Genomic DNA, 115,343 nt, shown 5'->3' with positions numbered 1-115,343 from the left:
CGTAGGATTTTTTTCTCCTGTTAAATAGTAAAAGGTTACTTGTGGAATATAGCTGGGCGTTTTTACGGGATACGAATCTTCATTGTACATTCTAATCTTAATCTGCGCAGTGAGCACTGCCATCAAATTCGATTCCTTGCGCTCACGGATGATAAAGCTAGGGTTAACGTTGGCCTCGAACATCAGGGGCTCGATATTGCCGATATCAGTGGGGAAGGTAATGTAGCTGTCGCTCTGGTTGACCTGGGCAATCTTTGCAAGATCAATGTCGGGCAAACTATCGTTCGGTTGTTGTGCGTGGGCGATTTGCAGTAAAAAAAGGATCAATATCGATATGCGGCCATACCTTTTCATTTGTAAATTATTTTTACGGACACCGTGACATCGGAGTCCAGCTCAAAACTCGCCTTGGGAAATTTGGGACGGTTGGACAATCCGATGGAACTATAGTTCGAAAAGCCGATGCCTTCTATCGGTAGAATAAAGCCTTTGTCTATTTTGCCATTTTCGTTTTCATCGTGCAAGACGTTTATGGCGTACCTACCTTTGGGCAGGTCGTTGAAAGTTATGGTCGATGCGCCGTTGCTTATTTCACCCTTTTTCATTTTATAATAGGCCTTAAATTTTTCATCGGGAATGGTACCGTCCTTATTATATAGGGCAAACTGCACTACCCCATCGGAATTGCGCAGTTCTTTTACAATGACGGTCAGGGTATAGCTTTCATTTTGATTGAAACCTTTAAAAGAGATCAAGGCAAATACTGCGATCAAAACCGTTATTTTTCCTATCGATTTTTCCATTGTACAGTTATTAAATAAGCCAAAAAAGTAAAAACAAGTGTCAAGCCGGTTCTAAAGACCAACGCCACGATAGTTTTGGTTTCGTACGGTGCGCCAATCTCTATATGTACGTATAGGCCAACCAGTGCCCCGATCAGAATGAAAACGGAGATCAATAAAGGCCAAAACGTCCATTTTTTTTGTTTTAGCAACCCGAAGGCACCGATAAGATAAAGTCCGCCGCTTATGAAATTGGCCCAGACGACCAAAGGCACATAATTGCCTTCCCTTGCCCGTATGCCGAACCAATCAAAGAGCACCGAACTGCTCAAAAACAAGGTTAATAAGGCAAAAGCTGTTAAAATAAATAAGGTGACGTATCTCAATATGCTGTTCTTTTTCATCGTGTTCGATTTATAACGGTTGATATTTTACTGCTTTCCCCGAACCACCATTTTGGTTTTTGTGGTTTTGGTTTAAGTTTAAATTTTTCGATGGCGTGGGTCCTGATATGTTCCGACATTTCTTCCACCGAATCTGTAACGAAAATCAATTCCATGTCTTCGGGACTTATACTTTCTTTTTCTGCCATGATCTGGATGTGCTGACAGAGTTCCTTGTGGTATTCCGAACCGAAAATCACCACCGGAAAATCTTGGATCATCTTGGTCTGGATCAGCGTTATCGATTCAAAAAGTTCATCCAACGTACCCATTCCTCCGGGCATGACCACAAAGGCATACGAATATTTCATCAATAGAAACTTTCGCACAAAAAAATAGCGGATGTCAATCCACTTGTGTAAGTATGGATTCGGTTTTTGTTCAAAGGGGAGGATAATATTACAGCCCACCGAATACCCTCCTGCCTCGTAGGCCCCTTTATTGGCGGCCTCCATAATACCCGGACCACCGCCGGTCATTACGGTAAACCCCAAATTTGCCAAAGCCGCGCCCACCGCCTCGGCCTGAACGTAATACGGATTGCCCTCATCAAACCGCGCCGATCCGAACACGGTTACGCAGGGACCGATAAAGTGCATTTTCCGAAAAGCTTTTACAAAACTGAACTGTACCCTGAAGGAAAAGAACAGTTCCTTAAATCTGGACAGCGGCCCACGAAGAAATATGGATTCCTCGGTCCGTAAGCGATTTTTAGTATTATTTGTCATACGTTTAAATGTTTTTAATTATCTAGAAATAAGCTAATTAAAAAATTGAGAACGCATGTAACCGCTACGCTCTCGCATTAAAAATTTTAAACATCGCCTTTTGCGAAGTAATTTTTAAAATTTGTTCATGCTCGTTTCATGTTATAATTTAAAATCAAATGTCAGGCTCAAGCTCAAAACGCCCGGTGCTAAAATCCATTCGCCAAAAAAGAGGTCGAGAGGATTACTTTAGTGTTCTTTTCATTTTGACCTTGGTATCGTACCATATCTTGACTCTTCTATCAACTTGCCTTTTTATAGCTCCATACTGCCAAACCGTTCATAATCAAGGCATATAGTAGGGTTTTTAATAGTTGCGGAAGGATATCCACAAGGCCCGAACCTTTGAGCATCACCATGCGCATTACTTCCACAAAATATTTTATGGGATTGAATTCGGTCAATAGCTGTGCCCATTTCGGCATGCTTTCGATAGGGGTGAACAGACCGCTCATCAAAATGAAGATTACCACGAAAAACCAGGCGATGAACATGGCCTGTTGCTGGGTATCGGTAAAGTTTGAAATAAAAAGGCCCATCCCCAAAATGACCAGTATATAGATGGAGGTATAGAAATAAAGAAGCGTCAAACTTCCGATCATCGGGGTATTGAAAATCAGTTTTGCCAAGATCAGCCCTATGGTCAACAGGCCCATTCCAATCACCCAAAAAGGAAAAAGCTTCCCTATGATAAAATGGTTCTTCCTAATCGGGGTAACATTGATCTGTTCCAAAGTACCGATTTCCTTTTCCCGTACGATGTTCATTCCCGACAGGAACAAGGTGATCATGGTCACGAGAAGTACCAAAATGCCGGGCACCATAAATGTTTTATAGTTCAAGGTCTCGTTGTACCAAAACAATGGGATGCCCTCTATGACGACGGGCCGGGAAACGGCGTCCGAAGGTCGGCGGAGATCGGACATGATATTGGTATTGAAACTGTTAACTATCTGATTGACGTACACATTTTGCACCCCCGCCGCCGCCCCGTCTATGGCATCTATGGTAACGCCTAGATGGTTGCGTCCGTCCTTTTGCAGATCTCTTTCAAAGTGACGGGGAATTTCAAGGATAATATCAACATCACCTTTTAATAGGGCCGAACTCCCGTTACTGGCATTCGGAAACGCATACAATACGTTAAAATAGGTCGAAGCCTCGAATTTGTCGATCAACCCCCGCGAAGTCGAGGATCGGTCGTAATCTACATATCCAAAGGCAATGTTCTTGATTTCATAGGTGGCGGCGTTGGAAAGCACCACCAATTGCAATAAGGGCAGCACAAAAATGATGGGAAGCATTCCCTTATTTCTAAAGATCTGCTTAAATTCCTTTTGAACGATGTAGCGTATCGTGTTCATTTTTCTTCAGTAAGTTCCACTTCACATAAAAGGCGAAGCGTTTTGGCCGCTCAGTTTCCTGTTTTCAACTTCACGCCGCGTATTTCACATCTCCTACTCCGCATTGTGCATTTCGTATTTCACATTTCGTATTTTGCACTTCTTACTTCTTACCTATTCCAATCTAATCTTATATTTCTTGACGCTCAGTCCGATCAAAAAGAGTGTCATACCCACCAAAACAAGAGTTTCCTTCCATAAAAAGGCTAATCCGACCCCTTTGAGCATAATGCCCTTTACTATAATGATGAACCATTTAGCGGGTACAATGTGGCTGATAAGCTGAAGCGGCCACGGCATGCTCGAAATAGGGAATATGAATCCCGACAACAGGATTACCGGCAGCATCAGGCCCATTAGGGATATCATCATGGCAGTCTGTTGGGTAGCGGCGATGGTGGAAATCAAAATACCAAGTGCCAAGGAGACTATAATGAACAAAACGGTTTCAAGTCCCAATAAGATCAAACTGCCGGTGACCGGGACATGGAATACAAAAATGCTTAGCAAGACAATGACAACCGCGTTGATAATGGACAGGAAAATATAGGGGAACACCTTTCCCAAAATCACCTGAAAGGGCTTTAAAGGCGATACCAATAAAATTTCCATGGTGCCCTGTTCTTTTTCCCTGGTGATGGAAATCGAGGTCATCATCGCCGAAACCAACATCAAAATGACCGTCATCACCCCCGGCACGAACATATAGACGCTTTTTAGTTCGGGATTATATATCATTCTGGATTCCGGAACGATCTGGTATTTAATATCGATAGCCCTGTTCTGTTCTTGCTGATAATTCTGTACTATGGAACTGATGTAATTGCTTATCGTATTGGCCATATTGGGATCGGTCGCATCGGTGACGATCTGTATCTTTGCCCTGTGTTCGGCAATCAGCTTTTTGCTGAAATCTTTTTCAAAATAAAGGACCGCCTTGACCCTTCCCTTTTCAAAGACAGGCGCTATTTCCGTTCCATTTTCTAGCACCTGAAGTATACTGAAGTATTTTGATGCCGAAATCTTGTTGATGATCTCTTGGGTGGTAACGTCTTTGGATCGGTCCAAAATGGCAATATCCACGTTGTTGATCTCATTGGTAATGGCGAAGCCGAAGAGCATAATTTGGGCAATAGGCATCCCAAAGAGAATAAACAACGAGCGTTTATCCCTAAATATGTGGTAAAACTCCTTTTGCACAAATCCTATGAATCGTTTCATTTCTTTTTTTGGAACAGATTTTTTAGTTGCTTAGTCATTGCGTTACTGATTCCGCCATGCATTTGTTACTTCTCACTTCTCATTTTTCTTTTTTCACTTATTGCTTATTACTTTTTACTTTTTCACTGCCAACTGCAACTTTCTCCCTCTCACTCGATATTCCTGGCCAATTTTAGAAATACGTCGTTCATCGAATCGACCTTGAATTGCGCCTTTAATTTTTTGGGCGTATCTATGGCCTCAATCTTTCCATCTACCATAATCGACACCCTGTCGCAGTATTCGGCCTCGTCCATATAATGGGTGGTGACGAAAATGGTAGTCCCGCTGTTCGCCGCCTTATAGATCATTTCCCAAAACTGTCGCCGGGTAATCGGATCAACGCCCCCGGTAGGTTCGTCTAAAAACACAATTTTAGGATCGTGTAACATGGCCACCGAAAAGGCCAATTTTTGCTTCCATCCCAAGGGTAACGACCCCACCAAACTGTTTGCGACGGTTTCCAGGCCCAGTTCCTCGATAAGCCGGTCCGATTTTTCCTTTATCCTTACTTTTGACAATCCGTAAATACCTCCAAAGAACGTAATGTTCTCCTTTACCGTTAAATCGTCGTACAGGGCAAATTTTTGGCTCATATAACCGATGTTCCTTTTTATAGCCTCGGCCTTTGTATGTACATCGTATCCCGCAACTTGCGCTTCCCCCGAACTGGGCAGCGAAATGCCTATAAGCATTTTTATCGCCGTGGTCTTTCCGGCTCCATTGGCTCCCAAAAAACCAAAAATTTCTCCTCTCCCGACCTCGAAACTGATAGCGTTTACTGCGGTAAAGTCCCCGAATTTTTTAGTAAGGTCTTGGACCTGGATGACGTTGTCGTTTTTCATTGGCGGGCAAGTTCCATAAAAGTGTCCTCTATAGTGGGCTGTGTTTTTTCGATATGGATTTCCGATAGGTGCTGCCTCTCTAAATAGCGCCTCAAGGAAGCCGGGTCAAAATCCGGCCTGTTATCGGTATAGTGCACAAATTCGCCAAACGGGAACACGCTATGCCTGTGCTCATAGGCGTTTAGGCTTTCTATGAGCCCGTACATATTGTTCGCGCCCACATTGTAAATAGCTTTCGGATACTGTTCTACAATGGCACCGGGCACGTCGATCTCTAAGATCTTGCCGTCCTGCATAAGCGCGATACGATCGCACAGGGCGGCCTCGTCCATATATGGGGTGGAGACCAGAATGGTAATGTTTTTCTGCTGCAAGCGTTTCAACATGTCCCAGAACTCCTTACGGGACACGGGATCTACCCCGGTAGTGGGCTCGTCGAGAAACAAGACCTTGGGCTTGTGGATCAGCGCACATGACAGGGCCAGTTTTTGTTTCATACCTCCGGACAGTTTTCCCGCACGCCGATCCTTGAACGGTTCGATCTGCACGTAGATGTCCTTGATCAGATCGTAATTTTCCTCGATCGTGGTCCCGAATATCGTCGCAAAAAAGTTCAGGTTTTCCTCCACGCTAAGATCTTGATAGAGCGAAAACCGGCCCGGCATATAGCCCACATGATTTCTGATGGACTTATACTCCTTGAAGACATCGTACCCTGCAACGCTAGCCTCCCCTTCATCGGCGATCAACAGGGTCGTCAGTATGCGGAACAGGGTCGTTTTCCCCGCTCCGTCGGGGCCTATCAGCCCGAACAGTTCCCCGTGATTTATGGTAAAGGAAATATCTTCCAACGCCTTTACCTTCCCATATGATTTGCTGATGTTCTTTACGGATATGCCCATTTTGTTTTTAGATTTACTGGTGCGATGCGGTTGTTCATAGGGACTGTTTCATACGTTTAAATGTTCTTAATTACCAAGAAATAAGCTAATTAAAAAAATTAGAGTTCCGATAGCCATCGGGATAACCGCTTCGCTCTCGCATGAAAAATTTTAAACATCGCCTTTTGCGAAATAATTTTTAAAATTTGTTCATGCTCGTTTCATATGAAATAATCGTAGTATCCCTCCAAATGCGTTTTGATCTTGGAAGTCAACTGCGCCCCTTCTTCCGTATTTTTTACGTTTTGTAGCATTTCTATTTTTTCGATCAACGGGTGCAGCCAAACGTGCAGGTTGTCGTGCGATGCTCCCTTCATAGTGCATTCCCTGACCACTGTATTCTTTACTTCGTTCAGGGCATCGCCCAATTTTTTATAGTCGGCTACGTTCGTAGCGTCGGTTGCGTCGATCAAGGCCTTCATCGCCGTAACCCCATCGGTAGTTTCTTTGTTCGCCTGCCATTTGACACCGTTGTTCAGCATGATGTCGTTGACCCAGGCATCGTCAGATGCTTGCGTTGAACTTGAACCGTCTTCCGGGACGACCGTTTTGTTAGTGGTTTCCGATTCAGTAGGGATTTCTTTTTTTGTTTCCTTACAACGGATTACAAGCAAGGAAAACGCCGATAGTAAAATTGCTGTTCTTTTCATTGTTTTTATTTATGGATTTTCTCTGCGTAAGACTTTGAAATGGTGATATGTCGATTGTTACGCAGTATTTTCTACTGTTTACTGAAAACTGATTACTGTTCACTCATTTCCGATCCACATCTCCGCCGGCATACCGATTTTCAGGCTTCCGTCATTTTTCACCCTCACTTTTACGGCATACACCAAATTGACCCGCTCCTCTTTGGTCTGTATGATCTTGGGCGTAAATTCCGCCGAGTCGGAAATCCACGATACCGTTCCGTCGTAGGATTTCATAGTGTCCGCATCATCAATTTTTACGGTTACCTCCTGCCCTACCCTGATAGTTGCCAGCTGGGTTTCGCCGATGTAGACCCGAAGCTCCATTTCATCCAAATCGGATATTTTATAGAGGGGTTTCCCAAAAGCGGCGATTTCGTTGGGTTCGGCATATTTTACCAGAACGGTTCCCTTTATTGGATTTTTCAGGACACTTTTTTCGATTTGGTCCTCGATCTGTTGTATCTGTACCTCGATGCCCTTTACCTCATTGACGATGGGTGCATTTTGCGTCTCCACACTTTTCATGCGTTGTTTCAGAATTTCGATTTGGCCATTGATGTCGTCGAGCTGTTTTTGGGTGGCGGCATTGGCTTTGATCAGATTCGTGATACGTGCCCGATCGTTCTGGGCTACTTTTAGTTGTTCTTTTAAAACTTCCCGCTGTGAGAGCACGTTCCGCGATTTGGAGAAAATAGTATTTTTGGCAGCCAAGAGCTGGTCCCGTTTCAGTGACATTTGAACGGTATCGATAACGCCGACAATAACGTTTTCTTCGAGCCTATGCCCTTCCTCGACATCAAAAAAAAGGAGCTTGCCATTGGCCTCTGCGGAAACTGTGGTTTCCGTCGCCTCAAAGTTTCCATATCCGTCTGCCTTCTCCCCGTTACCGGAACAGGACAACAATGTCGTCAGGCTCATCGCAATTACAACTATGTAGGTTGTTTTCATCTGTTTATTTTTATTTGTATTTAAAGGGATTCATGACCCTGTGATTCCGGTTGGCATCAAGAGTTGTCACGGCCCATTCCATGACTTTAACAGATTCGTTGAGTAATGTTAGCAGGTCTAATTGTCCTGACTTCCGTCAAAAATCTCTGCTGCATGTTCTATTCTCCATGTTGATGTCTATTCTCTATATTCTATTTTCTACACTCTATTCTCCATACGCCCCCTTTTCGAGCTGATACTGTATCTGCTTCAATATCAGTTGAGTTTTGTGCAGGGACAGGTTGTTCTTGGCCTCGTAAAGGTTCGTGAACTCGGTAATGTAGGCCGATGAGGTGATGACCCCGTTATCCAACTGCGATTCGGCCGTTTTCAGCATTTTTTCACGTAATGGGATAATCGCTTCATCATAGAAAATCAGCCCTTCGATCTTATCGATTTCGGATTGCAGGCCGGCCAGTTCTGCATTGGTATTGAGTTCAAAGGTCTCCCTTTGTGTATCGATAATTTCCTTGTTGATTTGAAGGGATTGTTTCTCGGTCCTGTTCTTGTTCCAGTCGAAAACGTTCCAGTTCAACCGCAGTCCCGTCATGTAGAACGTATTGAACGAATTGTCCAGCATGTTCAGTCCCGGATTGCCATAGCCACCCTGGGCGAAGGCGTTCAACTTGGGTGATTTGGATTTTGACAACAATTCTGTCGAAAGCTCGACCTGTTCTTTTTGAAGATCGAAAAGCACCAGTTCGGGCCTTTTGGATTCAGTCTTGGCCACCATGAAAACCTCGGGCCGTTGCAACACGGCATCTTTGTTCAGCTCCCTGCCGATTAAGAGCGACAGCCTTTCGAGCAGTCCCGTCCTCGAGAAATCGAGTTCCGTATAATTCTGTTTTACTTTTAAAAGTTCCACTTCAAGGGCATCGGCGGAAGATGGCAACAAGGTTCCGAATTTTACGCCTGCATCTACCTCATCCAACCGTGTTCTCAATTGTTTTTCCTTAGCTTCCAAAAGACTGCGGTTTTCCTGTAGGAGCAGTACCGAAAGATAGAGTTGGTTGACCTGGTTTTTGAGTCCGTATAAATTGACCTCCACCTCCTGTTGGCCAACTTTACCTTTGGCCTCCGAGAGCTTTGCCGAGGCATCTATCAGCCCGCCGTTATAGATCAGTTGGTTGGCATCCAAGGTCGCCCTGTACTGATCTTTGTTGGGCGGATCTATCGTCGCGTTCGGGATCTCGATCGGCAAACTTGTAACGTCGGATTGGTAGCTGGCCTGTGCGTTGATATTCAATTGAGGCAATTTGCCCTTGTTGATCGCCTCGATATCCAAAAGGCTCTGTTCGTGGAGTAGAACGGATTGTTCGGCCAGCGGATAGTTCTCGGCAACAAGGTCAAAGCACTCGTCCAAGGTTATTATTTGTTGCGCCGATGCGGGAAAGACCAGAAATACCGCGGCTAAAATCAAGATCTTTTTCATCTTGACCAATTTTAATAGCGCCAGAAGTTTTTCCTTTCCAATATGTTTTTCAATGCCGTACATCATGCCTTTATTGAATTGATGATCAGTTCGGGGATTAAGATCTTTCGCTCTTCCATCAAGGTCGTAAACGATTTATTATCAACCTTTAGAATTCCTTTTACCAGACCCCTGCCTACAAATGGGAAAGCGCAGAGCGAAAAAAGATGCAACAAAAGTTGTTTGGGATCAACAGGTCTCAAAGTGCCCTTTTCAATTTCTTCGGCGATCTGTTTTTCGAAGGATGCAGGGTCGGGGGCGGAGTGTGCTTCGAAAAAAGTAGTGGCGAAGTCAGGATTTATATTGATCTCCTGTATCAGAAAAGTGGGCAGATACGGATTCTCGATGACAAAGGAGATATAGCTGTCGGCAAATTCCTCTATTTTTTCAAATACGGAAGCTTCCGAATTGAATATCCCGTTCACGTGCGGTGCGAACTTTTGGAAAGCCTGCAAAAAAACGGCTTCGAACAACTTTTGCTTGCTACGAAAGTAATAATGCAGCATGGCCTTGTTGATATTCGCCCCATCGGCGATTTCCTGCATCCGGGCACCGGCCATTCCCTTTTTTTGGAATACGGAGATGGCAGCGTTCAAAATGGCTTGCTCTGTACTTATATCTTTCATTAACTATAAGGTTTTAATAAATGGTTTAACCATACGGTTAACAAATATAATAAATAATATTGAAAGAGGGCAATTCCGATTTCTACGATCGGGAGTTTCAAACAGTGTGGAATAATAATCGGGAATGAAGCTGCGTTTGAAATCCTTCCAAATCGACAAAATAAGCCTCTAAACTAGAGGTTGCCGCAGTCCTTTCGCTAACTCATTTTCTTAAAAAAAGATTTCAATACTGTAACAATTCCTAACTTGTTCAATCCTTATAACAAACAATCCGCTTTTTGAGCCATAAAGAGGAACATATCGATACGCTATTGCAATGGTGTCTTGAGGAGAAAGATTCGGCGCAGCTCGAGATTTACAACCGCTACTATAGGGCGATGTACAACGCCTCCTATAGGATTGTAAAAAATGAAGGTGAGGCGGAAGATATCATGCAGGAGTCCTTTTTAAAGGCATTTGAAAAGCTGCATACCTTCAAGGGCGAGGTTGCGTTCGGGGCCTGGTTGAAACGTATCGTGATCAACAACAGTATTCAACACTATCGATCGCAACAAAAAATGAAAAAAGTGGCATTGGATGATGTACTGTACAAGGTCGAAGATAACGAGGTAAGTGACCCCGACCATGCGTTTACCGAACTGAAGGCTCAAAAAGTGATGGAAACCATGGACGGTCTAAAGGACAACTACCGAATTTCTTTGACCTTACATCTCGTTGAAGGTTATGATTATCAGGAAATCAGTCAAATTATGAATATCAGCTATGCCAATTGCAGGACGACGATATCCCGCGCGAAGGAAAGTCTTCGAAAGCGGATGAGTGTTCAGTATTGAGTATTGAGTATCAAAATGTTGTCAAAGTAATGATGGATAAACGTATAGAATGCTATGAAAAAAGAAACTATAGAAGAGCTGTTCGATAGGCTTCAGGGGGACTTTGATACCGAGGTGCCTGCAGGGGGACATAAACAACGGTTTATTGAGAAACTAAACGCGTCGAAAGGCATAATGACACCGGAAAAAACGAAAAGTTCGTGGTCGTGGTGGAAACCTTTGGCGGTTGCCGCTTCGATAGCCCTGCTATGTACCCTTGGGGTCGGCCTTTTCAAATCACAAAGAACCATAGATCAGCAGGTAGCTCAAATTTCTCCCGAGGTAGGCCGGGCCTCGTATTACTTTGCAGGGCTGATCGAGGCGCAGATCGAGACCCTTGAAAGCGAAAGTAGTCCGCAGACTCGCCAAATCATCGACGACACGATGGGGCAACTCGATAAACTAGAAACCGATTATGCCCGATTGGAGCAAGACCTTGTAAACGGGGGAAACAGCAAACTTATTTTAAGCGCCATGATTACCAATTTCAGGACCCGGATCGATTTATTGCAAGAGGTCCTGGATACAATTGAAAACATTAAAAACCTAAATGCGTACGATGATACAGAAATTGTTATTTAAAGGCTTAGCCATCGCTATTATAGCATTACCTACAACTCTGTGGGCCCGGGATGCCGTTATTACCGATCATTACGGCAACTTGCCTCCTGCAATGACGCAAGGACCAGGCGATACCGACCCTGGCGAAAAACCCGGCATTAAGGTCAAAGGTAAGTACACCAAGGAGAAAAAAATCAAAAGGGAATTCGATGTGGCCTCGGATGCGCTTTTGGCGGTTAACAATAGCTACGGCAACCTCAATATCACCTCGTGGAACGAAAACCGCATACTGATCGAGGTGCATGTCAAGACCAGCGGCAACAGAGAAGATAAAGTGCAGGAAAAATTGGATGAAATCCAAATCGAGTTCGAAAACAGCAGTAACCGGGTCTCCGCCCGTACCATTTTAAACAAGAACGAATCCGGTTGGGGATGGAACTGGGGCCGGAATAACAACGTCGATATGCAAATCGATTACACCATAAAATTGCCCGTAAAAAGTAAGGTGGACCTGAACAACGATTATGGCAGTATCACCTTGGACCGGGTGGACGGCCACGCCAAAATCAGCTGTGATTACGGCCGTTTGGATATCGGGGAACTCAACGGCCGCGACAACCAATTGAACTTCGATTACACCTCGAAATCCGCCATCGGATATATCGAAAGCGGAAAAATTTCCGCCGATTATTCGGGCTTTACCATCGAAAAGGCGGGCAACCTGATTATTAGTGCCGATTACACCAATTCGGAAGTCCGGCAAATGGAGAACCTACAATATTCCTGCGATTATGGTAAAATCGAGATCGGCAAGGCCAAAAATGTGCAAGGTAACGGCGACTACATCAATGTGCACCTTGGCACGATTCACGGGAACGTGGACGTGAATGCGGACTACGGTTCCCTAAAAATAGACAAAATGGCTGCCGACGCCGGAAACATACGGATAAGAACAGACTACACAGGGGTTAAAATCGGCTATGACCCGGACTATCATTTCAATTTCGAAATCAGTACTGACTATTCCGGGGTCAGCGGAAAAAATGATTTTGAGATCAACATCAGCGAAGAGAAAAACACCAGCAGCTATTACAAAGGTCACTATGGATCTCCCAACAGCGGCAACGCCGTTTCGATTAGTAGCGATTACGGGGGCATTGTGTTTTACAAAAATTAAAGTACTAATCCCATCCCCAGCTTTTTTGGGGGACACAAACGACAACGTCATGAAAAAAGCAATTATTTTAAGTGTATTGGTAGCAAGCGCCACCTCCTGCTCCGCGCAATGGGGCAAGGGCATAAAAGGGAACGGCAATATGGTGCGTATCGACCGCAGCGTAGAAGACTATGATGCGGTAGCGGTATCCGGAAGGTTCGATGTGGATTTGGTGGATGGTCAAGAAGGAGAACTAATTTTAGAAGGAGAGGAAAATCTTTTGGAATACATCGTGACCGAGGTAGAAAACGGAAAATTGATTATCAAAACAGAGAAAGGCATCAATTTAAAGCCCTCCAGCTGGGAGGATGGCATCCGCATCACCGTACCGGTAGAGCGCATCGAATCGGTCAGCCTATCCGGATCGGGAGATATAGTGGGAAGAACGACACTAAGAGCATCTGAATTTAAGACCGCCATGTCCGGGTCGGGGGATATTAGCCTGGATCTTGAAGCCGATTCCATGACCGCCACGATGTCTGGCTCGGGGGATATGGATCTTAGCGGTACGACCCGTGATTTCGAAGCCACCATCTCCGGTTCGGGCGATATCAAGGCGTATGACCTAATTGCCGACAATGTGGATGCCACCATCTCCGGGTCGGCGGATATCAAGGTAACTGCCAACAAAATGCTCAAGGCCCGGGTCTCCGGCTCCGGGGATATCAGCTACCGCGGTAATCCCGAAAAAGTAGATACCAAGACCTCCGGCTCCGGGGATGTTTCGCGGGGGTAAAGTTCAACAAATCACTACACACGTACTAGCTGAAAGACTTGCGGCCGAGATTATGAAGGCCGCGATTAATCGTCGAAAGATCAAACAGGATTTTAAGCGCCATCTATAGTTGCCAATACCCCATAATTACTCCCAAGGTCAATCCCTCCACAACAAAACCATCAAAAAATACGTTCTAGAGACTGTTTTTAACTGTATTTCACTTCAACAGACCTCTACCATGAACTTCAAACACATCGGGCAATTACTGCCATTATTACTTTTGACGCTCATCTTTACGACAGCATCCTCGCAAGAAGGCTTTAAGATCGGTGCCCATGGGGGCATCCCGATCGGGGATTTCAACGACAGGATCGGCGTTGTCGTTGGTGCGGATATCGGTTATATGTGGGCGCCGAACAAAATTTTTGACATAGGCCTAAAAGCCGGCATCGTTCATGGTTTTCCGGAAAGGTTCCGTGCGGAGAGTGTTAGCATTAAGCTGCCCAGCCTACAGTTTGCGCCAATAGCCGCCTCGATTCGCATTTGGGCCGCTAAATCCTTTTCATTCGGGGGCGATGTGGGCCAGGCGTTCGGATTGAACGAAGGCAATGACGGGGGATTCTATTATCGGCCCCAAATCGGGATTCAGACCGGTCCGCAATCGGAAGTAAACTTCTCCTACACGGGAATTGATATCGGGGATAGAACTTGGAATACGATTACCTTGGGCTATACCTATACCTTTCTATCGGCCAGGCATTATAGGTAATACGTAAGGTTCATAAAGAATCTTTGGCACGTAAATATAAACAGCCTAAGCAAGACTTCGTTTCGAACACCGAAGAGGGATTGGAATTTAAATTTGGGATTTGGAATCTTTAGAGGTTAAGCTTCTCTCGGCGCCAGGTACTTTTTATCCACGTAGAAAGTAGCAAAAGGCAGCAGGGAGGCCAATATCAGGATAAAACCTTTTTTGAATCCCCAATTTTGGCTTCTCCAAAAAACGATGGCCAAAACGATATAGGCGATAAACAAAAACCCGTGCACATATCCCACGTATTTGTTGGGCATTGGCAAATCCGCCAAATATTTTAAGGGCATGGTAACGGCGAACAGGGCGAGGTATGAGATACCTTCGAGAATGGCGGTGGTTCTAAAAAGATGTAGCATAGATGGCAAAAGTTATATATGGATGACCTCATCGTAGGCTGCCGCTACCGCTTCCATGACGGCTTCGCTCATGGTCGGGTGCGGGTGCACCGCTTTAAGTACTTCGTGACCTGTTGTCTCCAGCTTCCTGGCGACCACGGCTTCGGCAATCATGTCGGTGACCCCGGTCCCGATCATATGGCAGCCGAGCCATTCCCCGTATTTGGCGTCGAAAATGACTTTTACAAAACCATCCGGCGTACCGGCGGCCTTGGCCTTTCCACTTGCGGAGAAGGGAAATTTCCCCACTTTGATGTCAAATCCCTTTTCCTCGGCCTGTTTTTCGGTGAGTCCCACTGAGGCGACCTCGGGGATACAATAGGTACATGCCGGAATATTGCCATAATCCAACGGCTCGACATGCATGTCCGCAATCTTTTCGATACAAAGGATGCCTTCCGCCGAAGCTACGTGTGCCAAGGCCTGCCCGGGAGTAATATCGCCGATGGCGTAATATCCGGGAATATTGGTCTGATAGAAATCGTCAACAAGAATTTTGTCCTTATCGGTCTTTATGCCCAAGTCTTCTAGTCCGATGTTTTCAATGTTCGATTTGATACCCACCGCGGAAAGCACGATATCGGCTTCCAGTACCTGTTCGCCTTTTGAGGTCTTAACGGTCGCCTTGACGCCATCACCAGAAGTATTCACTTCGGTCACTTCGGATGCGGTCATAATCTTAATGCCCGCTTTTTTCAAGCTACGCTCCAATTGCTTGGATATTTCTTCGTCCTCCACCGGGACGATATTGGGAAGGAACTCGACAACGGTGACCTCGGTGCCCATGGAATTATAGAAATAGGCGAACTCGATACCGATGGCACCGCTCCCTACCACGATCATTTTCTCGGGTTGTTTTTCTAGGGACATGGCCTCGCGGTAGCCGATGATTTTTTTGCCGTCCTGTTTTAGGCTGGGCAGTTCGCGACTCCGTGCGCCCGTGGCAATGATAATATGGTCGGCAGCGTATTCGGTTTCCGTGCCGTCCTCGGCCTTAACGGATACCTTTTTTCCGGATTTTAGGGTGCCGAAGCCTTTCAGGACATCAATTTTGTTTTTTTTCATCAAAAACTTTACGCCCTTGTTCATATCCCCGGCCACATTACGGCTGCGTTTAATGACTCCATCAAAATCCTTTTCGACATTATCGGCCTTGAGTCCGTAATCTTCCGCATGCTTCAAATATTCGAATACCTGGGCGGATTTCAAGAGGGCCTTGGTAGGTATACAGCCCCAATTCAAACAGACCCCGCCGAGGCTTTCTTTTTCGATTATAGCGGTCTTGAACCCCAGTTGTGAAGATCGGATCGCGGTTACATATCCTCCAGGGCCACTGCCCAAAACAATTACATCGAAATCGGCCATATTCTATTGTTTTTAGATGTTGTAGTTAAAGAGAAGCAAAAGTACGCAATTCAAATCCTAGGCTCAAAAAAGTTTATGAGTTTATAAGTTTATGAGTTTATAAGTTGGGAGGGTTAGCGATCTAGGGGAGTCTAGGGGAGTCTAAGGAAGTCTAGGGAAATGTAATTCGCGTCTATATTGCCGCAAATCGTAAATTCAGATGGTTGTGGGTTCCGGTCGCGCGTAAGCATCGAACCTGAATGATGCTATCGGCTGCAAAAGCCCAGTGTCGATACTCAGGTGTCTGCACCTGGATTAATTCTTGCAAGTCTCAAAAAAACCGGAAATCGGACCGTTTGGGACGATTTCCAATCTTTCGACAATTCGGTGATTATTCCATCTGTTGGGTCAAACCCGTTTATTTCCCTGAACTTCTGTACGGCGGACCAGGATTGCATGTATCCACTAAGGTCCTTTATGTTCCAATTGTAGGTCGCTGCAAACTCATAATATCCGATTTCCAAGAACGGAAAGGGTATTGTCTTATAGCCTTTGTCCAGATATTCGCGGTTTTCGGTAAAATGCGATCGGAACATTTTATCGTAAAAATCGGAGATAGTCTTTGTGGCGTTGGAATCGGTAGTCAATCGGCCGTAGCCGATTACAGCGAAAACCCCATCCTTTTTAGATGTTCGTACAACTTCTTTGTAGAAATTTTCAAAGTCGAACCAATGAATGGCTTGGGCTACCGTAATCAAATCGAACATTCCGCTTTCGAAAATAGGTTCTTCGGCAGAGCTTTTTATGTAGTTGATGTTGCTTTCTGGCACGGCATATTTTAACTGTTCCTCGCTAATGTCCGTCGCATGTACATTCTCGAATTCCAGAGCGAGTTTTTCCGCCAATTGGCCGTTTCCCGTACCACAGTCCCACGCACGCTTCCTTTCCTTGACGTGTCCGTAAATTTCTGACAGTAGTTCCTTAGGATAATGCGGCCTGTATCTTGCGTAAAGCGCGGATTGTTTTGAAAAATTATCCATCGGACTATTTACTACTCGGTACAAAATCCAAGGCCGCGCCGTTAACGCAATGGCGAAGTCCGGTGGGTTCGGGCCCGTCTTCAAAGACATGTCCGAGGTGGCCGCCACAGGTGGCGCAATGTTCTTCGGTGCGTTTGACCCCAATTTTGTAATCCACATCGTAAGCGACATTGCCCTCGATTTCCTTGTAAAAACTGGGCCATCCGGTGCCGGACTTAAACTTGGTATCGCTTTCGAAAAGTTCGGTGCCGCAGGCCGCACAGACATAGGTGCCTTCTTCTTGATTGTCGAGCAACTCGCTGGTAAAGGGGTTTTCGGTAGCGGCGTTGCGAAGGACCTGATACTCCATGGGGGTCAATTCCTTTTGCCACTCGGCATCCGTTTTGACGACCTCGAATTTCTTTTCCGACGGATCGTCCTGCGTCATTGCGGTGTTCTGTTTTTGTGAATTCCCGTTGCATCCGGTCAATAATAGACAGAGTGCGAGCGCTAATTTGATATACATGTGTCCTACAATTTTTGAGTGTTCAATAATTTTTTTTTCAATGTAAGGTAATCGATGGACCATCCCTTGAACATTACCTACGAAAACCTAAGCTGAAAGTTTTATCCGAACGGAAAATCACCCGGCCAAAAAATAAAGGTCCCACTTTAAAGGCAGGACCCTACCCAAATGCCAGCGCAAATCAATCGAATTGTACTTTTTGGACATCCTTTTCGGTGACACCCAACGAATTCATGACTGCATTAAGGTCCGACTTATCCAGTTTGGCTTCGGCAGCTACCCCGGGCACGATAACGACCCTGAAAATTTGATTATCGGTAAAACCGGGGTCCAAAGTACTCAGGTCGAAGTTACCTGTTATAAGTATTTCGACATCCTTCGTGGTATGTCCGGGCAAAAATTGAATGGAACCCTGCTCCAGAAAATAGGTTTGTGGAATCTGGTTCCAAACGTTTTCTTCATTTCCATCGTCGAATTCCGCGGTACCGCCGAACTGGTACACCAAAACGGCGTCATTGGGCAGCACTTCAAAACTGGTGAAATCCGAGAATGGCAAAAGGGTCTCATAGAGGTTACTGGCGTCATTATAATTAAAATTGACTCCCTCTACTTCAAATACTTGAGCCTGGATACCGTCTTCCCCCTGTGGCCCTTCCGGCCCTGGCAATCCATCTAGTCCCGGAGGTCCCGGATCGCCTTCACAGGCCACTATAAACAAAGTTAAAAATGCACCTAAGACTACTGCTATGTTTTTCATAATTCTAAATTTTAAATGGTTTAAAGACTGTTTTGAACTGTGTGGCTAGAATTTTTAAAGGTCATTTTTGATGCCGTTCTAGGCAAAATTTTCGAGCATAGCCGAAGCTACGGTCTGAAATTTTAACGATGAACGGAACAAAAAGGCGCATAAATAAATAATCGACATATTTCAAAAAGTCTCTTTTATTCCGTAAACTAAACTTAAAGTTTCAAAAAGCATTCCGTTTTTTAAAAAACCGTATCTTTTATCCGAAAAATATAAATCAAGTCAGTTAAATCCGCAAATAAGTCCATCATTGAACAAACTTGCTTAGATTTGACCCTGATTTTCAGTACTAATCCAACATACGACACTATGGCCGACGTAACCGTTTACAGTCAATTTTCCGAATTCGATATCAACTTGTTCAAGGCGGGCAAGCACTACCGCCTCTACGAAAAACTGGGGTCGCACCCCATGGAGCTGAACGGCATCAAAGGCACGTACTTCGCAGTCTGGGCGCCATCGGCGCGCTCTGTTTCAGTAGTCGGCAATTTTAATGATTGGAACGACCGGGAACATCTCTTGCACGTACGTTGGGATGCCAGTGGGATTTGGGAAGGCTTTATTCCCGAAATAGGCCATGGCGAAATTTATAAGTATAAGATCCACTCCAACAACCACGGGGTAGTGACCGAAAAAGCGGATCCCTTTGCACGATATTGCGAACAGCCCCCGAAGACGGCCTCGGTCATCTGGAACGCGGACTACGATTGGAAGGATGCCACATGGATGGATACCCGGGCAAAGAAAAATTCGTTGGACACCCCCTTCTCGGTATATGAAGTGCACCTCGGCTCTTGGAAACGCAATGCCGACAACAGCTTTTTCTCTTACGAACAACTGGCCAAGGACTTGGTCGAATACGTCGACGAAATGGGCTTTACCCACGTGGAGTTTATGCCTATCATGGAATATCCGTACGACCCTTCATGGGGCTATCAACTCACGGGATACTACGCTCCCACATCGCGTTTCGGCGACCCCGCGGGCTTTAAACTCTTGGTCGACAAATTGCACCAGGCGGGTATCGGGGTAATATTGGACTGGGTACCGTCCCATTTTCCGGAGGATGCACACGGACTCGGATTCTTTGACGGATCGCACCTGTACGAACATCCCGATAGAAAAAAAGGATACCATCCCGACTGGAAGAGCTTGATATTTAACTACGGAAGAAACGAGGTCCGCGCCTTTTTGATCAGCAACGCCATCTTTTGGCTGGATCACTACCACGTCGACGCCCTTCGGGTAGATGCCGTGGCCTCGATGATCTATCTGGATTACTCCAGGGAAGACGGGGAATGGGATCCCAACATGTACGGTAACAACGAATACCTCGAGGCCCTTTCGTTTATAAGGGAATTTAACGAAGCGGTTTACGGCCGATTTCCCGATGTGCAGACCATCGCCGAGGAGTCCACCGCCTTTACCGGGGTGTCGAAACCGGTGCAATACGGGGGACTCGGTTTCGGTATGAAATGGATGATGGGATGGATGCACGACACCCTCGAATACTTCAAGAAGGAACCAATCTATCGCAAGCACCACCAGAACGACCTTACCTTTAGTATGACCTACGCCTTTACCGAAAACTTTATGCTGCCGTTTTCGCACGACGAGGTCGTTTACGGCAAGCAATCGCTGGTCTACCGTATGCCCGGTGACGAATGGCAGCAGTTTGCGAACCTTCGACTGATGTTCGGCTATATGTTTACCCATCCCGGCACCAACCTCATCTTTCAGGGCGGGGAATTCGGACAGACCTCGGAATGGAACTTCCAGCAAAGCCTTGATTGGCACCTGACACAGTACGATATTCACGCTGGGGTGCAGGAATTGATCAAGGACCTGAACAAGACCTACAAAAACCAGCCCGCACTGTACGAGAAACAATTCAGTCCCGATGGCTTTCAGTGGATCGATTACGGAGATCACGAAAATTCCGTCTTAACCTATATCCGAAGGGGACACGACACTAAAAACGACCTTTTTGTAGTCTGCAACTTCACCCCGGCGCCCCGGGAAAAGTATAAGGTAGGTATTCCTAAAGATTCGGGAAAGATCAAGGAGATACTGAATAGTGACGACAAAAAATATGGGGGGTCCGGTATGAAAAGTAAACTTACCCAACTCATCGAAAAACCTTGGAACGGACGCGAACAGTCCGTCGAGCTGACCATCCCACCTTTGAGCATCGTGATTTTTCAGTAGTTTGACCCAGTGCCATCATCTCATGGGGCCTGCCACAATTTTTTTGGGTAGATCCCCATCCATCCCTGCATGAAAATCATTTCGGAGTTACCCCCTAATATTGTTATTTTTGCAGGTCTTTAAATGATAACCACATGATCACCAACACAGACCTTGAATACAAAGGCAATCTCTACCCCAACCATATTGTTAAATACATCAGGGATAAGGACAAATTCTACTTCACCACTGAAAATGGAGTGATTCTGGAGGTTACCGTGGTCCAAGATCGAACCATCCGCTTTCGATATGCCACCGAACACACTTTCCCCCCGGACTTTTCGTATGCCGTTGACCCCAATGCCCGAAGAGGGTATAATCGACTCGAGGTATTGGAAACGAAAACCGAATACATTATAGAGACCTCCAAAATTCAGGTCCTAGTCGATAAAAAAAGTCTGCGTACCCAAATTTCAGACCTCGAAGGCAACATTATCAACGAAGACGAGCTGGGTTTCCATTGGGAGGAGAACTATGAACACGGCGGCAACACCGTTAAAATGGGGAAGATCACCCAACATTCCGAAAGCTACTACGGGATGGGAGACAAGGCCACCCACAGCAATCTAAAGGGTAAACGCGTGAGCAATTGGGTGACCGATCAGTATGCCTACGGCAAAGATCAAGACCCTCTTTACAAGGCAATCCCGTTCTATTTAGGACTTCACGGCGGAAAGAGCTACGGTATCTTTTTCGACAACAGCTTTAAGACTCATTTTGATTTCGCCCACGAACGCCGCAACACAACGAGCTTTTGGGCAGAAGGGGGAGAGATGAACTATTATTTTTTCTACGGCCCCGAAATGTACAAGGCAGTACGCGCCTATACCAATTTGACGGGGGCGCCCGAATTGCCCCCGCTTTGGGCCCTTGGCTTCCACCAATCGAAATGGAGCTATTTTCCCGAAAGTCAGGTGAAGGACATCGCCCAGAAGTTCAGGGACGAGAAAATTCCTTGCGATGCCATCTATCTCGATATCGATTATATGGACGGGTTTCGGTGCTTTACCTGGGACAAGACCAAGTTTCCTGAACCAAAACGCATGATCGCCGAATTGGAGAAAGACGGTTTCAAGACCGTGGTGATGATCGATCCGGGCATCAAAATCGATAGAGATTATTGGGTCTATCGGGAAGCATTGGAAAACGATTACTTCTGTAAACGAGCGGATGGCCCCTACATGAAGGGAAAGGTGTGGCCCGGGGAATGCAATTTTCCCGATTTTACGAATCCCGAGGTCCGCGAGTGGTGGGCCGGACTGTACAAGGAATTTATGGTGGAACTCGGCGTACATGCGGTCTGGAACGACATGAACGAACCGGCCGTGATGGAAGTACCCACCAAGACCGCCCCCCTGGATACCCGGCATAATTATGACGGGCACCCTTGCAGCCACAGAAAGGCCCACAACGTGTATGGAATGCAGATGGTCAGGGCGACCTACGAAGGCGTAAAGAAATATGTGTACCCCAAAAGACCTATGGTCATTACCCGTGCGGCCTATTCCGGCACGCAAAGATTTTCGTCCACCTGGACGGGCGATAACGTCGCTACATGGGAACATTTATGGATTTCGAACGTTCAGATGCAACGGATGAGCATGAGCGGCTATTCCTTCGTGGGATGCGATATCGGTGGCTTCGCCGAGCAGCCCAGCGGCGAACTTTTTGCCAGATGGATACAGTTGGGCGCGTTCCATCCATTCTTTCGCGTCCACTCCAGTGGGGATCACGGGGACCAGGAACCTTGGTCCTTCGGAAAGGAAATTACCGATATCGTCAGAAAGTTCATAGAGCTTCGCTACCAGCTATTGCCCTATCTTTACACCATGTTCTGGCGGTACACTCGTGAGGGAAAACCAATGCTACAGCCCATAGTATGCTACGATCAAGAAGATACCCAGACCCATTTTAGAACCGATGAGTTTATCTTTGGCGAGCAAATTCTAGTGTGTCCCGTACAGGAACCCAACGCTAAAGGACGTCGGATGTACATCCCGCGCGGGGATTGGTATAATTATTGGAATAATGACATGATGGAGGGAGGCAAAGAGACCTGGATAGAGGCCGATATTGACAGTATTCCGGTATTCATCAAGGCGGGTGCGATCATCCCGAAATATCCGGTACAGCAATACGTCGGTGAAAAAGAGATCGAAGAACTGGTTTTGGAAGTATATTACACCGAAGGCGCGGAGAATTCTACCGTTTACGAGGATGCCAATGACGGTTATTCTTATGAAAACGGAAAATACAGTCTGAGAAATTTTAAATTTTCAGGAAAGAAAAACGAACTTACCATACAACAGTTTAAAGACGGTAGCTTTATTACCAGTTACGATACATTCAACATCCGACTGCTCGGGCTGCCTTTTGAGATAAGCAAGGTTACGGTCGATAACGAAGAGGTAGAGTTAGAGGAAGTCAATTTCGATCAGGACAATAGTATCATAATATCAAAAGACTTTACCCAATTGCGTATCAGGGGAAAGAAAGAACTACCCGAAGAAGACGAAACTGGGAGTACTAATAACGAAGACGAATGACTAAAACGTGAAGACTAGCCGTAGATAAGTACAAGCTCAACTTTGTAAACGAATAGAGTTAGAATATTTACGTGAACAAAATAGATACGTTATGAAAAAAATAGTTTTAATCCTAACCGTACTACTGGCCGTTGTCGCATGTAAGACCAATCCCTTTACCGGCAAACAGGTTTTAAATTTCTATCCGAACAGCCAACTCTTTCCGTCGGCCTTCGCCCAGTACGACGAATTTCTGAACGAGCATAAAGTCGTAGAAAACACTGCGGAGGCGAAAATGATAACCAATGTAGGACAGCGCATTTCATCCGCCGCGGAACGCTGGCTTTCGGCAAACGGATATCCCGGATACCTTAAAGATTATAAATGGGAATACAATCTGGTCAAGGACGAGACGGTCAATGCCTGGTGCATGCCTGGCGGAAAGATCGTGTTTTATACCGGTATCATGCCCATTTGCCAAAATGAGACCGGAGTCGCCGTAGTCATGGGCCATGAGGTGGCGCATGCCCTGGCAGACCATGGGGCCCAACGCATGAGTGCCGGCACCCTGCAACAATTAGGAGCCGTGGCAGGAAACGTGGCCATTCAAGACCCACAAAAACGCAATATTTTCAATCAGGCCTATGGGGTAGGTTCAACGGTAGGCGTCATGCTGCCCTTTAGCAGGAGCCACGAAACCGAGGCCGACCGTATCGGGCTGCAGATTATGGCCATTGCCGGCTATGATCCATCCGAAGCTGCAGAACTCTGGAAAAGGATGAAGGCCGAAAGTGGCGGACAGACCCCGCCCGAATTCTTGAGCACTCACCCCTCCAACGATACGCGGATTCAAAACCTGACCGAATGGGCACCTATGGCCAAAGCCGAAGCCAAGAAGTTCGGAGTCACCTCGTTTCGATAAAAGATTCCACAATAATTGTAACTTGAAAGCCGTTCCTGAACAGAGCGGCTTTTAATTTTATAAGAATTGGCTTAAACAAGTTTTAACCTCACCAAACATTGAAGGGAGACAAAAAATTACTGAATGCCTGGGCGTTTTACGATTGGGCCAATTCCGTCTATAATCTGGTTATCTCCTCTGCGGTTTTCCCTATTTTCTACGGGGCCCTGACCTTGGTCAAGGATGAAAATGGCCAAATGCTCGATGATACCGTCCGTTTTTTTGGAACGGATTTCAACAATGACACCCTAATCAGTTATGTGACCGCAATCGCCTTCTTGGTGGTCTCTTTTTTGAGCCCCCTGTTAAGCGGTATCGCCGATTACGCCGGCAACAAAAAGGTGTTTTTAAAATTCTTCTGCTATTTGGGCGCATCGGCCTGTATCGGGCTGTATTGGTTCAGCCTTGATTATCTCTGGTTCGGATTGCTGTGTTACTTTATAGCCCTGATCGGTTTCTGGTCGAGCTTAGTGTTCTACAATTCGTACTTGCCCGATATCGCATACCCCGAACAACAGGATGCTATCAGTGCCAAAGGCTATTCCCTGGGGTATATCGGTAGCGTTCTGCTTCTTTTGATTTGCCTTGCGATGATTTTGAAGTTCGAGACCTTTGGATTTGACGATGCCTCGACCCCTACCCGACTGTCCTTTGTCCTGACCGGGGTTTGGTGGATGGGTTTTAGCCAATATACCTTTTATCATCTGCCCAAGGGCAACAAAAACGGCACCTTTACCAAAAACCTGCTCTTCAACGGGTTTAGGGAACTGACACGGATATGGAAAAAAATCAAAGCCAATATCCCGCTTAAAAGATATCTGGGCGCTTTTTTTGTTTACAGTATGGCCGTACAGACCATTATGCTGATCGCCACCTATTTCGGAATCGAGGAGCTGGACTGGGGAGGCACGGACTCCACCACGGGTTTGATCGTCAGCGTACTGCTCATACAGATTGTCGCGATCCTAGGAGCGTATATTACCTCAAGATGTTCCGCACGGTTTGGAAATATCAGCACCTTGATCGTCCTAAACCTCATTTGGATCGGCATTTGCATATTCGCCTACACCATCGTGACGCCCCTCGAGTTTTACATCACCGCGGGCTTCGTCGGGCTGGTCATGGGTGGCATACAATCTCTATCACGCTCGACCTATTCCAAATTGCTTCCCCCAGATGCCGTAGATACCACTTCGTATTTCAGCTTCTACGATGTTTCAGAAAAAATAGGTATCGTTATCGGAATGTTGACTTACGGCTACATCGCCCAAGTGACCGGAAGTATTCGCTATTCGATAATTTTTCTCGGATTGTTTTTTTTAATCGGGATGCTCTTGTTGCTGCGGGTAAAGAAAGTGGAAATCAAGGATAGTTTAGGATAAAATCCTCGCATCCTACCGCGGGAATTTAGCTAAAATAAAATCGGATGTATGTTCGGCAATTACGATTTCGCAGGATGCCTTAAGGGCGAAATAATATCGTGGGGCGTCCTCAAAACCATGTACCCTTTTATCCTTGATCGCCCTTTTAGAAACCTCCTGATCAATCGTGGTAAGCCGTATGTTTTCAATAAGTAGGTCAATCTTTTTCCGCGCCATCCGATTACTCCAAAAAACTTTGGATCGCCAATTCGTAACTTTTCAGTCCGAATCCTAAAATTACGCCCATTGCATTCGGTGAGATATAAGATATGTGACGGAACTGCTCGCGCTTATGGGTATTCGAAATATGTACTTCGACCACTGGGGTTTTAATGGCCTTCACGGCATCTCCGATTCCGATCGAAGTGTGGGTGTAGGCGGCCGCATTGAGTATGATGCCATCATAAGAAAAACCGACCTCTTGAATCTTATCAATGAGTTCGCCTTCGCTATTGGACTGAAAATATTCTAGCTGCAGTTTCTTGAATTTAAACTGTAAATCAGGAAAATGGTCTTCAAATGTCTGGTTACCATAAACTTCAGGTTCGCGTTTTCCCAAGAGATTAAGATTGGGACCATTAATGATCAGGATCTTCATATCGATTTTCTCATTCTTATTTAATATCGCAACAATTGGTACGGTCTAATCGCTCCCCCACGCTTCTAAGCGGAAGCCTAGTACCTTCTAAAAGTAATACACGCCGCCAAGGGAGAGCGCCCTGTTTCTGGAATTGAAATTATCAAAAAGCTTTGAAACACCCAATCCGAAGCGGAGCTGAAAATAAATAGTATCGTTCATACGATATCCGGCCCCTACGTTTATTCCGAAATCCACTGTATTTCTTTCGATGGCAATCAAGTCATCCCCGTTATCCCCTACAAGCACCCCTACTTGTGGACCGAATTCCGCAGCGATTTCATCGGTAATGTGGTATTTGGTCATTAAAGGCAATTGCAGGTAGGTCAGGTTCAAGTTCCCGATACCGATATCCGTTCTCTGAAACGACAGAAGAAGTTCGGGCTGTAGGTAAAAATTCTCCGAGAAAGCCGGAATTTCGGCCGCTCCACCGAAATGGAAGCCTAATTTGGGACTGATATCCGCAAAATCCCCGGAAAACGTGGAGAAACCCAGACCCGCCTTTGCTCCGAACCGTACCGGCCCTGTATCCGTGGATGCATTAAAATTTTGCGAGGACTGCGCATACACCTGGGCACTACCGAAAAGAATCATTGCGAGAATCGCGTGTAACTTAAAATTCATAGTTGTCAGTTTGTAGTTGTTCAACTTCAAAGATAAACAACTTTGAATTGCGCTACTCATTTCAGAGCATAGTAATCCCTACCTTTGTTCTTGAATTTAAATCCAATCGACAAAAACCCGTAGATTACGATGGTCCCCATTTTTGAACGACCGTTCCCCATCTTTGTTGATAACTCACTATGACCTGGCAGGAAGCACTTTCAGATTACCGGCACTACCTCAAAATCGAAAGGGGCCTATCAACAAATACCCAGCAAAATTACATCCGTGACGTCAAAAAGCTTATAGCCTTTCTCGGAGCCAACGATCTTGGCGATACGCCGGTCGATATCGAAAAGGAGACGGTTCGGCAGTTTGTCTATGAGGTGGCAAAAACAATGAATCCAAGCTCTCAGTCACGGATTATATCGGGACTCAAAAGTTTTTTTAACTATTTGGTATTTGAAAATTATCGCAAAGACCATCCTCTAGACCTCATCGAATCCCCAAAAACAGGCAGGAAGCTGCCCGATACGCTGTCCGAGGCGGAAATCAATGCCGTGATCAACGCCATCGACCTCTCCAAACCCCAGGGCGAACGCAATCGCGCCATGTTGGAAACCTTATATGGATGTGGACTTCGGGTATCGGAACTGATCAACCTTAAAATTTCAGACCTCTATTTTGAAGAAGACTTTATCAACGTTATCGGCAAGGGCGACAAACAGCGTTTTGTTCCCATAAGCACTGTCAACAAAAAATACATTGACATCTATCGGAAGGAAATACGAATCCATCAACATATTCAAAAGGGCTTCGAAGACACCCTTTTTTTAAATCGTAGGGGCAAAAAGCTGACCCGGGCCATGCTCTTTACCATCGTCAAAGATCTCGCTGAAAAAGTAGGTTTACAGAAAAGGGTCAGTCCGCACACCTTCCGTCACTCCTTTGCCACCCACCTGCTTCAGAACGGCGCCGACCTGCGGGCCATACAGCAGATGTTGGGCCATGAGAGTATTACAACGACCGAAATTTATTTTCATGTGGACCGCAGCGACCTGAAACGGGTGATGAACGAGTTTCATCCGAGGAAACCTTCTTCCGTCTGAATCGCTTATAATCTCTCTTATAGGGTCTTATAATCAGCCGGGCTTCCCGATCGAAGCGCACATAATTATAGACCCAGTTGACAAATACGACCATGCGGTTGCGAAACCCGATCAAAAAGAACAAGTGGACGAACATCCAAACGAACCAGGCGAACACACCTTGAAATTTGTAATGTTCGAGGTCCACCACGGCCTTGTTCCGACCTACGGTAGCCATGCTGCCCTTGTCTTTGTAGCGGAAAGGCTTCATCGGTTGACCCTTATTGAGACGCACCAGATTTTCACCAAGGTGTTTCCCCTGCTGCAAGGCCGGCTGTGCCACCATGGGATGGCCGTGAGGCGCCTTATCGGATTGCATATAGGCGGCATCGCCGATGGCGTAAATACCATCGTGATCCATAACTTGATTGAATTCATTGACCTTTATCCGATTGCTGGAGGCCAACAGGTCTTTAGCATCCAAACCTTCGATCGACACGGCCTTCACCCCCGCCGCCCAGACTACCGTCGCGGCCTCAAAGACCAGATCGGTCTTGGTACGCACCGTTTTACCGTCGTATGCGGTAACCCGTGCCCCTTTCCAAACCTGAACGCCAAGACCTTCAAGAAATTCTTCCGCCTTTTTCGAGGCTTCCCGACTCATGCCCTGAAGGACCTGCTCTCCGGACTGGACCAGGTTGATCTGGGCCTTTCGGGTGTCAAGATCGGGATAGTCCTTTGGAAGGATTCCCTTTTTAATTTCGGCAAGGGCACCGGCCAGTTCTACTCCCGTCGGGCCACCGCCGACGATAACGAAATTCATCAGGGCATCGCGTTCGTGAAGGTTATCGGTCAAAAGGGCCTGTTCAAAATTTTCAAGAATAAGACTACGCAGGTCCAAGGACTGGGGAATGGTTTTCATTCCCATACTGTTCTGTTCGATTTCGTCGTTGCCGAAAAAATTGGTTTCCGAACCGGTACCGATGACTAAATAATCATAGGCCAGTTCGCCGATATCGGTACACACCAACTTCGACGCGGGTTTCACCCGTAGCACCTCTGCAAGACGAAAATAAAAGTCGGGATAGCCCTGCAAAACCTTGCGCAACGGATACGCGATGGAGTCCGGCTCAAGTCCTCCTGTAGAAACCTGATAGAGCAAGGGCTGAAAGGTGTGATAATTGTTTTTGTCCAGAAGCACCACCTGCATTTCCTTTCCTTTCAGTGCCTGACCCAGGGCTATCCCACCAAAACCGCCGCCAACGATAACGATTCGGGGCAAACTTGATTTTGGAATATTTAGTGCGTCGGTATCGGCCATACTTCTTTCTCTTTGGCTCAAATGTAAACAAAAGCTTTTTGGTAAGTTGAACCTTTCGCACGGAATTCTATAACGGGACCCTATCGAACATAAGGCTGCTCCCGAAATTTAGCTCTGATGAATATCCAAGGATACGTAGTTGCATAAAAACCTGAAATCCAGCGGACGATGGCTCTTTCATTTGGGCCGAAGACGGCACAATGGGGGGATTTGAGATGGACTGAAGTGCAGTCGCTAGACTTTTTTCCTGTTGCGAAACCGGCGCAGTTCGTTTTCCTCTTCGACTGCCATTAGTTCTTTCTGAGGAATTACCTTTAAAAAAGAGGGGTGCTGCTCGATGGCATACTCCAATTTTTCGATGATGGCATCGAAAGATTCGTTATCGTAATCGATATCCAGCGGCTCTTTGATAACCATAGATTGCAAGATGCCTTTTTTCTTGATCCGGAGTCCCTTTTTGTCAAAGGAGCGACGAAAGCCATCGATGACTACCGGCACCACGATCGGCTTGTACTTTTTGATGATGTGCGCGGTCCCCTTTCGCAAAGGTTTCCATGGGGTGGTCGTGCCCTGCGGAAAGGTAATGACCCAACCATCGTTCAATGCCATCCCGATATTTGATATGTCGCTGAACTTTACCTTCCGGTTTATCTCCTTGCCTTCGGAACGCCAGGTGCGCTCGACGCTCACAGACCCCGCATAGGCGAACATTTTGGTCAACAGGCTCTTTTTCATGGTCTCCGCCGCGGCGACGTAGTACATGTTCAATTTTGGGTTCCATATATAGCCTATATTCTTGATATTATCCACTCGGCCGCTTAAGCTCGCGTTGAACACGTGAAACATAGCCACCACATCGGCAAAATAGGTCTGGTGGTTGCTGACAAAAAGTACGTTTCGATCCGGAAGCGAACGGATAATATCAGAGCCCTCTACCTCTAAATTATTGAACTGCTTGTATCTCGAATGGGTCATCAGTCCCATAATACGAATCAACCATTTCTTTATAAAAAGGATATGACCAAACGGATTTCTTTTAAATAGCCCCATAGGCCGCTAAAGTACGAAACATCGCAGAAACCGGGAATAGCATTCGGAATTTGATTTTAGAAAGGTAACAGCCTCTCCATGTTCCCACCAATTGATAATGCGCCTATTACAAAACCTGCCGTAACAGGGTTCTCATCTCGTTCAGCATCATTCCGGTGGCGCCCCACACGGTATAGCCGTTCAAACGGAAAGCAGGCACCTTGACATCGCGCGCATAGGAGGTGGACAGATTTTCGGTACGCAAATTGGACTCGTCCATAATGTCCATCAACGGCACTTCGATGAGCGCGGCGACCTCCGAGACTTGGGGAATAAATAAGGTCGGGGTACGATGCAGTCCCATAAAGGGCTTTACCTCAAAATTGCTGGGAGGAATATAAATTTCAGTGAACCCCCGTAGTACTTCGATTTTTTCGGAGGATATGCCGACCTCCTCCCTGGTTTCACGTAGGGCGGTTGCACTAAGGTCCACATCCCCTTTTTCAGCGCGGCCTCCGGGAAATCCGATCTGGTTCGCATGTATATCCTTAGGATGGTTTTTTCTTAGGATAAACAATAATCTCACGGTATTTTCGGCATCGGGATAGAACAGTGCCATCACTCCCGCTTTTTTTGGATGTTTTGGCGCTGCCCTCGCCTTCCGCAATTCTTTCAACCGAAAGTCAGGTACCATTTTCAGGTGCGAAGCTTCCCCCGGTAGCGGCAAATCCTTTATTTTTGAAGTCCGAATGACAAAATCATCAAAATCCATGATTCTTTATCGATTATATGCGATTGCAATAGTACTACTATTTTTTATGGCCTCCTGTGGGGATGATCCCAAGGGCAATTCCTCTTCAGTCGCCGAAAAAGATCAAAAAACAGACTCGGTTACAGATGACTCGACCGTTTCGACCGACACGACAAAAATAAAAAACGACGAGGAGGAAGAGAACAAGTTCGTACTGACCGAGGATAACGCCGTCGATTTTTTCTACGAATACCAAAAAGATCTTACGGTCGATAAGGTAAAAATCACCACCCGGCTCGGCAGCTTTACGGTGCAGCTTTACGACAATGTGCCCTATCACAAGGCCAATTTTATCTATCTAACCCGAAAAGGTTATTTCGACGACACCCAGTTCCATCGCGTGGTCAAGGACTTCATCATTCAAGGGGGCAATTCCGATGATCGAAAGACCGGTAGAAAACGCAGCGAAATCGGGCGGTACCTGCTTCCCCCGGATACCCGAAAGGGACACCGGCACCATCGCGGCACCCTTTCGATGCCCAGCAGCGAAAAAGAGGAGAATCCACATATGCTCGCCTCTCCCTATGAATTTTTTATCGTAGTGACCGACCCAGGGTCCTATCATCTAGATGGGGACTTCACCCCCTTCGGACGGGTCATCAAAGGCATGGACGTCGTAGATAAGATCAATCAGGTGGAAACGGGCGAAGGCGACTGGCCCCAACAGAACATTTACATCCAAAAAGCGGAGGTCGTCGAGTGAGGTTTCATTAATTGCTCGGCATCAAACTGTAAACGCGTCTGGTCATTGAGACGCTCCACCCTTACCATCCGTTATTACTTCTTAACGCGCTCCCCTTCTGCACACCGATTAATTTTACCGATTTCTCATTACTTCGCACCGACCCCGCTCTACCTCTCTTTCCTATAAATATTAGGCAATGCGATACCGAACCGGATTGCCAACAACCTTCCCACGATAACCATCAAAATGGCGATACTGTAGGCATAGGCTTCCTCGATGGGTAGCTGGATGAGCACAAAGTAGCTAACACCTCCTAAAATACAAGCCGTGGCGTAGATCTCCCTACTGAAAATAGTGGGAATCTTGTTACAAAGTATATCACGGATCACCCCTCCAAAGCAGGCCGTAACCGTACCCAGCGCGATACACATGACCGGCAAAAGATCATAGGCCAGTCCCTTTTCGACCCCCACCATCGTAAATAGGCCTAACCCGATAGCATCAAAAAACAAGAGCGTCTTAGGAAAATTGTGCAGATGATTCGCAAATAATACAGCGAAGGCTACCGTTCCGATAATTATGGAAATATAGGTGTAATCGCGCATCCAAAAGACGGGGGTACTCCCAATCATGATGTCCCGCAGTGTGCCACCCCCGACGGCAGTCGCAAATGCAATGATCAGCACCCCGAAAATGTCCATTTTTTTCTCCATGGCCACAAGTACTCCCGAAATGGCGAAGGCGATGGTTCCTAAAATGTCGATGATAAAATAGAACATAGGGCTGGTCATAGGGTTGGGATTTTGAATTTGGGATTTTGCTACCTCACATCTCCCTGGTATAATAGCTATAATCTTTGATGATGACATCCACAAAGTCCATCGGTTTCGCTTCGGTATTAATTTCCGTCACTTTTTTGATCTGATCGCTCAAAGATACGATTACATTGTGATTGCCGTTTCGCCTGGCGTCATCGTACAGGTCTTTGATCGTCTGCATCTCGCGATCCTTAAAAACGGTAACCTGCGGGAATTTGGGACTGTAGTCCGACGGAAGGTCGCGTAACAGGGTGTCGTGCAAAAAGACCCTTTTCTTTTCGGTGATTACCGTCGTACCGGCCGCGATGTCCCCTACCCGTTGCCCTTTTCCCTTGATCAGAATCGTAAGAACCGCCACGCCGCCCATGGTGAGAACGACATCGATAATCCGCAACACCCAACGGATAAAATAACTGGAAAAGCTTGGTTTGGACCCGTCCAATTTGACAACCCTGATCTGCATCAAATGCTTTCCCACCGTTTGTCCGTCCATAAAACTTTCCAACAAAACATAATAGAGAAAGGCAGGCAGGCTCAACAGCAGGTAAAACGTCCACCAATCCCCAGAATCAACATTCATCGACACCAAGATCATGATAATCAGCACGTAATAGACCAAAATGATAAAACTATCGATGAGGTAAGCAAGCATGCGGTCTCCAAGATGTGCCGTGTTCTGGCTGATGCTTATATTCTGGGCCGTTTCTATTTGAAATTGTTCCATTGTTTTGTTTCTTTGAGGTACCAACCCCCATCAAAGTATGCGCGAAGCCGCTTTCGTCAGGCAAAATAAGAACAAATGGGCAACTTTTGAAAATGTCCTGTCCAACAGAACGGCACTGCCCCCCGATAAATTGTCCGACCTGTACATTGAGATCACCGACCACCTTAGTTACGCGAAAACCTTCTATGGCGGAAGCAATACGGAGTTCTATCTGAACACCTTGGCTTCACAAGCGCACCAGAAAATCTACAAGAGTAAACGCGAGTCTAAAAATAGGATTTTAGAATTTTGGAAGATGGAATTCCCCCTCATGTTCTACCACCACCAACGCGAACTGCTCATCGCCTTTCTGGTCTTCGCCTTTTTTACGGCGGTAGGCATATTTTCCTCGGCTAGTGATGGAGATTTCGTACGTTCAATTCTAGGGGATAGTTACGTAAACATGACCTTGGAAAATATTGAAAAGGACGACCCCATGGCCGTGTACAAACAAATGGGCGAATTCAATATGTTTTTGGGCATTACAATCAATAATATCAGGGTGGCCCTGATGGCTTTTGCCTATGGTATTCTCTTGGGTATCGGCACCTTGTACATTATGATGCGCAATGGAATAATGCTCGGTAGTTTTCAGTACTTCTTCCATGAAAAGGACTTGCTCTGGGAGTCGGTGCGGACCATATGGATCCATGGCACCATAGAAATATCGGTGATTATCATTGCCGGTTGTGCCGGGCTGGTGCTTGCCAACGGTTTGCTCTTTCCGGGCACCTATACCCGGTTGGAATCCTTTAAGAGAGGCGTCAAAAACGGACTGAAGATCATGCTGGCCACCGTACCTTTTTTTATCCTAGCGGGATTTCTCGAAGGTTTCGTCACCCGGCATACCGAAATGCCGGACGCATTGGCCGTTCTTATAATTTTAGGCTCGCTTGCACTAATCTTGTATTATTTCGTTATATATCCGAGGAGGCTATATCGTCGACTTACAAACCCATAAGGCAACAATGAAATCTTACATCGAATTCAAGAAAAAGCGTGACCTGGGCGAAATCCTTTCCGATACTTTTGCCTTTATCCGAAATGAGTTCAAGCCATTTTTTCGGACCTATTTTAAAATTGTGGGGCCTTACCTTGTGGTAATGCTTATTTGTTACGGACTGTATATGTACAGGTTCGGGAATTTGATTAGTTTCAACCTTGAAAGGTCCGAGCAGTCTCTTGATGGCTTGGTTCTTATTTTTGTTGGCTTGGCATTTCTTACCTCGATCATTACCGCCTACGTCCTGTCGCAGGCAACTACCCTGTTTTACATCAAATCTTACGCCAATAACAATGGCAACATCGATTTCGAAGAAATAAAAAAGGGGGTGTACGAGACTTTTTGGCAATTTATCGGTCTTGGTATTCTGGTGGGTATCTGCGTGGGAACTGGTCTGATGTTCTGCCTAATACCTGGCATCTACCTCTATGTACCGCTCATCCTGTCCTTTAGCATATTGGTCTTTGACCGAAAGGGGGCGACCGATGCCTTTAGCTATAGTTTTACCCTGGTACGGAACTATTGGTGGCATACTTTTGCCTCCCTCTTCGTGGTAGGTCTTATCGTTACGGTCGCCGGATATGCTTTTTCGTTACCCGGCACCATCTATACCTACGCCAGAATGGGCATCCTCTCGGGGGAAATCGATGCCGAAAACTTTACGATGATAGACCCGATCGGTATCCTCCTTGGAATTGTCGGAACCCTAGCCCAGTTTTTGCTGAACATTATCTCCGTAGTGGCCAGCGTACTGATTTATTTCGATCTGAACGAAAAAAAGAACTTTACGGGTACCTACGAACGTATAAAGAACCTAGGGGCTACGGAATGAACTATCTCTAAGCAAGCATGCGAGGCATGAAAATTCCAAATCCCAAGCACCAAACCCGCCTGCAGGACGGGCAAGATTCCTAAAAAGCAATGGGTGCTGGATAAACAATCGATGCAAGCACCAGGGAAGTCAATCCTAAGAGATTAAAGATATGCGGAAACGGATTTTTCATTGTTGGTCTGCTTTTTTCTGTGCCCTAGCCGCGTATGCACAGAAGGATTCCACCATCGTAATCTATGATACCTCTCCCATAGAAATTAGGCAGATCGACGAGGAAGCCCTGCAAAAATATCGGGGCGATGGCGCCTTCGATTACGAGGTCACGGAAACCGGGCCCACTTGGTGGGACGACTTTACCAGCTGGATAGGGAACGGCATCCTCCGTATATTGGAGGCGATTTTCGGGGTTGAAAAGGCAACGGGCGTGTTCGCGGGGCTTTTAGAGCTACTCCCCTACCTGTTAATTGGCATCCTGATATTTCTGCTGATCCGGTTTTTTCTCAAAGTCAATGCACGCGCCCTGATACAGGCTCAAAAAGAAAAAAAATCGGTCACGGTATCCGAAGATGAACACCTTATCAAAAATGAAGACTTGCACCAGCTCGTCCAAAAGGCAGTGGCCGATAAAAACTATCGATTGGCCATCCGGTACTATTATTTGTTGGTATTAAAAGTAATGGGCGAAAAAAAACTCATCGTATGGGAGCTGCAAAAGACCAACGACGACTACATCCGGGAAATTCGAAAAACGGAATTCCAACAGCGCTTCAGAAAAATTACCCGGCTGTACGATTATATCTGGTACGGCGATTTCCCAATTGACGAACCCCAGTACTACCGGGCCGAAAAAGACTTTTCCTCATTACGAAATAAGCTGGAGGCCAATGGTTAAAAAGGGAGCTGTGTATATCGTCATCGCCGCACTGACCTTAGGCCTGTTGTTGTTGCTGGAATACAACCGGCCCAAGGTGGTCAATTGGTATCCATCGTACGTTTCGACCCACAAGATTCCCTATGGCACCTACGTGCTCAACGATATCATGCAACAGTTGTTCGAGAAATTGCAGCAGGTCGATGCACCTCCGTTTGCGTTCCTGACCGAAGCTACTCATCCGCAGGGCACCTATTTTTTTGTGAATGGGCAGGTCGAATTCGGGGAAGCCGAACTGAAAACGATGCTGGACTGGGTATCCAAGGGAAATACGCTTTTTATGGCTTCCAATAGTTTCGAAGGGGCCTTGCTGGATACCCTCGGCCTGGAGACCGGAAACCTGTATCCCGATCTTGACGCAAAACGCCGGTTCCGACATCGGTTGGTCCATCCGAAAATGGATTTCCAAGACGGTGCCGTCTTTCAAAGGGACGATCATGTCACCTACTTCAAAACAATCGATACCGCGAAAACGGTGGTCATCGGAAGTGTAGCGCCCATCTTGGAAAATAGCGATATGGAAGCCCGTCTTTTTAATGTCGTCAAACAGCCATTCGGACGCGGCGAAATCCTTTTGAGTACCTTTCCCAAGACTTTTACCAATTTTTTTATTCTAAAGGAAGACAATCGGGAGTATACGGCGGGACTTTTATCTTATCTGGATGGATCACGGAATATCTACATCGACAACTTTTATAAATCGGGGAAACCCGTGCATACCTCGCCGATGTACCTCTTTCTCAATACCAAAGAACTGAAATGGGCCTATTATCTGGTGTTGATCGGTGCGGTAATCTACGTTATTTTTGAAGGAAAAAGAAAGCAACGGGCGATTCCCGTAGTGCAACCCCTTAAAAACCAGACCTTGGCCTTCACCCGTACCATCGCCGATATGTATTATGAAAAGGGGGAGGCCAAACCCATCGTGGAGCAACAGATCCTTAATTTTCTGGAATACATACGGACGCGTTTCCACTTGTCCACCAACCAGTGGGATGCAGAGTTTTACCGGAACCTGGCGTCCCGAAGCGGACATAGTCCCGATGAGATCGAACGACTTTTTGCATTTTTACGACAGCTCAAGGACCAAGAAGTGATATCGGACAATGAACTGAGGGAGCTGAATACATCCCTTGAAAAATTCAAAAAACGGGCCAAAACCGCATGAGAAGTCCTAAAAAGGTACAGCACCAAGGCGAACGGCACTGAGCAGTGAGAATCCGACGTAGGATGGTAAGACATAGGACATAGGACTGAAAATTTTAAAAATGTTAGTGCTTCATGGGAAAACGGATTGTCTTATGTCTTACGTCCTACAGTCTTATGTCGAATTGGACGGTTAGATAAATAGTTCCAAGAATGGAATCCAATAAATAAACCTGACAACGCTAAATATAACCATAGATGGAAAACACCGAATCGCAAAACCAAAACCTCGAGTTCGACAACCGTATTCCTCTTGGGGACCTGAAAAACGCAGTAGCCAATGTGAAATCCGAATTGGCCAAGGTCATCGTAGGCCAGGAGAATTTTATCGATCAATTGATCGTCTCCCTACTGGTCGACGGTCATGTATTGATCGAGGGTGTACCCGGCATCGCAAAGACCATTACCGCCAAACTCTTCGCCAAGACCCTAAAAACGGATTTCAGCCGGATCCAGTTTACGCCGGACCTGATGCCCAGCGATATCTTGGGGACTTCGATTTTCAGTGCCAAGTCCTCGGAATTCGAATTCAAAAAGGGACCTATATTTTCGAACATCGTACTGATAGATGAAATCAACCGCGCCCCCGCCAAGACCCAGGCGGCCCTGTTCGAGACCATGGAAGAACGTCAGATCACCATGGACGGCGCCACCTACCCGATGGACGCGCCCTTTATGGTCTTGGCCACCCAAAACCCCATCGAGCAGGAAGGTACCTATGCCCTTCCCGAGGCCCAGCTCGATCGTTTTCTTTTTAAGATCAAGGTCGATTACCCCTCCCTAGAAGAGGAGGTGCAGATCATACAGACCCACCACGAACGCAAAGAGGAGAAGCCTCATGATCTGATCAAGGGGGTGCTGACAGCGGACCAGCTGGCGGATTATAAGCGTAAAATCCGCAATGTCATCGTCGAGAAAAAAATCGTCCGGTACATCGCCGATATCATTACCAAGACCCGGAACCATCCGCATTTGTATCTGGGGGGCTCGCCCCGGGCCTCGATCGCGACCCTGAACGCGGCAAAGGCCTTTGCCGCGATACAGGGTAGGGATTTCGTAACCCCCGATGACGTTAAACGGGCCTTGGTGCCCGTGCTGAACCATCGCATCATCCTAACGCCCGAACGTGAAATGGAAGGTATGACGACGGACAGTGTCGTGCACATGATCTCCGAATCGGTGGAAATCCCCAGATGATGCAGTTCCTAAAATCCTTTTACATACACAATACGTTTTTTAGGTACATCGCCGTTTTGGCGGCCTGCTTCGTCATCTCGTACTGGGTGCCCCTCCTCTATCCTGTTGCCTGGGTGCTGATCTTGGTGCTGCTCGCTTTGTTCCTGTTCGACATCTATCTTTTGTATGCTACCGGTTCCAGTGTTTCCGCCCGGCGCCGGCTTCCGAAAAAACTGTCCAACAGCGATTTGAATCCCATCCCAATTACCTATAGTTCCGACTACCCCTTTAAAACCTACGTATCGATTATCGATGAACTTCCACCACAGTTCCAAAAAAGGGATTTTGAGCATACCTCCAGCCTGAGCAAAGGCGAAAGGAGAGAGTTTAGCTACAACGTACGGCCCGTAGAGCGAGGGGAATACGTATTCGGGAATCTTATCGTTTTCGCCTCGTCCCCCCTAAGGATCGTGAAACGGAAATTTGTCTTCCAAAAGGACGAAACGGTTCCGGTCTATCCGAGCATCATCCAAATGCAGCGTTACGATTTTTTGGCCATCGGCAACCGATTGACGGAAGTGGGACTAAAGAAAATACGCCGTATCGGACATACCCAGGAATTCGAACAGATCAAGGAATACGTGCCCGGCGACGATTTTCGTACCATCAACTGGAAGGCCACCGCCAAACAGGCCCAATTAATGGTCAACCAGTATCAGGACGAGCGCTCCCAACCCATCTACTCCATTATCGATACGGGCAGAGTGATGAAAATGCCGTTCGAGGGACTGAAATTATTGGATTATGCCATCAATTCCACCTTGGCCTTCTCCAATGTCGCTCTTAAACGGAACGATAAGACAGGTATGCTGGCCTTTTCGAAATCCGTGGGCCCCTTCGTGCCCGCCATCCAGAAAATCACGCACTTGAATACGATTCTAGAGAAACTCTACAACATCGACACGGAGTTCACCGAATCGGATTTCGGGCTGCTCTACGCGACGGTCAAACGGAAGATCAGCCATCGCAGTCTCTTATTGCTCTACACCAATTTTGAACATATATCCGCCCTCAAGAGACAGCTTCCCTTTTTGCTCGCCCTGGCCAAAAAGCACGTGTTGGTGGTCATCTTCTTCGAGAACACCGAACTCGAGAAGTTGATCGCCACCGACGCCGAAAACCTGCAGGGCATTTACCACAAGACCATTGCAGAAAAATTCCGCATTGAAAAGCGTCAAATGCAAAAAGAGTTGCGGCAATACGGTATCCAGACCATCCTGACCAAACCGAAAAGCCTTAGCATTAATACGATCAACAAATATCTGGAGATCAAGGCAAGGGGACTCCTATAGCACGCATGGTTCTACCACGAATATGGTGCTCATCCATGAAACTTGCCGGCACAGCACAATTTAAGTGCAGGATGAAAGACAAAAGGAGCAAGGAATAAGGACGACAGAAGCTTGGAATAAGGATAAAAGGAGCAAGGAACAGGGACACTTGCACTTTAGGGGATGGACGAAAAAGCTGTGAGAACAGACAGCGTACAAATTACACTCTAGAAAGGCGGATCGATGGGTGTAAACCCAAAAAAAATCGCTATCTTGACCGCACATTAGCATTGCAGTGTCTTCGAAACCCCTACCCCGTACTCTTCGGGTGCGGGCGTTCGTTCGCCTACGTTCTCAAATACGTTCTAGGTTCCAGGATAGTTTTGCAAGCCGTTGCAACTGAACATCAAAATCAATTCAAATCCGTTTTCCATGTTACAAAAATTCTTGATCCCCTTGTTTTCCTTGGCCATAGTCGGTCTGCACGCCCAAACATCGATAATCGGTTTTACCCCCGAAAACGCCGAAAAGGAAATCGCCCTTGAGAAAGAGTTCGAGTCCAAATTATCCGCCGAGAATCTCGATGCGTGGATGAAGCGTATGGCCGCGGAACCCCATTGGGTAGGCACGGAATACGGCCGGAAAAATGCGGAATGGATGAAAAATCAGTTTAATTCGTGGGGCTACGATGCCAAGATCGAGACCTACCACGTACTGTTCCCGTACCCTAAGACTCGAGTGCTGGAGCTGACGGCCCCGACGACCTACACCGCCAAGCTGACCCCTATGGCGGTCGAAGGAGACGAATATACGGCCCAGGGTGACGCACTATTACCCAGTTATAACGCCTTTTCCACGGACGGGGATGTCGAGGCCGAACTGGTTTTCGTCAACTACGGCGTACCCAAGGATTACGAAGAACTCGATAAACTGGGAATCGATGTCAAGGGAAAAATCGTTATCGCCAAATACTACGGTTCCTGGCGGGGCATCAAGCCCAAACTCGCCGCTGAAAAAGGAGCGATCGGCTGTATCATCTATTCCGACCCAAAGGATGACGGCTATGTCAAGGGGGATGTCTATCCCAAGGGACCCTTTAAAAACAAGACCGGAGTACAACGCGGCTCGGTAATGGACATGCCACTTTATCCCGGGGACGTATTGACCCCTGGCTATCCCGCCACCAAGGATGCGGAACGATTGGACCGTGAAGAGGCGCCTACCATTACTAAGATCCCCGTATTGCCCATCTCCTACGAAGATGCCCAGCCCTTGTTGGAAGCCCTAGAGGGCGAGGTAGCGCCCGAATCATGGCGCGGCGGCCTTCCGATTACCTATCACATCGGTCCCGGCCCCGCGAAAGTCCACCTTAAACTCGAATTCGACTGGCAGCTCAAGCCGGCCCATAACGTAATCGCTACCATGAAGGGAACGGAATTCCCCGATCAATGGGTGCTGCGGGGTAACCACCACGATGCCTGGGTACACGGGGCCAGCGATCCGGTCAGTGGAATGGTCGCCCTAATGGAGGAAGCCAGGGCCATCGGCGAACTTGCCAAAAACGGGGACAAGCCAAGGCGCACCTTGGTCTATGCCGCCTGGGATGCCGAGGAACCCGGACTCATAGGTTCTACCGAATGGGTAGAGGACCACATCGGGGTACTGCAGGAAAAGGCCATCGCCTACATCAACACCGACGGTAACGGCCGAGGATTTCTTAGTGCCGGAGGCTCGCACAGCTTACAGGCCATGGTGAGCGAGGTGGCCGGTGCGGTAACCGACCCTCAACGTGAAGTATCGGTCAAAGAGCGAAAAATCGCCAGTAACCTTGTCGATGGCGGCAGTAAAGATTTCGAACTCTATGCCGTGGGATCAGGTTCCGACTATTCCCCCTTTATCCAGCATGCGGGTATCGCTTCGTTGAACCTTGGCTTTGGCGGGGAAAATGCAGGCGGGGAATACCATACCATCTATGATACCTATCCCAATTACAAGCGGTTCAAAGATCCTGATTTTGCCTATGGTGTGGCCTTGGCCAACGTCGCGGGACGAATCAGTTTGCGCCTGGCCAATGCCGACGTACTTCCGTTGGAATTTGGGGAATGGCACAACACCGTTTCGGGCTACCTAGATGAAGTAATCGATGAGACCGTCACCATGCGCAAAGCTGTCGAAAAACACAATCAAATGGTCGATAAGAACGCCTTTGAACTGGCAGCGGACCCTAAAAGGCCTCTGGTAAAGCCCGAAAAGGAAAAAGCGGTTCCTTATCTCGATTTTGCACCTGTACAAAATGCAATGGCCGATCTAAAAACCAGTATCGAGAAATTTAATGCGGCGGATCCTTCCCAATTGCCCCCCGAAAAGCGGCAAGCGCTCAACCGGCAGCTGATGCAGGTCGAGCAGATGTTGACATCGGAAAAGGGACTTCCACGAAGACCTTGGTACAAGCACCAAATCTACGCCCCCGGTTTCTATACCGGATACGGCGTAAAAACCTTGCCCGGGGTCAGGGAAGCCATCGAGCAAAAGAGCTGGAAAGAGGCCCAGGAACAGATTGGAGTGTTGGCGGAGACCTTGGAAGGTTTTGATGGACACCTTCAGAAAATGAACGCCATGTTCTAAGAAAAGAGAGCCCCTCTATTTAAAAATGGTTCTACCCTGAATTTTGTGGGTAATTTCGCTATCTCCGATGGAACAAGGACGGAAAGAGCAAGGAAGAAAGACGAATATATTTTTCGGAACATCCGAAAAGGTAAATGTAGGACTAAAAATACCCATGTGTCCTTCATTTTCTTTTTTCCTTCTTCCTTTCGTCTTTTGGTCGGATCAACAGCAACTGTTCTCACAAAAAAAACGGTAGAACAAAAATAAGGTGCGATTAACCTATAAGATCATTCCCACTATACGTTTCTATCCAAAATATTTAGAAACTTATTCCTAACTTCGTACTTATTTTTTAATTTCTATGCTATGAGCGATTACACAAAGATCTATACCGGAAACTCGATGCTTACCCAGCGAATCGTTTCCGAGCTTCAAAAGATGGGCATCGAGCCCGTTGTTAAAGACGAATCGGAGTCGGCACGACTAGCCGGATTCGCGGCCAACATTGACGGCGACCGCGAGATACATGTCCATAACGACGAAGTCGAAAAAGCCCAGAGCATAGTTGAGCGGATATTGAAGGAAGAATGATTTACCTAAACCCTAAGCCTAACCATGAAACCGAACTCCAGATTTTTACCCCTAATTACCCTTGTCGCGCTCTCTGTATTGATGGCCGCTTGTGATTCCACTCCCAAAAAACCAAAGGAAACCCCTTTGGTAATCCAAGAAGACTCCCTTACAGAGGTACGTAGGGCAAAGGAAATACGCCAAAGCATTAGTCCGAAACTGGCAGAAGGCCTTGAACTGACCCTTTGGGCTTCCGACTCTTTGGCGCCCGATCCCATTGCCATGTCCATCGACAATCAGGGAAAGGTCTATCTGACCCGGACCAATCGCCAAAAAAATTCCGAATTCGATATTCGGGGACATCAAGATTGGATGACGCCCTCCATCGCGCTGCGATCGGTAGAGGACAGGCGCGAATTTCTGCACACCACCTTTGCGCCCGAAAAAAACGTTGAAAACAACTGGCTTCCAGACCTGAACCAAGACGGGTCGCACGATTGGAAAGACCTGACCGTCGAAAAAGAAGAGGTCTGGATGTTGGAGGACAGCAATAATAACGGAATCGCGGACCGATCGACCCGCATCCTCGAGGATTTCAACGAAGAGGTGACCGATGTTGCGGGGGCCCTATTGGTACGTGATGACGATGTATTCGTAGGAGTGGGACCGGATATGTGGCGGCTTACCGACAGCAATGACGACTTAGTGTTGGACGAAAAAACCTCTATTTCTCATGGATATGCCGTACATATCGGCTTTGGCGGACACGGGATGTCGGGGGCCGTTGAAGGTCCCGATGGTAAAATTTACTGGGGCATCGGTGATATCGGTGCGAACCTTACCGATCAAGAAGGCGTCGAACACTTTTATCCCAATCAGGGGGTCATCGTACGCAGCAATCCCGATGGCAGCGATTTTGAGGTCTTCGCCCACGGACTTCGCAACACCCATGAATTCGTCTTCGATGCCTATGGCAATATTATCTCTTCGGACAACGATGGCGATCACGCCGGGGAAAGCGAGCGGTTGGTGCATATCGTAGAAGGTTCCGACGCCGGATGGCGCGCCAATTGGCAGTACGGCAAATATACCGACCCCAAGAACAACGGCTATAATGTATGGATGGATGAAAAACTGTTCAAGCCCCGATGGGAAGGGCAGGCGGCCTATATCATGCCTCCTATTCAAAACTTCCATAACGGTCCGACCGGGATGCAGTACAATCCCGGTACCGCCCTGGGTAAAAAGTGGCTTAACAAATTCTTTTTGGTGGAGTTCGTCGGCAATCCCGATCGATCTCCCATCTGGGCTTTCGACCTGAAACCCAAAGGGGCTTCCTTTGAATTGGGTTCGGACGAGAAGATCTTGACCGGAGTGTTGCCCACCGGTATCGAATTCGGTCCCGATGGTGCCCTCTACGTGGCGGATTGGATCAACGGCTGGAACACTAAAAATTACGGTCGGGTCTGGAGGCTGGATGTGACCGAAGATGAAAACGACCTCGCCCAACAGCGAGAGGAAACGCAGCGATTGATGACCTTGGACTACACCGATCAATCAACGGACGAACTGGTACAGCTGTTGGCCTATCCGGACATGCGCATCCGGAAAAAGGCACAGTTCGCCCTGGTGGATAGCGGAGCGGGAAAGGAAGCCTTCCCGAAGGTCATCGAAGAAAACAAGGACCAGTTCGCCCGTATCCATTCCATTTGGGGGACGGGGCAGCTCGCTTCGGAAGATTTGGAAAACGCAGCAGTACTGACGGGACTTCTTTCCGACCAAGATCCTGAAATTATTGCACAGGCGGTAAAAGTGCTCGGCGATGTGAAATATACGGACGCGGGGCAGGACTTGATTCCCCTCTTGAAAAATGACAATGCGAGGGTTCGTTTTTTTGCGGCGCAGGCTTTGGGAAGGATGAACGAGGCATCGGCCGTACAACCTTTGCTTGATATGTTGGCCGACAACAACGATGAAGACCTGTACCTAAGGCACGCCGCCGTATTGGCCCTTTCCCGCATCGGAAAAAAAGAACCGATCTATGCGCTGGTGGACAGTCCCGATCGTAGCCTTCGTATCGCCGCCGTATTGGTACTGCGTAAATGGCAGGACGAACGCGTGGCGAAATTTCTTCAGGACGAGGACGAGTACATCGTCACCGAGGCCGCCCGCGCCATCAACGACGACTGGTCTATCGAAGAAGCACTACCCCAATTGGCCGATGTCATGACGGTCGAACGGTTTTCTTCGGAACCCTTGTTGCGACGTAGTATCAATGCCGCCCTTCGGGTGGGGAGCGACCCTGCCCTGGAAAACCTCATTGCCTTTGCCAAACGAAAAAGCGTTTCCGACACGCTCAGGGGAGAGGCCTTGGCCGCCATTGGAACATGGGCCGAACCCTCGGTTCTCGACAGGGTCGATGGCCGGTACCGGGGCGAGATCGACCGGGATGCCAGTACGGTCAAAGAAAAAATAGAAAAAGATATTCCTATCTTTCTGGAAGATAAAAACCCTGAGATCCTTATCGGAATCTCGAAATCCCTCGCCAACCTCGGGATCGACTCCCATAACGACGCCCTTTTCAGCATGATGCAAACGAACCCATCGTCAGATGTACGTTCAGCAGCCTTAAAGGCCTTGGGCGAATTGCAGTTCTCTAATATCGAACGCGCTATGGCCTTGGGCATGAAAGATAAAGATCAACAAGTACGGGCGGTTGCAGTGGGACTTATTCCGCAGATGGAAATATCGAAGGATAATCTTCCCGGCATCGTCAATCCCATTTTTAAGAATGGTTCCGTTCGCGAACAACAAAAACTACTGTCCGTTTTAGGGGAACTCCCCTTGGAGAAAAGCGGTGATGTCCTTGAAAAATTAATTGTCCAAGCAAATGCCGACCAGCTGAATCCGGCCATTGTCCTAGATTTAACGGAAGCGGTCAAAGCCACGGAATCCGAGGATCTGATAGCTCAATTGGACACCCCGAAGGACAGCGGGAATCCCTTGGCCGGTTACGAAGAAACCTTGCAGGGCGGTAACGCGCGGCAAGGTTGGCAGGTGTTCAACAACAACCCCACCGCCCAATGTACGCGATGCCATGCCGTGGGCGCTACGGGGGGCGACGTCGGTCCGCATTTGGAGAATATTGGTAACATTCTTACTCGTGAACAGCTGCTGGAATCCCTAATTGAACCCAGCAAACGTTTGGCTCCCGGTTATGGAAGTGTTACCCTGACCCTAAAGGACGGCCAAAAAGTAAGCGGTATTTTGGAGGAGGAGACCGAAGAGGGTCTGACCCTGCGGACCAACGCGGCCGAGCCCTTGGAAATTCCCGCAGGCCGTATCGAAAAAAGGGAAAACATGCCCTCGGCCATGCCGGCGATGGGCAAGCTCATCTCGAAGCGCGATTTAAGGGACCTTATCGAATACCTGACACGACTCAAGCAAGAGAAAAGTTCTTGATGATGCTGGTTTAGATTCTCTTTTGAGTTTTACGTGTTTTGATAACGCTGGGCAATTAGCCAATTGCAAATCATTCTGCTTGTCCGGAAGAACACCTATTCTATCAATTTGAGTTAAAAATATCACGTCGAGCGCTGTCGAGACGTTTTGGTTTGATTTTTCGACTGTAACTCGACCGCGTTCCGTTGAACAGCTCAAGGTGACAAAAACTTTCTTCAGGCTTGTAAGCGAACGGGCATTTGAACCAAAAAAATAAGTAACATGATTTCCTTCGAGGACGCCTTTCAACACGTTTTATTGCATCCCTTACATCTGGGCGACGAGCAGGTGGACCTTCTACGGGCTCCCGGCCGAATTTTGGCGGAGAATATTACGGCCGACCGGGACTTCCCCCCCTTCGATCGTTCGACCAAAGACGGAATCGCGATTCGGTTCTCCGCCATCGACAAAGGAATCGATCGATTCAAGATCGAAGGGACTCTAAGCGCGGGTATGGCCCAACAGCGGCTTATCTCGGAGTCCAACTGTTTTGAAATCATGACCGGGGCCGTACTGCCCGAAGGTGCCGATACCATCATCATGTACGAAGACACTGATATTGAAAACGGATGGGCGACATTGACCAAGACCCCGGATCAAGGCCAGAATATCCATGCGCAAGGCAGTGACGAGACGGCGGGGGCCGTTTTGTTGCGCCGAGGTTTAAAAATAAATGCCGCCGCAATCGGTGTACTTGCCTCGGTGGGAAAAACCGAGGTCGTGGTGAAGAAACTACCTTCAATCTGTGTGATTTCGACGGGGAACGAACTGGTCGAGGTTTCCGAAACGCCTTTGCCCCACCAAATACGAAAATCCAATATACTTTCATTGACCGCAGCCCTACAAAGGCTGAATATCGTTCCTGCCCGATTGCACTTGACGGATGATAGAAAAATCATCGAAATGGAACTTCGAGAAGCCTTCGAGCAGCACGATGTGTTATTACTCAGTGGCGGGGTATCCAAAGGCAAATTCGATTTTATTCCGGACGTATTGGCGGACTTGGGAGTAGAAAAAATCTTCCACCGGGTCGCACAACGTCCGGGCAAGCCATTTTGGTTCGGGGTTTTAGATTCCAATGGGGTGAGCCAAAAGCAAGGTTTAAGAAAAAGGGAAACTGAAATCAAGGACGGCAGCGGGCAATCTGGTACAAAAACGTCAGGGAAGACCGCAAACATGCAGGCAGAAAAAAAAGACATCAAGGAAAGGGGAACTCGGCCAGAACGAAAAACAACGGTATTTTCTTTTCCGGGGAATCCCGTCTCCACCTTCGCGAACTACCATGTCTATTTTTTACCGTGGCTGTCTTTGTCCCTCGGGTTAGAATCCGAAAAACTCGAGGTAATCATGGAGAAACCGGTGCGGCCCCATCCTCGGTTGACTCTTTTTCTTCAAGTGGAAACCCAGTGGCGGGAAGGTCGCATTCGTGCCAAGCCGATACAGGGCAATGGATCGGGAGATCTGGTAAGCTTGGCCAAGGCCGACGGCTTTATCCGTGTGCCACCGGGCGAAACGGAACTTCCTCCAGAAAGTTCGTTTTGGTTTGTCCCCTGTACCTAACAACGAAAGAATCGTTCAATACTAGGAAAATACAAGTGTAGACGACGACCTGGCGAGAGCTCAGAAAGGCACGGTCCACTACTCAATGTAAACTGAACGCTCTCAACCTTCACCTTCAACACTGCTTACTGTTTCCCGTAAACTGCCTACTTTTTTTTGCCAAGTGCCAACGGCACACTGCCACTGCAACTGAAAACTGCCTCCTATTTCCCGGTCTCATACTTCTCCGAATACCGCTTCCAAAGCTCGGTCTGATGGGTTTCCAGGGAAATTTCGCGGCCGTCGATAAAGGCGTGGGTCAACCGGTTGCCCCGCATATCGAGCGCATCGCCTTCCGATACAAAGAGGGTCGCACTCTTGCCTTGGGCCAACGTGCCATAATTCTCGTCGATACCTAAAATCGTGGCCGAGTTACCGGTGATCAATTTCAGCGCGTTTTCCTTATCCATTCCTTGTCCTACGAGTTGCCCTGCGTAGAAGGCCAGGTTCCTGGTCTGGAAGTTAGAGGCTTCCCCGTTCTGCAGACCGACCAAAAGTCCCGCATCGACCAGAAGCTTGGGCAACTTATAGGGCAGGTCGTAGTCCTCATCCTCAAAAACGGGCAGGTTGTGGGTGAACTGCACGAGTACGGGAATATCGTTTTCCTTTAAAAAATCGGTAATCTTATAGGCGTGGTACCCCCCGACTAAAACGACATTTTTCACGCCTGAATCTTTCGCTAGGGTAATGGCATCGATGATTTCCTTTTCTCCATCGGCGTACACGTATAATTTTTGGGAGCCGTCAAACGTGCCTTGCATGGCGGCGAAAGCGGGATTCAAACCCTCCCCGGCCCCATCGCCGTACGCTCTGGCATTTTTCAGGAACACTTCGACTTTCGTTACCTGTTCCTGGTATTCTTCGTTCTGGTGGTAGCCCCGCTCCTCGCCTTGCCACCATTTTCCTTGGCGAAAAGTGTTCGGCCATCGCAAATGAATTCCGTCATCGACCTTGACTGCGGCGTCTTCCCAGTTCCAGGCATCGAACTGCACGATAGAGGATGTGCCGGATATGCGTCCGCCCATGGGCGTTATTTGCCCGAGCAATACGCCGTTGGGACGCATGGATTCTACGACCTTCGATTCCGCGTTGTAGGCAATCAGGCTCCGGACATGTGGAATCATCTCGCCCAGCTCGTCTTGGTCGTCGGTGGCCCGTACCGCATTGATCTCAATGAGTCCCAATGAAGTGCTCGGAGCGATAAACCCTGGGTACACATGCTTGCCCTCACCCTTTATCTGGGTTCCCTTTCTGGCTATTTTAGTGGTAGCAGGCCCCACGAAACTCAACTTCCCCTCTTCGAAGATGATCAGGGAGTTTTCGATGACCTCCCCGTTACCCAAATGGGCGGTCGCCCCTTCGATCACCACTGTCCCGGTCTGGGCGGGAGCTGGCGCCTGTTGTGCGGTGCCGAAAAATGCGCAGAACAGCGCTACTCCTATATATTGAATCGTATTTTTCATGTTTATGCTGCTTTTGTTGTTTGTCTGGTTAGGGGATTTAAAAAGGATTATTTAGCGTTCGCCTGAACGAAAAAGTCGGACTGCCCAGCCCAAAAAACCCGTCTGGTAGGGAATCGAGAACTTCTCGGCCCGTTCTAACTAGATCTCGACTGCGCCTGTCTCGGGTACTTCGACTGCGCTCAGCATAAACTGAAGTCGAGAGGTTCCACCTGACATTCTTTTCATCCTTTCGTCATTCCTCTTTCCGTCATCTTGTCTTTCCGTCATTCTTCTTTTGGTCATTTCGTCTTTCCTCCCTCGTATTTCTTATTTCATACTTCGTACTTCGACCCCAGTCTCACAGTGCATGGTTTCCTTCTTGTTTTGCTTGGGTTTCTGGGTTTTCTTGCCCTCCGACTTTTCACTTAACATCATAGTTATGAGTCGGTTGCGCTCTTTCTTAACGGCTTCCCGCTGCTGTTTATCCTTTTCGATATCGAAATAGGTAGCCCCTTCGATCATGGTCCTTTCCGCCTTGGCGTAAACGGACAGCGGATAATCGCTCCACAAAACCAGGTCGGCATCCTTACCTTCTTTGATGCTCCCGGTACGGTCATCGAGATGAAGCAGTTTAGCGGGATTGATGGTCACCATTTTCCAGACCTCTTCCTCGGTCAATCCTCCATATTTCATGATTTTGCCCGCCTCTTGGTTCAAGCGTCGGATCATTTCGGCGTCATCACTGTTGATGGCCACGGTCACCCCCTGATTGTGCATGATGGCGGCGTTATAGGGAATCGCATCGTTCACCTCGTACTTGTAGGCCCACCAGTCGCTGAAGGTACCGGCCCCTACCCCGTGCTCTGCCATCTTGTCGGCGACTTTGTAACCCTCCAGAATATGGGTAAAGGTATTGACCGTAAACCCAAAATGTTCGGCGACCTTCATCATCATGTTGATTTCGCTCTGTACGTAACTGTGGCAGGAGATAAACCGCTCGCCGTTGAGTATTTCGACCAAGGTTTCCATTTCCTCATCGGTACGATAGGGCTCGCCACTTTTCTTTTTGGCCTCGTATTCCTTGGCCCGCTGAAAGTAGTTCATAAACACCTGCTCCACGCCCATCCGGGTCTGGGGAAAACGGCTGTGGCTGTCCCAATTGCTCTGTTTTACGTTCTCGCCCAGGGCGAACTTGATGAACTTGGGCGAATTGTCATAGATCATTTCATCGGCGCTCCGGCCCCACTTTAGTTTTAGGATAGCCGAACGCCCTCCAATGGGATTGGCCGATCCGTGCAGGAGCTGTAGGGATGTGACCCCGCCTGCCAGGGCATAATAGATTCCGACGTCCTCGGGATCGACCACGTCGGTCATCTTCACCTCGGCGGAAGAGTTCTGTCCCGCCTCGTTGATCGCCAAGGCCGCAATATGACTGTGCTCATCAATGATACCGGCCGTCAAATGTTTACCAGTCGCATCGATGGTCGTGGCGCCGCCGGCACGCAGGTCCTGCCCAATTTTCGAAATTTTTCCGTCCTTCACCAGCACGTCTGTGTTTTCCAGGATGCCCGCATCCTCGCTCGTCCAGACCGTGGCATTTTTAAAGAGGATGTTCTCCGGCTTGGGGATGGCATCGTAGCCATAGCCGACATTGGGATAGGTCACCGCCACCATTTCGGGGACATCCTTTTCTTTCTTTGTATCCTTTTTAGAGAATTCGGATGTCTTGACCGCAGAAAAAACCGTTTCGCCGCCATCGGGAAGCACGGCCTTGCCGCTCAGATTATCGGAAGATGGATCGACGAGTCCCGTTAAACGGTAACTTTTATCCCCGTCTATGGTAGTGAAGGATAGCGACATCCAGTTGTCGGTATAGTTGAATTTGGACTCCAATTTTGCGGTATCCTGCTTGACTTCCGCTTTGGGGCTACCAGCTTCTCCCTTAATAGAAAGTTTGAAGCTTTGGCCGGAAAGGGACAGGTCATATTCCCCTCGGATATCCTTTAAGGTCATATCGTTGATTACGTTCTTGGCACCTTGCACCCAGTTTTCATAGAGTATGGTTTCCTTGTCGAAAATAGGGCCTGAAGTGACCAAAAAGTTGGCGTAGCTGCCCTTTTTCAGGGATCCGATATCTTCCGTTCTCCCAAGGATCTGTGCGGGTACCGTGGTCAGTGCCTCCAAGGCTTTGGTTTCGGGGAGTCCGTATGCAATGGCTTTCATCAGCCTGTCCTTAAAATCAGCTGGGGAATCCAAGTCGTGTAGGGTAAACGAAAAAGAAATTCCGTTGTCCGCCACTATTTTGGGATTGGCCGGGGCTTGGTTCCAGTGCCGCATATCCTCCAAATTGACATATCCGGAGGCATAGGGGTCGGAAACATCGTAGGCATCGGGAAAATTCAAGGGCAAGATCAGTTTGGCGTTGGTCGCCTTGACCTGGTCGATCCGCTCATATTCATCGCCCCCACCGACGATGGCGTATTGTATTCCGAAAAGGTCTCCGATCCCGTCCGCCCGGATCACATTGCCCTTCTCGCCGCCTTTGAAAATTTGAACGAGGTCTTTGTTCGTGTTCAAGGCTTCAAGCGAGAGATCTTTGGAATCAATGTGCCCCCCAGCGTACCAATCGGCGTCATAATACATTTGGCGCAACAGGGCCATGGCCCCCATCAAGGAGGTGGGATAGGATTGCTTTTTGGCGATACTTTTTTCAAAGGAAAAATACTGGGCGGAGCGGTCGTCGATAATGCGGTCGCCATCGTTTCCATCGCCGTTCAGGGAAACCAGCACCCCGGTGCCCCGTGCGATACCGTCCTTAATATGGGAATTGACAGTTCCGAAACCGGCTTCCCTAAGGGTTTTGGCCACCAGGTCGTCGTATTCGAATTTGGCCACGGCATCGTTCTCGGGCATGATATGGTCGTTCCAGTAGAATCCTTCCCGCGAGGCGTCGAACTCTGCCGAACGTCCGCTCGATTTGGCCTTTTCCGGCTTGTCCACCCCAAAACCGGAATAGACATCGATAAAGGAAGGATAAACGGTTTTTCCGCTAGCATCGACGACCACCGTATTTTCGGGCAGATCGACCGATTTGCCGATTGCGACCACCCTGCCCTTGCGAAACAGGAGCGTGCCGCCATCGACCACCTCGGTGGGCGTCACGTAAATTTTAGCGTTGGTAAGGGCGGTGTAGTTATTGTTCTCGGCCTTGACGGCATCGTTTTTCGGAAAATATTCCTGCGCTGAAGAAAAGGTAACGCACCCCAAAAGCGCGAGTACCAGCAATCGTAGTTTGATCATTTGTAGCTGTCGTTTTCGTCGAGGATAAAAATAGGAAATTTTTCATGATACCCGACCATCAGTTCGACAATCTTGCTGTAGCTCTTGATACCGTCTTTTTGGCGGTTGGCCTTTAAAAAGGTGCTGAAAACGGATTTAAAGACGGGCTCAAAGGGATTGGCGTATTTCAGGTTGAACTCGTACAGTTCTTTATAATTTTCCTGTACGCCCACGTTCACTTTGGCGAACAGCTTTTCGAATTTCTGGGCATCGGTACGGCGTACGGCACTCAGACAATGGCTCAGGGCATAGGCCGAGGCAGAATATTGAAAATGGACATCCTCATTCTTCATGGTGACCAGATAGCCTATGAAATTCGTTTCGTTTTCCTTGGCGTAGCCCACTTGATGTCCAATTTCATGGGCGGTCACTACCGGAAGCCGGAAAAGGGGGGTCCGCCCGTTGACCTGGGCCTCGTTGGTGAAGGGGTTGAAGTACCCACCGATGCCCATATAGCTGGCCAAGGCGCCAAGGGTCGCTTTTTTTAGGCTCGGGTTCGGGTAGGCCAGAAAAGGCAGCTCACCTTGAACCCGGCCGTAGCCTGCTACGGTCTGGTCTAAAATAGCATCTCGGTCGAACGGCATATCCACCCTTTGGGCACTATCTCCCGTAATTTCAAATTGCAGACGATTGGTTTTTGTAATGAGCCGCTGGGTCAGGTCGATTACCTCGTCAGGGGTCACGCTGTCGCGGATACCCAACCGATCAGCTAGCGGCATCCGATGGTAATTCAGTGCCCATCCCAGATGGAAGGTAAAGTAGAACACGGAAAACACGAGCACCAGATTGCGAAGGAAAGACAATGGGCGATTTTTGATTCTTGTACGGTTTCCGAACAGGTAACCGAGGGCCAATGCGATCAATAGGGTGTAGAGGATTTCACCGACCGAAAAGGGAATCCATCCGAACAGTATCCTGAAAAACCTACTGACTACAGGATACACCCCATTGCTGTAGTAGGTTTCAACCAGATCGGGCCGGCCGCTGAGCCAAAAAACAAAAAGCAATTGCGGTAGCAGGCCCAAGGCGATACCGTTCCTTAATCTGTCGTTCAATGCGATAAGACTTACATTTTTGGCGGATTGAATCATCAAATTTAAACAATTATGTTCCGAATCAATTTTTGACTCCGTACTTTTGGCGAAAACACAATCCCTATGAGCGAAGCGATACGAAAACTAGAGCCCCAGGCAATCTGGAACAAATTTGCCGATCTGAACGCGGTACCCAGACCCTCTAAAAAAGAGGAAAAGGTCATTCAATTTATGATGGATTTCGGGGAATCCCTCAATTTGGAGACCATAAAGGATGCCGTGGGCAATGTCATCATCCGTAAACCGGCCAGCAAGGGCATGGATGACCGGAAGACGATCACCCTACAGTCCCACCTCGATATGGTACATCAAAAGAACGCGGATACGGACTTCGATTTTGAGACTGAGGGCATTCGGATGAAGGTGGACGGGGACTGGGTCAAGGCCGATGGCACTACGCTCGGGGCGGACAACGGAATGGGCGTTGCCGCTATCATGGCGCTTTTGGAAAGTACGGATATCAAGCATCCTTCTTTGGAAGCACTTTTTACCATCGACGAAGAAACGGGAATGACCGGGGCCAAAGGCCTTGAAGGTGGGGTTCTCCAAGGGGAAATCCTTTTGAACCTGGATACCGAGGAGGATGACGAGCTCGATATCGGCTGCGCGGGAGGTGTCGATGTAACCGCCACAAGAAGGTATAATGGAAAACCGGTGCCAAGGGCCGTAACCCCCTATAAGGTTACGGTCAAGGGATTGCAGGGAGGACATAGCGGAATGGACATCCACCGAGGACTGGGCAACGCGAACAAGATCATGAACCGTTTGCTCTACCACGCATCCAACAATTTTATGATGCGCCTGGCGGAAATTGATGGTGGGGGACTTCGCAACGCCATCCCCCGGGAAAGTGTTGCCAAGCTGGTCGTGTTAAAATCACAGATCGAGGATTTCGAGGCCGCAATGATGAAATTGGCCGGCACCATAAAAAAAGAACTACAAGCCACGGAACCAGACTTGGTCATAACTTTGGAACAAACCTCAGCTCCGCATATGATTATGGGCCTGGGTGCCCAAGAGCGATTACTGAAGGGGATTTATGCGGCCCATAACGGTGTTTATCGCATGAGTGGCACCATCCCCGATCTGGTCGAGACCTCGAACAACATCGCTCGCGTGGAAGTCAGCGATGGGGCCATTCTTATCAACTGCCTGACCCGGTCTTCGGTCGATTCGGTCAAAATGGACCTGGCGAATGCCTTGAAGTCCACCTTCGAATTGGCGCGCTGTGATGTCAGGTTCGGCGGGGAATATCCAGGGTGGACCCCCGATCCGAAATCCGAGATTCTGAAAGTGCTCAAGAAGAAATATAAATCCCTCTTCAAAGACGAACCCAGGGTCATAGCCTGCCACGCGGGACTTGAATGCGGAATTTTAGGACAGAATTACCCCAGCATGGATATGATCAGTTTCGGACCGACAATCAGAGGGGCGCATTCCCCCGACGAGCGGGTCAATATTGATTCGGTTCAAAAGTTTTGGAAATTTTTACTGGCGGTGTTGGCGGATGCCCCGAAGAAATAGATCCATGTCCCGGAATTCCAACAAGGGCGAGTTCCGCTGTTGTGAACGCAATTTCCCGCATTCTTCGGGGTGCTAAACCACTTCTTTTTTAATTCCCTAATATTCAGTATCTTTAGATAGGACTTGTCTTAAGTTCATAACCTCTAAATCTAAGATCATGGCTATCAAAAGTTTTCAGGGACAGCGAAAGAAAGTACAGGACACCGACGACACCCCGATGACCGTAAACGATTATATGACCCGAAAGTTGATCACGTTCCGTCCCGATCAATCCGTCGAGGAGGTCATACAGGCACTTATCCGCTACAAAATTTCAGGGGGACCGGTGGTGAACGACAAAAACGAACTGGTGGGAATCATCTCGGAGGGGGACTGCATCAAGCACATCAGCGAAAGCAGATACCATAACCTTCCTATGGAAAACGGTTCGATCGAGCAGCATATGGTCAAAAACGTAGAGACCATCGAAGGCACAATGAACATCTTCGATGCCGCCAATAAGTTTCTGTCCGACAAGCGTCGCCGGTTTCCCATTTTAGAGAATGGCAAGCTGGTCGGACAGATTTCACAAAAGGACATCTTAAAGGCTACCATCAAGATGAAGTCCCAACGCTGGTGGAAGTAAGCTTCGCCCAGCCATAACGAGCTTCAGGGAAGCGGCGTCCTCGGGAAATCCGAGGGGCGCTGCTTCCGGTATCAACTATTGCCAAATTTTGCTCAAATTGAGCTATCTACCTTCCAAAAAAAAGATAGATTTTAAGCCAAGCTGAGATTATTCTGCGAGACCCGAAATCTCCAGGTCGAATATCAGGTCGGCGTTCGGGGGAATCGGGCCTGTGCCTTGGGGGCCATACCCCAAGTGCGACGGAATGAACAAACGTACCTTATCTCCGACCTTCATCTGCTGCAAGCCTTCCTTAAAGCCTGCGATAAGCTGGGCATCGGGACTGTATACCATAGGGATGGGCTCATAACCTCCACCCTGCTTTCGACGGTCGTCGTACATATTGTATTTTTTCGCCACCTCTTCGTAGTTGGTATCGAAGAGGATGCCATCTTCGAGGTAACCCGCGTAGTACACCTTTACTTTTTGGCCCAGTTTCGGCTTTTCTCCGTCACCTTCTTCCAAGGTGTAGACCTTAAGGCCCGAAGGAAGTTCCTCGGCCGCTTCCTTTTGCTCGGCGGTGGTAGCTATAAAATCGCTTTTCATTTTTTCGAAGGCTGCAATTTGTTCCTCCTCCTCCTTAAAGTAGTCGGACATCACCTGCACGGCGTCAAAATCATTGGCCGCTTTTCCGTTCCGTACGATTTCCACTTTGTTCATCTTGACCTCGTTTACCGGTCTATCCTTGGTCATCGGATCTTCAGAGGTCTTTACATTGGCTATGGAATCGACTACTTCAATCCCTTCGACCACATGACCGAACACGGTATGTCTTCCATCCAAGAACGGGGTCGGTTTATGGGTAATAAAGAATTGACTTCCGTTGGTGGCAACGCCTGAATTGGCCATCGAAAGAATGCCCTTCTCATCGTGTTTCAACGAATCGTTGAATTCATCCTTGAACCTGTAGCCGGGGTTGCCCTTGCCAGTTCCGGTGGGATCCCCGGTCTGGATCATAAAATCCTTGATGACCCGGTGAAAGACGATGCCGTCGTAGTAAGGCTTTCCCTTTAGACTATCCGATACAAAAGGACTCGTTCCTTCGGCCAGGCTCACAAAATTGGCCACGGTCACTGGCGTTTTTTCATACTCCAATTTTACGATGATGTCGCCGTTCGTAGTCTGGATATCGGCAAACAAGCCGTCGCCCAATTCGGAATATTGACTTTTACAGGCGCTCAGGGCAATGGCAAGAACCAGTATAAAATATGCTTTTTTCATGCTATGTTAATTTGAAAATTTGTGGGTTTTAAAATTTTAAAAATTGGATGCTGTGGTCTGGTGTCAGTGATTTAAAGGTTTCGGGTTCGGTCGTTTTAAAATTCCAGGCTGATTTTTCGGGGGATTGGAGATCGGTTCATTTCCAAATCTCCTAATTACCTACGGAATACTATCATTGTTCTTCTCGATTTTTAAGATGGACAAGGTGGTTTTGATCGGCGTGTTCACCCCGATTCTTTTTTCGTCCCCGTGATAGCCATAAGCCAAAGAGGACGGAAACAGAAAAGTTCCGGTTTCTCCTTCCTTTAATAGTTTTACGCTATTCCGAAGGCCGGGAAACAGTTCCTGCTTGTCCACTTTATAGGTAAGAACGCCGATATCGTCCTTTGAGTATATCGTATCGTTGTCCAGACCGATTATGTTGTAGGTCATAATCACCAAATCGTCCGGCCGTGGGGTGTACTCCGTTGCGGGGTTCGCCACGTCGAGCCGATACCACGAGCCCGAGGCACTATGTACATATTCGTGGGCCGTATCCTTTTCGATGATTTCCTGAATTTTTTTTTCCTCTTTCGCCAACAGCGCTTTGCTGCGCTCGACGGAGGCCTTAAAAAAAGTTCCGGACCTCACCTCGATCGGCTTCCGCGGCTCGGGACCGCCACAGCCTATAACGATCAGCAGTATGGCGGACCATATCGAGTAAATTGCTACGTTATACTTTTGAAAAGTCATATCCTGCAAAAAAATTCCAAATTCCAAATTCCAAATTTTCCGTCCTTTAATTCAGCCCTAAATTTTGGGATTGGAGCTGTGAACCTCCCGTGACTAAAATCAGCTATTCCGAGGTTCGTATTGTCCCCGGCCGACATGCGATCAAGAGCGGTCTAAACCCGGTTTTAAGCTTCTTCGACGTTATTCTAAATAAGTTTTTCCGAATAATCAGCCAAGAGCGACTTAAAATACGCAGCCGTTTCTTGCAGCGAGCGATCGCTTTTTCCGCCGGCGGCATTATTATGTCCCCCGCCCCCGAAATGGTTCCGGGCAAACTCGTTGACCGAGAAATCTCCCACAGAACGGAAAGATATTTTAATAATCCCCTCGTCCCTATTTTCGATAAAAATTGCGGCAAATATAATACCTTCCAACGTAAGTCCATAATTCACAAAACCTTCGGTATCCCCTTTTTGATAGGTGTGGGCATCGAGCTCTTCCTGGCTTAGGGTGATGTATGCTGTTTTATAATCCTCCAGAATGACCATATTGTTGAGCGCCGTACCCAAAAGATGCAAACGTCCGGGAGTATTGGTATCAAAAACACGATGGTGAATCTCGGAACTTTCCGCCCCTTTTTCGATCAATTGGGCGGCGACACGGTGGGTCTGGGCCGTGGTGGAGGCGTATTTAAAGGAGCCGGTATCGGTCATGATTCCCGTGTACAGGCAGCTGGCCATTTCGGGGGTAATCGCTTGGGTATCCCCTAAATACTCGATAAAATTATAGACCATCTCACAGGTGGAGCTCATCGAAGGATCGGAGTACATCACCGTTGCGTAATCGGAGGGCTCCTGATGGTGGTCGATCATAACAAAGGGGACCGTCGATTTTCTAAGCGGCTCCTCCATTTGCGCCACCCTTCCTAGATGGTTGAAATCTAGCGTAAAGATCAGGGTTGCCGCGTCGATCTTGGACTTGGCCTGAGTGTTTTCCCTCTCAAAATTCAGGATGTATTCGTTTCCGGACATCCATTTTAAAAACTTGGGGTAATCGTTCGGCACGATAACGGTCGCCTCCTGCCCCCTGTTCCTTAAATAGTGCCAAAGGGCCAGGGTCGAGCCAATGGCATCGCCATCGGGATTCTTATGCGGTACGATTAGGATTTTCTGCGGTTCGGAAAGCAGCTTTTTTACCGCCTGGATGTCGTCAAAATTCATGCGGGCAAAGATAGGAATTTAATTCTGGTAGCTGGTAGTCGCCAAAGAAAACGTACTTTTGCCAAAATTTTGACTCATGACAACAAATAGAACTTTTACGATGATCAAACCCGATGCGGTCGAAAATGGTCATATCGGCAGTATTTTGGAGAAGATAACCTCCGCTGACTTTAAAATCGTAGCTATGAAATTCACCCAGCTGAGCAAGAGGGATGCGAGGGAGTTCTACGCTATCCATAAAGACCGTCCCTTTTTCGGGGAATTGGTGGAATTTATGACCCGTGGCCCCATCGTTTCCGCCATTTTGGAAAAGGAGAACGCAGTGGATGATTTTCGAGCTCTGATCGGAGCGACCAATCCCGAGGAAGCGGCCGAGGGTACCATCAGAAAATTATATGCGACCGACATCGCAGAAAACGCGGTTCATGGTTCCGATAGCGATGAGAACGCGGCCATCGAAAGCGCTTTCCATTTTTCAGGTCGGGAAATTTATTGAGCCAAACGCTCATAGATGCTCCAATTGGACAGGGACGTGCTATGTATTTAAATGGCGGGAGACAAGCCATAAAGGGGAACCTATTTAGCGCAACACCAACTTGTTTACCAAATCCCTGCCCAATTCTTCATTGAGCATGGTAATAATCTTGGATTTACCCAAACTCAGTTCCTCGCGGAGCACAGAAGAGGATAGGGATACATAAAGAGTATCGTTGCGGAGCTCGACCGCTGTGGTATAATTGCTTACCCCATTTCCCATGAGATTTGCCCAGGCCTCACGGACATCGACTTTGTCCATTCCTTTTTGAAGCCGGTTTTCCTTGATGAATTCCTTCAGGGCCTCACCCAGGTTCAAATTGTCGTTTTGTCGTTTTGCCATCTACTTATTTTTGGACCACAATCGGCTCAAAGCGTCTATAATCGTACCGCAAACCCTCTTCATTGACTACGGAAAAGGTATTGCCGTTCAATGCCACCAAGTTTTCGGACCACTCGCTGAGTCCGGTTTTATAATGCATGATAAATGTATCGTCTTTTTTCGATATACTAAAAGTTTCGGCATCATGGGAGGTCTCATAGGTGCCGTTAAATTGAGGACGCACTTTTTTGCGGAAACCTTCGGTTTCATTCAATTCGATATAGTCAACAGTGGTGCTCACCGTATATTCCTTGGTGGTACCATCGGGAAAAATCACCTGTTCGATTTCCCAATATCCGTTGAGATTCGGCAGGTCCTTCTTGGGCACCTCTTCAGAACATCCAAGGAAAGCAAAGAGAAATACTACTAAAATCGTCTTTTTCATTTTAATTTTTTCTTCTTAAATCAGGGAGGTTACTTCCATGTCAGTTGTCATAGAGACCAGAAAAAGCAACCCAAGCTAAAATCGTCGCTAAATTCAAGGAATAACCAAAGCGGACACCATATATGGCCCCAACCGGCCCGGTAAGCTGGTTTTGACGGACCGGTCTGATAGGCTGGTTTTGGCGGACCGGTCCGCAGCACCTTACTCCCCTCCCAATCTAAAGATCTTATAGCTCTGGTGAATCTGTTTCACTACGTTTTCCGTGCGTTCGGCATGGGTGTCACTGATAAAGATCTGTCCGAAATTCTCGTTGTTGACCAGAGAAACGATATGCGACACCCGCTGCTCGTCCAACTTATCGAATATATCGTCCAGAAGCAAGATGGGCGTAGTCTTGGACTGCGCTTTTATAAATTGGAACTGCGCGAACTTTAGAGCGATCAAAAAGGACTTTTGTTGGCCCTGGCTTCCGAACTTTTTAATGGGGTGTCCCTCAATTTCAAATCCGAGATCGTCTTTATGTGTGCCGACCGAGGTGTATTGCAGCGCCCTGTCCTTTTCGATATTGCCTTCCAAAAGATTGAGGAGTTGCCCGTTCAACAATTTACTGTCATACCGCAGTGAAACCTTTTCATTACCTCCCGAAATCGCAATATACTGCTCTTTAAAAATAGGGATAAAAGTCTCAAGGAAGTCCACCCGTTCGTTAAAAATTTTGGTGCCGTAATCATTTAATTGGCCATTATATACCGCAATCGTTTCCTTATCGAAGGTATGGTTGGCGGCAAAATATTTTAAAAGGGAATTCCGCTGGGCCAGTACCTTGTTGTAATTGATCAAGTCTTGCAAATAGTTTTGGTCGGATTGCGCAATGACCCCGTCCATGAACTTGCGCCGTGTTTCACTGCCTTCGATAATCAGGTCACGATCTGCCGGCGAGATGATGACCAGCGGCAGCAAACCGATATGGTCGGAAAGCCGATCATAGATTTTTCCGTTCCGTTTGATAATTTTTTTTGCGCCGTGCTTTAGGCTGCAGACGATCTTTTCTTCCCGACCTTTCTTTTCGAATTCTCCATCGACGACAAAAAAATCAGCATCGTGTTTGATATTCTGCTTCGAAATAGGATTGAAATAGCCTTTGCCAAAGCACAGGTGATAAATAGAATCGAGCACATTGGTCTTACCGATCCCGTTGGGCCCGACGATACAATTTATCTTGCTATCGAACGCGAAGTCCTTGGATTCAAAATTCTTGTAATTTAGAAGGGATAATCGCTTTAAAAACATCGGGATTTGCTATGGAATTCGTTGCAGTCCGTAAGGACGGTAATTTGTGGATTAACCAAAGAAGGATAATTTTCACGGCATACGCAAATCCCCAAAAATAACGAATAAATACCCTTTTACCCTTTTGATTTTGGATAAAAGTCCTATTTTTGCGCGACCTTAACGAAACGACCATGGCCACATATAAAAAAAGGGGGTTCAAACCTAAGAACAAGGAAGAGGAACAGCAGCGTTTGGAGCAGGAAAGCACCACCGCCGAGGTTTTCAGTTCGCTCGATGAAGGTGCATCGAGAACGGAAGCCTGGGTGTCCAAAAACCAAAACTATATTTTAGGGTTTATCGGTATAATCGCAGTCGGGGTGCTGGGCTATCTGGCCTACGTCCAGTTCGTTCAAAACCCTAGGGAAACGACAGCTGCGAACGAAATGTATTATCCACAACAGTATTTCGAGGAAGCCTTGTCCAACACCAGCGCCCAGGACTCCCTCTTTAACCTTGCCCTGAACGGAGGGGAGGGCAAATACGGCTTTTTGGATATCATAGACGAATACGGTGGTACCCCGGCGGCCAATTTGGCGAATTACACTGCGGGAATGTCGTACCTGAACCTACAACAGTATCAAGAGGCCATATCCCATCTGGAAAAATTCAGTTCCGATGATGCTATGTTGGGCGCCATGGCCAAAGGGGGTATCGGGGATGCCTTTATGCAGCTCGGCCAACCGGACGATGCGTTGAGCTATTATGACATGGCCATTGCCCACAGCGACAATAACTACACCGCACCAAAATACTTGTACAAGGCCGGTATTACCGCCCTGGAACTCGAAGAAAACAGTAAGGCACTTGAATACTTCCGACGGATCAAGGAAGAGTATCCCGACTCCGATCAAGCCCGGAACATTGACGCTTTTATCGGCATGGCGGAAGAAGGGGCCTGATAGTTCCAAAACCGACCTCAAACTGGGGAACCGAATTTCAAATCCGTCATCCTCTCAATTAGGATTTTTAGGCATAGACCGTTTGAGGATGCCGTAGGTCAAACACTTCAATGCTTATCCGTTTCGAAACCTACACCCGACATAGGGCGGCAAGACTTGGGACAAAGGACCAAAAAATCTTGAAAAACGGCTTGTTTTGAAAAAAACAACAGTCTTACGGCCTGGGTACTAAATCTTTATGTACTTTTTTGACGTCTAGGTAGTTATGCGGAAAAGCATTAAACATTAAAAAAACACCTTATGGCAACGGCCAATAAAAATCTCTCCGTGTACGATAAATCTACCATCCCGAATGCCCAAGACCTTCGTTTTGGAATCGTGGTCTCCGATTGGAATTCGGAAATTACGGAGGGACTCCATTCCGGGGCCCGGGAAGCTTTGCTGGATTGCGGGGCGTTGGAAAAGAACATCCTACGATGGAACGTGCCCGGCAGTTTCGAGCTGACCTTCGGCTGTAAAAAAATGATCGGCTCCGAAAAGGTGGATGCCGTAATCGCCATCGGCAGTGTCATCCAAGGAGAGACCAAACATTTCGATTTTGTGTGCGGTGCGACCGCTCAAGGCATCATGGATTTGAACGTTCACGGCGAAGTACCGGTCATTTTCTGTGTGCTTACCGATAATAATCTACAACAGGCCCAGGAGCGCAGCGGTGGAAAACACGGCAACAAGGGTACCGAAGCTGCGATAGCTGCAATTAAGATGGCAACCCTTGGGGATTAAAAAGCTTAACAAATTTTGGCACTGAGGCTACGGCATATTTTTTGATTTTGAGTAACTTTGAATATCATGGGTATGTTAAGCAAATTCACGCGCTTGAAGCGCAGCAAAAAATTCGAATATCAGCCGCGGTACTTTGACGACAAAGGTAAAGGCAATCCGTATAAGATGGAACCTAAGTTCGACAAATATAGAAGTACCGTCAATGCCCCTAGGGGACTCAAAGGAAAGTTCGGCAATGCCATGTCGGACATGAGGCAAAAGGGCGACCGAAATCTCAAAAAACGTATGGCCATCATCATCGCGGTACTGGTGCTTATCGTGCTTTACATCTTCGATTTCGACCTCTCCATATTCTTTCCTCAATAATGGCGGATATCATCAAACTTTTGCCAGAGCACGTTGCGAACCAGATAGCGGCGGGCGAAGTGGTACAACGGCCCGCGTCGGTAGTCAAGGAGCTTCTTGAAAACGCCCTCGATGCCGGTGCGCAAACGGTAAAACTCATCGTAAAGGACGGGGGTAAGGTCTTGATTCAAGTGGTCGACGATGGGGCCGGCATGAGTGCCACCGACGCACGGTTGAGCTTTTCTCGACACGCCACCTCCAAAATTCAAAAAGCGGAAGACCTCTTCAACCTCGATACCAAGGGGTTTCGGGGGGAAGCTTTGGCCTCTATCGCGGCAATCGCCCATGTCGAAATGCAGACCAAGCCCGATAACGAAGAGGTGGGCACACACCTACGGATAGAGGGTAGTGAGGTGGTCTTCCAAGAAGCAACTGTGACTCCAAAGGGCACCTCGATCGCGGTAAAAAACCTATTCTTCAACATCCCCGCAAGACGGAATTTTCTCAAATCGAATCAGGTCGAGCTGCGTCATATCACCGACGAGTTCCATCGGGTGGCCTTGGCACACCCGAACGTGGCGTTCCATTTCTACCACAACGGCAGCGAATTGTTCAATCTTCCGGTGGACAACCGTCGAAAACGGATCGTAAACATCTTTGGAAACCGAATGAATCCGAAATTGGTTCCTGTAGAAGAAGAAACGCCCATTGTTACCATCAAGGGTTTTATCACCAAGCCTGAATTTGCCAAGAAAAGCCGGGGGGAGCAGTTTTTCTTCGTCAACCATCGGTTTATCAAGAGTCCTTATCTCCACCATGCCATAGTGGCCGCGTTCGAAGGCCTCATCAAATCGGACACCTATCCGGGCTACTTTCTATATCTCGAAGTGGACCCATCATCCTTGGATATCAACATACATCCTACGAAAACAGAGGTTAAATTTGACGACGAGCACAGTCTATATGCCATTTTGCGTTCGACCGTAAAACATAGCCTGGGCCAGTTCAACGTGGCACCTGCGCTCGATTTCGATCGCGATCCGAACCTCGAGACCCCTTACGGCTTTCAAAACAAATCCGCCGTTCTACCAAAGGTCAGCGTAGACGCCGGGTTCAATCCCTTCCAGGAAAAACGTACACCATCCTATAGAAAACAAGATGCCGATTGGGAAAGCCTTTATATTGCCACCAAAACAGAGTCGGACGATGATCAAACCGGCCCCAGTATCAGCTATGAATCCGATATCATTACCGGTTCTATTTTTGATGGAGAAAAGGAAACGCCCGAAACCGTGGCGACCACCTTTCAGATCCGCAGAAAATATGTGGTGGCGACCATAAAGTCGGGCATGGTGGTCATCGACCAAAGCCGCGCGCACCAACGGGTGCTCTACGAGCGATTTTTAAAGAACAGTACCATTAAACAAGCGGTAAGCCAACAATTGCTCTTTCCGCTGACGCTTTCCTTTTCCATTTCGGAAATTAAGGTTTTACAAGAGATCGAAGATATTCTGGTTTCTGTTGGCTTTATCTTTGAAAAAATCGTCGGGGAATCCATTACGGTTAGCGGCGTTCCCCTACTGGTGGCCGAGAGCGAGGTAGGCATGGTGTTGGATCAGTTGATATCCGATTACCAGCAAGAACTAACGGGTGATAGTTTTTCGCACACCGACATGCTTTCAAAAACTTTGGCGAAGACCCTTTCGGTCAAGACCGGGGAGATGCTGGACCAACAATCGCAATTGGCTTTGGTCAATGACCTATTCGCCTGCAAGGAGTCGATGACCAGCCCATTTAACAAACCCGTATATATTACCATTACGGAAAACGATATCGATAAAAAATTTATTTAAATGGGAAGAATGACCGATGCGGTTAAGCATCTCCTGATTATCAACGTACTGATTTTCATCGCCACGCAGCTCTATCAAGAGCAAATGCTGACCTGGTTCTCGCTTTGGTATCCCGAGAACCCGAATTTCGAATGGTGGCAGGTCGTCACCCATATGTTTATGCACGGCGGGCTGTTCCACATTATTTTCAACATGTACGCCCTTTGGGCTTTCGGTACGCCATTGGAACAGATGTGGGGCCGCAACAAGTTCCTGTTCTTCTATTTCTCGGCAGGCCTGGGAGCCGCCCTGCTGCATACCGGGGTGAACTATTTCGTTTTTCAGGATGGCTTACAGGCCTTGGTGGACCAAGGGGTCGATAAGAACCAGATCATGGAAATTATTGCCGGGGGACAATATAGTACCGCTTGGAACGATATGATCGGAACAGATAAGGTCGATAGTTTCTTAAGTGCTTATAATACGCCGGCGGTGGGTGCTTCCGGGGCGATTTATGGAATTTTGGTAGCCTTTGCATTCGCCTTTTCCGAGGCGGAACTTATGCTTATCTTTCTACCGATTCCGATCAAGGCCAAGTACTTCGTGCCGCTGTTGATTGCGGGTGATCTAATTTTTGGTTTTACCGGCACCGCAACAGGTATAGCGCATTTTGCACATATTGGCGGCGCGATTGCAGGATTTATTATGATGTGGTACTGGAAAAAGAATCAGTTTAACAAAAATAGGTGGAATTAAACGTATTTTTGGGTTAAGGGATTTTTAGATATTTGAGATGAACGGAGGAGGATTAAGATATCAATATGCAAGGCTGAGCGTTTCCGAAAAGCTGATCGCCATTAACGTGGTCGTATTTATCGTTATGGGGTTGGTTTCCGCTTTGATAGGCCCCAATATCGAGAACTGGTTCGCGCTGCCCCAAGACTTTTTTGAATTCCTGGTACAGCCATGGTCCCTAGTAACCTATTCCTTTTTGCATGCTGGATTTTTCCACATCCTCTGGAACATGTACATTCTATACATTGCGGGACGTATCTTGCTCAACCTGTTCGATGGCAAACGCTTTTTGAACATCTACTTTTTAGGGGTAATTTTAGGGGGACTGCTTTTCTTGCTCAGCTACAATATCTTTCCCGCCCTGATCGGTCAAAGAACCGCCTTGGTCGGCGCATCCGCAGGCGTGATGGCGGTGCTTATTTTTATCTGTACCTACATTCCCAATCAAGAGGTACGCATCATTTTTTTCAATGTCAAACTTTGGCAGGTGGGACTCTTCGTGGTCTTGATGGACCTCATACAGATTCCCCTGGGAGGAAACGTCGGGGGACACCTCGCGCATTTGGGAGGTGCCTTTTTGGGATATGTTTACGCAAGACAACTTTTTAAGGGTATAGACATCGGGGAAGGATTTTCCAAATTCACGGACAGTTTTGCGGACCTGTTCAAAAAAAGTACAGTCAGTGGTGGCGAACAGAGAAAGAAAGCCCCCATGAAAACAGTTTATCGAAAGCAAAAAACGGCGTCCCGCGCAAGATCAACGGGCAACAAGGACGACCATCAGCAAAAAATCGATGCCATCCTAGATAAAATAAGCAAATCGGGCTACGAAAGTCTCTCCAAAGCGGAAAAGGACTATCTGTTCAAGGCAGGGAAGGAAGACTAGGCCGCTGGAAAGCAAATTGCAAAAAACAAATACCAAATTCCAAATCAAGGAGTTAATATAGGAAGCCTCATAAACCCGTAAACTCCTAAACCCATAAACTTAACTGTGAAGGGACTATCCGCTTTCAACAAACTGGTATATGCGCTCAACCTCGTCTTTGTCATCCTCTTATTGATTGCATGTACAGTTCCGTATCTGAGCGTTAAGTTCCTTCCGGTTCTATCCTTTTTAAGTTTGGGCGTACCGGTTCTTGTAGGGGTCAACGTCCTCTTTTTTATCTATTGGGCCCTTCGGGTAAAGCGACAATCGCTCCCCTCTCTTTTTGTGCTCGTACTCGGCTATTTTGTGCTGGGAACATTCGTGAAGATGAATTCCTCCAACGACCAATTCCAAACCGACGATTTAAAAATAATGAGCTATAATGTGGAGAGCTTTAACGAACAGGGGTGGAAGGAACGTAAAAATATATTCAACGCCGTTAGGGATTTCGTACAGGCGGAACAGCCCGATATCGTTTGTTTTCAGGAAGTAAGCATCGGCATGAAAAAAGAATTCCTGGACTACCCGTACCATTACCTAAAGAAAATATCGGGCGGGGAAAAGGTACATCTAGGTGTCTTTTCAAAATATCCGATTGTGGCCGCCAAAACTGTGACTTTCCCCAACAGTATCAACAACGGCTCGTATGTAGATATCGCGTACCATAAGGATACCCTCCGGGTTTTCAACGTACACATGCAGTCTTTGGGCATTACCCCGGGCACGGGAGTGCTGGGTTCCCACTCTTCCAAACGCTTGTACAAAAGAGTCGTAAGAGCTTTCAAAAAACAGGAAGAACAGGCGGAAATGATTAGACGGCTTATTGATGACAGCCCCTATAAAACCATGCTCTGCGGGGATTTCAACAATACCCAGTTCTCCAAAGCCTATCACTTACTGAAGGGTAACATGCAGGATAGTTTTATCGAAGCGGGATCGGGCTATGGACGTACCTTTGAATTTTTTAACGTTCCATTGCGCATAGATTTTATCATGGCGGATAGTGCGTTCGAGGTCCGATCGCACAAGCACTACGATTATCGGTATTCGGACCATTATCCTATTATGGCATCGTTTCGCTTGAAGGAATAGTCAGAACTATTGCCCCGGTCGTTGGCCCATCGTTGCTAAACAGTTATCAAATAATCAATTGATTGCATGGGATTTTAGATGATAGAAGTTCATCGAGACAAGAAATTTAAGGTTTCAACAACTAAAAGGCCATCACATCAGATAGCAATCCATGACATCCGCGAAAATATGGATGACCAGGGCGAGACCGAAAATCCAAGTCTTCTTGAAAAAGAGCAATCCGAAATACCCTGCAATCGCCCAATAGCTATGCAAGGGATGAAATCCGACACTGCATCGCTCGGGGTCAAAGATGGGGTCCGCCACTACGTGGTCGATATCGATGGCGATGCCCGCCAGTAAGATTAGGATTACCCGAAATCGATGCCGTTTAAAAAAGAGCAATCCAATGGCTACCGGAAGCAAAAAATGAATGCCATAATGGATGAGAAACCTAAACATTTCCGAAGTTTGTATCTTGATTTTGCAAGTATTTCAATGCGTTCGTTCCCTCGTTGAACAAGAGATCCAGCACGCTGACATTTTGTACAAAGCCATGTCGGTCACCGAACACCTGTACGTATTCTTCTTGCCGCATATCAAGCTTTTTTTTGGCATCGACCAAGATTCGTAAATCGTTGACCCCGTCGGGCTCCGTTCGATAAGTTTCGGTTTTTGCCTCCGGCATTTCGACTTGTAGGCAATCACAGATGGCTTGTATGGTCGATAGATTAAAGTCCAACAGCCTCTCAAAAGACCCTTCGTACAAGGGAGCGATATCGTCTTCGTAAAACTCGAAGAAAGGCGAGGTTCTGTAGGCCGTTTGCAAGGTACGCCAATGTTGCCGCTGCCACGGATAGGAATTGTCCAGCAAGACCTCCTTGTACTTTTGACGCCCCTGCTCCCCGCCCACGTGTTGAATGGGGATGCTGAGCATGTGCCGTCCCTGATCGGTACAGACGTAACAGCGGTTGCGGTAGGTCTGTTTCTGGTAATTGTCTTCCACCTCCCATTGAATGTCGTTCTGGACCATGGTGGCAAAGGCGGCGATATCGGGAAAATAGGTGGGGTGTAGCAGCGTTTTCAAGCAAAAAAGATTTATAGGTTATTGGACAAATGTAGTAGTTTGAAAGATTTATAGTTCAATTATGCCTGAAGGGATCGTTCAAGGATCAAGGCACAAGGTTCAAGTTTTAAGTTTTAAGTTTTAAGCTCATAGTCTAAAAAACATCCTTAAACCTTGAACAGCTACGTAGTTGGCACTTGAACCTTGAACAGCTACGAAGTAGCGCTTAAACCTAAAATTTTTGCACGATCACGCCGATTGTCAATGGCAAGCTTTAAAATATCTGGGGCAAAAATTTCATCAAAATTCGGATTCCGACGACAAATACCAACAATGCGGTCACTCTTTTTATTCCGTTCGGGGTCAATCGCTTCAAACTTATCCGGATGCCCAACTGTCCACCGATCAGCACTGCGGCGCCAAATGCCAAGGTCTCTTTCCAGGGTAATCTCAACATATCGCCCCAAACCAGGCCTGCAATTCCCGATATGGAATTGACCAAGATAAAAAAGCTGGCCAAGGCGGCGATCTTGATGGATTTATCCCACCTCAGGTGATTGAGTATCGGGGCCAGAAATATACCGCCCCCGATACCTACGAGTCCCGATAAGAGCCCGATACCCCCACCGAGGACATAGGTGAGGTACTTGGGATATCCTTTAGCCCGTTCGGCCAGGTTTTTCTTGGAAAACGTCTGCCAAGCCAAAAACAGGGACGAGGTGACCAGGGAAAGTCCCAATAAAATAAAAAACACATGCTCCTCCAATCGGAAGGATGCCCCGATAAAGGCCATGGGAATGCTAGTAAGGACGAAGGGGAGAAAATCCCGTAGTTGGGCGTGTCCGTTTTTAAAATAGAGATAAGAACTGCCGGAAACCACGATCAAGTTACAGATCAGGGCGATAGAACGGATGGCAAAGAAGCTCCCCAAAAACAGGGCCAACAAGGCCAGATAGCTCGATCCACCGCCAAAACCGACGGAGGAGTAAAGCGTCGCCACCACAAAGAATCCCAAACAAAGGATTATGAGACTTTCAATGGGTAATAGCATGCTTCCTGATCTGGTTCATCCCCCCGGTAATGTTGGTGCAATCGGCATCAGGATGCAAGTCGAGAAGCCGTTCGATAGCCTTTTTGCTTCGTATACCCGATTGGCAAACGACATATATTTCTTCCTCAAAATCGATTTGTTGCTGTCGGTTTTCCAACTCGGAGCTAGGAATATTTTTGGCAATCTGTAAATGATTGCGTTCAAACTCCTTAGGCGTACGCACATCAATAAGTTGTCGGCTTTCGAGCGCCTTGAGATTCAGAAAGGTTTCGGCATCCATGGACTTAAATCCGGAGCCGCAATCGAAATCATAGCTGGGCCGCAAAGCATCGATTTTCAAATTTTCTGGCTTGGCTGCAAAGCGTATATTCTGAAAAGTATTCGAGAGCGCGTCGAACAAGAGCAGCTTGCCCGAAAGTACCTCCCCCACACCCGTGAGCAGCTTGACCGTTTCAAGGGCCTGAAGGTTTCCGATAATGCCGGGAAGTATTCCCAACACGCCGTTTTCGTTGCAATCGGGGACCTCATCGAATTTAGGCATGTTCGGGAAAAGACAGCGATAGGTCGGTCCCCCTTCAAAATTGAGAACGCTGACTTGGCCTTCAAATCCGTGTAAGGCGCCGTACACCATAGGCTTTCTTAAGATAACACAGGCGTCATTGATCAGATATCGGGTCGGGAAATTATCGGTAGCATCGACCACCACGTCGTAATCGGCGAGAATTCGCATGGCATTTTCCCGGCTCAAAAAGGTTTCGTAGGTCTTGAAAACGGTTTCGGAATTCTGTGCCCGCAACTTTTTTAGCGCGCTCGCCAACTTAGGTCGGTTTACATCGGCTTCGGAATACAGCACCTGTCGTTGTAAATTCGAGAGCGAGACCGTATCCCTTTCGACGATTCCCAAGGTTCCGACCCCCATCGCATTTAAGTAGGTAAGCACAGGAACGCCCAGCCCTCCCGCACCGACCACCAGTACTTTGGCCTGATGCAGCTTTTGTTGTGCCGCGAGGCCAAAACCGGCCAGCGCGGTCTGTCGTTGATATCGTTCTAAGTTCATCGTTCCGTTCGTAATCTGACGATGGCCTCTTTGTACTCTTCCTCCGAATTGGCGTTCATCAAGACGTTCGGATCTCTGGGAAATACGAGTTTCGTTTCGTTGTTGATCAAGAATTTCCGGGGGCAGGTGCCGTTCCCGCTTTCCAAATACGCCTTTGAAGCTTCAAATGACCGAGGCTCCCAGATGGCGCAAAGGGGTTCGGGCAGTGGATTTTCTTTGTGCGCAAAAGCGCTCGCCATCGCGTTCGGGTCCCGGGCCGCAATGAGTTCCTGCAGCGACGCCAGGTCGATCAGGGGCAGGTCGCAGGCCAGTACCAGCCAGGCCGCCTCTGGCAATTTTTCGTGGGCGGAGAGGAGTCCGTTGTAAGGTCCTTTGTACGAATCATTGTCGACGATGGATTCCATATCTTTGGGAAAATTCTTCTTTTGGTCCGGGCGGATACTTACAAACGTTTGCTCACATACCCGGCTCAATAGATGGTACAGGTATTCCCGTTGCGGCATGCCGTGATAGGGAATCATACCCTTATCTTTTCCCATGCGGGTACTTTTCCCTCCGGCGAGTACCAACCCGTAAATTTTAGGCCCTATAATCATGTTTTCCTCCTGTTTTTCGTTCCAATCGGATATCGGAAATTTTTATATCGTGAGACAAAGCCTTGCACATGTCGTAAATCGTAAGGGCACTGACCGAAACCCCGGTCAGGGCCTCCATTTCGACCCCGGTCCGTTCGCTACATTTTACGGTACAACGGATATCCAATCTGTTTTCTTTCGGATGGATATCGATATGCACCTTTGACAGGTTGATCTGATGGCAAAGGGGAATCAACTCCGAGGTCTTTTTGACCGCTTGTATCCCGGCAATCACCGCAGTTTGGATGATGCTTCCCTTCTTTCCCAAAAAATCCTGCTCCGACAAGGTACCGAACACCTCCGATGGAAACTCCACCCGTCCGCTCGCAATTGCGGTTCGCGCGGTCACCTTTTTATCGGAGACATCGACCATGACGGGGTTTCCGGAAGCATCGAGGTGTGAAAGTTTTTTTTTATCCGACATTCAGTCTCCTATTTTAAATTTCCCTCTCCAAAATTGCACTTAGCGCTTCTCATTGCCCACTTCTCATTTTGCATTCCGCACTTCTCATTTCAACGCTCATCTCACGTCTCAACGTTCATCTCACGTCTCAACGCTCATCTCGCCACCCAAGTCCCAAGTCCCAAGTCTATCCCTATCCCCCGATCGAGGTCATCGAATTATCAAAGACCCCTTTATATTTCTCCTGCGCCTCAAAACCGGTTTTGGCCCGGCTACCGATAGCCTTTAAAATCTGCTCCTTTACCTTTTCTTCGGAGTTTTCACTTCGCATGATTTCCCGTATGTTCATACTTGGTTGGGCATAGAGGCAGGTAATTACATCACCCGTCGCAGAAATACGCAGCCGGTTACAGCTGCCGCAAAAAGTACGGCTGAACGAGGGAATCACGCCAAAACTTCCTTTGAAACCGGGAATCCTATAATTGATCGAGGTCGATGTTTTGGGAGATTCCAACTTATAGTAATCTGGATGGGCCTCCTTAATATGGGCCAATATCCTTTTATAATCCCACGCAATACTATCAAATTTTTTACTGCCTCCGTTAAAGGGCATTTCCTCCAAAAAACGGACCGAGACGTCGTAGTGCTCGATCAGCTCCAACATCGGTAAAATATCTTCGGTATTCTGGCCCTGCAAGGCGATAAAATTGATACGCACGTTAAACCCTTCCGTAATCAATCGGATGATATTGTTGTGTACCGTATCGTATTGGTCCCGTCGGGTAATCTTTTCAAAAGTCCCACGGTTAATGGCATCCATACTGACATTGATGTTCAGGATGCCGAGTTCCTTGAGCTCATCGATATACTTTCCGATAATCGTGGCATTGGTAGTCACTGAAATGTCGTTCAGTCCCTCCATTTTAGAGAGTCGGCGCAGCAAGACCATCAGGTCTTTGCGCACGAAGGGCTCGCCCCCGGTAATCCGGATTTTATCGATGCCCTGGGATACGAGAATCTCACTTAACCGCGCGAGCTCGTCAATGGTAAAAAGCCGATCGTTACTCGCGAAATCTATCCCCTCGGCGGGCATACAGTAATTGCACCGCAGATTACATCGGTCGGTAACCGCCAATCGCAGGTAGTTAATTCTTCTGTTGTGATTATCTATCAGCACTTTTGAGTTTATTAGTTTATGGATTTATTAGTTTACGGTTTTCAGCAACCGGCTCCAGTTTTTGTCATGACTCTTGGCTCTTTGTACTCAATACTTAATACTTAGTACTTAGTACTATCAAGGATGCGCCGAAACCCAGACGGATTTATTCTTAAACCGTTCCTTTTTCCAAATGGGCACACGTTCTTTAAGGATATCGATCAAATAGCGACAGGCCTCAAAACAGTCATCCCGATGCGCGGAGGAAGCCCCCACCACGACCACAGGATCCTCGATTTGCTTCGTTCCGACCGCATGGCGGACAATGACCTGGTTCAATGCCCATTTTTCGGAAGCCTCACGGGCAATCTTTTCCATTTCGATAATGGCCATGGCCTTATACGCCTCGAATTCCAGCGACAGCACCTGTTCGTTTTTGGTAAATCCCCGAACCGTTCCCACGAAAACACAGCTACCACCGCTATGGGGATGCGAAAGCTCCTTAAAAACGTCGGAGGTATTGAGTACATCGACAATCTCTACAACTGTATTTCCTTTTAGGTTCTTCTTCACGGCCATATATTCATCGCTCTGTTAACCGCCGCTTACGGGTGGAATTATCGCAATTTCATCCCCTTCCTTCAACACCTCATTTTCTTCGGCGTACTCGTTGTTTACCGCTACGGCCAAAGAAGAGAGCTTCTTAAATTCGGGGAACGTTGCCTTTAATTTATCCTTCAATTCCGATACCGATTTAGGGATAATGTCCCCTTCGTCAAAACGAAAAGAACTTTGCCCTACGATGTCCTTGGCGACTCCAAACATCAATAATTCCATAATCCCTGCGCGATTAGATTTACAAAGATACAAGTTACTTAAAATAAAACGATACGCCATATACAATACAATTCCATTCGTTGATTAGGGCGTTTGCCCGCATCTGCCGTAAATTAAAAGACGTTATATTGAAAAACACCTCCCCCGATCAGGCTTTCACCGTTTTACTTACATTTGTAGGATGTTTGAAATGAAAGAGATCCAGAGTCTACAGAACCCGTTGGTCAAAAAAATAGGGGTCTTGCAGAACAAGTCGAGGGAACGGAAAAAAACGGGACTTTTTGTACTGGAGGGATTGCGGGAGCTGCAGTTGGCGGTCAAAGGCAACTACTTCTTGGATACCATTTTATTTCAGGATGGGATGGTTTCCGAAGATAAAATCCGCAAGCTGACGGAAGCCTTTGAGACCCCTCCACAAATCGTGAGACTCAGCAAGGAGGTCTATGGGAAGCTTGCTTATCGAAAGACAACGGAAGGGGTACTGGCCTTGGTCCACGACAAATCCCATTCCCTTGAAACGCTTTCCTTAGCAACCCGAAATCCATTGATCCTGATTGCGGAGGCGCCCGAAAAGCCGGGAAATATCGGGGCCCTGCTCCGTACCGCGGATGCCGCCGGCCTTGATGCGATCCTAATCGCCAATCCGAAGACCGACCTCTACAACCCCAATACCATCCGCTCTAGTGTCGGCTGTATTTTCACGAACAACATCGCAGTGGGAAGCACATCCGAAATCATATCCTTTTTAAAGCGCGCCGACATTACATGTTATTGCGCCGACTTAGCGGCCTCGACAACCTACACGGAAGTAGATTTTAATGCAGCTTCCGCCATTGTAGTCGGTACGGAGGCAACGGGACTCTCCCGGGAATGGCTCGATAATTCCGATCAAAATATTATTATCCCCATGGCCGGGGAAATCGACTCCATGAACGTATCGGTCTCCGCCGCGATCCTTATCTTTGAGGCCAAACGGCAGCGGGGGGAGTTACGTGTTAGACGTTAGACGTTAGACGTTAGACGTTAGACATTAGACATTAGACATTAGACATTAGACATTAGACATTAGACATTAGACATTAGACATTAGACATTAGACATTAGACGAAAAAAGCAAAAAAAATGCAGAACCAAAATCCTATGAACACTTAAACTAAAAATTTGAACACCCTTTTCTACATCATCATCCTTATTCTGATTTTGCAGTACCTCGTGGAAACCGGATTGGATTACCTCAACGCAAAACGTTACGGAGATCCGGTGCCGGAAGAATTGGACGACGTTTTCAATTCGGAGGAATATGAAAAATCCCAGGCCTATAAGAAAGCCAACTATCGCTTTGGGCTACTTACCTCGACCTTTTCGCTGCTTCTGACCCTGGGGTTCTTAATTTTCGGCGGCTTCGAATGGGTAGATCAAATTGCTCGGGATGTCACCGACAATCCTATACTTATGGCCTTGGCGTTTTTTGGCATCATTCTGATCGGCAGCGATATCGTGACCTTACCGTTCTCCTATTACTCCACCTTCGTCATCGAGGAAAAGTTTGGCTTTAATAAAACGACCAAGGGCACTTTTTTTATGGATAAAGTAAAGGGATGGCTCATGATGGCGGTGATCGGCGGGGGGCTATTGGCCCTGATCATCTGGTTTTTCGAATGGGCGGGCAGCAATTTCTGGATATACGCCTGGATACTGGTGGCGGTGTTTACCGTATTTATGAACCTTTTCTATAGCAGGTTGATCGTGCCCCTGTTCAACACCCTCACCCCATTGGACATGGGCAGTCTAAGGACTAAAATAGAGAACTACGCGCAAAACGTCGGTTTCGAGCTCCAAAGTATCTTCGTCATCGATGGCTCAAAGAGATCGACGAAGGCCAATGCCTATTTTTCGGGGTTTGCCAAGGAGAAAAAGATTACGCTCTACGACACCCTTATAGACGATTTGGAAGAAGAAGAAATCGTAGCGGTACTCGCCCATGAAGTGGGCCATTACAAAAGAAACCATATCGTCTTTAACCTCATTGCATCCATTTTACTGACGGGCGTCACATTTTTTATTTTATCCCTTTTTATCAACCATCCCGAAGTATCGCATGCTATTGGCGTCTCCCGGCCCAGTTTTCATGCCGCATTGATCGGGTTTGGCATCCTATACAGTCCCATTTCAGAGGTAACGGGACTGCTCATGAACCACCTTTCCCGTAAATTCGAGTACCAGGCCGATGATTATGCCAAAAATACGTACGCGGCATCCCCTTTGATCACATCCTTAAAAAAACTTTCGAAAAATAGTTTGAGCAATCTTACCCCGCATCCCGCCTATGTGTTCGTGCACTATTCCCATCCGCCCCTCATTGCCAGGATCAGGAACCTCAAAACGGAATGAGGAAGGAAGAAAGACGCATACACTTTCGGGAACATCCAAAATTCGATCCAATGCCAAAAAACACCCTTGAGCATAGCGCTATCATGGTTCCTTCTTCCTTTCGTCTTTTGATCAGGTTCAATGGCGATAGTTCTGTTTCAAAGAAATAATGGTAGTATCTTTCTTTTAGCTAAAAAGTTTACCCCCCCCCACCGGGCATACTTTTTGTTGTGTACCAATTAAGATTATGGTACTTTAGAGGTAGAACTTGCGCAAATGACACAGGCAGCACTAGAATTGGAAAACAAAGAGATTGCCAAGCAATACAAGGAATTGCTTCGTATCAGCTACCAACACTTGTCCGATGATGACAAAAAACTGATACGCGCCGCCTTTGAGGTTGCGGTCGATGGACATAAGGAACAGCGCCGTAAATCGGGAGAAGCTTACGTCTTCCATCCTATTGCCGTGGCCCGGATCGTGGCTTCCGAAATCGGACTCGATGCCACCTCAATAGCCTCTGCCCTACTTCACGACGTGGTCGAGGACACGGAATACACCTTGGACGATATCGAGCGCATGTTCGGGGAAACTATAGCGCGGATCGTTGACGGACTCACGAAAATCGCCCACCTGAAAAAGGATATGAGTACCTCGCAACAGGCCGAGAATTTTCGGAAAATGCTGCTCACCCTGCACGACGATGTCCGAGTTATTATTATCAAAATTGCGGACCGCTACCACAACATGCTCACTATGGACGCTATGCCCGAGCATAAACAGGTTCAAATGGCGTCTGAAACCCTTTATATTTACGCCCCCTTGGCCCACCGGATAGGCCTCTATAATATTAAGACCGAGCTCGAAGATCTCAGCCTCAAGTACACCGAGCCCAGTGTGTATCGTGACATCAAGAACAAAATTGAGGACTCAAAGGAGGAGCAGCAGTCTTACATCGACGCATTTTCGGACATTATCGACAAATCCCTGAAAGAAGAAGGCCTTAACTATACCATTAAGGGGCGCATGAAATCCATCTACTCCATCCGCCGGAAGATGAAGGCCCAGAACGTCTCGTTCAACGAGATTTACGATAAATTTGCCTTGCGCATTATTTACAGATCTGACCGACAGAACGAGAAATTCCTGGCTTGGAAGATCTATTCCATCGTTACCGATCACTTCACTCCAAACCCCGTACGGCTGAGGGATTGGATATCCTCTCCAAAATCTACCGGATACGAAGCGCTGCACATTACGGTCATGGGTCCAAAGGGCCGTTGGGTAGAGGTTCAGATCCGCAGCGAGCGGATGCACGAGATCGCCGAAAAAGGCTATGCCGCACACTTTAAGTACAAGCACGGCGAACAAAAGGAGATGGGTATCGAAGTCTGGCTGAACAGGTTGCAGGAAGCCATGGAAAACTCGAATACGAATGCGGTAGACTTCGTCGAGGAATTCAAACTGAACCTGTACTCCAAAGAAATTTTCGTATTCACCCCCCAAGGCGAGCTGAAATCCCTACCCAAGGGTGCAACCCCCCTAGATTTTGCCTTTCATATTCATACCGAAGTGGGTATGAGCACCCGCGGGGCCAAGGTGAACGGTAAACTCGTACCCTTGAATACTACCCTCAAAAGCGGGGACCAGGTCGAGATCATGACCTCGGAGCAGGCGAGGCCCAACCAGAACTGGCTGGACTATGCCACTACTGCCAGGGCAAGGTCCAAGATAAAATCCTCTTTACGGGAAGAGAAAAAATCCACCGCCGAGGAAGGCAAGGAAATCCTACGCAGAAAATTGAAGTCCCAAAAAATCACGCTGAACGAAGACTCCGTCAATAAAATGGTGGTCTTTTTTAAGCTAAAGACCAGCCTAGACCTTTTTTATCGGATCGGTACGGGATCGATCGACAACCAGATGATCAAAGATTTTGCCTCGTCGTATAACAATGCGTTCATCAGTTTTTTCAAAAACAAGATAAGGCGTACCCCGACCCCGCAGGATATCGATAAAGACGAGATAACCTCAAAATACGACATGCTCGTCTTCGGCCAAGAAGAGGAAAAGTTGGATTATAAACTATCGCAATGCTGTAACCCCATTCCCGGCGATCCCGTTTTCGGCTTTGTCAGTGTGAACGAGGGTATAAAAGTGCACAAAAAAAACTGTCCCAATGCGATACAGCTCCAGTCGAACTATGCTTATCGTATTATCAGTGCCAAATGGATAGATTCGACCCAACAGGAATTCAGGTCCGAGCTGCAGCTTACGGGTATCGATAATTTGGGACTCATCAATGAGATTACCGACATCATTTCCGATGAGATGCACGTCAACATGCGAAACCTGAATTTTAGCACCGATGGCGGCACTTTTACCGGCAAGATCACCGTAGTGGTCAAAAACAAGAGCATTCTAAAAAAATTGATAGCCAACCTAAAGAAAATCCACGGAATCGATAAGGTGAGTAGACTATGAGAAGACGGTAGACGAATAGGTGTCCGGATGCCATTTCAACCAGATATTAAGTTTGTATTTGGGTTTATATCCGAGGTATGAAAAAGAACTGTACCTTTGTTGGCCCAGAAGCATCCCTGTTATGGCAATGAACAAAAATCAGGAAATCGTCAAGAACGTTTTTACCACTTTTTTGGAGGAAAACGGGCATCGGAAGACGCCCGAACGCTATGCCATCCTACAAGAGATTTACGATAGTGACGAGCATTTCGATATCGAATCGCTCTACATCGGCATGAAAAACAAAAACTATCGGGTCAGCCGAGCTACGCTCTACAACACCATAGAACTTCTTTTGGACTGCAAATTGGTACGCAAGCACCAGTTCGGCAAGAACCAGGCACAGTACGAAAAGTCGTATTTCGACCGCCAGCACGATCATGTCATCTTGACCGACACCGGAGAGGTAGTCGAGTTTTGCGATCCCCGCATTCAATCCATTAAAAAAACAATCGAAGAAGTGTTCGACATCAAAATCAATACGCACTCTTTATATTTTTACGGTACACGCAACCAGCCGGAAGAAAACGACGGGGATCCGGAAATCAAAAACGAAAAAACCAACAGCTAAGCATACATTATAAATGGCAGTAGATTTATTATTAGGCCTGCAGTGGGGCGACGAAGGAAAAGGAAAAATCGTCGACGTACTGACTACGAACTATGATATTATCGCGCGTTTTCAAGGCGGTCCGAATGCGGGTCATACCTTGGAATTTGATGGCATCAAGCATGTCTTGCACACGATACCTTCGGGCATCTTCCATAAAAAGGCAATCAATATTGTCGGTAATGGCGTTGTCATCGATCCGGTAATCTTTAAGAAGGAACTCGACGCGCTTGAAAAATTCGACCTCGATGTAACTTCGAAACTCTTCATCTCGCGAAAGGCCCACTTGATCTTGCCCACACATCGCTTGTTGGATGCGGCTTCCGAAACCTCCAAGGGTAAAGCAAAAATCGGATCGACCCTGAAAGGGATAGGTCCCACGTACATGGATAAGACCGGCCGGAACGGGATGCGAATCGGGGACCTTGAACTGGACGACTGGAAAGAAAAATACCGCGCCCTTGCCAACAAACACGAGGCGATGATAGGTTTCTACAATGTGGATATACAGTACAACCTGGCCGAACTTGAAACGGAGTTCTTCAATTCCATCGAAACCTTACGGCAGCTGACCTTTATCGATAGCGAGGAGTATCTGTACCAAGCCCAGAAAAAAGGTAAAAAGATTTTGGCCGAAGGGGCGCAGGGATCCTTGTTGGACATCGATTTTGGCACCTATCCTTTTGTGACCTCCAGCAATACCACCGCTGCGGGAGCCTGTACCGGTCTGGGCGTTGCCCCGAACCAGATCGGGGAGGTAAAAGGTATTTTTAAGGCTTACACCACCCGAGTCGGCAGTGGGCCCTTCCCTACCGAGCTTTTTGATAAGGACGGGGAAGCCATGGCCCGCGTGGGCAACGAATTCGGCGCCACCACCGGTCGCCCCAGGCGCTGCGGGTGGTTGGATCTTGTCGCCCTCAAGTATGCCGTACAGATCAACGGGGTTACCGAGCTGATGATGATGAAGGCCGATGTCTTGAGCGGCTTTAAAAAAATAAAGGTCTGTACCGCCTATAACTACAAAGGGGATAAAATTGACCACCTGCCCTATAACATCGAGGCGGAAAACCTAACCCCGGTCTATACCGAGATGAAGGGTTGGCAAAAGGACCTTACCCAGATGACCGAGGCCGAACAGCTGCCCGATGCCCTCAACACCTACATCGACTTTTTGGAAAAGGCACTCGAAACACCGATTAAAATTGTGTCCGTTGGCCCTGATCGTACACAGACCATTCATCGGTGACCCAATTGATCTTTTTTGACCCCTCGGTATATGCCAAAATTGAATCCTTCCATTGACCTTGCCCATCCCATGGTGACCAACGATGTTTATTCAGCGTAAAAGTGGCAGTCCTCGCAGTGGCATCCCTCATAATTCTATCCTAAGGGATATCCCCCTCCTTTAAAAAAAACATATTTTTGGACAAAATTTAGAGGAATTGCGACACGTTACTTACATTTTAGTATTCCTTTTCGTCACCGCAATTTGTTCCGCGCAGGACACAGATTCCGATGATACGCAAACCCCACCAATTGAAGCGGACACCGTTGCGGGGAAACGGATCAACATCGTGCACGGTGCCAATTTCACGAAGGACGAGGCGCAGTTCCCCGGCGCGTCCATATTCAGCAAGGATGAACGGCAGGTACAGTTCGAGCACCAAGGGGCGGATCTGTGGTGCGACATCGCCATTTTCTATCAAAAGGAAAACCGGCTTCGTGCCTTGGGCAACGTACGTTTGCAGCAGGGCGATTCGGTACGCATGACCAGTGGGAAAATCAATTATGACGGGGAGACCAAACTGGCCAAGGCCTATGAGGATGTACTTCTGGAAAGCAACAAAACCACCCTGCGTACCGACACCCTTTATTTCAATCGCGAAAAACAGGAATCGTACTATCTGGATTCCGGCACCATCATCGATTCGGTCAATACCCTGACCAGCCGGATAGGTCGGTATTTTATGGAATTGAAAAAATTGCAGTTTCTAGATAGCGTACACATCGACAACCCCGAATATACCGTCGACTCCGAGCGGTTGGATTACTATGAGACCTCGAAGAACGCTTATATGTACGGGCCTTCCACCATTACAGGAAATACGTATACGTTCTATTTCGAAAGGGGATTTTACGACACCAAGGTCGAAAGCGGTTACGGCATAAAAAATACCCGAATCGATTACAACGACCGAATCGTTGAGGGCGATAGTGTATACTTTGACAAAGCCACCGAGTTCGCCTCGGCAACCAACAATATTACGGTTACCGATACCGTGAACGACGGCGTAATCCGAGCCCATTACGCGGAGGTGTTCAAGGGTAAGGATTCCGTTTTTGCGACGAAAAGGGCGGTGTCCATCAGCTTGGTCGAGCAAGACTCCCTATACATGCACGGCGACACCCTGATGGTCACCGGTAAACCGGAAAATCGGATTCTACGGGCCTTCCACAATGCCAAATTCTATAAGACGGACCTTAGTGGAAAATGCGATTCCATTCATTCCAAAGAAAAGACGGGAATCACGCAGCTAATCGACAACCCCGTGATCTGGAACGCCGAAAACCAAATGACAGGAGATAGCATCCACCTCTTGTCCAACAAAAAAACCGAACAACTCGATTCCCTTAAAGTACTTAATAACGCGTTTATCATTTCTTTGGATAGTGTTAGTATGACCGGTTACAACCAGGCCAAAGGGATTAATTTATACGGGAAATTCATCGAGAACGAGCTAAAGCTCATCGATTTGGTCCAGAATACCGAAGTGATCTACTATATGTACAATGATGACGACGAACTGATCGGTATTGACAAGACCACCTGCAGTAAGATCAGTATTACGATGGCGGACAACGATATCGAGAACCTTACCTTTTTTACCAATCCCGAAGGCGATATTTTTCCCGAAAAAGAGCTCCCTCCCGAAAGCAGGAAGTTAGAGGGATTCGTATGGCGTGGCGATGAACGGATTTTGACCAAGGATGATATTTTCGATGAAGACGACAACAACATGGTACTTCCTATCATTCGCGGCATCGACAATCCCATCGATATCGATGCGGAGGAAGAGGATAGGGAAAGAAACGCAGGGGACCCGGTGAACAGAATTCCGATCCTAAGACCGGCATCCCCAAGCCAAGCGGCGAACCGCCCGGAAAAACCAGAGGAGGATCAATTACTCAATCAAAAGCCAAAACCAGGGGAACGACCGAAGCTAAAGAAACTGACCACCGACTCGAAGGAATAGGAAAAATGCCCACAACGCATTGGCTCTTGGCTCTTAAAAAAATCCCCGTGAAAAACGACTTCCTAAAACATCAGGCGCAGACAACCCCCCATCCATTGGCTCTGGAGATTTCGCATGCCGAGGGCAGCTACATTTTCGATACCGACGGCAAGGCCCATCTCGACTTTGTGGCCGGGGTTTCCGCCTGTTGCCTTGGCCACGGTCATCCGAAAGTCGTAAAGGCCGTACAGGAACAGGCCGCCACCTACATGCACGTGATGGTCTACGGCGAATACGTACAGCGTCCGGCAGTCGCCTACACCAAATTGTTGGCTTCCCTCCTACCTGCCCCGCTGGAAACTACCTATCTCGTAAATTCCGGCACCGAGGCGGTCGAAGGCGCCATCAAACTGGCTCGAAGGGTCACCGGCAGAAGCCAGTTGATTTCCGCCCGAAAGGCCTATCACGGCAATACTATGGGCAGTTTAAGCCTGATGGGCCTCGAGGAGCGAAAGGCACCCTTTAGACCCTTGATTCCCGATGTGTCGTTTATCCGTTTTAACCACGAAGAGGATCTTGTGAAGATTACAGAAAAAACAGCAGGTGTAATCTTGGAGACCATCCAAGGGGGAGCGGGTTTTATCGAACCGGAGAACGACTTTCTCAAAAAGGTCAGACACCGCTGCCACGAAACGGGGGCCCTATTAATCTTGGATGAAATACAACCGGGATTCGGCCGAACGGGTAAGCTTTTCGCTTTTGGGCACTACGACTGCCTCCCGGATATTTTGGTGCTGGGCAAGGGAATGGCCTCGGGCCTGCCCGTCGGCGCTTTTACGGCTTCCCGAGAAAGGATGGCGACCCTACAGGATAGCCCCAAATTGGGCCATATTACCACCTTTGGGGGAAATCCGGTGATTGCGGCCGCCTGTCTGGCCACCCTTCAAGAAATTACCGAGACCGACCTAATTGCCCAGACGCTAGAAAAGGAGGAACACTTCCGAAATTTGTTGGTCCACCCCCTGATAAAAGAAATCAGGGGAAAAGGACTCATGTTGGCCCTGATCCTGGAAAATTCCGATATCGCGAACCATTTGGTCCTCACTTGTGCTAAAAAGGGACTCATTCTATTCTGGTTGCTATTCGAGCCTAAAGCGGTGCGGATTTCGCCCCCGTTGACTCTAAGTATTGAGGAAATTGAGAAAGGTTGCGGTATTATTTTAGAGACACTAACCGAATACGGACAATAACCTGTTAACTATTTTGTTAATAATATAGGATGTACCCTGTTACAAAAATTCGGACAAAAGGGCTACTTTTAATTTCAAATGCTTTTCCGCCTATTTTCCTACTCGTCAAATAAGTCAACAAGACGGGAGGATTTAAGACATAAGACCGATGACTTTTCTATCAAATGGACCGCTTTTTCAAATTTTTTTAGTCCTTTGTCCTAAGTCTAAGTCCTACGTCCGGTTTAGGTCTCGAAACGGATAAGCATTAATTTTATACTAAAAACCTTCCCTAAAGTACATAAGGGGCGATTCCGTAACCAAAACCGTTCTATGGCCTTAGAATCCAACGAAAAGCCAAATCAACCCATCGACAAGTTCGAATCGATGCTCAAGACCGACGACGTCTATTTCTTTGATGCCGATGATTTTGAGGATATCATTCATCACTACCTCAACAACGGTAGGATCGCCTTGGCAAAAAAGGCGATCAAGATCGGACTGCGACAACATCCGGTTTCGGTAGAGCTGAAATTACTGGAGGTAGAGGTGCTCGTCTTCGAAAACCAACTAGATCTTGCCGAACATTATTTGGATGCCCTTCAGGTACTGGACGGTAATAATGAGGAAATTTACATCCAACGGGCAAACATCTATTCCAAGAAAGACAACCATGAGGCGGCCGTAGCACTGCTGCAAAAGGCGCTAAACCTTTCGGAAAACAGTTTTGACATTCACTCCCTATTAGGAATGGAATACCTTTTCATGGACGATTTTAAGCTCGCAAAGGAAAGCTTTATGTACTGCGTCGCCTTCGACCAGCAGGATTATTCCTCGCTCTACAATGTCATCTACTGTTTTGAGCTTTTAGAGGATTATGACGGGGCCATTCGTTATCTCAACGATTACCTCAACAAGAATCCCTATTGCGAAATGGCATGGCACCAGTTGGGAAAGCTCTATTTCGCCAAGGCCAAATACCCAGAGGCCTTGACCTCCTTCGATTTTGCCATCATTTCCGACGACACTTTTATTGGGGCCTATTTCGAGAAAGGCAAAGTTTTGGAACGTATGGGGAAATATAACGAGGCCATCGAAAACTATGAGGCCACGATACAGATGGAAGACCCTACCTCGCACGCCTACCTTCGTATCGGAAAATGCCACGAGCAGCTGGGGAACGATGAATTGGCTAAATACCATTACTATCACACGGTACACGAAGATCCAATGTTGGACAAAGGATGGCTGGCCTTCACGGATTTTTACTTTCGCAGAAAAAACTATGACAAAGCCCTCTCTTACATCAATAAAGCCCTGAACATCGACGGGGAAAATCCCAATTACTGGAACAAATGTGCCCAAATCAACGAGGCCTTGGGCAAATTCGATTATGCGGACTTCGCCTACAAACAGTCCGTTGAGCTGGGCAACTACGATTTAACTACCTGGCTTGGCTGGGCCCACGTGGCCAAGTGCAATCATGACCTGCCCGGTGCCTTACATATTTTGGCACAGGGAGAGGAGTTTTATCCCGAGAGTGCCGAAATAAAATACAAGATAGCCGGATTTCAGCTCGAAACCAACGATCTTATCAATGCGCGTATCAGCCTTATCGATGCCTTACATCTGAGTTTCGGAAAACTTCAGCTGTTTTACGATGAATTTCCCCAATACGCCGAGATGGCCTGGGTAAGAAATATTGTTACAGAGGTGGAACGTAAATTGTAAAGGCCCCCGGTAATCCGTTTTTACCCCGCTTCCAATGAGACCCTGGCTCCTAGGCCCAATCTAAAACTGTCAGCGCTTCCCATTTTTTTCTATTTCCCGATTCCCCTTTTACGCCATATAAAATCCTATTTTTGTGATCTTTGAACTCATTTCATGGAAAACAGAAATTTACTCCAGTACACCTTCGTTACACTAAAGGGAATGGCCATGGGCGCGGCCGACGTAGTACCAGGGGTTTCGGGAGGAACAATTGCTTTCATCTCCGGCATCTACGAAGAGCTGATTACCTCGATAAACAATGTCAATCTTTTGCTGTTCAAAACTTGGAAGAAAGAAGGCCTTAAAGCGGCATGGAGGCAATTGAACGGCAATTTTTTGGTGGCGCTTTTCTTGGGAATCTTTATCAGCCTTGTCTCCCTGGCCAGTTTGGTCAGCTGGTTGCTTGAGAACGAACCGGTACTTTTATGGTCTTTTTTTTTCGGATTGGTCACTGCCAGTATCTTTTTTGTAGGCAAGGAAATCCAAAGATGGAATGGCGGGGCCATTGTTTCCCTCTTGATAGGAGCCGCGGTCGCCTACTACATTACTACGATACCCCCATCGGGCAACAGTGACAGTATGCTCTTTCTATTTCTATCAGGGGCCTTGGCGGTCTGCGCCATGATTCTTCCCGGTATCTCAGGAGCGTTTATTTTGGTACTGCTCGGGTCGTACAAAACTATCCTCGATGCCGTACACGAAAGGAACATAACCCTTATCGCTATCGTGGGAACGGGAGCGATCTTCGGATTGCTCAGCTTTGCCAAACTGCTGAAATGGATGTTCAACAACTACAAGAACGCAACCTTGGCGGTGCTTACCGGATTTATTTTGGGCTCCCTCAACAAAATATGGCCTTGGAAACGAATAATGGAAACCAAAACAATCGGTGATAAAGAGATTATCATCGATGAGAACGTCTCCCCGTTCGCCTTTGAGGGCGACAACCAACTTATCTATGCCCTTATTGCCGCTATCATAGGTTTTTCTCTTATTTTTATCCTTGAACGTACCGCTTCAAAAAGATGAACCCCAGTTTGGGGATATCCCGGTTCCACATCGTGCAGGTTTTATAGAAACAGTCATCAAATTACTTGTGCGGTCATAGGTACATGAATGTATAATAATTAGGCTTCCCTAGATGTACGAAACGAGATCGGTCACAGACAAATTCTTTTTGGTCATCAAAGGCCTATGCATGGGGGCGGCGAACAAAGTACCTGGGGTATCTGGCGGTATCGTAGCCTTCGTTGGGGGCTTCTATGAAGAGTTTATTTATTCGCTACAAAAAATTAATGTCAAAGCCTTTAAGCTTTTGCTCAATGGCAGGTTTAAAAGCTTCTATCGCTATATCAATGGTACCTTTCTCACCCTACTGATTTTCGGAATGCTGGTCAGCTATTTCAGCGTATCGCAGGTATTGGACTATTTTCTGGCCAAAAAAGAACTGCTTGTGTGGTCCGCTTTCTTCGGAATGATCTTAGGCTCCATTTACTATATCGGTAAAGACTTCGAACATTGGAACCGAAGAACCATAGTTGCCGGAATTATCGGGCTGCTCATCGGAATTTCCATCAGCTTTTTGAGTCCCGCAAAGGAAAATGACAATCTCTTCTTCATCTTTATCTGCGGTATTATCAGTGTATCGGGCATGACCTTACCGGGACTTTCAGGTTCTTTTATCCTAATCTTGCTGGGAAATTACGTGTTGTTGTTGGTCGATTCGGTCAATGCGCTTTACGAAACCTTCGCCGAAATGTTGCGCGGTGACTTTAGTTTTATCCAAAACCAGGCTCGATTGCATATCCTGAATATTCTTGCTATTTTTACCTTGGGTTCCCTTACTGGCCTAGTAAGCCTATCCCATTTATTGAGCTATGTGCTTAAACACTATAAGCACATTACCACTGCCGTAATTATCGGTTTTATAACCGGCTCTCTGGGCGTGGTATGGCCATGGAAAAAAACCATCTACAAAATGGACGCCGCGGGCAATCCCCTTATCGATTCCTCCGGCAAGGCGATCATTGTAAATTACGAACGCTATTTTCCCGATTTCACCTTGGGCGAAAACTGGTGGGCGCTTTTTTGTATCGCCTCGGGAATTGTCATTTTATTGGGATTGGAATGGTACGGGAAATGGAGGGAACTGTCGGTAAAGAGCATTAAGTAGTTAGTATTGAGCATTTAGTAGTTTGCGGTAGTTGAAATAAGGATGCCGAAAGCATTTAGTACCAGTAGGAAGCAACTTCTGAAATCCCATAAACCCATAAACCCATAAACTAACTTTTCCAATGGCAAAACACAGGTTCGGACTAGTAGGAAAAAACATCTCCTATTCTTTTTCCAAGGGATATTTCACCAAAAAGTTCTCCGATTTGGGATTGGAGGGGTATTCCTATGAAAATTTTGATTTGCCGCACATCGGCGAATTTCCCGCTCTGGTGGAAACCCATTCCGATTTACAGGGATTGAACGTTACCATCCCCTATAAACAAGAAGTAATGTCTTATTTGGATGCATTGGACAGCCAAGCGGAGAATATTGGCGCGGTCAATACCATAAAGCTCGATGGGAACCGTCGTATCGGCTATAATACCGACGCCTACGGTTTTCAAAAATCCATCGGAACATTTTTAAAATCCCACCACACCAACGCCCTAATTCTCGGAACGGGCGGGGCCTCGAAAGCTATCGCCTACGTTTTGGGGCAGATGGGGATTGCCGTCACATACGTCTCCAGGAATCCCGATACATCGCAGATGGGCTACGCCGCCCTGAACCGCTCGGTGTTGCAAAACCATCCCGTTTTGGTCAACTGTACGCCTCTCGGCACGCATCCGAACATCGATCAGAAACCCAATATTCCCTATTCCCATATCACGGACAAACACCTGCTTTTCGACCTGATCTACAATCCGGAAAAAACCGAATTTCTGAAAGAAGGTGAAAAGCGCGGTGCCGATACCGTGAACGGACTCCGAATGCTGCAGCTTCAGGCAGATAGGGCCTGGGAGATATGGCGGGAATAAGGTGTTCACACCAACTTTTCCATTCAAGAAACGTATCGGCAAAATTAAAGGTTTAAAGAAGTCCGCCATTGCCTTTGCCGTTAACGCGGTTGTTAGTAACTTGAACGATTTAGCGTTTGTAAAATCAATAATCCTTAGCATGGGGACAGATAAAGATAAGAGACTACAGGGAGAGCGTTCCGAGGAAAAAACCGAGCGTTCGGAAGCGGAAGAAATAGCTCAACCCGGCAAAACACAGATTCAAAATCAGACCTCGAAAAAGCGGAACAAGGCTAAACAAGACCAAAAATCGAACGATGATGGCGCTGCAAGCACGGGGCTATCCGAAACCAACGAGGAATCCGCTGTCTCGGCGGAAGAAGCTGACGGCTCTTACAAAAATAACGGAACCCGGACCGAGGAAGTTACCTCAAGCGAAATGTCCGACTTTAAGCCCCAAGAGCCTAAAGTGGAAGGACTCCCAAAAGCAGAGGAAATAATAAAGAATTCCGAAGTTGAAAAGATCGGGGACACCACCGCAGAAACATCCCAAAGCGGCACCTCTGAAGAAAAGACCCACGCACCCGGATCGGAAGAGTCCACCACATCCTTTGAACAAAGGGAGGAAGCTAACGGGGCAACCGGGGCCGTTTCTAAAAAAGCGACGCAGCATCAGAAATCCGAAAACAAAACTTCCCGAAAAGAGGATTCCGAAGATAAAACATCTCCAAATAAACCATCCGAGGAGAACGGCATCCAAAAAGAAAATCCGACGAAGGAAAAACACCAGCTTGAGGAAGAAGACGAGATTCTCGACAGCGAGAACGCCGAAGATGCCGAGGACGTGGACAATGAGCGTCGCCATGCCATTCCCCTTTTGGATTACGAGGCCATGTCGATGGAAAATTTAGTAGGGGAACTGCAAAAACTGATTCGCAACGAGAAAATACAGGCCATCAAAAAACATGTTGATGCCATCAAATATGAGTTCGACCAAAAATTCGATGCATTTTTAGAGGAGAAGAAAGAAAAATTCGTCGAAAGCGGGGGCAATGAAATCGATTTCCGATACAATTCCACCGTTAAAAGGGACTTTAGCGAAATTTACAAAGAGTATCGCGAAAAACGCAATCAGTACTACAAAAATCTGGAAAAAAACCTTAAAGAAAACCTGTCCCAACGGCTGGCGATCATAGAGGAACTAAAGGGACTGATGAGCGTCGAAGAAGATATGGGCACGACTTACAAAGCCTTTAAAGATCTTCAGGAAAAGTGGCGCAACGCGGGGCCGATTCCCCGTAATAGTTACAACAATGTATGGCGTACCTATCGCCACCACACCGAGATTTTCTACGACTTTCTGCACCTGAATCGAGAAATGCGCGATTTTGATTTTAAGCGCAATCTCGAAGAAAAGGAAAAACTGGTCCATCGTGCCGAAGCCTTGGCAAAAGAACCCGACCTCAATCGGGTATTCCGTGAGTTACAGGCCCTTCATAAAATTTGGAAAGAAGATATCGGTCCCGTTGGGCAAGCGCACCGCGAAGAAATATGGCAGCGTTTTAGCAAGGCCACCAAGGTACTCCACCAAAGACGGCAAGAGCATTACAGGGAATTGGAGGCCATCTACGTCAAAAACCTGGAAAAAAAGAGTGTCATTATCGCTTCGATTACGGAGCTTGGAAATAACGTAGCCAACAACCATAAAGACCTGCAAACGCAGATAAAGCAACTGGAAGCCTACCGGAAGGACTTCTTCGAGACCGGCAAAGTACCTCGCAACAAGAATCGTAAGACCTGGTCTTCTTTCAAAGAGGCGGTGCGGCGCTTTAACCGCAGCAAAAATGCCTTTTATAAGGACCTGAAGCAGAAAGAGCAGGCCAATCTCGATAAGAAACGGGAATTGGTCGAACTGGCCGCTTCATTAAAAGACAGTGATGATTTTGAAGCGGTAACCCCTAAAATGAAGCGGATACAGGCGGAATGGAAAAAAATAGGCCATGTGCCCCGTAAATACTCCAACAAAATATGGAAGGAGTTCAAATCGGCCTGCAACCACTATTTCGATCGGTTACATGCCCTGAAAAACAAGGGCCGTGAAGAAGAAGAGGCCAACTTTAAGAACAAAACCGCCAGTTTGGAAAAATTATCCGGCTTCGAGCCTTCTGGCAATCGGGAGGAAGATCTGAAGGCGGTGAAAAGCTTTATAGCCTCGTGGAAAACCTTGGGACGGGTGCCGTTCAAAAAAAGGAACATAGATCAAAAGTTCAACAACGCATTGGATGGTATTTTCAAAAAAATGGGTGTCCCTCCCGAAGAGGCCGAACTTTTGAAGTACGGCAACAAAATACAGCGATTGGCCGATAGCGATAACGAACATGCCCTACAGAAGGAACGTAACTTCATCCGAAATAAAATAGAGGAAACGAAAGGCGAGATACGTCAATTGGAGACCAATCTTCAATTCTTCTCCAACGCCTCCGACGATAATCCCTTGCTACAGGATGTTATTAAAAAAGTCGATGCCCATAAGGTGGCATTGGAGACCTGGAAGGCCAAGCTCAAAAAGCTCAACATCATGAAGAACAGCATGCAACGGGAGCTTGACGCAGAAAAAGAACAAGAAGCATCGGAAGGGGCGGAAGCTCCGGAATCTTAATACGGTTCCCAAAGTTGGCCAATAGCGTTATATGTATTTATTTTGCGACGTTCACCGCCCGTGTCTCCCGGATGACCGTAATCTTCACTTGTCCTGGGTAGGTCATATCGGTCTGTATTTTCTGTGATATCTCGAACGAAAGGGCAGCGGCCTTTTCATCGCTTACCTTTTCACTTTCGACGATGACCCGAAGTTCCCTACCCGCCTGGATCGCATAGGCTTTTTGAACCCCACCGAAACCGATGGCGATATCTTCAAGGTCTTTGAGACGCTGAATGTACGAGTCCAACACTTGCCTCCGGGCTCCTGGCCGTGCGCCGCTGATAGCGTCACATACCTGTACGATAGGTGAAATCAAGGTGTTCATCTCTATTTCATCGTGGTGGGCGCCAATAGCATTGCACACATCAGGTTTTTCCCCGTATTTTTCGGCCCAATGCATTCCTAAAATGGCATGTGGGGTTTCAATTTCGGCCTCGGTATTCGGTACTTTTCCAATATCGTGCAAAAGTCCCGCTCGCTTGGCAAGCTTGGGGTTCAGTCCTAATTCCGCGGCCATAACCCCACAAAGCTTGGCGACTTCGCTGGAGTGCTGTAGTAAATTCTGTCCATAAGAAGAACGATATTTCATTCGCCCCACCGCCCTGACCAGTTCCGGATGTAGCCCGTGAATACCCAAATCGATTATTGTACGCTTTCCGACCTCGACAATTTCCTGCTCAATTTGCTTCTCGGTCTTTTTAACGACTTCTTCGATGCGAGCCGGGTGTATTCTACCATCGGTAACGAGTTTGTGCAGCGACAAACGTGCAATTTCCCTTCGAACGGAATCGAAACATGAAAGAATGATGGCGTCGGGCGTGTCATCGACGATAATTTCGACCCCGGTTGAAGATTCCAACGCCCTGATATTCCTACCTTCCCTACCTATTATCCTTCCCTTTACATCATCCGATTCCAGATTGAAGACCGAAACACAGTTTTCAATGGCCTCTTCGGTACCGATACGCTGTATCGTATTGATTATGATTTTCTTTGCCTCTTGTTCCGCAGTCAATTTGGCATCTTCGATAGCGGTCTGCCTGTAGGCCATCGCATCGCTCTTGGCGGTTTCCTTGAGGGATTCCAACAACTGGCTTTTGGCCTCATCGGCGGAAAGACCTGAAATAACCTCCAATTGCTGCACCTGTTTTGAACGAAGCTTATCGAGCTCGGACTGCTTTCTTTCAAGGATTTCCTCTTTATGCGAGAGATCCTGCATTTTGGAATCCAGTTGTTTGTTCAGTTTTGTTTTTTTTGCGAGTTCACTGCTTATTTGCGATTCCTTATCGCGGGTACGTTTAAGGGCGTCGTTTATTTTTTTATCCTTATTGAGAATTACTTTTTCGTGCTCAGCCTTAAGCTCCAAGAACTTTTCCTTGGCCTGAATAATTTTATCCTTTTTAAGGCTTTCCCCTTCCGCTTGTGCGTTTTTGAGGATAGAATCGGCTTCTTTTTTGGCGTTGGCCGTAGTTTTGGTCGCCTTTCCTTTCTCCATAAATTTCGCAATCGCGAAACCAATGGCGAGACCTATGATCCCTATTATTATCAGTATTGCAATATTCTCCATATAGTAGAATTTAACCGCCCGCTCCTGTGTTCGGACGGGCATTAATGAAAAAGCATAAAAAAGCCCATATTGGAGCAGTTTTGATCGAACTCCTGTAAACAGGTTTAGGGCTAACAGACTGATCAAGGATCCCTATACAAGTAGGGCTTGCTTTTACAGCCTAAACTCACCCTTTTCAAAAATATAAGTGTTGAGTTCGTCAAAAGGTAATACCAATATGGGCAGTAACCAATGCTATTTTAAAGAACGTGGAGTCCAATTAAAGGACGATTTATTTAGTACCAAGCTTTTCGGTCACCAATCGGTCCAAGGCCTGTAGCCGCTGAACCGCTTCTTGGGAACCTTGTGATTGATCGATGCCGCGCTGTTCGATTTTAGAGGCAAACTGCAAGGCGCACATGGCCAGCACATCTTGCTTATCCCTAACCGCATAGCTCTGTTCGAACTTTTTCGCCAATTGCTCGATATTCTTTGCTGCTTTCCGCAATCCCTCCTCTTGGGCGGGATCTATGGTCAGGGGATATACCCTATCGGCGATAGAAAGCTTGATCTTGAGCTTTTCCGACATCTTTGTTATAATCCTTACGCCATCATTCCGCAAGTTGGGCGATACAATAATCCAACTCTCGGATCAATGAATTTATTTTAAGCTTAGCTTCAGTTTTTTCCGTATTACTGCCAAGCATCGTGTTTGCCAATCGAAGCGAATTGTAACGCTCTTCCCAAACCGAGATCGAGTTTGTAACCTCTGCCCGATCTTTTTTTAGCTGGTCGAGTTCGCGTTCCAATTTTGTGTTAGACTGCTGTAAAAGTTCCAACTTATGCAGCAATTTGCTGATTTTGTTCTCTAAAGAATCAACTGTTCCGACCAATTCGCCCATAAATCAAACACAATGCATATGACACAAAGTTAACACACCTGAACCTACTTGGCAATACTTTTTTCAATTATTGTTGAACCAACGGGCCTACGGCCGTTTTCAAGTGCATGTTTTGTGGGTAATAGACCGTTCATCAAGGAAGAAATGAAGCCTAGCATGGTTTTTTAGGCGGACCCGTAATCGACTACTGATAAAATACGGTCGGTAGGCTTAAGACGATTTTTGGAATTACATCCTCTTATTCCATACTTTACTATCAAAAATAACGTTGACATCTAGTAGAATGCCGACATATTTACTACTTGCATTTGTAGGATTTCAAACTGATTAGCTAATTTCGTATCTTCTTTTGAGAAATTCCGTGTAAATCCTGAAAAAGAACATCCAACCTAAGCCAATCAAAATGTCCATTGCGATATATCGGTCGTTAGCTGCGATGCCATAAAATGAAACTAACCCCCATGAACAAACGATTTTTCGTGCTATTGCTATGCGTTACAACGAGTATTTTCGCACAGACGAACTACCCCCAAGACGCCTTTCGATCGCCCGTTGATATTCCCCTTATCCTTGCCGGCACTTTCGGGGAGCTTCGAACGAACCACTTTCACTCCGGTATCGATATCAAAACGAAGCAGCGCGAGGGACTCCCTATTTATGCCATTGCCGATGGGAGTATTACCCGAATCAAAATTGCGCATTGGGGCTACGGTAAAGTGCTCTATATTACCCATGATAACGGCTATACCTCAGTTTATGGACATCTACAAAAATTCGCCCCGGATATCGAGGCCTACATTAAAAAAATACAATATCAAAAGCAATCGTACGAAGTACAGGTGTTTCCCGACTACGGCGAAGTAAAGGTTCAAAAGGGGCAGGTAATAGCCTACGGTGGAAATACCGGAAGTTCTTCGGGCCCACACCTTCACTTCGAGATTCGCAGCAGTATTTCCGAAAAACCGACCAATCCATTGCTCTACGGCTTCGACGTCAGGGATGCCACCAATCCTATATTGAACAAGCTCTATGCGTATCCCTTGACAAAAAACGCCAAAGTAAACCAAAGTCAAGACAAGGTAGATCTCGATTTCAAGAGACAGCCGGACGGTACATTTTTGGCCGAAAAAGTGTATGCCACGGGCACCATTGGCCTAGGCTTTATCGGATACGACCGACTAGACCTCGCCGCCAACAGAAACGGGGTCTATTCCGTACAGCAGACCGTCAACGGCAAGGTGTATACCGAATACGATTTTGAGACCTTTTCTTTCGCGGAAACCCGATACCTCAATACCTTGATCGATTACGATCACTACGGACGTTATCGCCAAAAAATCCAACAGCTCTTCAAAGTCCCTGGCAATCGACTGGACATTTACAAGACCCTATTTAATGAGGGCAAAATCGATATAGCCCCGGGGCTTAATTACAAGGTCGAGGTGCTGATCAAGGATATCAAAGGAAATGAAACGAAGGCCATAATACCCATTGAAGGTAGGGACGAACCGGTAAAAATCAATAGAGAAGAGGATAAGACAGCTAATTACGTCATCGCCAAAAGACCCAACAACTACGAACTGGGAGCTGCCACGGTGCATTTTCCGGCCAATACGTTCTACGACAGTTTCTACATTGACTTGGAAAGCCACGGCGATACGGTCAAGATACACAACAACCGGGTAGCCGCCCACCGCAACTTTACCATTGCCTTCGATGTAGCGGATTATTCCGAAGAAGATAGAAAACAGATGTTCATTGCCCGCTTGAACCATCGGTTAAATCCGCGGTACGTCTCTACCTACAAAAGAGGAACCACCTTTACCGCACGAACCAGAAACTTGGGCACGTATACCTTGGCCAAGGATAGCATTGCCCCTAAAGTCGCGCCGCGCAACTTCAAGGAAAAACAGTGGTTGAACAACTATCGCTACCTGAGCCTATGTGTCAGTGACGATCTAAGCGGTATCGACTCGTATTATGCCACTATAAACGGGGAATGGATCTTGATGGAATATGAACCGAAAACCAATACCCTAACCTACAATTTCGATGATATCATTTTGGACAAGAAGGAATGCAATTTAAAGTTGATCGTTACCGACAATGTTGGAAATTCAACTACCTTTACCAGTACATTTTTTAGAAAATGACCCATTTGTGCCGATTTGCCATGAAACGATTACTTTTCTTGCTGTGCTTGCTGAACCTTGCCTATTCCTTTTCGCAAAAGAACATTTACGAAAGCCGTAAGTTCGACGCACTTACCGATCCCCACGAGGTGCTGGCGATCATTCCTTTTCTCACTCATTTGGACCTGGAACACGAAATATCCGAGGATGAGTTGAAAGCCCGTGAAGAGGAGGAAGGTTATGCGGTACAAAATGCCCTCGAAACCTATTTTTCGCAACGGAAGAAAAAAAAGAAATTTTCGGTGGATTTTCAAAACGTCAAGAATACCAATGCCCTGCTGGCGCAACATGATATCGATTATGAAGATATCGATGTGCACACCGTTAAGGAACTGAGCAGGATTCTGGGGGTGGACGGTATTATCAGCGGCACCCTGGACCTCAACGTACTGCTTTCGGACGGAGTGGATACCAAATTCAATTTTATGGATTATTTTTTGGGAGATGCCGATTACGGACGCATCGGCGTAAAGATCAGTGACGGGAAGACGGGAAAACTACTTTGGAAATATGAAAAGGAAATCAATAAAAAGTCCGGAAAGAACACCGATGACCTCATCGACCGGATGATGAAACAGGCCGCACGAAAATTCCCCTATGACAGGGACAAGCGCAGGGACAGGAAGAAGGATTCCCTACCGTGATAGGGATGTACGCATCAGGGCTTTAATCGGCCACAAATTCCTTCAAGACCCCGACCACATAATCCAATTCTTCCTTTGTATTATACTTCGAGAACGAAAACCGGAGCGAAGGCTTTTTCAAGTCCTCTTCAGATAAGATTTCATTGAGCACGTGAGACCCGGAATCGCTGCCCGACTGGCAGGCGCTGCCTTTGGAACAGGCTATGCCCTTAATATCTAAATGAAAGAGAAGCATCAGCGCTTTTTGAGGATCAATGGGCAGACAGACATTGACCAAGGTGTAGGTGCTTTTATCCATGTTCCCGGAATTTCCGTTGAACTTCGCGGCAGGGATTTCTTTCTTTAGATTTTCTATAAAGTATTTTTTCAAATCCGCGACATAAGCGGTTTCTTCCTCAAGATTATCGTAGGATGCGCGAAAGGCAGCTTCCAACCCCACGATATTATGAAATGATTCGGTACCGGCCCGGAAGCCACGTTCTTGCGAACCGCCCAAAATCAATGGTTTTAGTCCCGTATTCTTCCGGATATAGGCAAACCCCACTCCCTTGGGCCCGTGGAACTTATGGGCGGCCGCGGTCATAAAATCCACCGGAACCTTATTTACGTCCCAGGGGTAATGTCCGATGGATTGAACGGTATCGGAGTGAAAGAGCGCATCATGGTCTTGACACAGCCGGCATACCATTTCGATATCGAGCATGTTACCAATCTCATTGCTTACGTGCATAAGACTGACCAATTTTCGGCTGTCATCGCGCTTGAGCAATTCTTCAAGGTGCGAAAGTCTGGGATTCCCGAGCGAGTCCAAATCGACAAATTGCACCGCGATGCCAAATTCCTTTTCCAGGTCCTCAACGGTATGCAGTACGGCATGGTGCTCGATCTTGGAGGAGATAATGCTCTGCACTCCCAAATCACGAACGGCGGAACGTAGGATCATGTTATCGGCCTCGGTACCGCCCGAAGTAAAGATAATCTCCGAGGGATGTGCGTTCATATATTTGGCGATGGCCTTGCGGGCGCTTTCTATTGCAGTCTTGGCCGACCGACCGAAACTGTGGGTCGAGGATGGATTGCCATAATGGTTCGATAGCGCTTCCTGCATCTTATCGATGACAGTTGCCCTGACCCGGGTGGTAGCGGCATTATCTAGATAAACCTTTTCCATGTGTGATGGCTTTATTATAATCCTGCAAAATTACCGGAATTAACCGTACTTATCCATCGATGGCCCTAAAACTTTACATTATTTCATTTACTTTTGGGGGATGAAAAAAATGTTGCTTTTAGGTTTTCTGGTCGGATTTTTTTCCTGTGACGATGGCGACCTGCAAATTGAGGAAGTGGATTTCGACGAAGCACAAATTGAATCCTGTCCTGGTCTGGAAGATCCTACCCAGACCACTTTCTTCTTCAAGATCGAGGAAGACGAGGCGTTGCTCCTGAATTTGGCGGGAGGATTGATCCAGAACGAGACCTCCGCCCCTGGTACGCGTGCCAGTACGATACCCGAGCCTTCTAACCTCATCTATCGATTTTTCTCTGAAAATGTCACCTCCGCCTATTTCTGCGACGCGGTTCCGCCCTTGACCCCGACCGTGGTCAAGGAAAATCTGGCTACCGCAGGCGACATCAGTATCGATACCAGGGTAGATACGCTTACAGCTGATACCAAAAACTATAGCCACACAATTTCTATCAAGAACCTGGCACTGCTCAACGACCAAGGGGAGCAACTTACCGACCTGTCCACCATGGATTATGGCGATTTTATTACAAGGCCGAAGAATAGCGCGAAGCTCGACGTTCCCTTTTCTAATTATTCCGATCTCGATATTACGGAGTGTACCGCAGCCCCTGTGGCGGACAATACCCGCCTCTTCAAGATAATAAACGATGAATTTATCTCCCTCGATGTTGCGGCAGCGGACAGTTTATTCGTCAATGCAGCAACCGATAGCGTACCTCGGAACTTGGATCTGGAGAATAGGGAAATTTTCAAATATACTGTGTTTAATACTTTGATGGACAATGCCCTAGCCTGTTCCGCCAGCTTTGGCGAGGACATCAAAAGTTGGCATTTTGTATCCACCTCGGGTAGCTTGAACGTAGAGACCGTGGCCAGTGCCCCCGATGTGAACGGAAGTATCGCCTTCACCCACACCATTACTTTAGAGAACATGGTGCTGACCCTAAAGGGAGCGGGAGCGAATGGTAACGATGTCAGCATAGCGGCGATACCGCTCGTGGAATTCGGAACATACACCACGGTCCAGGAGTAGCTCGCCCCGATTTCAGCTCAAGCATTCCGATAGATATTGACTTCGGTAGCCCCGAGTCCATATTTTCGGTAATCCGCATCATAATATTTCACGTTTTCGTAGCGGCGGAACAGATAGTACAGTTCCTCTCTAAGAACCCCCTCCCCCACACCGTGGATGAATACCACCTTTTGAATGCGTTTTTTGATGGCGAACTCCAACTGGCGCTTCGCGGTATCGAGCTGTAGGTTCAACATTTCGTAATTGGACATGCCTTTCGTGCTCTTGGTCAATTGATTGATATGCAGGTCCACCTCCATTTTCGGGGCGTTGCGTTCTTTGGGCTTTCGGGTTGTCGGTTTTTGTTTCTTTGGAGCTTCCATTTCCGCCTTCACCTGCGCCACTTCATGATTACTGACCTTTATAACATTGGAAGGCAACATTTTTACCAGTTTTTTCGGTGGAAAACGCAACAAAAAGCCATCCTTGGTCTCGATGGTGATTCCATCCTTCGATGTACCTATCACTACACCCTCTACTATATCATCAAGCGCCTCTACCTTGTCCCCGATTCGAAAAACTGTCATCTTTTTGTTTTATTTCCCCAAAATTAATGGTAATTTTCGTGAAACAATTCTTAAAGTGATTCCATGCAACGGTTCAACTTAATGGTCCACGCAGAAGATTATATGCTTCCCTGCCTATCCAAGCAGTTTTTGGGCTTTGACTGCCCCGGCTGCGGCCTGCAGCGGTCGGTAATGTTTTTGCTGCAGGGAGATTTTGTGGCGGCCTTTAAGATGTACCCGGCCATTTACGCGATTCTGCTTTTATTCGGATTTTTACTCGCGGACCGTTTGGTAAGCCTAAGACACAGCAATAAAATCACCATTTTTCTAATGCTGGCAAGCCTCGCGTTGATCCTGGGCAACTACATCCTAAAATTTATCTAACTAAACCTAGTAGTATTATGGAACAACAAAAATTACCCAATGTTACGATAGCGATAGTACTCTCCATTATCGGATTTGTGTGCTGTTGTATCGCCGGTCTACCGGGCATAATTTTCGGGGGTATTGCCCTGTTTTTAATTTCCAAGGATGAAAAGCTGTATCGGCAACAGCCGGAGAACTTTACGAACTACAACCAGTTAAAAACGGCCAAGATCTTAGCATGGATAGCCTTTATTCTCGGGGTACTCTATTTGGCATGGAGCATATTCGGGTTCTATCAAGCAGGGGGCTGGGAGGGCTATATGCAGCAATCCCAAGAGCTCATGGAACAATGGGGCATTGAGGAATAAGCTATGGAAAACAGAAACCCAGTACCCCTGCCCGGCTCTAGTAACGCCCTGACCTTCGGTATTCTCTCGATCGTCCTGACCTTGACCTGCTGTGGCCCTTTCGGGGCGATTTTCAGCTTTCTCGGGTTGTCCAACGCCAAAACGGCGCAGAACGTCTTTTTGAAAAGTACCGGGCAATATACGGGTATCGAAAACGCCAAGACCGGCAAGATACTTTCTTACATCGGACTGGCAGTAGCGGGCATTTATCTGATCCTCGGCATCATCTATTTTGGGGTTATTGCCGCGATAGTTGCCAGTTCGATTTCCGAGGGAGGGGGATTTTAGGGAGTCAAGAGGCTAAACCGAGGATAATCTTGTCCATGATTGCGAACTTTAACAATTAATGTACTAACGTAGAAGTTTGTACGATTCCAGAGTGAATTATATACCATTAACTTTGTTTAATGATTGTAGGATAGGAACTCGAAGATTTTCGAGATGTCCGTTCGAGCCTTTCATCTACGCTTAAACTAAAGTAGAGAACTTTTCGGTCCGTCCAAATTAAGCCTCGACTATCTGCCAGTGCTGAGCTCAGCCTAGTATTCGACGAGACATGTTAAATTCAGATTGATTGATCAAGCGTTCCTTCGGACAATAATTTAATAATAAAATCCCCCGACTTCTGTTCGGAGGATTTTTGAATGCGGGCTGCATCCCTATTTCTTGAAGTTTGTCAAGGTATCCGTAATAATCGTGATACAGTCCATCAATTGTTCCTTTGCCATGGTCAAGGGCGGGGCAAAACGAATGATATTACCATGGGTAGGCTTGGCCAGAAGTCCATTTTCCTTTAATGCCATACAGATGTCCCATGCCGTGGTACTGTCTTCGGTGTCATTGATTAGAATGGCATTGAGCAAACCTTTTCCCCGTACTTTCGTCACGAGCTCACAGGTCGGGATAAAGGCGTTCATTTTTTCCCGAAAGATCTCGCCGAGCTCGAAGGCGTTTTGGGCAAGCTCTTCCTCCTTGATTACTTTTAGGGCCGCAATTCCGACTGCGGCCGCCACGGGATTGCCCCCGAAGGTACTGCCGTGGTTTCCCGGACGGATGACCTCCATGATAGCATCGTTCGCTAAAACGGCGGATACAGGAAATGCACCTCCCGACAAGGCCTTCCCCAAGACCAGAATGTCCGGTTTTACATCGGGCGTCCCGCTACAGTGTTTATCGGAACAATCGCAATTGCCGCAGGTAGCCAGCAAGCGTCCGGTCCGCCCTATGCCCGTCTGCACCTCATCTGCAATAAAAAGTACGTTGTGCTTTTCACAGAGCGCCTTAGCAGATTCCAGATAGCCCTCCGAGGGAACAAAAACCCCGGCTTCGCCCTGGATAGGTTCCACCAAGAAGCCCGCGATGTTCTTGTGTTGCTCCAAGGCTTCCTCCAAGGCCTTTAAGTTGTCATATTCTATTTTAAGGAAGCCTTCGGTATAGGGTCCGAAGTTTTTTCGTGCCACCGGGTCGTTGGAAAAAGAGATAATGGTGGTCGTGCGCCCGTGAAAATTATTGTTGCACACGATGATCTGGGCCTCGTTTTCGGGGATGCCCTTTTTCTCGTAGGCCCATTTCCGACAGATTTTCAAGGCGGTCTCAACCGCTTCGGCTCCCGTGTTCATGGGTAGCAACTTATCAAAGTGGAAGGTTTCGGCAGCGTATTTCTCGAACTGTCCGAGTTTATCGTTATAAAAAGCCCTTGAGGTCAGGGTCAGGGTGCGGGCCTGTTCCGTCATCGCACCCACGATTTTGGGATGACAATGTCCCTGGTTCACCGCCGAATAGGCGGACAGGAAATCGTAGTACTTTTTACCTTCCGCGTCCCAGACATGTACGCCCTCCCCCCGATTCAATACCACGGGCAGAGGATGGTAATTATGTGCCCCATACTTGTTTTCCAAGACTATCGCATCCTCGGAAGTGATCTTTTCTAAAATTGACATGATAAAATTACTTTGCGAGACCCTCTCGAAATCTACCATATGGATTTCAAACGGGTCTCCGTCCGACTTCAGTAATTCCTGCTGTACCTTTATCCTTTCGAAGTTTCGAAAATTCAGCGTAGGAGAGAAATCATCCTTGCAGTGTCACAAAAATACGGAAAAAGGATCGGAAGACCGATGACGGAGGACGGAAGTCGGGTGACGGAGGGATTGACGGAAGACGGGAAATCGATGACTGAAGAAGTGACGAAAGGATGAATGACGGAAGGAAGAAGAACGGAGAGGATGATGGTCCGTGACTCGTGGGGAGCGGTGGTGACGGGTGACCGATGACTGATGACCGAAGACGGGAAAAAAATGAAGATGAAAAGATAAATGACGGAATTAAGGAAGGACCGAGGAAAAAAAAGACGGTTGACCGATGACCGAAGACGGATTAAAACATGATAATGGAAAGATGAATGACGGAATAGGGAAGTACTAAGGGCGGGGATGATAGTTCGTCACTTGTGGTGGGCGGTGGAGATGGGTGACGAGGGATGGGAGAAAGAACGGACGATGGGTGATAAGTGGGGTGTGATAGCATGTTGAGACTAAATCCGGACTTGAACTTGAATTTTCTTTCCTTACTTTTGCGCCATGCGAAAGAAGAAGCGACGACAGGTATTCGAGAATGTAGAGGTCATCGATGCGGGGGCCAAGGGAAAAACGGTAGGAAAGGCACCGGACGGACGTGTAATTTTCCTCACCAACACCGTGCCGGGCGATGTAGTCGACGTACAGACGACCAAAAAAAGGAAGGCCTATTTCGAGGGCGTCGCCACCCATTTTCACTCCCTTTCCCAAAAGCGTGTGGAACCGGAATGCCAGCACTTCGGGGTATGTGGAGGCTGTAAATGGCAAGATATGGGCTATGAACACCAGCTGTTCTACAAGCAAAAAGAGGTGGAAAACAACCTGAGACGCATCGGACACTTGGAGCTTCCCGAAATTTCGCCCATCATCGGTTCCGAAAAACAATATTTCTACCGCAATAAAATGGAATTCTCCTTTTCGGATAGCCGGTGGCTGACCTTGGACGAGATACGATCCAGCGAGGAGATTACGGACAAAGATGCCCTGGGTTTCCACATTCCGGGAATGTGGGATAAAATATTGGATATCAAAAAGTGCCACCTGCAGGAAGACCCATCCAATGCCATCCGCTTGGAAACGAGGAATTTTGCCATTAACAACGAACTTTCCTTTTTCAATCCCAGGCACCAACGCGGCCTGTTGCGTACCTTGATGATCCGTACGGCATCCACCGGAGAAATTATGGTGCTCGTCCAATTTTTTGAGGATGATGCGACGAAACGGGACCTCTTGCTAAATCATATACGGGATACATTCCCTGAAATCACATCCTTATTATATGTGGTCAACTCAAAGGGAAATGATACCATCTATGATCAAGAGGTTGTCTGCCATGGCGGTCGGGACCATATTTTTGAGGAAATGGAGGGACTCCGGTTTAAAATCACCGCCAAATCCTTTTATCAAACCAACTCCGATCAAGCCTACACGCTCTACAAGGTGGCCCGAGACTTTGCCGAACTGAACGGGGACGAACTCGTCTATGATCTTTATACCGGAACCGGCACCATAGCCCAATTCGTCGCCAAAAATGCAAAAAAAGTGGTCGGTATCGAATCGGTACCGGAAGCGATCGCCGATGCCAAAGCCAACGCCAAGAACAACGGTATCACCAATGCGGAATTTTTCGTCGGGGATATGAAAAACATTTTTAATGCGGACTTTATCCAAGCCAACGGGAGGCCCGATGTGCTCATCACAGATCCGCCGCGCGAAGGCATGCACAAGAACGTAGTACGGCAGATTTTGGACATTGCCCCAAAAAAAGTGGTCTATATGAGCTGTAATAGTGCGACCCAAGCGCGTGACCTGGAGCTAATGAAAGCGTTATATTCGGTCACTAAGGTGCAGCCCGTAGATATGTTTCCGCAGACCCACCATGTTGAAAATGTCGTACTTTTGGAAAGAAAAACCTCCTTAAATGCGCAAGCTTAGAATACCGCTTATCGTGCTGCTCGGCATCCTATCTTTTTCCGCCTGCGAAAAAGACGACATCTGTATCGATGCCGATACGCCCCGGTTGGTCATCCGGTTTATGGATGCCCTCGATACAACGCTATCCAAAGACGTGCAGAACTTGGTGGTGATCGGGGTCGGTGAGACGGGTCTTCGAGATACAATTCCAAACCTGACCTTGGACTCCATTGTGCTGCCCCTGCGCCCGGGCAAGTCGAGCACGACCTTTACGTTTTCGCGCCAGACCAGCATCACCGATATCAATATCGATACCCTTAGTTTTACCTATAATCCAAAAGAAGTATTCGCATCGAGGGCCTGTGGCTATGTTGTGCGTTACGATTCCCTACAGGCCGCCGTACAACAAGACGATAGCCTTTGGCTACAGCGGATTGCCGTAGATAGTAGCTTTATCGAAAATACAGCCTCTACCCATGTCAGAATATTTCATTAGTCTCTTTTTGGTCCTGATCACGGCGACCGGCTATTCCCAAGACCGGCCTATCGACCTCGATCCCAGTGACACCACAGCGTACAAAGAATCCTACGGATTGCGAGCGGGTGTTGACGTCAGCCGCATACTGGTTTCTTCGTTGAACGATGATTATACGGGCCTGGAAATCGTAGGGGATTATCGGTTGACCCAAAAACTCTATTTTGCCGCCGAACTCGGCAACGAAAAGAAGACCATAGGGGTCGGGCTGGGAAAAGAGGTGGAAAGCGCCGAAGGCGAACTATACAACTTTACGGCTTCGGGCAGCTATATCAAGGCCGGCATCGATTATAATACCTACGGCAACTGGTACGGGGAACAGAACATGATATTCATTGGTGGCCGCCTGGCCTACAGTAACTTCAGCCAGACGGTCAACGACTATAAAATCTTCGATACGGACCGGTACTGGAATCCCGATGATTTTGCGTTCGGTTCGCAGCAAGAACTGGAATTTAACGGCCTTTCAGCGGCCTGGCTTGAATTTGTGGTGGGATTTAAGGCCGAAATAGTCAAAAACCTATATTTCGGAGGAAGCGTACGCCTGGCGTATCTGGTACAGCCATTGACCAAAGACCCCGATAATTTTCAGAACCAGTTTATTCCAGGCTTTAATAAGGTCACCGAAGGCAGTAATTTTGGGGTCGGATATAACTATTCGATTACCTATCTGATTCCTTTCTACAAAAAAGCCAGTGTACCAAAAAGAATAGGGACCGGGGAAATCATAACTCCCGCCCAAACGATTCCCGCGGAGGTAGATCCCGCCGAAGAGGATTCCGGCGATGAGATGCCCTTTGAAGATATCCCAACAGATGAAATTCCCGCTGCTGATGGCCCTTCCGACAACGACCCGATCAATAATTTTTAGCGCCAGCGACCTGCCAATTGACAATGGTTTGACCCGAGCAATCAATCCTCTTTAATTGAGACCCAATTAGCATTTTTCCATGACCAAAGCTAGATTGAAACGGAAGGAATACCGAATCTCCACTTTATCGACAGGAGAAAATCGTCCAACCGCAAAAGATGAATTTTCGTCCTAAATCCAGCGTCAATCCCGGTGCTTGGCCTTCTTGCTACCTTCGTACATCACGTACTTCACCAACCGGGATTCCAAATGGCTATTATAGACCTTTATTCTTCGGGAAGTACACAGTCCCACGTACTTCAAGGCCTCCAAATTTGAAGTGATAAACCAGGCTTCCGTACCGGGGTAGTTTTGTTTTAGCGTATCGCCGATGGCCGCGTAGAACTCCTCCATATCCAAATTGAGCCTTTCCCCGTAAGGCGGATTGAAAACCATGTGCAGCTTGTTCTCGGTAAACTTTTCGGTATTGAAAAAGTTTTTGCGTTCTATGCTAATGTATTCGGACAGGTTGGCATTTTCGATATTATCTTGCGCCTTGCGCACTGCGGAAGGTGCCTTATCGTATCCCACGATTTTATGGTGGAATTCCCGTGCCTTGTTCAGACTGACCTCGACAATCTTATCGTAAAGATCTTGATCGAAATCATGCCATTTCTCAAAGGCAAACCCCTTTCGGTTGATATTCGCGGGAATGTTACATGCAATCATCGCTGCTTCGGTCAAAATAGTTCCGCTCCCACACATAGGGTCCAAAAAATCACATTGCCCGTCCCAACCGCTGAACAATAGCAGTCCCGCTGCCAGTACCTCGTTGATCGGGGCAATGTTGGTGGCGGTTCGATATCCGCGATGGTGTAGCGATCTTCCCGAACTATCCAAGGAAACCGTACACAGCTGCTTGTTGATATGGACGTTGATCCGCACGTCCGGTGATTTTACGTCCACGTCGGGGCGGCTGCCATCCATCTCCCTAAATTTATCGACGATGGCATCCTTGACCTTTTGGGATACGTAAAGCGAGTGGGTGAAATTATCGGAGTTTACCGTAGCATCGATTGCAAACGTCGTATCGATGGAAAGCAATTCCGACCAATCCATCGTATATATTTTTTTATAGAGTTCATCCTCGTTGCGGACCGAAAAGGAATGGATGGGCTTAATGATCTTGATTGCGGTACGCAGACAGAGATTGGCCTTGTACATAAATCCGGTATCACCTTCGAAAGTGACACTTCGGATTCCCTCTGTTACGTTCGCACAGCCCAGATTTCGGATTTCCTTGGCCAAGATTTCCTCAAAGCCGAACATCGTCTTGGCGACCATCTTAAAATTATTATTCATAAGCTGTTTTAGAGACTGTTTTAAATTATGTCAATTATTTCTTTAGGGCCCTTTTTGCGCATTTCTTCATTAAAATTTTTGACCATAGCTACGGCTATGCTAAAAAATTTTGCCTAAAACTGCATCAAAAATAGCTCATAAAAATTCTAATCACACATTTCAAAACAGTCTCTTAGGATTTTGTCAAAAATAAGGTAAATTAGCCCCATTGGGGAAAATTCCGAATCACAAATCCCAATTTCCGGAGGGAAGCATCGGACCAACGGGACAAAACTGCTCGCACCTATGAACTATTTACTCCTCATTTTAGCCGTTCTGCTCAGTTTTGCCTTCGTATTCATTGTCAAACCGAAGAACAAGAACCATTTCAAGCTGCTATTGGCCTTTAGTGGCGCTTTTTTACTGTCTTTGACCGTTTTTGAGCTATTGCCCGAAGTCTATGAAAAAGCGGATGCCAAGACCGTTGGGGTCTTTGTCATGCTCGGCATATTGCTGCAGGTTTTTTTGGAATTCTTCTCAAAGGGGGCCGAGCACGGTCACGTACATATCGATAAAGCAAAGACCGATTTTCCGATTCTTTTGTTCGTTAGCTTATGTATCCACTCCCTTTTAGAGGGATTTCCGATAGAAAGGCACAATAGGATTCTCTACGCCGTACTGATCCATAAAATACCTATTGCCCTCATCCTGAGTATATTTCTGTTGAATTCGAAAATAAAATTCGGACAAGCCCTTTTATTCGTGGTTGCGTTCTCTTTGATGACTCCGCTCGGAAGTTATATCGCCTCACATTCGAATTTTGTAGAAATATACTATGTGCCTATTACCGCTTTGGTCATCGGAGTGTTTCTTCACATTTCCACGATTATACTCTTTGAGAGCTCAGAAGGCCATCAATTCAATCTGGGGAAAATAGCCGTGATTATCCTAGGAATCGGAATGGCCTATCTTTTATAGCGAATTCTCCATTGATCCGTAACCCTCGAATAAACATGAGCTTTAACGAACGGTACCCCCAAAATTTATAACCTCATAAACGTATAAACCCATAATCTCATAAACTATCTTTAGCCATTTTATAGGCCTCGATGGTCGTATAATATTTGCCGATCATGTTCGGCACCTCCCAAGAAGGAAGTTCTTTGGTCTCCAAATAGTCGAGATAATTTTCTGTGACTTGCGCAAAATGAGCCTCGTGGCCCACCTTGAATTTTTCGGGGATAATGATTTTATATCGCCGGTCGGACACCTTTTCCATGGTCGTACCCGGAAACTCCTTGGATATCCGGTTTTCCAGCGCCCCCTGTAGGGATGCCTCCCAATCAGCATTGTCCTTGGCTTCGATATAAAGCACCGGTTTGAAATCCTCTTCCGCCCCCTGTTCGATGACCAGGTCGCTACGGGTGCCCCGCATAATGCTGTAGTGTGTATCGCCGGTACCTTCAGGGGCGCGGTAATTCCAGGTTACCGATACTTTGGCATGATGCCCGTTGATGGTATAGTCCATCACACCGTTGCAATACACGTGTAGGTTTCCATCGACGACATCCTTTTCTAGATAGTCCGGAAATTCCGAAAAGCCGGTCACATTTTCGAACTCTTCCGAAGTGAGTACCGTGGGCCAGCGTTTGGCCCGGAGCATATCGATATTGGCCGTGTCGATAACCTCCTCGGGAAAAGCTTCCCATTGTATGAGATCGACCAGGTGCGTAGTGACGTCCACTATGCCCTCGCCCTCTTCGTTGATATCGAAAAACCAAGGGGGACGCACCAACGGATTTCCTGAGACATATTTAAAAAAATGGTGCACGCTTTCCTTACTGATGGCGGGACGCTCCACACTGCCCTCTACCAGCTCTCCAAAAATATCGGGCAGGGTCGAAAACAATTTCTGTAAACCTGTCGTAGCCTCAAAACGCTCTGTCATGATATCGTAGATCAAGACCCCTTTTTCATCGGAGATCCGAAAGGCCTCCTTTAGTTTTACAAAGCCATCGGGATTGATGACCAAGGGTTTGTCCGCATAAACGTTCAAGCCCGCTTTGACCGCCGCCAATACGTAGTCGATCTTCTTGGAGTTCTTCCCGGCCACGACCATCACGTTTCCCGGTTTTTGCATAATCATCTTTTCGGCAAAGTCCTCGCCCAAATAGGTTTCAAGGTTCCAATCGGTAGGAGCTGTATCTCGCGTATTGTACTGTTCGATCTTGTTTAAAAAATCCTTCACCTCGGGACCTTCGGGCGCAAAGACATAGATGGTGGAATCGACCTGCGGATACATGGTTTTGTGGACCAAAGCGGCGTGAAAATGGCCGGGATCTAGTGTCATCAGCTGTACTTCGGACGAAGTGGGTTTACTTGTCATGTTTTCCGACTGCTTTTGGTCCCCGCACGATAGGCAGAGGAGCATGACAAATAAGAGAAGATTATGTTTCATTTAAAAAATTGAAATTATTCAAGATTTTTACTGTACGGGGTTTTTACTGTTATGGCCCAGCCCTATTCCGTATCTTCCCAGTTCGAAAGTTTCCGTGTGCGATACTTTTACCTGGTCAAGACTTTTCTGTTCAAAATTTATCTCGGTCGAGCAGGTCCGTATCCGATTTACTCGGTCGCAACACGTTTATTCCATTTACGGAAATCACGTACTTTCATACTACACTTTTACGTAATCGGTACCATAAGGTTTTCTTTGATCTCGGTGCAGCAACGCGTTCGCCTCGTCATCATTAACGAACATTTCCTTATCGGGATCCCATTCGAACCGACGGGGGAACTGCATGGCGATATCACTGATCAGGCAGATGACGCAGGCCTTATGTCCCTTTTCTATGGGCGATATCGGAGCCTTTCGCGTTTTTATACATTCCAGCCAGTTACCGTGCTGGTCATCGATTTTATAAAGGTGGGTCTCGTTTTCGCCTATAACGGAATCCAAGATTTTGGGATCGGACGCATTTAAAGCTTTGCTGCTTTTTTCATTATCCACCGGGTCGGTCGCGGAAGCCTGATAATCGCCGCGGGAGACAAAGATCCATCCGTCGTCGCCTATGTATTTGACTCCGTTCGGGTAGCCCCCGCTGGTGTAGACCGTCATGCCGTTCTCGTATTGATGTTTGACAAAGAAGTCGCCGTGAACGTTCCAGAGTCCAGATTTTGGAAATTCAGCCAAGGCCTCCACGGAAATCGGTCCCGTAAGCTCCGTGTCCATGCCCCAAGCTGCGGAGTCGTAATGGTGCTGGCCCCATCCGGTAATCATTCCCGCTCCATAATTGCGTATCCGCAGCCATCCCGGTCGGCTGTATCCCTCTTGGGGATGCACCCCAATTTCGGTGTAGGGCACTTCTGGCGTGGAACCCAGCCACATGTCGAAATCCAAGTTCGGGGGCACCGGCATAGGTTCGGCCTCGGGTCCGGCGGGGTCGCCTGGGAGTCCAATTTTTACGGTATGCACCTTCCCTATTCTACCGTTACGGACCAACTCGGCCGCACGGCGGAACTGGGCCATGGCCCGTTGCTGTGTTCCCACCTGAAGAATGACGCCCGTATTCTGGACTACGTCCCGCAGTTGTTGTCCTTCCCTGACCGTTAGGGAGGTCGGTTTTTGCAAGTAGATATCCTTCCCGGCCAGGGCAGCCTCCATGGCAGGCTGAGAATGCCAGTGATCCGGGGTACTGATAACGACCGCATCGATATCCTTATTGGTGAGCATATCCTTATAATCATCATAGATTTTAGTATCCATATAATTATCCTTGCCCGTCTTTTTTTTGTAGAAATCATCCACCAAACCCTTGGCATCCTCGGCGCGTTTGGAATCGACGTCCGACACGGCGACAAAGCGCGCCTCATCAAAACGGATCGTATCGTAAATGTCATGACTACGTGCGATTCGGCCGCAACCGATCTGACCGATGTTGATTTTGTTACTCGGCGCATCCTTGCCTAAAACGCTGGCGGGCACTATACTGGGAAATCCGACCATTGCGGCCGTGCCCATAGTCGTTCTATTGATGAATTTTCTTCGTTTCATATTCGTTTTGGTTTTTAATTTAGGACAGCTTCGATTTTGAGAGGATGGGCAAACTCCTGCCATTAGGCTTCCGCCTCATTTGCACTCAGTTCCCCATCGAATACGACCATTCTGTATTTTAGTTCATATTCTTTGTCCGGTTCTATTTGCCACTCTTTATGCCGGATGGGACAAAATTCGAAAAATAGATCCCCCCGCCCGCCGTTGGCATCGAGGGGCCATAACCGCATCGGTTCCGGATGTGCGCGATTTTGGGGATGACTCATGAACAGGATGCCACTTTCCCCGGTACCATCTGCCGATTCGCCACTGACGATGCACCATCGCGCGTTCGTACCATCGGCGGTGGCCCTATCGTTTCCCTCCGAAGTTAAAACCGAAACGTTGTCCGCCTTCCAACGTTCGGTAAAGCGCATTCCGATGCCGCCTCCGTAGCGATAAGCTTCAAACAGGATGCCCTCTTCCAAGGGAGAGCTGAAACTACTATTATAATCGAACATATAGCGGTCGTCGCGCTTCAGGTCCCATAAGATTACTTCGAGGTCTTCGTTCAATGCCGTTTGCGGTTCGTCTTGGGTCAATAGATCGATATGCTCTTGGGCGGCGTTAAAAGAGGCGAATACGTCGCCGGATTCGGTGCCGATGAATTCCTCGAACAAAACCGTTCCCTTGCCGTCTCCCAAGTTCCAGAAATCCACCTGCTGCCCATCGATTCGGGTATGCGTCCACGGCCCCCAAATACCGTAATGGTGATAATGGTCGGGGGGCTGAATCCGAGAGAGGGTATCCCCTTGGGGAGAAAGCACCGGATGAATATACCCCGATTTTTTATAAATGGAATCCACACCATCAGGGGGATAGTTCATTTCGTACCGATAAGAGAGCACCGGGGTTTGGGCAAGAGTCAACTGCAGACTCCCGTTTTCTTTATGCTCGGAGAGATACGTGTCCGTTTTTCTTGGCGGCACTCCGTTTTCGATACGGTATACCCTACTTTCAGTGTTATTTTCTTCCGAAGTCCGAACGAAAGATAAAGTGTTGCCGTTTGTACTAACCTGAAAGTCGATCGGAACCATTTCGCCACCGGCTTCCATGACCAAAGTGAGAGGTTCCCGAACGTTTACGCCTGCTTCCTTAACCCTATTTAGATTGATGGATACTGGTTGGGAAACGAGAGTCCCTTCCTTTTCTTCCAGTGTAAATCGAAAAGGGGAATTTCTATCCGAACAGGAAGAAATAACCATTAAAAAACAGCCCAAACCCAAAAAAAGAAATCTTAGTATCATAATACTGTCCGTTATTTGATAAATTTAACTAAAATTTCAAGACCTGATTTAAGAATTCGTCCTGTTCGATACACTAAGCCCAAAAATTACATACATGTTAAAAACATCCTTATTGTCCATTATGCTCCTGTGCTTCGGGGCAACCATTGCCCAGCACCTTGAACCCTTCGAGATTACGGACGAGTGGTTGTCAAAAATAGAACGTATTGCGCCAGCAGCGCCTAGGATCAAGGATGTCGACAAAAAGAAACTATTGGTGTTTTCCAAAGCTACGGGATTCGATCATTGGATCATTCCGCATAATAATGCCATGCTTAAGATTCTAGCGCGAAAATCGAAGGCTTTCGAGATTCATATCGGCTATGATATTGAAAACTTCGAGCCGGAAAGCCTTAAAAAGTATGACGCCGTTATTCTTAACAATTCCAATCCCAGTGGGCCCGATCGGGACCTGTTCGCGGACCTTTTAAAACAGAACACCACGTTATCGAGCAACGCAATATTGCAAAGGGCCGCGCAGTATGAGAAAAACCTGATGGATTATGTGGCGAAGGGTGGGGGCTTAATGATCCTACACGGGGCCATTACGGTGCAGAACAACTCAGAGGAATTCAGCAAAATGACCGGGGGTAGCTTTGATTACCATCCGAAGCAGCAGGAAATGCACGTAAAGGAAGTGGACTCTGATCACCCACTAGTTCAAGCATTTGCCGGAAATGGTTTTACCCATGTTGATGAGCCCTATTTTTTTAAGAACGCATATTTTGATTATAATTTCAGACCCTTGTTATATATTGAAGTAGATAAGCTAGAAGGTGTAAGGAAAGAACCCGAAAGTGATATCATCTATGTCTCCTGGATCAAAAAATATGGAAAAGGGAGGGTCTTCTATAGTTCACCTTCACACAATGCACAGAGTATGAGCCATCCGGAATTGCTTCAATTCTTTTTGGATGGGCTTCAATATGTGGTCGGGGACCTAGAGGTGGACGACAGTCCGATGAATATCAATAAATAGGACAAAGGGTGGGCGTGCTGGCGGCTTGGTGCTGAAAAAACAATCATTCCGAGTACCGCAGCAATTCCTTTTCGGTGTACTCCCCTCCGTTTTCCGGTTTTTGATTGCGTAATTCCTTTATCTTTTCGGGCTTTATCCAGTTCGGAGTTCTTGAAAATGCATTGGAAATATAGGTGGTTATATCTGAAATATCCCTGTCCGAAAGGTTGGGATTGCCATTGAGGCCGGGCATTGCCTGATTAAACTCATAGCGCTCCCCATTGACGTGGATCGGGCCTGAAAGTCCGTGAAGGATAATCAATCCCAATCGTTCGGGAGAGTTGGCCACCCAATCTGAATTCATTAAAGGCGGAGCAACCCCGTCGGCACCTTCCCCATTTATGCCGTGACAGACGGAACAGATTTGACGGTATAGTTTTGCTCCCTTGGTTCGGGTATCCATTGTGATAGCAGTCTCGGTGAAAATCGAATTAGGCTTGTCCTCTTTTTTCCGTTCAAGACTTTCCAGCATTCGTTTTTGCAGATCGCCTTCCTTAAAATCAGGGTTCTCTTCCCATCGGGTCAGCAACGCGTCTGAGGTTGCGCCCATTCCGCTTAATAAAGCTTCCCCTAGAATCCGATTTTCGTTGTATGTGTGGTAAAGCTTATCGATCAATGGCATAAACTTTTTTTCGGAAACGGTCGCCCAAGTGCCCAGCGTAGAGGCTAAATAGTAATCAAGAGAGCGGTCGCCTTGGTCAAGTATATCTTGAAAAATAGCTTGGGCAGCGGCGGAATATTGTTGGGACACAAAATCTTCCATGAGCACTATGGCATGTGCAACAACATCGGTAGAACCCTCTTTCGCTATGGTCTTTAACGTTTCAAAGGTCAAGGCGTCCCATCCCTTCAACGTATATAGAGCGTGAATCTGGGTTACCGGATGTTCTGTATCCAATGCCAACCTTTTTACATCGGACAAAGCTTCCCTACTTGTATCTTTGAAAATCAGATAATGTTGGGCACGGTCCCGAATCCAGCCATTTTTATGTCTCAACAATAGAGCGAGCTCAGGACCGTCGAGCTCTCCGAAATTCGGTGTTTT

General features: G+C 47.3%; 107 protein-coding genes and 1 other RNA gene (2 of these 108 only partly in view). 54 read left to right on the top strand and 54 right to left on the bottom strand.

The window, feature by feature from the left end:
- The 12 genes from RQM65_RS15300 to RQM65_RS15245 form a co-directional block, all read right to left on the bottom strand.
- Positions 1-354: the start of a hypothetical protein gene (locus RQM65_RS15300; RefSeq protein ID WP_314016288.1), read on the bottom strand. It extends 546 nt beyond the left edge of the window; only the first 354 of its 900 coding nucleotides appear in the window; it begins with the start codon at positions 352-354; the stop codon falls past the left edge of the window.
- Positions 351-803, bottom strand: coding sequence for a DUF2141 domain-containing protein (locus RQM65_RS15295; protein WP_314016287.1), 453 nt, complete (start codon positions 801-803; stop codon positions 351-353). The genes RQM65_RS15300 and RQM65_RS15295 overlap by 4 nt, the downstream gene beginning before the upstream one ends.
- Complete coding sequence (locus RQM65_RS15290) at positions 788-1,186, bottom strand: hypothetical protein (RefSeq protein ID WP_314016286.1); 399 nt, start codon at positions 1,184-1,186, stop codon at positions 788-790. The genes RQM65_RS15295 and RQM65_RS15290 overlap by 16 nt, the downstream gene beginning before the upstream one ends.
- Positions 1,183-1,953: an LOG family protein gene (locus RQM65_RS15285; RefSeq protein WP_314016285.1), complete on the bottom strand. Its 771-nt coding sequence runs from the start codon at positions 1,951-1,953 to the stop codon at positions 1,183-1,185. The genes RQM65_RS15290 and RQM65_RS15285 overlap by 4 nt, the downstream gene beginning before the upstream one ends.
- A gap of 281 nt (positions 1,954-2,234) precedes the next feature.
- Positions 2,235-3,356 carry an ABC transporter permease gene (locus RQM65_RS15280; RefSeq protein ID WP_314016284.1) on the bottom strand — a complete coding sequence of 374 codons (1,122 nt, stop codon included), beginning with the start codon at positions 3,354-3,356 and terminating at the stop codon, positions 2,235-2,237.
- 153 nt (positions 3,357-3,509) lie between these two features.
- Positions 3,510-4,616 (bottom strand): ABC transporter permease, encoded by a 1,107-nt coding sequence (locus RQM65_RS15275; RefSeq protein WP_314016283.1) that lies wholly within the window; start codon positions 4,614-4,616, stop codon positions 3,510-3,512.
- A 149-nt stretch (positions 4,617-4,765) separates the two neighbouring features.
- Positions 4,766-5,500: an ABC transporter ATP-binding protein gene (locus tag RQM65_RS15270; RefSeq protein WP_314016282.1), complete on the bottom strand. Its 735-nt coding sequence runs from the start codon at positions 5,498-5,500 to the stop codon at positions 4,766-4,768.
- A complete protein-coding gene (locus tag RQM65_RS15265) occupies positions 5,497-6,402 on the bottom strand; it encodes an ABC transporter ATP-binding protein (RefSeq protein ID WP_314016281.1) in 906 nt (301 codons plus the stop codon). Before RQM65_RS15265 ends, RQM65_RS15270 begins: the two co-directional genes overlap by 4 nt.
- A 200-nt stretch (positions 6,403-6,602) precedes the next feature.
- Positions 6,603-7,091: a hypothetical protein gene (locus RQM65_RS15260; RefSeq protein WP_314016280.1), complete on the bottom strand. Its 489-nt coding sequence runs from the start codon at positions 7,089-7,091 to the stop codon at positions 6,603-6,605.
- A 99-nt stretch (positions 7,092-7,190) separates the two neighbouring features.
- On the bottom strand, positions 7,191-8,081 hold the full coding sequence (locus RQM65_RS15255; protein WP_314016279.1) for an HlyD family secretion protein: 891 nt from the start codon (positions 8,079-8,081) through the stop codon (positions 7,191-7,193).
- Positions 8,082-8,286: 205 nt separating this feature from the next.
- Entirely contained in the window at positions 8,287-9,552 is a 1,266-nt protein-coding gene (locus tag RQM65_RS15250) for a TolC family protein (protein WP_314016278.1), read from the bottom strand.
- Between the two features lie 62 nt (positions 9,553-9,614).
- The gene (locus RQM65_RS15245) at positions 9,615-10,217 is read right to left on the bottom strand and encodes a TetR/AcrR family transcriptional regulator (protein ID WP_314016277.1); all 603 of its coding nucleotides are present in this window, start codon (positions 10,215-10,217) and stop codon (positions 9,615-9,617) included.
- Between the two features lie 278 nt (positions 10,218-10,495).
- On the opposite strand from RQM65_RS15245, the gene RQM65_RS15240 reads away from it, so the two are divergent.
- From RQM65_RS15240 to RQM65_RS15220, 5 genes are all read left to right on the top strand, one after another.
- Positions 10,496-11,050 (top strand): RNA polymerase sigma factor, encoded by a 555-nt coding sequence (locus RQM65_RS15240; protein ID WP_314016276.1) that lies wholly within the window; start codon positions 10,496-10,498, stop codon positions 11,048-11,050.
- 54 nt (positions 11,051-11,104) lie between these two features.
- The gene (locus tag RQM65_RS15235) at positions 11,105-11,671 is read left to right on the top strand and encodes a hypothetical protein (protein ID WP_314016275.1); all 567 of its coding nucleotides are present in this window, start codon (positions 11,105-11,107) and stop codon (positions 11,669-11,671) included.
- Positions 11,649-12,827: a DUF4097 family beta strand repeat-containing protein gene (locus RQM65_RS15230; RefSeq protein ID WP_314016274.1), complete on the top strand. Its 1,179-nt coding sequence runs from the start codon at positions 11,649-11,651 to the stop codon at positions 12,825-12,827. Before RQM65_RS15235 ends, RQM65_RS15230 begins: the two co-directional genes overlap by 23 nt.
- Positions 12,828-12,876: 49 nt before the next feature.
- Positions 12,877-13,602 carry a head GIN domain-containing protein gene (locus RQM65_RS15225; RefSeq protein ID WP_314016273.1) on the top strand — a complete coding sequence of 242 codons (726 nt, stop codon included), beginning with the start codon at positions 12,877-12,879 and terminating at the stop codon, positions 13,600-13,602.
- 220 nt (positions 13,603-13,822) lie between these two features.
- Positions 13,823-14,353: an outer membrane beta-barrel protein gene (locus tag RQM65_RS15220; RefSeq protein ID WP_314016272.1), complete on the top strand. Its 531-nt coding sequence runs from the start codon at positions 13,823-13,825 to the stop codon at positions 14,351-14,353.
- A 116-nt stretch (positions 14,354-14,469) separates the two neighbouring features.
- Here the strand turns inward: RQM65_RS15220 and RQM65_RS15215 are convergent, their stop codons facing one another.
- The 5 genes from RQM65_RS15215 to RQM65_RS15195 form a co-directional block, all read right to left on the bottom strand.
- Entirely contained in the window at positions 14,470-14,754 is a 285-nt protein-coding gene (locus tag RQM65_RS15215; RefSeq protein WP_314016271.1) for a DUF3817 domain-containing protein, read from the bottom strand.
- 12 nt (positions 14,755-14,766) lie between these two features.
- A complete protein-coding gene (gene lpdA, locus RQM65_RS15210; RefSeq protein WP_314016270.1) occupies positions 14,767-16,158 on the bottom strand; it encodes a dihydrolipoyl dehydrogenase in 1,392 nt (463 codons plus the stop codon).
- A gap of 275 nt (positions 16,159-16,433) precedes the next feature.
- Positions 16,434-17,177, bottom strand: coding sequence for a class I SAM-dependent methyltransferase (locus RQM65_RS15205; protein WP_314016269.1), 744 nt, complete (start codon positions 17,175-17,177; stop codon positions 16,434-16,436).
- A gap of 4 nt (positions 17,178-17,181) precedes the next feature.
- Entirely contained in the window at positions 17,182-17,682 is a 501-nt protein-coding gene (gene msrB, locus RQM65_RS15200) for a peptide-methionine (R)-S-oxide reductase MsrB (protein ID WP_314016268.1), read from the bottom strand.
- Positions 17,683-17,863: 181 nt separating this feature from the next.
- Positions 17,864-18,439: a collagen-like triple helix repeat-containing protein gene (locus tag RQM65_RS15195; protein WP_314016267.1), complete on the bottom strand. Its 576-nt coding sequence runs from the start codon at positions 18,437-18,439 to the stop codon at positions 17,864-17,866.
- 357 nt (positions 18,440-18,796) lie between these two features.
- Between RQM65_RS15195 and glgB the strand changes: the two genes are divergently transcribed.
- The 4 genes from glgB to RQM65_RS15175 all read left to right on the top strand — a co-directional run bounded on the left by glgB (position 18,797) and on the right by RQM65_RS15175 (position 25,602).
- The gene (gene glgB / locus RQM65_RS15190) at positions 18,797-20,695 is read left to right on the top strand and encodes a 1,4-alpha-glucan branching protein GlgB (protein WP_314016266.1); all 1,899 of its coding nucleotides are present in this window, start codon (positions 18,797-18,799) and stop codon (positions 20,693-20,695) included.
- Between the two features lie 134 nt (positions 20,696-20,829).
- Positions 20,830-23,280, top strand: a complete 2,451-nt coding sequence (locus RQM65_RS15185) for a glycoside hydrolase family 31 protein (RefSeq protein ID WP_314016265.1) — start codon at positions 20,830-20,832, stop codon at positions 23,278-23,280.
- Between the two features lie 91 nt (positions 23,281-23,371).
- Positions 23,372-24,181: a M48 family metallopeptidase gene (locus RQM65_RS15180; protein ID WP_314016264.1), complete on the top strand. Its 810-nt coding sequence runs from the start codon at positions 23,372-23,374 to the stop codon at positions 24,179-24,181.
- Between the two features lie 98 nt (positions 24,182-24,279).
- On the top strand, positions 24,280-25,602 hold the full coding sequence (locus RQM65_RS15175; protein ID WP_314016263.1) for an MFS transporter: 1,323 nt from the start codon (positions 24,280-24,282) through the stop codon (positions 25,600-25,602).
- 220 nt (positions 25,603-25,822) lie between these two features.
- Here the strand turns inward: RQM65_RS15175 and aroQ are convergent, their stop codons facing one another.
- Together aroQ and RQM65_RS15165 are read right to left on the bottom strand one after the other, a co-directional pair.
- The gene (gene aroQ / locus RQM65_RS15170) at positions 25,823-26,239 is read right to left on the bottom strand and encodes a type II 3-dehydroquinate dehydratase (RefSeq protein ID WP_314016262.1); all 417 of its coding nucleotides are present in this window, start codon (positions 26,237-26,239) and stop codon (positions 25,823-25,825) included.
- Between the two features lie 87 nt (positions 26,240-26,326).
- The gene (locus tag RQM65_RS15165; protein WP_314016261.1) at positions 26,327-26,902 is read right to left on the bottom strand and encodes a porin family protein; all 576 of its coding nucleotides are present in this window, start codon (positions 26,900-26,902) and stop codon (positions 26,327-26,329) included.
- 179 nt (positions 26,903-27,081) lie between these two features.
- Between RQM65_RS15165 and xerD the strand changes: the two genes are divergently transcribed.
- On the top strand, positions 27,082-27,990 hold the full coding sequence (gene xerD, locus RQM65_RS15160) for a site-specific tyrosine recombinase XerD (protein WP_314016260.1): 909 nt from the start codon (positions 27,082-27,084) through the stop codon (positions 27,988-27,990).
- Here the strand turns inward: xerD and RQM65_RS15155 are convergent.
- From RQM65_RS15155 to RQM65_RS15145, 3 genes are all read right to left on the bottom strand, one after another.
- Positions 27,899-29,290, bottom strand: coding sequence for an NAD(P)/FAD-dependent oxidoreductase (locus RQM65_RS15155; RefSeq protein ID WP_314016845.1), 1,392 nt, complete (start codon positions 29,288-29,290; stop codon positions 27,899-27,901). The genes xerD and RQM65_RS15155 overlap by 92 nt on opposite strands.
- Positions 29,291-29,524: 234 nt before the next feature.
- On the bottom strand, positions 29,525-30,340 hold the full coding sequence (locus RQM65_RS15150) for a lysophospholipid acyltransferase family protein (RefSeq protein ID WP_314016259.1): 816 nt from the start codon (positions 30,338-30,340) through the stop codon (positions 29,525-29,527).
- Between the two features lie 106 nt (positions 30,341-30,446).
- Positions 30,447-31,091: an NUDIX hydrolase gene (locus RQM65_RS15145; protein ID WP_314016258.1), complete on the bottom strand. Its 645-nt coding sequence runs from the start codon at positions 31,089-31,091 to the stop codon at positions 30,447-30,449.
- On the opposite strand from RQM65_RS15145, the gene RQM65_RS15140 reads away from it, so the two are divergent.
- Positions 31,090-31,833 carry a peptidylprolyl isomerase gene (locus RQM65_RS15140; RefSeq protein ID WP_314016257.1) on the top strand — a complete coding sequence of 248 codons (744 nt, stop codon included), beginning with the start codon at positions 31,090-31,092 and terminating at the stop codon, positions 31,831-31,833. The genes RQM65_RS15145 and RQM65_RS15140 overlap by 2 nt on opposite strands.
- 149 nt (positions 31,834-31,982) lie before the next feature.
- On the opposite strand, the gene RQM65_RS15135 is transcribed toward RQM65_RS15140, so the two are convergent.
- Entirely contained in the window at positions 31,983-32,594 is a 612-nt protein-coding gene (locus RQM65_RS15135) for a trimeric intracellular cation channel family protein (RefSeq protein WP_314016844.1), read from the bottom strand.
- Positions 32,595-32,640: 46 nt separating this feature from the next.
- Positions 32,641-33,357 (bottom strand): RDD family protein, encoded by a 717-nt coding sequence (locus RQM65_RS15130; protein ID WP_314016256.1) that lies wholly within the window; start codon positions 33,355-33,357, stop codon positions 32,641-32,643.
- 37 nt (positions 33,358-33,394) lie between these two features.
- Between RQM65_RS15130 and RQM65_RS15125 the strand changes: the two genes are divergently transcribed.
- The 10 genes from RQM65_RS15125 (at position 33,395) to RQM65_RS15080 (ending at position 48,113) form a co-directional block, all read left to right on the top strand.
- Entirely contained in the window at positions 33,395-34,357 is a 963-nt protein-coding gene (locus RQM65_RS15125; RefSeq protein WP_314016255.1) for a stage II sporulation protein M, read from the top strand.
- 7 nt (positions 34,358-34,364) lie between these two features.
- Complete coding sequence (locus tag RQM65_RS15120; RefSeq protein WP_314016254.1) at positions 34,365-35,231, top strand: hypothetical protein; 867 nt, start codon at positions 34,365-34,367, stop codon at positions 35,229-35,231.
- A 151-nt stretch (positions 35,232-35,382) separates the two neighbouring features.
- A complete protein-coding gene (locus tag RQM65_RS15115; RefSeq protein WP_314016253.1) occupies positions 35,383-36,123 on the top strand; it encodes a DUF4129 domain-containing protein in 741 nt (246 codons plus the stop codon).
- Positions 36,116-37,330, top strand: coding sequence for a DUF4350 domain-containing protein (locus RQM65_RS15110; protein ID WP_314016252.1), 1,215 nt, complete (start codon positions 36,116-36,118; stop codon positions 37,328-37,330). Before RQM65_RS15115 ends, RQM65_RS15110 begins: the two co-directional genes overlap by 8 nt.
- Positions 37,331-37,566: 236 nt before the next feature.
- A complete protein-coding gene (locus RQM65_RS15105) occupies positions 37,567-38,565 on the top strand; it encodes an AAA family ATPase (protein ID WP_314016251.1) in 999 nt (332 codons plus the stop codon).
- Positions 38,565-39,896 (top strand): DUF58 domain-containing protein, encoded by a 1,332-nt coding sequence (locus tag RQM65_RS15100; protein WP_314016843.1) that lies wholly within the window; start codon positions 38,565-38,567, stop codon positions 39,894-39,896. Before RQM65_RS15105 ends, RQM65_RS15100 begins: the two co-directional genes overlap by 1 nt.
- Positions 39,897-40,307: 411 nt before the next feature.
- Positions 40,308-42,500 (top strand): transferrin receptor-like dimerization domain-containing protein, encoded by a 2,193-nt coding sequence (locus RQM65_RS15095; RefSeq protein WP_314016250.1) that lies wholly within the window; start codon positions 40,308-40,310, stop codon positions 42,498-42,500.
- A gap of 348 nt (positions 42,501-42,848) precedes the next feature.
- On the top strand, positions 42,849-43,073 hold the full coding sequence (locus RQM65_RS15090) for a putative signal transducing protein (RefSeq protein WP_314016249.1): 225 nt from the start codon (positions 42,849-42,851) through the stop codon (positions 43,071-43,073).
- Between the two features lie 24 nt (positions 43,074-43,097).
- Positions 43,098-46,514: a HEAT repeat domain-containing protein gene (locus RQM65_RS15085; RefSeq protein WP_314016248.1), complete on the top strand. Its 3,417-nt coding sequence runs from the start codon at positions 43,098-43,100 to the stop codon at positions 46,512-46,514.
- Positions 46,515-46,775: 261 nt separating this feature from the next.
- A complete protein-coding gene (locus RQM65_RS15080; RefSeq protein ID WP_314016247.1) occupies positions 46,776-48,113 on the top strand; it encodes a molybdopterin molybdotransferase MoeA in 1,338 nt (445 codons plus the stop codon).
- A 203-nt stretch (positions 48,114-48,316) separates the two neighbouring features.
- Here the strand turns inward: RQM65_RS15080 and RQM65_RS15075 are convergent, their stop codons facing one another.
- From RQM65_RS15075 to RQM65_RS15065, 3 genes are all read right to left on the bottom strand, one after another.
- A complete protein-coding gene (locus RQM65_RS15075; protein ID WP_314016246.1) occupies positions 48,317-49,615 on the bottom strand; it encodes an amidohydrolase family protein in 1,299 nt (432 codons plus the stop codon).
- A gap of 306 nt (positions 49,616-49,921) precedes the next feature.
- Positions 49,922-52,891: an amidohydrolase family protein gene (locus RQM65_RS15070; protein WP_314016842.1), complete on the bottom strand. Its 2,970-nt coding sequence runs from the start codon at positions 52,889-52,891 to the stop codon at positions 49,922-49,924.
- Positions 52,891-54,024: a DUF3810 domain-containing protein gene (locus RQM65_RS15065; RefSeq protein WP_314016245.1), complete on the bottom strand. Its 1,134-nt coding sequence runs from the start codon at positions 54,022-54,024 to the stop codon at positions 52,891-52,893. The genes RQM65_RS15070 and RQM65_RS15065 overlap by 1 nt, the downstream gene beginning before the upstream one ends.
- A gap of 66 nt (positions 54,025-54,090) precedes the next feature.
- Between RQM65_RS15065 and RQM65_RS15060 the strand changes: the two genes are divergently transcribed.
- A complete protein-coding gene (locus RQM65_RS15060) occupies positions 54,091-55,551 on the top strand; it encodes an aminoacyl-histidine dipeptidase (RefSeq protein WP_314016244.1) in 1,461 nt (486 codons plus the stop codon).
- 157 nt (positions 55,552-55,708) lie between these two features.
- The gene (locus RQM65_RS15055) at positions 55,709-56,176 is read left to right on the top strand and encodes a CBS domain-containing protein (RefSeq protein ID WP_314016243.1); all 468 of its coding nucleotides are present in this window, start codon (positions 55,709-55,711) and stop codon (positions 56,174-56,176) included.
- 147 nt (positions 56,177-56,323) lie between these two features.
- On the opposite strand, the gene RQM65_RS15050 is transcribed toward RQM65_RS15055, so the two are convergent.
- The 3 genes from RQM65_RS15050 to RQM65_RS15040 all read right to left on the bottom strand — a co-directional run bounded on the left by RQM65_RS15050 (position 56,324) and on the right by RQM65_RS15040 (position 59,367).
- The gene (locus RQM65_RS15050; protein WP_314016242.1) at positions 56,324-57,436 is read right to left on the bottom strand and encodes a peptidylprolyl isomerase; all 1,113 of its coding nucleotides are present in this window, start codon (positions 57,434-57,436) and stop codon (positions 56,324-56,326) included.
- Between the two features lie 159 nt (positions 57,437-57,595).
- The gene (gldI, locus tag RQM65_RS15045) at positions 57,596-58,168 is read right to left on the bottom strand and encodes a gliding motility-associated peptidyl-prolyl isomerase GldI (RefSeq protein WP_314016241.1); all 573 of its coding nucleotides are present in this window, start codon (positions 58,166-58,168) and stop codon (positions 57,596-57,598) included.
- 185 nt (positions 58,169-58,353) lie between these two features.
- Positions 58,354-59,367, bottom strand: a complete 1,014-nt coding sequence (locus tag RQM65_RS15040) for a DHH family phosphoesterase (RefSeq protein WP_314016240.1) — start codon at positions 59,365-59,367, stop codon at positions 58,354-58,356.
- A gap of 76 nt (positions 59,368-59,443) precedes the next feature.
- Here RQM65_RS15040 and RQM65_RS15035 point away from each other — a divergent pair, with 76 nt between their 5' ends.
- Complete coding sequence (locus RQM65_RS15035; RefSeq protein WP_314016239.1) at positions 59,444-59,863, top strand: nucleoside-diphosphate kinase; 420 nt, start codon at positions 59,444-59,446, stop codon at positions 59,861-59,863.
- 84 nt (positions 59,864-59,947) lie between these two features.
- Here the strand turns inward: RQM65_RS15035 and RQM65_RS15030 are convergent, their stop codons facing one another.
- The 3 genes from RQM65_RS15030 to recF all read right to left on the bottom strand — a co-directional run bounded on the left by RQM65_RS15030 (position 59,948) and on the right by recF (position 61,958).
- On the bottom strand, positions 59,948-60,244 hold the full coding sequence (locus RQM65_RS15030; RefSeq protein WP_314016238.1) for a DciA family protein: 297 nt from the start codon (positions 60,242-60,244) through the stop codon (positions 59,948-59,950).
- A 4-nt stretch (positions 60,245-60,248) separates the two neighbouring features.
- Positions 60,249-60,668 (bottom strand): lipocalin family protein, encoded by a 420-nt coding sequence (locus RQM65_RS15025; RefSeq protein ID WP_314016237.1) that lies wholly within the window; start codon positions 60,666-60,668, stop codon positions 60,249-60,251.
- A gap of 201 nt (positions 60,669-60,869) precedes the next feature.
- Positions 60,870-61,958 (bottom strand): DNA replication/repair protein RecF, encoded by a 1,089-nt coding sequence (recF, locus tag RQM65_RS15020; protein ID WP_314016236.1) that lies wholly within the window; start codon positions 61,956-61,958, stop codon positions 60,870-60,872.
- A gap of 173 nt (positions 61,959-62,131) precedes the next feature.
- On the opposite strand from recF, the gene RQM65_RS15015 reads away from it, so the two are divergent.
- The 7 genes from RQM65_RS15015 to RQM65_RS14985 all read left to right on the top strand — a co-directional run bounded on the left by RQM65_RS15015 (position 62,132) and on the right by RQM65_RS14985 (position 68,671).
- A complete protein-coding gene (locus tag RQM65_RS15015) occupies positions 62,132-62,899 on the top strand; it encodes a tetratricopeptide repeat protein (RefSeq protein ID WP_314016235.1) in 768 nt (255 codons plus the stop codon).
- Between the two features lie 300 nt (positions 62,900-63,199).
- Positions 63,200-63,682, top strand: coding sequence for a 6,7-dimethyl-8-ribityllumazine synthase (gene ribH, locus RQM65_RS15010; RefSeq protein WP_314016234.1), 483 nt, complete (start codon positions 63,200-63,202; stop codon positions 63,680-63,682).
- A 72-nt stretch (positions 63,683-63,754) separates the two neighbouring features.
- Positions 63,755-64,048, top strand: a complete 294-nt coding sequence (locus RQM65_RS15005; RefSeq protein ID WP_314016233.1) for a riboflavin synthase subunit beta — start codon at positions 63,755-63,757, stop codon at positions 64,046-64,048.
- Positions 64,048-65,880 (top strand): DNA mismatch repair endonuclease MutL, encoded by a 1,833-nt coding sequence (gene mutL / locus RQM65_RS15000; RefSeq protein WP_314016232.1) that lies wholly within the window; start codon positions 64,048-64,050, stop codon positions 65,878-65,880. Before RQM65_RS15005 ends, mutL begins: the two co-directional genes overlap by 1 nt.
- Positions 65,881-66,615, top strand: coding sequence for a rhomboid family intramembrane serine protease (locus RQM65_RS14995; RefSeq protein ID WP_314016231.1), 735 nt, complete (start codon positions 65,881-65,883; stop codon positions 66,613-66,615).
- Between the two features lie 37 nt (positions 66,616-66,652).
- Positions 66,653-67,540: a rhomboid family intramembrane serine protease gene (locus RQM65_RS14990; protein ID WP_314016230.1), complete on the top strand. Its 888-nt coding sequence runs from the start codon at positions 66,653-66,655 to the stop codon at positions 67,538-67,540.
- Between the two features lie 105 nt (positions 67,541-67,645).
- Positions 67,646-68,671 carry an endonuclease/exonuclease/phosphatase family protein gene (locus RQM65_RS14985; protein ID WP_314016229.1) on the top strand — a complete coding sequence of 342 codons (1,026 nt, stop codon included), beginning with the start codon at positions 67,646-67,648 and terminating at the stop codon, positions 68,669-68,671.
- Positions 68,672-68,803: 132 nt separating this feature from the next.
- Here RQM65_RS14985 and RQM65_RS14980 read toward each other — a convergent pair whose 3' ends face one another.
- From RQM65_RS14980 to RQM65_RS14940, 9 genes are all read right to left on the bottom strand, one after another.
- On the bottom strand, positions 68,804-69,112 hold the full coding sequence (locus RQM65_RS14980) for a DUF6122 family protein (protein WP_314016228.1): 309 nt from the start codon (positions 69,110-69,112) through the stop codon (positions 68,804-68,806).
- Positions 69,105-69,737, bottom strand: a complete 633-nt coding sequence (locus RQM65_RS14975) for a WbqC family protein (RefSeq protein WP_314016227.1) — start codon at positions 69,735-69,737, stop codon at positions 69,105-69,107. Before RQM65_RS14975 ends, RQM65_RS14980 begins: the two co-directional genes overlap by 8 nt.
- Before the next feature lie 253 nt (positions 69,738-69,990).
- Positions 69,991-70,767: a sulfite exporter TauE/SafE family protein gene (locus RQM65_RS14970; RefSeq protein ID WP_314016226.1), complete on the bottom strand. Its 777-nt coding sequence runs from the start codon at positions 70,765-70,767 to the stop codon at positions 69,991-69,993.
- The gene (locus RQM65_RS14965; RefSeq protein WP_314016225.1) at positions 70,751-71,824 is read right to left on the bottom strand and encodes a ThiF family adenylyltransferase; all 1,074 of its coding nucleotides are present in this window, start codon (positions 71,822-71,824) and stop codon (positions 70,751-70,753) included. The genes RQM65_RS14970 and RQM65_RS14965 overlap by 17 nt, the downstream gene beginning before the upstream one ends.
- Positions 71,821-72,420, bottom strand: a complete 600-nt coding sequence (gene mobA, locus RQM65_RS14960; protein ID WP_314016224.1) for a molybdenum cofactor guanylyltransferase — start codon at positions 72,418-72,420, stop codon at positions 71,821-71,823. The genes RQM65_RS14965 and mobA overlap by 4 nt, the downstream gene beginning before the upstream one ends.
- Entirely contained in the window at positions 72,404-72,883 is a 480-nt protein-coding gene (moaC, locus tag RQM65_RS14955) for a cyclic pyranopterin monophosphate synthase MoaC (RefSeq protein ID WP_314016223.1), read from the bottom strand. Before moaC ends, mobA begins: the two co-directional genes overlap by 17 nt.
- 172 nt (positions 72,884-73,055) lie before the next feature.
- The gene (gene moaA / locus RQM65_RS14950) at positions 73,056-74,039 is read right to left on the bottom strand and encodes a GTP 3',8-cyclase MoaA (RefSeq protein WP_314016222.1); all 984 of its coding nucleotides are present in this window, start codon (positions 74,037-74,039) and stop codon (positions 73,056-73,058) included.
- A 117-nt stretch (positions 74,040-74,156) separates the two neighbouring features.
- Positions 74,157-74,591, bottom strand: coding sequence for a molybdenum cofactor biosynthesis protein MoaE (locus tag RQM65_RS14945; protein WP_314016221.1), 435 nt, complete (start codon positions 74,589-74,591; stop codon positions 74,157-74,159).
- A gap of 21 nt (positions 74,592-74,612) precedes the next feature.
- Positions 74,613-74,855 (bottom strand): MoaD/ThiS family protein, encoded by a 243-nt coding sequence (locus RQM65_RS14940; protein ID WP_314016220.1) that lies wholly within the window; start codon positions 74,853-74,855, stop codon positions 74,613-74,615.
- Positions 74,856-75,045: 190 nt separating this feature from the next.
- Here RQM65_RS14940 and RQM65_RS14935 point away from each other — a divergent pair, with 190 nt between their 5' ends.
- The 12 genes from RQM65_RS14935 (at position 75,046) to RQM65_RS14880 (ending at position 92,257) form a co-directional block, all read left to right on the top strand.
- A complete protein-coding gene (locus RQM65_RS14935; protein ID WP_314016219.1) occupies positions 75,046-75,861 on the top strand; it encodes a TrmH family RNA methyltransferase in 816 nt (271 codons plus the stop codon).
- 155 nt (positions 75,862-76,016) lie between these two features.
- On the top strand, positions 76,017-77,246 hold the full coding sequence (locus RQM65_RS14930) for a M48 family metallopeptidase (protein WP_314016218.1): 1,230 nt from the start codon (positions 76,017-76,019) through the stop codon (positions 77,244-77,246).
- A 255-nt stretch (positions 77,247-77,501) separates the two neighbouring features.
- Entirely contained in the window at positions 77,502-79,706 is a 2,205-nt protein-coding gene (locus RQM65_RS14925) for a RelA/SpoT family protein (protein ID WP_314016217.1), read from the top strand.
- A 121-nt stretch (positions 79,707-79,827) separates the two neighbouring features.
- A complete protein-coding gene (locus RQM65_RS14920) occupies positions 79,828-80,316 on the top strand; it encodes a Fur family transcriptional regulator (RefSeq protein WP_314016216.1) in 489 nt (162 codons plus the stop codon).
- A 13-nt stretch (positions 80,317-80,329) separates the two neighbouring features.
- Positions 80,330-81,601: an adenylosuccinate synthase gene (locus tag RQM65_RS14915; RefSeq protein WP_314016215.1), complete on the top strand. Its 1,272-nt coding sequence runs from the start codon at positions 80,330-80,332 to the stop codon at positions 81,599-81,601.
- A gap of 289 nt (positions 81,602-81,890) precedes the next feature.
- Positions 81,891-83,609, top strand: coding sequence for an OstA-like protein (locus RQM65_RS14910; protein WP_432279871.1), 1,719 nt, complete (start codon positions 81,891-81,893; stop codon positions 83,607-83,609).
- A gap of 47 nt (positions 83,610-83,656) precedes the next feature.
- On the top strand, positions 83,657-84,838 hold the full coding sequence (locus RQM65_RS14905; protein WP_314016213.1) for an aspartate aminotransferase family protein: 1,182 nt from the start codon (positions 83,657-83,659) through the stop codon (positions 84,836-84,838).
- Positions 84,839-85,150: 312 nt separating this feature from the next.
- Positions 85,151-86,548: a tetratricopeptide repeat protein gene (locus tag RQM65_RS14900; RefSeq protein ID WP_314016212.1), complete on the top strand. Its 1,398-nt coding sequence runs from the start codon at positions 85,151-85,153 to the stop codon at positions 86,546-86,548.
- Positions 86,549-86,701: 153 nt separating this feature from the next.
- Positions 86,702-87,616 carry a polyprenyl-phosphate transporter gene (locus tag RQM65_RS14895; RefSeq protein ID WP_314016211.1) on the top strand — a complete coding sequence of 305 codons (915 nt, stop codon included), beginning with the start codon at positions 86,702-86,704 and terminating at the stop codon, positions 87,614-87,616.
- A gap of 112 nt (positions 87,617-87,728) precedes the next feature.
- On the top strand, positions 87,729-88,760 hold the full coding sequence (locus RQM65_RS14890) for a DUF368 domain-containing protein (RefSeq protein ID WP_314016210.1): 1,032 nt from the start codon (positions 87,729-87,731) through the stop codon (positions 88,758-88,760).
- A 121-nt stretch (positions 88,761-88,881) separates the two neighbouring features.
- Entirely contained in the window at positions 88,882-89,619 is a 738-nt protein-coding gene (locus RQM65_RS14885) for a shikimate dehydrogenase family protein (RefSeq protein WP_314016209.1), read from the top strand.
- 139 nt (positions 89,620-89,758) lie between these two features.
- On the top strand, positions 89,759-92,257 hold the full coding sequence (locus RQM65_RS14880; RefSeq protein WP_314016208.1) for a DUF349 domain-containing protein: 2,499 nt from the start codon (positions 89,759-89,761) through the stop codon (positions 92,255-92,257).
- Between the two features lie 37 nt (positions 92,258-92,294).
- On the opposite strand, the gene rny is transcribed toward RQM65_RS14880, so the two are convergent.
- The 4 genes from rny to RQM65_RS14860 form a co-directional block, all read right to left on the bottom strand.
- Entirely contained in the window at positions 92,295-93,866 is a 1,572-nt protein-coding gene (gene rny, locus RQM65_RS14875) for a ribonuclease Y (protein WP_314016207.1), read from the bottom strand.
- An 86-nt stretch (positions 93,867-93,952) separates the two neighbouring features.
- Positions 93,953-94,062, bottom strand: a non-coding RNA gene (gene ssrS / locus RQM65_RS14870) — 6S RNA.
- A 75-nt stretch (positions 94,063-94,137) separates the two neighbouring features.
- The gene (locus RQM65_RS14865; RefSeq protein WP_314016206.1) at positions 94,138-94,434 is read right to left on the bottom strand and encodes a cell division protein ZapA; all 297 of its coding nucleotides are present in this window, start codon (positions 94,432-94,434) and stop codon (positions 94,138-94,140) included.
- Positions 94,435-94,456: 22 nt separating this feature from the next.
- Positions 94,457-94,747 (bottom strand): hypothetical protein, encoded by a 291-nt coding sequence (locus RQM65_RS14860; RefSeq protein WP_314016205.1) that lies wholly within the window; start codon positions 94,745-94,747, stop codon positions 94,457-94,459.
- Positions 94,748-95,208: 461 nt separating this feature from the next.
- Between RQM65_RS14860 and RQM65_RS14855 the strand changes: the two genes are divergently transcribed.
- Both RQM65_RS14855 and RQM65_RS14850 read left to right on the top strand, forming a co-directional pair.
- Positions 95,209-96,900, top strand: coding sequence for a M23 family metallopeptidase (locus RQM65_RS14855; RefSeq protein ID WP_314016204.1), 1,692 nt, complete (start codon positions 95,209-95,211; stop codon positions 96,898-96,900).
- 20 nt (positions 96,901-96,920) lie between these two features.
- Entirely contained in the window at positions 96,921-97,583 is a 663-nt protein-coding gene (locus RQM65_RS14850; RefSeq protein ID WP_314016203.1) for a hypothetical protein, read from the top strand.
- 22 nt (positions 97,584-97,605) lie between these two features.
- Here the strand turns inward: RQM65_RS14850 and RQM65_RS14845 are convergent, their stop codons facing one another.
- Complete coding sequence (locus RQM65_RS14845; RefSeq protein WP_314016202.1) at positions 97,606-98,754, bottom strand: cysteine desulfurase family protein; 1,149 nt, start codon at positions 98,752-98,754, stop codon at positions 97,606-97,608.
- Positions 98,755-98,854: 100 nt separating this feature from the next.
- Between RQM65_RS14845 and RQM65_RS14840 the strand changes: the two genes are divergently transcribed.
- Positions 98,855-99,868, top strand: coding sequence for a hypothetical protein (locus RQM65_RS14840; protein WP_314016201.1), 1,014 nt, complete (start codon positions 98,855-98,857; stop codon positions 99,866-99,868).
- Between the two features lie 17 nt (positions 99,869-99,885).
- Here the strand turns inward: RQM65_RS14840 and RQM65_RS14835 are convergent, their stop codons facing one another.
- A complete protein-coding gene (locus RQM65_RS14835; protein ID WP_314016200.1) occupies positions 99,886-100,434 on the bottom strand; it encodes a DUF8465 domain-containing protein in 549 nt (182 codons plus the stop codon).
- Between the two features lie 63 nt (positions 100,435-100,497).
- On the opposite strand from RQM65_RS14835, the gene RQM65_RS14830 reads away from it, so the two are divergent.
- The 3 genes from RQM65_RS14830 to RQM65_RS14820 are packed head-to-tail and all read left to right on the top strand — an operon-like array spanning position 100,498 to position 101,474.
- The gene (locus RQM65_RS14830) at positions 100,498-100,797 is read left to right on the top strand and encodes a DUF2752 domain-containing protein (RefSeq protein WP_314016199.1); all 300 of its coding nucleotides are present in this window, start codon (positions 100,498-100,500) and stop codon (positions 100,795-100,797) included.
- A 17-nt stretch (positions 100,798-100,814) separates the two neighbouring features.
- Positions 100,815-101,147: a CCC motif membrane protein gene (locus RQM65_RS14825; protein WP_314016198.1), complete on the top strand. Its 333-nt coding sequence runs from the start codon at positions 100,815-100,817 to the stop codon at positions 101,145-101,147.
- Positions 101,148-101,150: 3 nt separating this feature from the next.
- Positions 101,151-101,474 carry a CCC motif membrane protein gene (locus RQM65_RS14820; RefSeq protein WP_314016197.1) on the top strand — a complete coding sequence of 108 codons (324 nt, stop codon included), beginning with the start codon at positions 101,151-101,153 and terminating at the stop codon, positions 101,472-101,474.
- Positions 101,475-101,845: 371 nt separating this feature from the next.
- Here RQM65_RS14820 and rocD read toward each other — a convergent pair whose 3' ends face one another.
- Positions 101,846-103,126 carry an ornithine--oxo-acid transaminase gene (rocD, locus tag RQM65_RS14815; protein ID WP_314016196.1) on the bottom strand — a complete coding sequence of 427 codons (1,281 nt, stop codon included), beginning with the start codon at positions 103,124-103,126 and terminating at the stop codon, positions 101,846-101,848.
- A gap of 639 nt (positions 103,127-103,765) precedes the next feature.
- Between rocD and rlmD the strand changes: the two genes are divergently transcribed.
- Genes rlmD through RQM65_RS14800 form a run of 3 tightly spaced genes read left to right on the top strand, consistent with a single transcriptional unit; the run spans position 103,766 to position 106,581 of the window.
- Complete coding sequence (gene rlmD / locus RQM65_RS14810) at positions 103,766-105,196, top strand: 23S rRNA (uracil(1939)-C(5))-methyltransferase RlmD (RefSeq protein WP_314016195.1); 1,431 nt, start codon at positions 103,766-103,768, stop codon at positions 105,194-105,196.
- Positions 105,183-105,671 carry a DUF6452 family protein gene (locus RQM65_RS14805; RefSeq protein WP_314016194.1) on the top strand — a complete coding sequence of 163 codons (489 nt, stop codon included), beginning with the start codon at positions 105,183-105,185 and terminating at the stop codon, positions 105,669-105,671. The genes rlmD and RQM65_RS14805 overlap by 14 nt, the downstream gene beginning before the upstream one ends.
- The gene (locus RQM65_RS14800) at positions 105,652-106,581 is read left to right on the top strand and encodes a DUF6048 family protein (protein WP_314016193.1); all 930 of its coding nucleotides are present in this window, start codon (positions 105,652-105,654) and stop codon (positions 106,579-106,581) included. The genes RQM65_RS14805 and RQM65_RS14800 overlap by 20 nt, the downstream gene beginning before the upstream one ends.
- Before the next feature lie 183 nt (positions 106,582-106,764).
- On the opposite strand, the gene RQM65_RS14795 is transcribed toward RQM65_RS14800, so the two are convergent.
- Positions 106,765-107,922, bottom strand: a complete 1,158-nt coding sequence (locus RQM65_RS14795) for a THUMP domain-containing class I SAM-dependent RNA methyltransferase (protein WP_314016192.1) — start codon at positions 107,920-107,922, stop codon at positions 106,765-106,767.
- A gap of 285 nt (positions 107,923-108,207) precedes the next feature.
- Here RQM65_RS14795 and RQM65_RS14790 point away from each other — a divergent pair, with 285 nt between their 5' ends.
- Positions 108,208-108,879: a ZIP family metal transporter gene (locus tag RQM65_RS14790; protein ID WP_314016191.1), complete on the top strand. Its 672-nt coding sequence runs from the start codon at positions 108,208-108,210 to the stop codon at positions 108,877-108,879.
- Positions 108,880-108,976: 97 nt separating this feature from the next.
- Here the strand turns inward: RQM65_RS14790 and RQM65_RS14785 are convergent, their stop codons facing one another.
- The 3 genes from RQM65_RS14785 to RQM65_RS14775 all read right to left on the bottom strand — a co-directional run bounded on the left by RQM65_RS14785 (position 108,977) and on the right by RQM65_RS14775 (position 113,241).
- Positions 108,977-110,287 carry a putative oxidoreductase C-terminal domain-containing protein gene (locus RQM65_RS14785; RefSeq protein ID WP_314016190.1) on the bottom strand — a complete coding sequence of 437 codons (1,311 nt, stop codon included), beginning with the start codon at positions 110,285-110,287 and terminating at the stop codon, positions 108,977-108,979.
- A 291-nt stretch (positions 110,288-110,578) separates the two neighbouring features.
- Positions 110,579-111,955: a Gfo/Idh/MocA family oxidoreductase gene (locus tag RQM65_RS14780; RefSeq protein WP_314016189.1), complete on the bottom strand. Its 1,377-nt coding sequence runs from the start codon at positions 111,953-111,955 to the stop codon at positions 110,579-110,581.
- A gap of 62 nt (positions 111,956-112,017) precedes the next feature.
- Positions 112,018-113,241: a DUF6807 domain-containing protein gene (locus RQM65_RS14775; RefSeq protein ID WP_314016188.1), complete on the bottom strand. Its 1,224-nt coding sequence runs from the start codon at positions 113,239-113,241 to the stop codon at positions 112,018-112,020.
- A gap of 94 nt (positions 113,242-113,335) precedes the next feature.
- Here RQM65_RS14775 and RQM65_RS14770 point away from each other — a divergent pair, with 94 nt between their 5' ends.
- Entirely contained in the window at positions 113,336-114,259 is a 924-nt protein-coding gene (locus RQM65_RS14770) for a ThuA domain-containing protein (protein ID WP_314016187.1), read from the top strand.
- Between the two features lie 43 nt (positions 114,260-114,302).
- On the opposite strand, the gene RQM65_RS14765 is transcribed toward RQM65_RS14770, so the two are convergent.
- On the bottom strand, positions 114,303-115,343 hold the end of the coding sequence (locus RQM65_RS14765; protein ID WP_314016186.1) for a DUF7133 domain-containing protein. Its footprint extends 1,197 nt past the window's final position; the window shows 1,041 of its 2,238 coding nt (coding positions 1,198-2,238); the start codon falls outside the window, past its right edge; its stop codon occupies positions 114,303-114,305.

It is taken from the genome of Pricia mediterranea, assembly GCF_032248455.1.
GTDB lineage: Bacteria > Bacteroidota > Bacteroidia > Flavobacteriales > Flavobacteriaceae > Pricia > Pricia mediterranea.
This window is presented reverse-complemented; position numbering and strand designations above follow the sequence as displayed.

Bases quoted from the DNA above. Each gene is read 5' to 3' on its own strand.
- xerD (WP_314016260.1), top strand. From the start codon at position 27,082: ATGACCTGGCAGGAAGCACTTTCAGATTACCGGCACTACCTCAAAATC.
- RQM65_RS14785 (WP_314016190.1), bottom strand. From the start codon at position 110,287: ATGACAAGTAAACCCACTTCGTCCGAAGTACAGCTGATGACACTAGAT.
- RQM65_RS14820 (WP_314016197.1), top strand. From the start codon at position 101,151: ATGGAAAACAGAAACCCAGTACCCCTGCCCGGCTCTAGTAACGCCCTG.
- RQM65_RS15110 (WP_314016252.1), top strand. From the start codon at position 36,116: ATGGTTAAAAAGGGAGCTGTGTATATCGTCATCGCCGCACTGACCTTA.
- RQM65_RS15235 (WP_314016275.1), top strand. From the start codon at position 11,105: ATGAAAAAAGAAACTATAGAAGAGCTGTTCGATAGGCTTCAGGGGGAC.
- RQM65_RS14770 (WP_314016187.1), top strand. From the start codon at position 113,336: ATGTTAAAAACATCCTTATTGTCCATTATGCTCCTGTGCTTCGGGGCA.
- RQM65_RS14780 (WP_314016189.1), bottom strand. From the start codon at position 111,955: ATGAAACGAAGAAAATTCATCAATAGAACGACTATGGGCACGGCCGCA.
- RQM65_RS15095 (WP_314016250.1), top strand. From the start codon at position 40,308: ATGTTACAAAAATTCTTGATCCCCTTGTTTTCCTTGGCCATAGTCGGT.
- RQM65_RS15080 (WP_314016247.1), top strand. From the start codon at position 46,776: ATGATTTCCTTCGAGGACGCCTTTCAACACGTTTTATTGCATCCCTTA.
- RQM65_RS15260 (WP_314016280.1), bottom strand. From the start codon at position 7,091: ATGAAAAGAACAGCAATTTTACTATCGGCGTTTTCCTTGCTTGTAATC.
- RQM65_RS14835 (WP_314016200.1), bottom strand. From the start codon at position 100,434: ATGACAGTTTTTCGAATCGGGGACAAGGTAGAGGCGCTTGATGATATA.
- RQM65_RS14840 (WP_314016201.1), top strand. From the start codon at position 98,855: ATGAAAAAAATGTTGCTTTTAGGTTTTCTGGTCGGATTTTTTTCCTGT.
- RQM65_RS15280 (WP_314016284.1), bottom strand. From the start codon at position 3,356: ATGAACACGATACGCTACATCGTTCAAAAGGAATTTAAGCAGATCTTT.
- RQM65_RS15130 (WP_314016256.1), bottom strand. From the start codon at position 33,357: ATGGAACAATTTCAAATAGAAACGGCCCAGAATATAAGCATCAGCCAG.
- RQM65_RS15180 (WP_314016264.1), top strand. From the start codon at position 23,372: ATGAAAAAAATAGTTTTAATCCTAACCGTACTACTGGCCGTTGTCGCA.
- RQM65_RS14990 (WP_314016230.1), top strand. From the start codon at position 66,653: ATGAACGGAGGAGGATTAAGATATCAATATGCAAGGCTGAGCGTTTCC.
- RQM65_RS15245 (WP_314016277.1), bottom strand. From the start codon at position 10,217: ATGAAAGATATAAGTACAGAGCAAGCCATTTTGAACGCTGCCATCTCC.
- RQM65_RS15050 (WP_314016242.1), bottom strand. From the start codon at position 57,436: ATGAAAAAAGCATATTTTATACTGGTTCTTGCCATTGCCCTGAGCGCC.
- RQM65_RS14805 (WP_314016194.1), top strand. From the start codon at position 105,183: ATGCGCAAGCTTAGAATACCGCTTATCGTGCTGCTCGGCATCCTATCT.
- RQM65_RS14900 (WP_314016212.1), top strand. From the start codon at position 85,151: ATGGCCTTAGAATCCAACGAAAAGCCAAATCAACCCATCGACAAGTTC.
- RQM65_RS15250 (WP_314016278.1), bottom strand. From the start codon at position 9,552: ATGAAAAAGATCTTGATTTTAGCCGCGGTATTTCTGGTCTTTCCCGCA.
- recF (WP_314016236.1), bottom strand. From the start codon at position 61,958: ATGTTTTTAAAGCGATTATCCCTTCTAAATTACAAGAATTTTGAATCC.
- RQM65_RS15285 (WP_314016285.1), bottom strand. From the start codon at position 1,953: ATGACAAATAATACTAAAAATCGCTTACGGACCGAGGAATCCATATTT.
- RQM65_RS15065 (WP_314016245.1), bottom strand. From the start codon at position 54,024: ATGATTCAATCCGCCAAAAATGTAAGTCTTATCGCATTGAACGACAGA.
- ribH (WP_314016234.1), top strand. From the start codon at position 63,200: ATGGCAACGGCCAATAAAAATCTCTCCGTGTACGATAAATCTACCATC.
- RQM65_RS14860 (WP_314016205.1), bottom strand. From the start codon at position 94,747: ATGGGCGAATTGGTCGGAACAGTTGATTCTTTAGAGAACAAAATCAGC.
- RQM65_RS15135 (WP_314016844.1), bottom strand. From the start codon at position 32,594: ATGTTCTATTTTATCATCGACATTTTAGGAACCATCGCCTTCGCCATT.
- RQM65_RS14830 (WP_314016199.1), top strand. From the start codon at position 100,498: ATGCAACGGTTCAACTTAATGGTCCACGCAGAAGATTATATGCTTCCC.
- RQM65_RS15120 (WP_314016254.1), top strand. From the start codon at position 34,365: ATGAAATCTTACATCGAATTCAAGAAAAAGCGTGACCTGGGCGAAATC.
- RQM65_RS15140 (WP_314016257.1), top strand. From the start codon at position 31,090: ATGATTCTTTATCGATTATATGCGATTGCAATAGTACTACTATTTTTT.
- RQM65_RS15215 (WP_314016271.1), bottom strand. From the start codon at position 14,754: ATGCTACATCTTTTTAGAACCACCGCCATTCTCGAAGGTATCTCATAC.
- RQM65_RS14995 (WP_314016231.1), top strand. From the start codon at position 65,881: ATGGGAAGAATGACCGATGCGGTTAAGCATCTCCTGATTATCAACGTA.
- RQM65_RS14915 (WP_314016215.1), top strand. From the start codon at position 80,330: ATGGCAGTAGATTTATTATTAGGCCTGCAGTGGGGCGACGAAGGAAAA.
- RQM65_RS14775 (WP_314016188.1), bottom strand. From the start codon at position 113,241: ATGATACTAAGATTTCTTTTTTTGGGTTTGGGCTGTTTTTTAATGGTT.
- RQM65_RS14855 (WP_314016204.1), top strand. From the start codon at position 95,209: ATGAACAAACGATTTTTCGTGCTATTGCTATGCGTTACAACGAGTATT.
- RQM65_RS14790 (WP_314016191.1), top strand. From the start codon at position 108,208: ATGAACTATTTACTCCTCATTTTAGCCGTTCTGCTCAGTTTTGCCTTC.
- RQM65_RS15055 (WP_314016243.1), top strand. From the start codon at position 55,709: ATGGCTATCAAAAGTTTTCAGGGACAGCGAAAGAAAGTACAGGACACC.
- glgB (WP_314016266.1), top strand. From the start codon at position 18,797: ATGGCCGACGTAACCGTTTACAGTCAATTTTCCGAATTCGATATCAAC.
- RQM65_RS15290 (WP_314016286.1), bottom strand. From the start codon at position 1,186: ATGAAAAAGAACAGCATATTGAGATACGTCACCTTATTTATTTTAACA.
- RQM65_RS15195 (WP_314016267.1), bottom strand. From the start codon at position 18,439: ATGAAAAACATAGCAGTAGTCTTAGGTGCATTTTTAACTTTGTTTATA.
- mutL (WP_314016232.1), top strand. From the start codon at position 64,048: ATGGCGGATATCATCAAACTTTTGCCAGAGCACGTTGCGAACCAGATA.
- rlmD (WP_314016195.1), top strand. From the start codon at position 103,766: ATGCGAAAGAAGAAGCGACGACAGGTATTCGAGAATGTAGAGGTCATC.
- RQM65_RS15155 (WP_314016845.1), bottom strand. From the start codon at position 29,290: ATGGCCGATACCGACGCACTAAATATTCCAAAATCAAGTTTGCCCCGA.
- RQM65_RS15185 (WP_314016265.1), top strand. From the start codon at position 20,830: ATGATCACCAACACAGACCTTGAATACAAAGGCAATCTCTACCCCAAC.
- RQM65_RS14880 (WP_314016208.1), top strand. From the start codon at position 89,759: ATGGGGACAGATAAAGATAAGAGACTACAGGGAGAGCGTTCCGAGGAA.
- RQM65_RS15115 (WP_314016253.1), top strand. From the start codon at position 35,383: ATGCGGAAACGGATTTTTCATTGTTGGTCTGCTTTTTTCTGTGCCCTA.
- RQM65_RS15270 (WP_314016282.1), bottom strand. From the start codon at position 5,500: ATGAAAAACGACAACGTCATCCAGGTCCAAGACCTTACTAAAAAATTC.
- RQM65_RS15275 (WP_314016283.1), bottom strand. From the start codon at position 4,616: ATGAAACGATTCATAGGATTTGTGCAAAAGGAGTTTTACCACATATTT.
- RQM65_RS15125 (WP_314016255.1), top strand. From the start codon at position 33,395: ATGCGCGAAGCCGCTTTCGTCAGGCAAAATAAGAACAAATGGGCAACT.
- RQM65_RS15060 (WP_314016244.1), top strand. From the start codon at position 54,091: ATGAGCGAAGCGATACGAAAACTAGAGCCCCAGGCAATCTGGAACAAA.
- RQM65_RS14925 (WP_314016217.1), top strand. From the start codon at position 77,502: ATGACACAGGCAGCACTAGAATTGGAAAACAAAGAGATTGCCAAGCAA.
- RQM65_RS15025 (WP_314016237.1), bottom strand. From the start codon at position 60,668: ATGAAAAAGACGATTTTAGTAGTATTTCTCTTTGCTTTCCTTGGATGT.
- RQM65_RS14800 (WP_314016193.1), top strand. From the start codon at position 105,652: ATGTCAGAATATTTCATTAGTCTCTTTTTGGTCCTGATCACGGCGACC.
- RQM65_RS14895 (WP_314016211.1), top strand. From the start codon at position 86,702: ATGGAAAACAGAAATTTACTCCAGTACACCTTCGTTACACTAAAGGGA.
- RQM65_RS15220 (WP_314016272.1), top strand. From the start codon at position 13,823: ATGAACTTCAAACACATCGGGCAATTACTGCCATTATTACTTTTGACG.
- aroQ (WP_314016262.1), bottom strand. From the start codon at position 26,239: ATGAAGATCCTGATCATTAATGGTCCCAATCTTAATCTCTTGGGAAAA.
- RQM65_RS15075 (WP_314016246.1), bottom strand. From the start codon at position 49,615: ATGAAAAATACGATTCAATATATAGGAGTAGCGCTGTTCTGCGCATTT.
- RQM65_RS14970 (WP_314016226.1), bottom strand. From the start codon at position 70,767: ATGCTATTACCCATTGAAAGTCTCATAATCCTTTGTTTGGGATTCTTT.
- rocD (WP_314016196.1), bottom strand. From the start codon at position 103,126: ATGTCAATTTTAGAAAAGATCACTTCCGAGGATGCGATAGTCTTGGAA.
- RQM65_RS15255 (WP_314016279.1), bottom strand. From the start codon at position 8,081: ATGAAAACAACCTACATAGTTGTAATTGCGATGAGCCTGACGACATTG.
- RQM65_RS14890 (WP_314016210.1), top strand. From the start codon at position 87,729: ATGTACGAAACGAGATCGGTCACAGACAAATTCTTTTTGGTCATCAAA.
- RQM65_RS15015 (WP_314016235.1), top strand. From the start codon at position 62,132: ATGGCCACATATAAAAAAAGGGGGTTCAAACCTAAGAACAAGGAAGAG.
- RQM65_RS14845 (WP_314016202.1), bottom strand. From the start codon at position 98,754: ATGGAAAAGGTTTATCTAGATAATGCCGCTACCACCCGGGTCAGGGCA.
- RQM65_RS15040 (WP_314016240.1), bottom strand. From the start codon at position 59,367: ATGAATTTTGACGACATCCAGGCGGTAAAAAAGCTGCTTTCCGAACCG.
- RQM65_RS15090 (WP_314016249.1), top strand. From the start codon at position 42,849: ATGAGCGATTACACAAAGATCTATACCGGAAACTCGATGCTTACCCAG.
- RQM65_RS15030 (WP_314016238.1), bottom strand. From the start codon at position 60,244: ATGGCAAAACGACAAAACGACAATTTGAACCTGGGTGAGGCCCTGAAG.
- RQM65_RS14980 (WP_314016228.1), bottom strand. From the start codon at position 69,112: ATGTTTAGGTTTCTCATCCATTATGGCATTCATTTTTTGCTTCCGGTA.
- RQM65_RS15005 (WP_314016233.1), top strand. From the start codon at position 63,755: ATGTTAAGCAAATTCACGCGCTTGAAGCGCAGCAAAAAATTCGAATAT.
- RQM65_RS15230 (WP_314016274.1), top strand. From the start codon at position 11,649: ATGATACAGAAATTGTTATTTAAAGGCTTAGCCATCGCTATTATAGCA.
- RQM65_RS15295 (WP_314016287.1), bottom strand. From the start codon at position 803: ATGGAAAAATCGATAGGAAAAATAACGGTTTTGATCGCAGTATTTGCC.
- moaC (WP_314016223.1), bottom strand. From the start codon at position 72,883: ATGTCGGATAAAAAAAAACTTTCACACCTCGATGCTTCCGGAAACCCC.
- RQM65_RS14825 (WP_314016198.1), top strand. From the start codon at position 100,815: ATGGAACAACAAAAATTACCCAATGTTACGATAGCGATAGTACTCTCC.
- RQM65_RS14865 (WP_314016206.1), bottom strand. From the start codon at position 94,434: ATGTCGGAAAAGCTCAAGATCAAGCTTTCTATCGCCGATAGGGTATAT.
- RQM65_RS15145 (WP_314016258.1), bottom strand. From the start codon at position 31,091: ATGGATTTTGATGATTTTGTCATTCGGACTTCAAAAATAAAGGATTTG.
- RQM65_RS15205 (WP_314016269.1), bottom strand. From the start codon at position 17,177: ATGGATAATTTTTCAAAACAATCCGCGCTTTACGCAAGATACAGGCCG.
- RQM65_RS15225 (WP_314016273.1), top strand. From the start codon at position 12,877: ATGAAAAAAGCAATTATTTTAAGTGTATTGGTAGCAAGCGCCACCTCC.
- mobA (WP_314016224.1), bottom strand. From the start codon at position 72,420: ATGATTATAGGGCCTAAAATTTACGGGTTGGTACTCGCCGGAGGGAAA.
- RQM65_RS15150 (WP_314016259.1), bottom strand. From the start codon at position 30,340: ATGGGGCTATTTAAAAGAAATCCGTTTGGTCATATCCTTTTTATAAAG.
- msrB (WP_314016268.1), bottom strand. From the start codon at position 17,682: ATGTATATCAAATTAGCGCTCGCACTCTGTCTATTATTGACCGGATGC.
- RQM65_RS14850 (WP_314016203.1), top strand. From the start codon at position 96,921: ATGAAACGATTACTTTTCTTGCTGTGCTTGCTGAACCTTGCCTATTCC.
- RQM65_RS14920 (WP_314016216.1), top strand. From the start codon at position 79,828: ATGGCAATGAACAAAAATCAGGAAATCGTCAAGAACGTTTTTACCACT.
- RQM65_RS14885 (WP_314016209.1), top strand. From the start codon at position 88,882: ATGGCAAAACACAGGTTCGGACTAGTAGGAAAAAACATCTCCTATTCT.
- RQM65_RS15085 (WP_314016248.1), top strand. From the start codon at position 43,098: ATGAAACCGAACTCCAGATTTTTACCCCTAATTACCCTTGTCGCGCTC.
- RQM65_RS14795 (WP_314016192.1), bottom strand. From the start codon at position 107,922: ATGAATAATAATTTTAAGATGGTCGCCAAGACGATGTTCGGCTTTGAG.
- RQM65_RS15265 (WP_314016281.1), bottom strand. From the start codon at position 6,402: ATGGGCATATCCGTAAAGAACATCAGCAAATCATATGGGAAGGTAAAG.
- RQM65_RS15035 (WP_314016239.1), top strand. From the start codon at position 59,444: ATGACAACAAATAGAACTTTTACGATGATCAAACCCGATGCGGTCGAA.
- RQM65_RS15105 (WP_314016251.1), top strand. From the start codon at position 37,567: ATGGAAAACACCGAATCGCAAAACCAAAACCTCGAGTTCGACAACCGT.
- gldI (WP_314016241.1), bottom strand. From the start codon at position 58,168: ATGACTTTTCAAAAGTATAACGTAGCAATTTACTCGATATGGTCCGCC.
- RQM65_RS14965 (WP_314016225.1), bottom strand. From the start codon at position 71,824: ATGAACTTAGAACGATATCAACGACAGACCGCGCTGGCCGGTTTTGGC.
- RQM65_RS14940 (WP_314016220.1), bottom strand. From the start codon at position 74,855: ATGGAATTATTGATGTTTGGAGTCGCCAAGGACATCGTAGGGCAAAGT.
- rny (WP_314016207.1), bottom strand. From the start codon at position 93,866: ATGGAGAATATTGCAATACTGATAATAATAGGGATCATAGGTCTCGCC.
- RQM65_RS15100 (WP_314016843.1), top strand. From the start codon at position 38,565: ATGCAGTTCCTAAAATCCTTTTACATACACAATACGTTTTTTAGGTAC.
- RQM65_RS15165 (WP_314016261.1), bottom strand. From the start codon at position 26,902: ATGAATTTTAAGTTACACGCGATTCTCGCAATGATTCTTTTCGGTAGT.
- RQM65_RS14935 (WP_314016219.1), top strand. From the start codon at position 75,046: ATGAAAGAGATCCAGAGTCTACAGAACCCGTTGGTCAAAAAAATAGGG.
- lpdA (WP_314016270.1), bottom strand. From the start codon at position 16,158: ATGGCCGATTTCGATGTAATTGTTTTGGGCAGTGGCCCTGGAGGATAT.